88 protein-coding genes are annotated in these 84288 nt (G+C 44.0%); 31 read left to right on the top strand and 57 right to left on the bottom strand.

Annotated features, from left to right (window positions below; genetic code table 11):
• Positions 1-98: 98 nt before the first annotated feature.
• Both VF412_RS06175 and VF412_RS06170 read right to left on the bottom strand, forming a co-directional pair.
• The gene (locus VF412_RS06175; RefSeq protein WP_331338346.1) at positions 99-815 is read right to left on the bottom strand and encodes a substrate-binding periplasmic protein; all 717 of its coding nucleotides are present in this window, start codon (positions 813-815) and stop codon (positions 99-101) included.
• Between the two features lie 8 nt (positions 816-823).
• Positions 824-1582: a TIGR02147 family protein gene (locus tag VF412_RS06170; RefSeq protein WP_331338345.1), complete on the bottom strand. Its 759-nt coding sequence runs from the start codon at positions 1580-1582 to the stop codon at positions 824-826.
• Positions 1583-1841: 259 nt separating this feature from the next.
• On the opposite strand from VF412_RS06170, the gene VF412_RS06165 reads away from it, so the two are divergent.
• A complete protein-coding gene (locus tag VF412_RS06165) occupies positions 1842-2486 on the top strand; it encodes a hypothetical protein (RefSeq protein WP_331338344.1) in 645 nt (214 codons plus the stop codon).
• 10 nt (positions 2487-2496) lie between these two features.
• On the opposite strand, the gene VF412_RS06160 is transcribed toward VF412_RS06165, so the two are convergent.
• Positions 2497-3234, bottom strand: a complete 738-nt coding sequence (locus tag VF412_RS06160) for an AraC family transcriptional regulator (protein WP_331338343.1) — start codon at positions 3232-3234, stop codon at positions 2497-2499.
• 96 nt (positions 3235-3330) lie between these two features.
• Between VF412_RS06160 and VF412_RS06155 the strand changes: the two genes are divergently transcribed.
• The 3 genes from VF412_RS06155 (at position 3331) to VF412_RS06145 (ending at position 6451) form a co-directional block, all read left to right on the top strand.
• On the top strand, positions 3331-4038 hold the full coding sequence (locus tag VF412_RS06155) for a class II aldolase/adducin family protein (protein WP_331338342.1): 708 nt from the start codon (positions 3331-3333) through the stop codon (positions 4036-4038).
• Positions 4039-4234: 196 nt separating this feature from the next.
• The gene (locus VF412_RS06150; RefSeq protein ID WP_331338341.1) at positions 4235-5260 is read left to right on the top strand and encodes a PAS domain-containing protein; all 1026 of its coding nucleotides are present in this window, start codon (positions 4235-4237) and stop codon (positions 5258-5260) included.
• Between the two features lie 72 nt (positions 5261-5332).
• The gene (locus VF412_RS06145; RefSeq protein ID WP_331338340.1) at positions 5333-6451 is read left to right on the top strand and encodes a serine aminopeptidase domain-containing protein; all 1119 of its coding nucleotides are present in this window, start codon (positions 5333-5335) and stop codon (positions 6449-6451) included.
• Positions 6452-6477: 26 nt separating this feature from the next.
• Here VF412_RS06145 and VF412_RS06140 read toward each other — a convergent pair whose 3' ends face one another.
• Positions 6478-7230, bottom strand: coding sequence for a helix-turn-helix domain-containing protein (locus VF412_RS06140; RefSeq protein WP_331338339.1), 753 nt, complete (start codon positions 7228-7230; stop codon positions 6478-6480).
• A gap of 285 nt (positions 7231-7515) precedes the next feature.
• On the opposite strand from VF412_RS06140, the gene VF412_RS06135 reads away from it, so the two are divergent.
• The 3 genes from VF412_RS06135 (at position 7516) to VF412_RS06125 (ending at position 10112) form a co-directional block, all read left to right on the top strand.
• Positions 7516-8076, top strand: coding sequence for a DUF4423 domain-containing protein (locus tag VF412_RS06135; RefSeq protein ID WP_331338338.1), 561 nt, complete (start codon positions 7516-7518; stop codon positions 8074-8076).
• A gap of 78 nt (positions 8077-8154) precedes the next feature.
• The gene (locus VF412_RS06130; protein ID WP_331338337.1) at positions 8155-8910 is read left to right on the top strand and encodes a TIGR02147 family protein; all 756 of its coding nucleotides are present in this window, start codon (positions 8155-8157) and stop codon (positions 8908-8910) included.
• A complete protein-coding gene (locus VF412_RS06125) occupies positions 8907-10112 on the top strand; it encodes a hypothetical protein (protein ID WP_331338336.1) in 1206 nt (401 codons plus the stop codon). The genes VF412_RS06130 and VF412_RS06125 overlap by 4 nt, the downstream gene beginning before the upstream one ends.
• 1 nt (position 10113) lies before the next feature.
• Here the strand turns inward: VF412_RS06125 and VF412_RS06120 are convergent, their stop codons facing one another.
• Positions 10114-12660, bottom strand: coding sequence for a tail fiber domain-containing protein (locus tag VF412_RS06120; protein WP_331338335.1), 2547 nt, complete (start codon positions 12658-12660; stop codon positions 10114-10116).
• Positions 12661-12899: 239 nt separating this feature from the next.
• Between VF412_RS06120 and VF412_RS06115 the strand changes: the two genes are divergently transcribed.
• Entirely contained in the window at positions 12900-13268 is a 369-nt protein-coding gene (locus VF412_RS06115) for a KH domain-containing protein (RefSeq protein ID WP_331338334.1), read from the top strand.
• 204 nt (positions 13269-13472) lie between these two features.
• On the opposite strand, the gene VF412_RS06110 is transcribed toward VF412_RS06115, so the two are convergent.
• Entirely contained in the window at positions 13473-14477 is a 1005-nt protein-coding gene (locus VF412_RS06110) for a hypothetical protein (protein ID WP_331338333.1), read from the bottom strand.
• 380 nt (positions 14478-14857) lie between these two features.
• On the opposite strand from VF412_RS06110, the gene VF412_RS06105 reads away from it, so the two are divergent.
• Positions 14858-15259, top strand: a complete 402-nt coding sequence (locus tag VF412_RS06105; protein WP_331338332.1) for a hypothetical protein — start codon at positions 14858-14860, stop codon at positions 15257-15259.
• Positions 15260-15301: 42 nt separating this feature from the next.
• On the opposite strand, the gene VF412_RS06100 is transcribed toward VF412_RS06105, so the two are convergent.
• The 5 genes from VF412_RS06100 to VF412_RS06080 all read right to left on the bottom strand — a co-directional run bounded on the left by VF412_RS06100 (position 15302) and on the right by VF412_RS06080 (position 19409).
• Positions 15302-15595 (bottom strand): hypothetical protein, encoded by a 294-nt coding sequence (locus VF412_RS06100; protein ID WP_331338331.1) that lies wholly within the window; start codon positions 15593-15595, stop codon positions 15302-15304.
• 114 nt (positions 15596-15709) lie between these two features.
• Positions 15710-17119, bottom strand: a complete 1410-nt coding sequence (locus tag VF412_RS06095) for an alpha/beta fold hydrolase (protein ID WP_331338330.1) — start codon at positions 17117-17119, stop codon at positions 15710-15712.
• Between the two features lie 75 nt (positions 17120-17194).
• Positions 17195-17872, bottom strand: a complete 678-nt coding sequence (locus VF412_RS06090) for a class I SAM-dependent methyltransferase (protein ID WP_331338329.1) — start codon at positions 17870-17872, stop codon at positions 17195-17197.
• Between the two features lie 94 nt (positions 17873-17966).
• On the bottom strand, positions 17967-18455 hold the full coding sequence (locus VF412_RS06085; RefSeq protein ID WP_331338328.1) for a hypothetical protein: 489 nt from the start codon (positions 18453-18455) through the stop codon (positions 17967-17969).
• Between the two features lie 465 nt (positions 18456-18920).
• A complete protein-coding gene (locus VF412_RS06080) occupies positions 18921-19409 on the bottom strand; it encodes a hypothetical protein (protein ID WP_331338327.1) in 489 nt (162 codons plus the stop codon).
• A gap of 144 nt (positions 19410-19553) precedes the next feature.
• Between VF412_RS06080 and VF412_RS06075 the strand changes: the two genes are divergently transcribed.
• Positions 19554-20411 (top strand): SAM-dependent methyltransferase, encoded by an 858-nt coding sequence (locus VF412_RS06075; RefSeq protein ID WP_331338326.1) that lies wholly within the window; start codon positions 19554-19556, stop codon positions 20409-20411.
• A 141-nt stretch (positions 20412-20552) separates the two neighbouring features.
• Here VF412_RS06075 and VF412_RS06070 read toward each other — a convergent pair whose 3' ends face one another.
• The gene (locus VF412_RS06070) at positions 20553-21419 is read right to left on the bottom strand and encodes a LysR family transcriptional regulator (protein WP_331338325.1); all 867 of its coding nucleotides are present in this window, start codon (positions 21417-21419) and stop codon (positions 20553-20555) included.
• A 115-nt stretch (positions 21420-21534) separates the two neighbouring features.
• On the opposite strand from VF412_RS06070, the gene VF412_RS06065 reads away from it, so the two are divergent.
• Positions 21535-22296: a nitroreductase family protein gene (locus VF412_RS06065; protein WP_331338324.1), complete on the top strand. Its 762-nt coding sequence runs from the start codon at positions 21535-21537 to the stop codon at positions 22294-22296.
• A 153-nt stretch (positions 22297-22449) separates the two neighbouring features.
• Positions 22450-23712 (top strand): alpha/beta fold hydrolase, encoded by a 1263-nt coding sequence (locus tag VF412_RS06060; protein WP_331338323.1) that lies wholly within the window; start codon positions 22450-22452, stop codon positions 23710-23712.
• 17 nt (positions 23713-23729) lie between these two features.
• Here the strand turns inward: VF412_RS06060 and VF412_RS06055 are convergent, their stop codons facing one another.
• Together VF412_RS06055 and VF412_RS06050 are read right to left on the bottom strand one after the other, a co-directional pair.
• Entirely contained in the window at positions 23730-24008 is a 279-nt protein-coding gene (locus tag VF412_RS06055) for a KH domain-containing protein (protein ID WP_331338322.1), read from the bottom strand.
• A 175-nt stretch (positions 24009-24183) separates the two neighbouring features.
• Positions 24184-24963, bottom strand: a complete 780-nt coding sequence (locus VF412_RS06050) for a helix-turn-helix transcriptional regulator (RefSeq protein WP_331338321.1) — start codon at positions 24961-24963, stop codon at positions 24184-24186.
• Positions 24964-25091: 128 nt separating this feature from the next.
• Between VF412_RS06050 and VF412_RS06045 the strand changes: the two genes are divergently transcribed.
• Positions 25092-25403 (top strand): hypothetical protein, encoded by a 312-nt coding sequence (locus VF412_RS06045; RefSeq protein WP_331338320.1) that lies wholly within the window; start codon positions 25092-25094, stop codon positions 25401-25403.
• A 34-nt stretch (positions 25404-25437) separates the two neighbouring features.
• On the opposite strand, the gene VF412_RS06040 is transcribed toward VF412_RS06045, so the two are convergent.
• From VF412_RS06040 to VF412_RS06030, 3 genes are all read right to left on the bottom strand, one after another.
• Positions 25438-25815: a nuclear transport factor 2 family protein gene (locus VF412_RS06040; protein WP_331338319.1), complete on the bottom strand. Its 378-nt coding sequence runs from the start codon at positions 25813-25815 to the stop codon at positions 25438-25440.
• A gap of 74 nt (positions 25816-25889) precedes the next feature.
• On the bottom strand, positions 25890-26264 hold the full coding sequence (locus VF412_RS06035; RefSeq protein ID WP_331338318.1) for a hypothetical protein: 375 nt from the start codon (positions 26262-26264) through the stop codon (positions 25890-25892).
• Positions 26251-27348 carry a hypothetical protein gene (locus VF412_RS06030; protein WP_331338317.1) on the bottom strand — a complete coding sequence of 366 codons (1098 nt, stop codon included), beginning with the start codon at positions 27346-27348 and terminating at the stop codon, positions 26251-26253. Before VF412_RS06030 ends, VF412_RS06035 begins: the two co-directional genes overlap by 14 nt.
• A gap of 168 nt (positions 27349-27516) precedes the next feature.
• Here VF412_RS06030 and VF412_RS06025 point away from each other — a divergent pair, with 168 nt between their 5' ends.
• From VF412_RS06025 to VF412_RS06015, 3 genes are all read left to right on the top strand, one after another.
• Complete coding sequence (locus VF412_RS06025) at positions 27517-27876, top strand: hypothetical protein (protein ID WP_331338316.1); 360 nt, start codon at positions 27517-27519, stop codon at positions 27874-27876.
• Between the two features lie 331 nt (positions 27877-28207).
• Positions 28208-29941, top strand: a complete 1734-nt coding sequence (locus VF412_RS06020; protein WP_331338315.1) for an APC family permease — start codon at positions 28208-28210, stop codon at positions 29939-29941.
• Between the two features lie 131 nt (positions 29942-30072).
• The gene (locus VF412_RS06015) at positions 30073-30966 is read left to right on the top strand and encodes a hypothetical protein (RefSeq protein ID WP_331338314.1); all 894 of its coding nucleotides are present in this window, start codon (positions 30073-30075) and stop codon (positions 30964-30966) included.
• Between the two features lie 44 nt (positions 30967-31010).
• On the opposite strand, the gene VF412_RS06010 is transcribed toward VF412_RS06015, so the two are convergent.
• Positions 31011-31382: a hypothetical protein gene (locus VF412_RS06010; protein WP_331338313.1), complete on the bottom strand. Its 372-nt coding sequence runs from the start codon at positions 31380-31382 to the stop codon at positions 31011-31013.
• A 231-nt stretch (positions 31383-31613) separates the two neighbouring features.
• Between VF412_RS06010 and VF412_RS06005 the strand changes: the two genes are divergently transcribed.
• The gene (locus VF412_RS06005) at positions 31614-31943 is read left to right on the top strand and encodes an Hpt domain-containing protein (RefSeq protein ID WP_331338312.1); all 330 of its coding nucleotides are present in this window, start codon (positions 31614-31616) and stop codon (positions 31941-31943) included.
• A gap of 27 nt (positions 31944-31970) precedes the next feature.
• Here VF412_RS06005 and VF412_RS06000 read toward each other — a convergent pair whose 3' ends face one another.
• From VF412_RS06000 to VF412_RS05970, 7 genes are all read right to left on the bottom strand, one after another.
• Complete coding sequence (locus VF412_RS06000) at positions 31971-32486, bottom strand: hypothetical protein (RefSeq protein ID WP_331338311.1); 516 nt, start codon at positions 32484-32486, stop codon at positions 31971-31973.
• Positions 32487-32565: 79 nt separating this feature from the next.
• Positions 32566-33258 (bottom strand): MarC family protein, encoded by a 693-nt coding sequence (locus VF412_RS05995; RefSeq protein ID WP_331338310.1) that lies wholly within the window; start codon positions 33256-33258, stop codon positions 32566-32568.
• An 89-nt stretch (positions 33259-33347) separates the two neighbouring features.
• Positions 33348-34142 carry a penicillin-binding transpeptidase domain-containing protein gene (locus VF412_RS05990; RefSeq protein WP_331338309.1) on the bottom strand — a complete coding sequence of 265 codons (795 nt, stop codon included), beginning with the start codon at positions 34140-34142 and terminating at the stop codon, positions 33348-33350.
• Positions 34143-34223: 81 nt separating this feature from the next.
• Positions 34224-34643, bottom strand: a complete 420-nt coding sequence (locus VF412_RS05985; RefSeq protein WP_331338308.1) for a hypothetical protein — start codon at positions 34641-34643, stop codon at positions 34224-34226.
• A 76-nt stretch (positions 34644-34719) separates the two neighbouring features.
• Positions 34720-35223, bottom strand: coding sequence for a hypothetical protein (locus VF412_RS05980; protein ID WP_331338307.1), 504 nt, complete (start codon positions 35221-35223; stop codon positions 34720-34722).
• 172 nt (positions 35224-35395) lie between these two features.
• Complete coding sequence (locus tag VF412_RS05975; protein ID WP_331338306.1) at positions 35396-35635, bottom strand: hypothetical protein; 240 nt, start codon at positions 35633-35635, stop codon at positions 35396-35398.
• 210 nt (positions 35636-35845) lie between these two features.
• A complete protein-coding gene (locus VF412_RS05970; protein WP_331338305.1) occupies positions 35846-36250 on the bottom strand; it encodes a helix-turn-helix domain-containing protein in 405 nt (134 codons plus the stop codon).
• Positions 36251-36367: 117 nt separating this feature from the next.
• Here VF412_RS05970 and VF412_RS05965 point away from each other — a divergent pair, with 117 nt between their 5' ends.
• Together VF412_RS05965 and VF412_RS05960 are read left to right on the top strand one after the other, a co-directional pair.
• Positions 36368-36931 (top strand): cysteine hydrolase, encoded by a 564-nt coding sequence (locus VF412_RS05965; protein ID WP_331338304.1) that lies wholly within the window; start codon positions 36368-36370, stop codon positions 36929-36931.
• A gap of 2 nt (positions 36932-36933) precedes the next feature.
• Positions 36934-38322, top strand: a complete 1389-nt coding sequence (locus VF412_RS05960; RefSeq protein WP_331338303.1) for a DHA2 family efflux MFS transporter permease subunit — start codon at positions 36934-36936, stop codon at positions 38320-38322.
• A gap of 53 nt (positions 38323-38375) precedes the next feature.
• On the opposite strand, the gene VF412_RS05955 is transcribed toward VF412_RS05960, so the two are convergent.
• Both VF412_RS05955 and VF412_RS05950 read right to left on the bottom strand, forming a co-directional pair.
• Positions 38376-38735, bottom strand: coding sequence for a DUF1428 family protein (locus tag VF412_RS05955; protein ID WP_331338302.1), 360 nt, complete (start codon positions 38733-38735; stop codon positions 38376-38378).
• A 58-nt stretch (positions 38736-38793) separates the two neighbouring features.
• Positions 38794-39102 (bottom strand): hypothetical protein, encoded by a 309-nt coding sequence (locus tag VF412_RS05950; RefSeq protein WP_331338301.1) that lies wholly within the window; start codon positions 39100-39102, stop codon positions 38794-38796.
• A 157-nt stretch (positions 39103-39259) separates the two neighbouring features.
• Between VF412_RS05950 and VF412_RS05945 the strand changes: the two genes are divergently transcribed.
• Complete coding sequence (locus tag VF412_RS05945) at positions 39260-39589, top strand: multidrug efflux SMR transporter (protein WP_331338300.1); 330 nt, start codon at positions 39260-39262, stop codon at positions 39587-39589.
• Here the strand turns inward: VF412_RS05945 and VF412_RS05940 are convergent, their stop codons facing one another.
• The 8 genes from VF412_RS05940 to VF412_RS05905 form a co-directional block, all read right to left on the bottom strand.
• Positions 39590-40426: a hypothetical protein gene (locus VF412_RS05940; RefSeq protein ID WP_331338299.1), complete on the bottom strand. Its 837-nt coding sequence runs from the start codon at positions 40424-40426 to the stop codon at positions 39590-39592.
• Between the two features lie 234 nt (positions 40427-40660).
• Entirely contained in the window at positions 40661-41719 is a 1059-nt protein-coding gene (locus tag VF412_RS05935) for a hypothetical protein (protein WP_331338298.1), read from the bottom strand.
• 338 nt (positions 41720-42057) lie between these two features.
• Entirely contained in the window at positions 42058-42333 is a 276-nt protein-coding gene (locus tag VF412_RS05930; RefSeq protein ID WP_331338297.1) for a hypothetical protein, read from the bottom strand.
• A gap of 306 nt (positions 42334-42639) precedes the next feature.
• Complete coding sequence (locus tag VF412_RS05925) at positions 42640-42945, bottom strand: hypothetical protein (protein ID WP_331338296.1); 306 nt, start codon at positions 42943-42945, stop codon at positions 42640-42642.
• A gap of 178 nt (positions 42946-43123) precedes the next feature.
• Entirely contained in the window at positions 43124-44122 is a 999-nt protein-coding gene (locus tag VF412_RS05920) for an extracellular solute-binding protein (RefSeq protein ID WP_331338295.1), read from the bottom strand.
• Between the two features lie 9 nt (positions 44123-44131).
• Positions 44132-45790: a hypothetical protein gene (locus tag VF412_RS05915; RefSeq protein WP_331338294.1), complete on the bottom strand. Its 1659-nt coding sequence runs from the start codon at positions 45788-45790 to the stop codon at positions 44132-44134.
• Between the two features lie 433 nt (positions 45791-46223).
• Positions 46224-47567, bottom strand: a complete 1344-nt coding sequence (locus tag VF412_RS05910; RefSeq protein ID WP_331338293.1) for a prenyltransferase/squalene oxidase repeat-containing protein — start codon at positions 47565-47567, stop codon at positions 46224-46226.
• Positions 47568-47711: 144 nt separating this feature from the next.
• On the bottom strand, positions 47712-48176 hold the full coding sequence (locus VF412_RS05905; protein WP_331338292.1) for a hypothetical protein: 465 nt from the start codon (positions 48174-48176) through the stop codon (positions 47712-47714).
• A gap of 340 nt (positions 48177-48516) precedes the next feature.
• On the opposite strand from VF412_RS05905, the gene VF412_RS05900 reads away from it, so the two are divergent.
• Both VF412_RS05900 and VF412_RS05895 read left to right on the top strand, forming a co-directional pair.
• Positions 48517-48993 (top strand): carboxymuconolactone decarboxylase family protein, encoded by a 477-nt coding sequence (locus VF412_RS05900; RefSeq protein WP_331338291.1) that lies wholly within the window; start codon positions 48517-48519, stop codon positions 48991-48993.
• Positions 48990-49484, top strand: coding sequence for an Rrf2 family transcriptional regulator (locus VF412_RS05895; RefSeq protein WP_331338290.1), 495 nt, complete (start codon positions 48990-48992; stop codon positions 49482-49484). Before VF412_RS05900 ends, VF412_RS05895 begins: the two co-directional genes overlap by 4 nt.
• Positions 49485-49703: 219 nt before the next feature.
• Here VF412_RS05895 and VF412_RS05890 read toward each other — a convergent pair whose 3' ends face one another.
• The 8 genes from VF412_RS05890 to VF412_RS05855 form a co-directional block, all read right to left on the bottom strand.
• Positions 49704-50030 (bottom strand): hypothetical protein, encoded by a 327-nt coding sequence (locus tag VF412_RS05890; protein WP_331338289.1) that lies wholly within the window; start codon positions 50028-50030, stop codon positions 49704-49706.
• A gap of 75 nt (positions 50031-50105) precedes the next feature.
• On the bottom strand, positions 50106-50984 hold the full coding sequence (locus VF412_RS05885; RefSeq protein ID WP_331338288.1) for a site-specific tyrosine recombinase: 879 nt from the start codon (positions 50982-50984) through the stop codon (positions 50106-50108).
• A gap of 122 nt (positions 50985-51106) precedes the next feature.
• Positions 51107-51733 carry a hypothetical protein gene (locus tag VF412_RS05880; protein WP_331338287.1) on the bottom strand — a complete coding sequence of 209 codons (627 nt, stop codon included), beginning with the start codon at positions 51731-51733 and terminating at the stop codon, positions 51107-51109.
• A gap of 71 nt (positions 51734-51804) precedes the next feature.
• Positions 51805-52572: a hypothetical protein gene (locus VF412_RS05875; RefSeq protein ID WP_331338286.1), complete on the bottom strand. Its 768-nt coding sequence runs from the start codon at positions 52570-52572 to the stop codon at positions 51805-51807.
• Between the two features lie 483 nt (positions 52573-53055).
• Positions 53056-54210, bottom strand: coding sequence for a SpoIID/LytB domain-containing protein (locus VF412_RS05870; protein ID WP_331338285.1), 1155 nt, complete (start codon positions 54208-54210; stop codon positions 53056-53058).
• An 86-nt stretch (positions 54211-54296) separates the two neighbouring features.
• The gene (locus tag VF412_RS05865; RefSeq protein ID WP_331338284.1) at positions 54297-55046 is read right to left on the bottom strand and encodes a slipin family protein; all 750 of its coding nucleotides are present in this window, start codon (positions 55044-55046) and stop codon (positions 54297-54299) included.
• Positions 55046-56323: a nodulation protein NfeD gene (locus tag VF412_RS05860; protein WP_331338283.1), complete on the bottom strand. Its 1278-nt coding sequence runs from the start codon at positions 56321-56323 to the stop codon at positions 55046-55048. The genes VF412_RS05865 and VF412_RS05860 overlap by 1 nt, the downstream gene beginning before the upstream one ends.
• A complete protein-coding gene (locus VF412_RS05855; protein ID WP_331338282.1) occupies positions 56320-56832 on the bottom strand; it encodes a hypothetical protein in 513 nt (170 codons plus the stop codon). The genes VF412_RS05860 and VF412_RS05855 overlap by 4 nt, the downstream gene beginning before the upstream one ends.
• A 146-nt stretch (positions 56833-56978) precedes the next feature.
• Between VF412_RS05855 and VF412_RS05850 the strand changes: the two genes are divergently transcribed.
• The gene (locus tag VF412_RS05850; RefSeq protein ID WP_331338281.1) at positions 56979-57185 is read left to right on the top strand and encodes a hypothetical protein; all 207 of its coding nucleotides are present in this window, start codon (positions 56979-56981) and stop codon (positions 57183-57185) included.
• Positions 57186-57196: 11 nt separating this feature from the next.
• Here the strand turns inward: VF412_RS05850 and VF412_RS05845 are convergent, their stop codons facing one another.
• The gene (locus VF412_RS05845; RefSeq protein ID WP_331338280.1) at positions 57197-58399 is read right to left on the bottom strand and encodes an MFS transporter; all 1203 of its coding nucleotides are present in this window, start codon (positions 58397-58399) and stop codon (positions 57197-57199) included.
• A 78-nt stretch (positions 58400-58477) separates the two neighbouring features.
• Here VF412_RS05845 and VF412_RS05840 point away from each other — a divergent pair, with 78 nt between their 5' ends.
• Positions 58478-59008 (top strand): hypothetical protein, encoded by a 531-nt coding sequence (locus tag VF412_RS05840; RefSeq protein WP_331338279.1) that lies wholly within the window; start codon positions 58478-58480, stop codon positions 59006-59008.
• 17 nt (positions 59009-59025) lie between these two features.
• Here VF412_RS05840 and murJ read toward each other — a convergent pair whose 3' ends face one another.
• Genes murJ through uvrB form a run of 3 tightly spaced genes read right to left on the bottom strand, consistent with a single transcriptional unit; the run spans position 59026 to position 64533 of the window.
• On the bottom strand, positions 59026-60585 hold the full coding sequence (gene murJ, locus VF412_RS05835; protein WP_331338278.1) for a murein biosynthesis integral membrane protein MurJ: 1560 nt from the start codon (positions 60583-60585) through the stop codon (positions 59026-59028).
• On the bottom strand, positions 60582-62471 hold the full coding sequence (gene uvrC / locus VF412_RS05830; protein WP_331338277.1) for an excinuclease ABC subunit UvrC: 1890 nt from the start codon (positions 62469-62471) through the stop codon (positions 60582-60584). The genes murJ and uvrC overlap by 4 nt, the downstream gene beginning before the upstream one ends.
• On the bottom strand, positions 62458-64533 hold the full coding sequence (gene uvrB / locus VF412_RS05825) for an excinuclease ABC subunit UvrB (protein ID WP_331338276.1): 2076 nt from the start codon (positions 64531-64533) through the stop codon (positions 62458-62460). The genes uvrC and uvrB overlap by 14 nt, the downstream gene beginning before the upstream one ends.
• 152 nt (positions 64534-64685) lie before the next feature.
• Here uvrB and VF412_RS05820 point away from each other — a divergent pair, with 152 nt between their 5' ends.
• Positions 64686-66992: a penicillin acylase family protein gene (locus VF412_RS05820; protein WP_331338275.1), complete on the top strand. Its 2307-nt coding sequence runs from the start codon at positions 64686-64688 to the stop codon at positions 66990-66992.
• 135 nt (positions 66993-67127) lie between these two features.
• Here the strand turns inward: VF412_RS05820 and cysS are convergent, their stop codons facing one another.
• From cysS to recG, 7 genes are all read right to left on the bottom strand, one after another.
• Complete coding sequence (gene cysS, locus VF412_RS05815) at positions 67128-68579, bottom strand: cysteine--tRNA ligase (protein ID WP_331338274.1); 1452 nt, start codon at positions 68577-68579, stop codon at positions 67128-67130.
• 27 nt (positions 68580-68606) lie between these two features.
• Complete coding sequence (gene gltX / locus VF412_RS05810; protein WP_331338273.1) at positions 68607-70100, bottom strand: glutamate--tRNA ligase; 1494 nt, start codon at positions 70098-70100, stop codon at positions 68607-68609.
• A gap of 112 nt (positions 70101-70212) precedes the next feature.
• A complete protein-coding gene (locus tag VF412_RS05805; RefSeq protein WP_331338272.1) occupies positions 70213-70707 on the bottom strand; it encodes a CarD family transcriptional regulator in 495 nt (164 codons plus the stop codon).
• 189 nt (positions 70708-70896) lie between these two features.
• Complete coding sequence (locus VF412_RS05800; protein ID WP_331338271.1) at positions 70897-73008, bottom strand: S8 family serine peptidase; 2112 nt, start codon at positions 73006-73008, stop codon at positions 70897-70899.
• A gap of 55 nt (positions 73009-73063) precedes the next feature.
• Positions 73064-73483: a hypothetical protein gene (locus VF412_RS05795; protein WP_331338270.1), complete on the bottom strand. Its 420-nt coding sequence runs from the start codon at positions 73481-73483 to the stop codon at positions 73064-73066.
• Between the two features lie 157 nt (positions 73484-73640).
• Complete coding sequence (locus tag VF412_RS05790) at positions 73641-73934, bottom strand: hypothetical protein (RefSeq protein WP_331338269.1); 294 nt, start codon at positions 73932-73934, stop codon at positions 73641-73643.
• 301 nt (positions 73935-74235) lie between these two features.
• Positions 74236-76323, bottom strand: coding sequence for an ATP-dependent DNA helicase RecG (gene recG, locus VF412_RS05785; RefSeq protein WP_331338268.1), 2088 nt, complete (start codon positions 76321-76323; stop codon positions 74236-74238).
• Between the two features lie 59 nt (positions 76324-76382).
• Between recG and VF412_RS05780 the strand changes: the two genes are divergently transcribed.
• The 6 genes from VF412_RS05780 to VF412_RS05755 all read left to right on the top strand — a co-directional run bounded on the left by VF412_RS05780 (position 76383) and on the right by VF412_RS05755 (position 82226).
• Positions 76383-77327: an HD-GYP domain-containing protein gene (locus VF412_RS05780; protein ID WP_331338267.1), complete on the top strand. Its 945-nt coding sequence runs from the start codon at positions 76383-76385 to the stop codon at positions 77325-77327.
• 3 nt (positions 77328-77330) lie between these two features.
• Positions 77331-77711 (top strand): hypothetical protein, encoded by a 381-nt coding sequence (locus VF412_RS05775; RefSeq protein ID WP_331338266.1) that lies wholly within the window; start codon positions 77331-77333, stop codon positions 77709-77711.
• A 112-nt stretch (positions 77712-77823) separates the two neighbouring features.
• The gene (locus VF412_RS05770) at positions 77824-78525 is read left to right on the top strand and encodes a rhomboid family intramembrane serine protease (protein ID WP_331338265.1); all 702 of its coding nucleotides are present in this window, start codon (positions 77824-77826) and stop codon (positions 78523-78525) included.
• Between the two features lie 235 nt (positions 78526-78760).
• Complete coding sequence (locus tag VF412_RS05765) at positions 78761-79504, top strand: c-type cytochrome domain-containing protein (protein ID WP_331338264.1); 744 nt, start codon at positions 78761-78763, stop codon at positions 79502-79504.
• A gap of 3 nt (positions 79505-79507) precedes the next feature.
• The gene (locus tag VF412_RS05760) at positions 79508-79984 is read left to right on the top strand and encodes a DUF3465 domain-containing protein (RefSeq protein WP_331338263.1); all 477 of its coding nucleotides are present in this window, start codon (positions 79508-79510) and stop codon (positions 79982-79984) included.
• Between the two features lie 70 nt (positions 79985-80054).
• Entirely contained in the window at positions 80055-82226 is a 2172-nt protein-coding gene (locus VF412_RS05755; RefSeq protein WP_331338262.1) for an ATP-binding protein, read from the top strand.
• On the opposite strand, the gene VF412_RS05750 is transcribed toward VF412_RS05755, so the two are convergent.
• From VF412_RS05750 to VF412_RS05740, 3 genes are all read right to left on the bottom strand, one after another.
• Entirely contained in the window at positions 82130-82612 is a 483-nt protein-coding gene (locus VF412_RS05750) for a YiiD C-terminal domain-containing protein (RefSeq protein WP_331338261.1), read from the bottom strand. The two genes, VF412_RS05755 and VF412_RS05750, sit on opposite strands and share 97 nt — an antisense overlap.
• Positions 82603-83562 (bottom strand): sulfurtransferase, encoded by a 960-nt coding sequence (locus tag VF412_RS05745; RefSeq protein WP_331338260.1) that lies wholly within the window; start codon positions 83560-83562, stop codon positions 82603-82605. The genes VF412_RS05750 and VF412_RS05745 overlap by 10 nt, the downstream gene beginning before the upstream one ends.
• A 53-nt stretch (positions 83563-83615) precedes the next feature.
• Positions 83616-84288: amino acid--tRNA ligase-related protein (locus VF412_RS05740; protein ID WP_331338259.1), on the bottom strand; the 673-nt coding region annotated here is incomplete at its 5' end.

Below are 84288 nucleotides of genomic sequence, written 5' to 3'. Positions count from 1 at the left end.
AAAAATTTGCGGAACAAATTACTCAAATCGTGCTTGCCACTATCCTCTGACAAAAAAAATACTAAGTTGCTGCCCAAGCAATTTACTAATTTGAAAATCTATTCTTCGGGAATTTTGAATTGCAAATTCTGGGCGGCCTTGTCTAATTTCTTCTTTATCTGATCGGGAAGATTTTTTCGCCGACAAATGACTGATGTGTATTTCTGCTTCTCTCTCTGCAAAAGAGTTACTTTCAATGAAATTTTTTGATCATTCAGTGCCGCCCTAAACACGGGACCCAAGCCACAAAAACCATCCACATGCTTCTCCTGAAGCATCCTCACGGCTTGTTCCATATTTGTGACGTCATAAACATCTCTGGTCGGGATCTCTTCAGCCAACTTTGTACATGTTCCGCGCAAAAGCACGATCTGTAGCTCAGATAATTTCTTATGAACTCCCTTTTTCACATAGAGTCCTGGTTGCAAAGAATAAAGATCTTTCTGAATTTCAAACCCCTTGCTATTCGCACAGTGCTCGGAAAATAAAATCGTCATGTCAATGCTTGTATTATCTAATGCTTTTGCCAAACGAGCATGCGGGTAAATTTCGTATCGAAACAGCAGGCCCGACTTTTCTTCAATCTGTTTCATGATGTCATAATGCAAGCCTTGAATGACCCCATTTTCTTGATAACTAAATGGCGCTACATCAGATAATCCGACAGTAATATCTAAATCTTTAGATTTCGCTACACTGGCAAAACAGATGAGAAAAAAGAAGAAGATCTTCCGCATATCGCCAGAGTAGCGCCCCCCACAGACAGAGTAAATCATATAGATTATTATTTGGTAGATTGTCGTACCGTTTTGGGGAAAAGCTGAACTCTCAGAGTGTAAACCTCTGTCTTTTTCCCCGTCTCTAAAAACTTGCACAGCTTTCTGCGGAATGCACGAATCATCTCCTTGGCTTCATCGAGTTTCTCCACATTGATTGCCATGGTAATACCTGAAAAATCGCGTTCGTCCAGATCGTGCTCATCCAAACTGCGAAGAGCCTCATGAAGTACGACTCTATGTGCTTCTTTAATGACATCAGAAGGAATGTTATTCGTCGTTGTCACTCCATGTGTCACTAATTTCAACGTCCCTTTGGATGTTTTCTTAATTAAGTTTAATGAAAGAAGATTGTTTAGCGCCTCATTGACATCATGAACGGTCTTGCCAAGTCGTTTTGCAATCCACCGCGGGTCGCTATTGAAGTCTTTTGTCTCTAACAGCGAAAGAATATCATAATGAATTGGTGCAACAATCAAAGCATATTCCCCATCAGACAAAGACCTATTGAAGGAGCCGTGAAGTTTGCGATTTTGCTTTTCGTTGGTATGAATGTCCTTGAGCGCCCTGACCTCAGCGTCGCTCAACTTCAGTCGCTCGGCAATGCGCTCGAGCAATCGCGGTCCGACATTAACCCGATAATTCAGGATATCGACAAGACGCCCTGGAGAAATCTTTAGGTCACGAGCAAAGGCACGAATTGAATAAGACGGATTTTTTGACTTCCTCTCTTCAAGTTGATTTTTTAAAAAAATGACGACGTCCATTCAATAAACCTACCTTGATACAACCGCAGACCGATAACGAACAGCCACTTTAAAGGCAAGAAGTTATTCCATTGCTCAATCTGCGGGGATCTTCCCTGCGGCCAGCAATGTTACTGAGAGTAATCTTTTGTACTTTCTTCACTCTAAATTCAACGTGATCTCAATAATTTTTTGAGATCACAAAAAAGATGATATCTCGATCATTCTCCTCGACATCGACATGTGTCTCTTTTAACTCTTCTTCCGAGGAAAAATCGACATGAGAAGGTCTTTGTCTATTGGGATGTTATTAGCTATCGCGTGGAGTTTGCCGCTTCATGCCACGATCGGCAATGAAACACAAAATGGTGGTTTTGTCGCTCTATGCTCTACAAATAATACTCCGGCCGAAATTTATTTCCTCGATTACTATGTCTACACCAGACAATTGCGTCCGACTGACCCCGTGCTAGTACTACCTCCTGTATTGGGATCACCTCTTCAAAAAGCAAGGGAAGTTGTTCAAAGGTTCGCTGAGATATCTCCCGATCTTGGTGCTGTTTATTTAAACTATCTGGATCATTTTGAGTCTCAAGTGGTCTGGGTCGCTGAGATGCCCGCTAATGTTACCAATGACATTGGGAACCTTGCGATCTCTATTATCGACAGCAGCCACCCCAAATGTCTTTCCCGACAGATGATTATTCAGTCTCGGCACGACTCTCAAGTCAGATACTATATAAACAAAGGCCTGTGGGACAATTTGAACGACAACAATCAAAAAGCCATTGCGATTCTTCACGAGATTGTCTTAAGGGACATGGTCGACAAATCAAAATTTCTTTCTAACACCAGTGACGTTCAAAAACTCGTTATCTATATGCTCTTATATTCGGCGAATGGCCAGCTTCCCTTCACCCCGTGATCGTTAGCACTCAAGTCTTCGCAAACTTGCCAGCTGAAATGCCGAATCTTTTTTTAAAAGCGACAATGAAGGCACTGGGGTAAGCATAACCTAATTTATCGGCCACATCAGAAACACTCTTGCCTTCCGATAAAAGCACAAGGGCGCGATTCAAAAGATTATTTTTTCTCCACTTAGCAAATGAATCTCCCGTCTCGGAGGCAAATCGTCTGGTAAATGTTCGTCTCGACATCCCGATTTCTTTAGCCCAGTCATCAATCTTTCGAGTGTCTTCAGGATTTTTCAACAAAGCATTCGCCACAAACTGCAGACTTTTCGATTGTGGAAGTATGATTCCAAATTCTTCCTGCTGAGCCGACGCAAGCTCAATTTTTACGATTTCAATCAGGAGCTTAAGTTTCGATGGCGCAATGACTTCTCCTTTTTCTGGAAAAGACTCAAGGGCTGCTAGCAAAAGCCGTGTCGACTGTAGAACCGATATTTCCTTTGGAAGAAGCTTTGCAAACTTTCCGGGAATCATAACCTTCCAACTGCCCGAGACATTCTCGCCTCGAACCGAGTGTAGTTGACCAGGCGGGATCCAGATGATTCTTTTTTGAGGCACGACCCAGGCCGCACTTGGAGAGCGAAGGCGGATAATTCCCTCATCCATAAAGTTTAACTGACCATTTTGATGAGTGTGCATCGGTACTTCGCTGCGCTCTTTATAACTATGAATATATTTAACGAATGGTATGTCTCGACTCATATATGGCCCATTATCGACATAAATTGACCTAATGTCGATAACTGACTTGTCCATTTATCTGCGACAATAGTTAAAAAATGAACCAGGAGTCTAATCATGGAAACTAATTCACAGTCCATCTTTGAAGAGCTCATCCTCGCTGCTCGAATTCTAGCCGACAAGGGAGTTCTTGATGGCTTCGGCCACGTTTCGGCACGCTCGAATTCCCGTCCAGACCACTACTATATGGTTTGTGACAACGCCGCCGAATTAGCTGACAGAACAGCCATCATGGAGCTTGATCTGGAAAGCAACCCGATTTTGCAAGAGTCGCGACAGCCATCTATTGAGCGATTTATTCACGGAGAAATTTACCGGGCACGACCCGACGTCCACGCCGTCGTACATACGCACTCGCCTTATCTTATTCCGTTTGGTGTATCAAAAACCCCTCTCATGCCCCTTTATCACATGTGCGGCTTCTTGGATCAGGGAGTCCCCGTGTTTGATATTGCTCTCGATCACGGAGACACTGATATGTTGGTGTCGAGTCACAAAAAAGGACAGTCACTCGCTCGCTCCCTCGATGAGAGCGCCCTTGTGCTAATGCGGGGTCACGGCGCAACGGCGGTAGGTTCCTCAATCAAGGAAGCCGTCTATCGCGCTATCTATGCGACCTTGAACGCACAACTGCAACCCATAGCCATGCAGCTTAATGAGCCCAAATATTTATCGCACTCAGAGGCTTTGGCTGCCGATGAGCTTCATAAAAAAACTCTTGATCGCGCTTGGAGCTTTTGGACAAAAAACTTAAATACAAAATGACATCAAAAACTGCTCTATCGTCCCCGGTTGGGTAAGCCTTTGCTGAAGCCTCAAACGTATAATTTTTTATATTTGGACCCAGACCGCAGCTACAAGAAAGTGAGTCTTTTCAAAGAAGCTGCGGTCTTGAGTCCATAGGCCATAATCGTTTCATATGTACAAATAAGAAATCTTGAAGGTATCTCGCGCTTTCTATATGATTAATGTACTGGTTGCGAGGCCTAGCTTGAATTTGCCGGAAAAGAAAAAAACAATTGAATACTTCAGCTTTTGGAAGCTGCAAAATAAAATCACCTTAGCTGCATTGATCGCGATTCTTTTATTGTCCACTGTATTTGCAATTTGCAGCATTCTTTTACCTCCCATCAGCTCTACTTTGTCTGTTATTTTTATCGTTATGATTCCTACTCTTGCATGCTTTGGAATCGCAACATGTCACTCTTCCAATCTTGAATCCAGGAAAGCACTTCGCGAATACCAACGACTTTTATTACGCCTGTCAGAAGCAGAAAATTCCCAGATCACATTAGATCGTTTCTTCTCGCTTTCCAGCGACTTGATGGCTGTAGCCGGAAAAGATGGTCTTTTAAAAAAGGCCAGCAAATCTCTTGTGAATACTTTGGGGTATAGCGAGGAGACTCTACTTAACACTCCATTTTTCGAATTCATTCATCCCGATGATCGCGAGGCCACTAGCAAAAACATCGAAAGCCTGAACTTAGGAGTTCGATCTGTGGGGTTCGAGAATCGCTATCGTGCTGCGGATGGAACATATCGAACCTTGAGCTGGAGTGCTGCTGCGGATACAGAACTTGGTGTAAGATTTGCTTCTGCCCGCAATATCACAGACGAACGCAATTTCCAAATTCGCACACAGCAAATCATGGATTCAGCACCTTTCCTAATACTTGTTAAAGATATTAATGGAAAGATCACGAGCTGCAATGCGGCCTTCTGCAAAGCGATCGGCATGTCCCGAACTTCTCTTTTAGAAAAAGATCTTCAGGATTTTGCAGCCTTCGACTTTATCTCGTCCAGCTTCGCTAAGGAACAAGAGGCTATTAAATCTCAACGCCCAATCACTTTTGAAGAAGTTCTAACGAGCCAGGGTGGATCCACAAGGTATCTTTCCACTATTTTTCCAATCATTGATCAAACTGGAAAAATTGTGTCTGTAGGAAAGATTTCTTTGGATATCAATCAAAATACTAAAAGTATCTGACCATCTTTAGTTCTTTCTTAAAATAAATTGACTCTCGTGTGGATGACTTTGAGACTGTTCTTGGAGGCCTTCATGAGATCTATCTTTCTATTCTTAGCAATTATTTCTTCCACTTTGCTCGTGAATTGCGCCTCGACAAGTCCAAAGAAGATGATCCTGCCAGCGGTTACAGTCGCTCCTTTTAGCGTTGAAAACAAGGGCTATACCCTTAACGGACAGATCAATGATGTCGCAGGGTCTGATACGATTGCGATCCTATATCATGGAAGTGGAGTCCAAGATCGCTGGGAGACAATGCCGGCCGATGTCACCTTGGACGGAAAACCAAGTCCGACTTTTAAAATCATCTCGGATCAATTGAACTCGGTGGGAATCTCGACATGTGTTTTCGACAAGCGCGCATTTAAAGAAAAAAACACGCCAGCTTTCGAAAAGGCTTTAAAAACTCATACTTTTGGAAATATCAAAGCCGATGCGGAAATTATTTTCAATTACGTCAATAATCTTCCTCAATACAAAAAGATTGTTCTTATGGGCCACTCTGAAGGAACCATCACCGCTTCTGACGTTCTTTTTAAAAACAAACAGAATAGCAAAATAAAATCGATCGTTCTTATCGGCGTCGCCGCAGAAAATATTAAAACATCCATTCAACATCAAATGACGGACGTCATGGCCACAAACACATTCGACGCCGTTGACAAAAATCACGACGGAAAGATTTATCCCGATGAAGTTCCCGAAAAGCTAAAATCTAGTCTGCCGATCAATAGCATTGATCATAATAAAAAAGGTTATATTACTTACGAAGATCTACTTAAAGTATTAAAGAAGCAGTCTGTTCAATTCATGAAGTCCGTGTATAAAGCCCCTTCAGACACTATCCTACTTGGGAAACCGGCCCAGTGGTACAAGGATATTTTCGCCGAAAAAACCCTCCTTCAAAGAGCTAACGAGTATTCAGTGCCTGTGCTGATTGTTCACGGTGTTCTTGATACAAATGTCTTCTACAGCACCAATGCTTTGCCTTTGTCAGAAAAATTGCGCGCGCTTCACAAGGATGTCACATTGATTTCTTATTTTGACTATGGGCATGTTCTTTCCCCAAATAAAGAGGACGGAGAACCAACTATGGGGCCTATCCAGCCAGATGCTGTTTCAGCAATTGCCGACTGGATCAAACTTCATTAGGAACTCCCAACAACCACTCACGTAGTTTAACGTGAATACTTGCGAGTTACTTCTGGCATCCAGTTTTTTGCACCGACAAAAATATTCATCGTCGTACTGGTTCGATTTTTAATATTAAGATCCATCTCGGAAATATTCTCTATCTCACGACACATTTTTTCGAGCTTGCGCAAAACTTCCACTTTTGAATCTTTAGATAAGGGACAATTAAAGAAAAACTTAAAAGAGTCCGAGGACTCATAAACATCCTTTGCAAAGTCCATGGCCATTGAAGTCATGTATTTATTGTGCAAGGGACCGTTCATATTCCACCGAATTTTTCTATACACCAACAACTTCAATTTATTTTCAGGATGCAGTTCGAGAATACCGAGATCTTCCAGTTTGATAGCAAGCTTCAATAATTGATGTTTTGATAACTTATAAGTCGCATGAATCTCGTCAAAGGACATACCCATAACAATAAGATAATAGACAGCAAATAGGGCATCATCCCCTGCTAGAATCTTTTCTTGATCATGAGTTAAAATTTCAACCGCAGGCTTTTCGCCGAATTTTGAAATGCGCGCCAATTCGAAAACATCGATTCCAATATACTCGCAAATTTCAGAAACCCGTTCTAACGTAATAGGTATCGAACCACCCAAGAGTCTTTTAATAGTGTCGGTGCTAAGATCCATTTTACGACCAAGTTCTTCGTAAGTCGTTCCTGAATTTTTAACCAAGGTTTTCAGTGATTGCACCATCGGCAAAGCTTTGATGGCCTTTCTCTCTGTCATTTCATGTTCTCCAGACTTATCGATCTTTCAAATCTAGCTATTCTGTTCCCAAGAGCAAAGTAAAAGCATCCGACTCGAAGCATTCAACAAAAACTATGATATACTAGGACTCCCTTAAGAAATTGCATCAACCACCTCGGTGTTTCATTGAAATTTTCAAGGAACAAAAAGAATCAAATTGCCAGAATAAACAACAACTGTGACTGTAGTGCCCTTTACGGGGCATGATATGCCCCCTTTTTGAACTCGATTGCCGCAAAACAGAATAGTGTATGTCATTATATCGTGAGCGACGAAAACAAACCCATTAGAATATTGCTTAACGATTATGAGCAACGCAAACAACGTAATGCTCGCTTCTCAAAGAGGGCTTATGCACGTTATCTCGGAATTTCTAGTGGTCGATTGGCTGACTTGCTCAATGGCCGAACTCGCCTGAGCGTAAGATTGGCACAAAAGATTGCAGAAAAACTAGGTATTTCAGACACAGAAAAACAAGACTTTATCTATCTTGTTAGCATCGAACAACTCAGAAAGGTCGACGGTCGACGAAGCATCAAAAAGCCCGTTGTTATGATCGAAAACCTGAATCACTCATTCTCACAAGCTCTAAACCTTTACAATTCTGACGAAAGAGTCTCTGGCGACTTCAGTACAATCATTTTGCCATGCAATGCCAATAAATTAGCGGAAGCCCGTGCCCTTATTAGGAAGTTTCAGATCCGCCTTGCCGCCCTCTGCGCCCAAGAAGCCTCCGTTGAAACCTATTATCTAAACGTTCAGCTCTTCCCGGCCGTCCAAACGAATTTAAGCCCTCTAGAAGAGACCGATCAGAAAATCGGCTAAGCAAAATATTAATTACTTGCTACGTCAATGGGCACTCAGCCCTCGACAACGGATTTTCTCTTCGATATTGATACCCAAATGCATGACAATAGAGTTTCGGAATTTTTAAACACACACTTTGAAATTCTACGTAAGAAAAACCGTCGCATCTCGGTTCGTTCTTTCAGCAAGAAAACAGGCATTCCTGCCGGCCGCATGAGTGAACTTCTTAGAGGAAAGCGTCTTCTAAGCGATTATTATGCGCAAAAAATCGCACAAACTCTCAATTTAGATCCTTCACAAAAGCAGGAACTCTACTCTCTGGTATCAGTTCAATCACGTAAAACGATGGAAGAGCGTGAATTGCTTGAATATGAAATCGCCATGCTTTCATCGTGGGAGCATTATGCCATTCTTAACCTCGTTAACACCAAAGATTTTCAGTCGAAAGCCGAATGGATTGCGAATCGCTTGGCTCTCCCAAAATCCAAGGTTTTAGAAAGTTTAAATATTTTAGAAAAACTTGGGTTTATTGTTTACAAGAATGGTCAAATAAAACGATCCGACGAACGACTCACTACAACGATGGATATCCCCAGTATTGCCATTCGCAGATCCCTGCGCGCTGATATCGAGAAAGGTCTCGACGCGCTTGCAAACGTTCCACCAGCTCATCGCGACTTCAGCTCTGTAACAATGGCTATTGATCCAAAGAAGATCCCAAAGGCTAAAGAACTTACAGAAAAATATCGTCAAAAGATGTCGCGTTTACTTGAAAATGGGGACCGCACGGAAGTTTACAACCTCAGCATTCAGCTTTTCCCTATGACTCTAATAGAAAAGGAAACGCCATGAAAATCCTTCTACACATAGTGACCTTCTTTGCACTCACCTCACTGGCTTGGGCGGGTGATACCAAAAGAAATGGTGGCGTAGTTATTAAATGCAGAAACTCAATTTCTGTTTTTGATTTATACGAAGGCAAAGTTTCTTATGATTACAATCCACGCCCTGCAAATGGGAAAAAACATAACGAAATCGTACAGGAAATCATCAACACACTTTCCGCTATCAATCCAAGTCGTGCGGCTCTTTACCAAAAATACCTGACTGACTTTAGCAAAGAATCTTCCTTTGCTGAAGGTGTCGAATTTTCAAGAATAGATGATTTAGGAGAAGGAGTTCCCGTTCCTGAAAATTGTCAGCTTATGCAAGCTGCGGTTCAATTCAGAAGCACAAATCCAATGAATAGATGGTACCTTTTCAGTCAATCTATCTGGAACCAACTGGATGAAAAAAATAAGGCTGCTCTCATTCTTCACGAATTCATTTATAGAGCCGCTTATGCAGAAAACAATGACATCCAGAACTCGATAGGAGTTAGGCATTTCAATAGCTTTTTACAATCAGATCTATTTGCCAAAACTTCATTAAAACAATATCTGGAAGTCGTAGGGGCTTCTGATTTTGCGCTGGCTGAATACAAAGGAATTCCTATCTCACCAAATGCAAAGTTCCTCGAGTTTGCGGATGCCAATCATTTGATAACAGCCGGGACCGGCAAAACATTGTCACTGCCCAACTCTCGCCTGATCCAAAACATTAAGTGTGACTCGAGCGACACGAACCCGTCCCCATTCACTGTCTATTTTGACCAAGATGACCAAGGTATTACAAGCATTGCGGCTGGCTGCAAAATGCGCATTTCACTTTCAAACGAGAATCGCCAAGGATACATTGACTCGGATTTTATAGTCCTTGATTCAAAAAACAATCTTCATGATGTCGTGGAAATGCGAATCCCAGATAGCAATGACATAGGATTTTCTTACCTTAGCAAGGATCTTATTCTCAACAGCTCCGCATCCAACACGGCGTCCATCAGATTCGGGCCCCACGAACAAGTTACGCAGATATCTATGATCATAACATCCCCGTTAGGAGAGGCTCGCTCTTCACTATGGTATAAGACACAGAATGTCTCGCTTTCAGCGAAACCAGCGATCACAGTTTATTTCAATGACAGGGAAGAGCCAGAACGTCTTTCCCCAGAGTAGTTTACATACCAAGTTTTTGTTTAATTAGAGCCATTTCTTTTTCTTGAGAATCTAAACGATTTTTTAGAGTTTCGATTTCTTTCGCTTGTCGTTTATTTTCATCTTGCAGCGACAGAATATATTTCTTGTAAAGATCCTGAATCGCATTCACCACAGCCCAGTGAATAGGGTCTACATTCAATTCAAGGAAACCATCAGGTCTTTCTTTGACAGCATCAGGAATCACAGCCTTCACCTCTTGAGCAATGAAGCCTGTCTTTGAAATATCCGCAGGCAATCCTAATGGGTTGTCCTTTTTATAGTTATAGCGAACAGTATGAAGCTTCAAAACCTCATTTAAGCCGTATTCATAATCGCCCTTGATGTCTTTCAAACGAATATCCGAGGCATTCGTCCAAGAGGTCCCAGAACTTAAGCCCGCGGTTCCCACGACATGTAAAGTATATGATGGATTTGTCGTTCCGATTCCTACTTTTCCAGCCGTCGTAATATAGAAATAATTTGAAGCCCCGCCTATTCCCGAAATATCTGAAGTGGCATTGGTATGACTTGACGTCGACTTAAAATTGATGACGTAACCACCGCCTCCATAGGGAATGCCCGCAAACCATTCGTTTGAAGTGCTATCGAAAGAGAAGTATCCATTAGCTCGCTGAAGCCCCTGAGCCAAAAATCCACCCCCAACATAATTACCACCATAAGTTCCTGTTGAAGTAATTAATGGAACGACTGTCGATGAACTGACTTCAAGAGTTTGACTAGGGCTCGAGGTCCCGATTCCTACGTTGCCAGAATTCGCGTTGTAGATATTGGAGCCGCTGGTTGTCCACTGAGAAGATCCCACCGAAGCCGCAGTTGTTTGAGTAGTTCCATCCGGAAATTTGAATCCGCCAGAAGTTGACTCAATTGTTCCAGCCACAGTTAACAGCTGACCTGGTGAATTTGTACCAATGCCCACGTTGCCATTTGGGTCGATGCGCATACGTTCATTGTAAGTCGTCGAGTTGAAAGTTGGATTCGTAAAAAACTGAATGCGCTGTGCGGCGGCAACATTGCTATTGGCATCAGCGGATCCCCCGATTCCAACCACATTGTAGTTTTGATATGCAGTCGACGCTATAAGAGCATAAGGATAAGTGTTTGCGACCGGCACTGTTGTCGTGTTAGCCCCGGCTAAAAGATAGTAATCTTGATTACTAAAATTAGACGTATTACCCATTTGAATGCTACTAGTACGAAGCGGCGTCGATGCAAGATTATAGGCATCCGGAGTGATCCCTACGCTGACTATTGATCCGTTATCTTGAACAAGTGAGCTTGCAAGGGTCGACGATCCAGAAAATTTCGCTAAATATCCAGACGAGCCACTGCCCGAAACAAGTCCCGAAGGCAAATCAGCCAAAGCTATAGATCTAAATGTTGGATTGCCGGCAGACCCATTGGGGGCAGCCAAAAACGAATTTGCCGACTGCGAACCGAAACTGGAAGTGGTCACCGTTATCGTCGAGCAACTCCAAACTCCCGTTGGGCTCGAGAACGTCAATGTCTGATTCACAGAACAGTTTGCAGGCATATTAGAAGCATCTAGTTTGTTGCTTAACTGGGTGCTCAAATTCGCAATATCAGAAATCGCAAGCGATGTGGGAGTCCAGTTTGCTCCATTGTATTTCAAGACTTGATTTGACGTTGGTGTCGCCGAAGCGACCCCAATACCCTGAAGCGCAACCACCGAAGGGCCAGGATAAGTGCCGCTCAAATCGCCACTAGCGCTGGCCCCTGCCTGCATCGCATTCACAATACGGGAATCATTTCCAGCAGCCACCGTATTTGCAGCAGTTCCTACGTTTAACGTTAATACCGGAGCCGACGTTGCATTCGCAACACTCACGTAAGAATTGCTCGAAGTCACACTAGTCACAGAACCACTTCCGCCGCCGCCCGTGCCGGTCGCACAAGACATCTGAGTGCCGTCCCAAGAAAGAAATGCTCCAGCACCGCAAGTCGGTAAGCCGGCCTTCAATAGGAAGTCAGTTGGACTATAAGTTCCCAACTTCTGTGCCGACAAAGAGTAACCCGCGAAAGGCACAGAACGAATCACAGAATCAGGACTGATTGTTTGCCAACCTGATCCATCAAAAAATTGAACACGCAACTTACGTCCGTCACTTGTGCCCGGCGTATATGAGGCTCCTCCACTGCACGTGAAGACCTTCGAATTGTTAAAGGAATCGAGTAATCCTAAAGAGCCATCAGCCGGATAAGAAACTGAACCTGATCCAATCGGCACGTCAAAAATACCATTTGAATTAGTCATGTCATAACCATTCAACTGCTCTTGATATATTACGCAACCACCTGTTGGATCTGTGACTTTAAAAATAAAGCTGACACTATTGAATGTTAGAGGAGTGCCGTTTGATTGAACAATGCGACCTTGATAAGTTAATGATCCCGGAGATGCTAGAACAGATCCACTCCAAAGAATGGCTGTTGCTATAACCAAGACAGATTTCCTGATATATCGTTTCAATCCAATACGTACCTTCATGTGGTGCTCCCAGGAATAGTATCGGCCCCCTACAAATCCAACTTAAACTGCATGAACACTATCTCGAGTGTAAAGTGCTCCGGATTCCACCATTGCGCTCCCATTCATAATCATATATGGAGCATGTTGGTGTTTCATTTGAACGCATGAAACATTATCTTTTCCAAAGGAATAAACATCTCCATCTTTACATACCATTTCTCTGATTTCTGCCGACAATGACAATGAGAGGTTCACTCATGGAAGAAAAGAAAGTCGCCGTTATCAGATCCACAGGTCTAAAAAGTATCGAAAGTTTGGCCCTGGAAAAAACAGAGGAAGAGAAGACATCAGAACGACAAAAAATCTGCGCAGTGGTACATTCAGTTTTAGGGTCTCTTCTTAGCTTCCCGCCCAGTTATGAGGTGTCCTTTGTTGTCGGAAACAAAACCACGATTTTTCAAATTGAGATTCAACAAAAAGATTATGGTCGCCTGTTGGGTACAAAAGGCCGAAACATCAACGCATTAAGGACTTTGGTCACAAGTATGTCGGCGAATTCGGGATTTCGAGCCATCGTTGAAGTTAAAAATGAAGATCAATTTTTCCGCTCTGGGAACACACCTTAAAAGCACTCCCTAAGAAGGAGTGCTTTTGGAAACTTTAGTTCAACAACTCCCCGGCAGCCTTTGCTTTGATTGCGAAGAAAACTACGAAAATGGTCAGAGCCAAGATCTGCTTCATATTTGTAGCTTTAATTCAAAAGCTACAAACGGGCCTGGAATAAATTGCTCTTGTTAAGGTCAATGACCTAAGCTCTGACCAATTTATTACTACTCACAAAGTTTGGCAGAAACTTCCGCACCGACAGAAAGTGTTTCTTTACCCTGATCAAATTTGCCAATACCATCGACCTCAAAAACTTGCCAGTAGTCATGCATAAGATAGCACTTCCCCGATTTCGCCTTATAGGACTGTGTATCGAATGTTGTTAACGTATATGAAAGTCTTTTTCGGGAAACCTCATTCATCCAAACACTTTTAATATCGGCGCATTGTTTTGCAGTGACGCCTATTGGACTTCTAATCAATGTTGAAGAAGAAAATTGCACCTGTAAACCCGCAGGTGATGCGATCTGCTTGAAGCCGCAATATGTGTAACAGACATTGTATTGGTCATTGGACATGCAACTTCCCCTGTCATCAACGATGCCACCCTGAACCGAAAAGCCACCAGAGACTTTCAAATCGGCTGGATTCAGCTCACCTGTTTTCACATCTTTTTTTACTGTTTGAATGACTGCCTGTAGAGAGCTTGCAGATTTACCCTGACACGCTCTGAACGGAACTTCGACTCGCGAAATCGGGCTTCTTGCGCTCATCGTTGTGCCATCCGCTAGCTGGAGATCGACATCTAAATCAGTGATTTCGTAACAGTGAGTTTGCTCTTCTTGATTTCCCGAAGAATCATAGGAAAGAGTTTTCGTCATCGCATAAGAATAAGTGAGATCTTGTCCACGCACTGAATTCTTCCATTTCGCAATGACATCCAATCCCTCAGCATTGCTGCACGAATCCGAAGAAGATGAGTTTGCAAAGTGAACAGAGAAAGTAAGATCTTGTCCTGCGATTCTAAGCGGCACGCTGTACTCACAGATAACAGTGTCACCAAATGTCGAATCATAGTTTGTTGTTACAACCTGAAGAGCGATAGGTAATGCTTCGGGCGTATTTAAAACACCTACACCATTTGATTTTTTCTGTGAAATTACACCAGTCCCTGCATAGGCAGCGGACGACATGAAAAACAATGTGGATAGAATTACTCGAAGAGACATAGAAACCTCCATTGGCATTGCGCCGGTTGAGGTTTCTTTCATCATGTGACTTTTGCAGATCCAGCCGGGAAAGAAACTCTATAAGAGCTCTGGATCCAACATCACAATCGACACCCTTATAGCAAATTTTTTTGCTTTAAGAAATAGAAGCGCAAATTCTGAAACATTTATAAAAGCCTCGGCCCCCTAATTGGCACTTTGGATAAGAACTAGCATGAAATCCCCCACCTTATTGAATTCACGACGCATTTCAAAGCTCCATTTAACATTTGTGAACAATGTTTTTACAGTGCCCTGTCTCTATTCGAAATAACAGTATCACTGCGATGGAATGAAATTCGCGAAGAGCAACCCTGAATCTATCTTAAAAGGAGCTTTCCATGAAGACGACTGCGGTATTTAAAGCATTATCTCTTATTATTTTAAGCGCCATTTCTACTCAGGCATTTGCTGATGGCTCTGCCAAAGTCATTGCGACTTGTGCTGATTCAGATATGAAATATGAGATCCTTCAAGCTGGCAATCAAATCAGCTCATCCAATATTTCTGTCAGAGTCACAAAGGCAGACGATGGTCAGACAAAGACCATTTCTGATCATATCATGGTTGAATCGATAGATAACGGTTCGACGTTGGCTGTTCAAGCCGGCTTTATCATTCTATGGGTGCGCCAAAATGGCAATAGCCAAGTCGGCGTGATGTTGGGATCAGCTCCGCAAACGATCTCTTGTCAGATCGCTGAGAAGCCTTTCGTTTTTGATTCTTCAGTTCATTCAGAGTAAGCTCTTATGTATAAGCGCTTTCAAATTGAAGGCGCTTATCTCTTAGTGGCAAGTCAAAACATTTCCAGACTGATCGCACGTCACTCCATTATTACAAGTCAAATGCGCCTCTTGAATCGTGCAGGATACCCCATCTGAACAATGCATGAAAACCCCCGTAGAGTTGCAGGTTATCCCATTGTTACAACTTAGTGACATCGAGTTTTGTTGACATGTCAGTCCACCGTTACAATAAAGCATCGAATTGGCCACGTTACAGACTCGGCCTCGCTCAAACAAACCTGCAAATGCCGAGGCGGAAAATATTAAAATCAATCCCAATGCGAATTTCGCCATAAATCCTCCGATCATTCTGCCTAAGAGTATCGAAGAACTCTTATATTGCAAACTTCAATGCATTGTTTTTTGCAAATCTCCGTGACAGGGCAAACTCATTCCTCATCTAAGCGGTTAAGAATCACTTCCTTGTCTTAACACCATATGCATATATGGCACGAACAAAGTCGTCTCTGAAACCTTGGGATTCAGGCGATCAATCTGCGCTTTATATTTTTCATAGAACTCAGGATGCTCTGTTTTGGAGTTCAATATCTTTTTGTAAATCTCCATCTCGCGATTTTTCAAGGCCACTTGATAATCATCGAAAATCTTCTGAGCTAAAGCATCCAGGCCTTGATTGGTCATTTTAATCAGTTTTCCTTTGCCGTAAGTCAAATCAGCCCATGCTCTGAAGTTGATATCTTGGGCATACTTCTTTGCAACTTGTCCCGGCATATGAAGTCGTGAGTTTTCGCTACGCACATCTTCGATAATACGTTTAATATTAGCTGGGTTTTCACCGGCTCCCAAAAGAAGCTCGCGTAAAACAACATTCACTCCATTCTTATCGACAGCTTCGAAAAGATAGTGGCCGACTCCAGGTTCAATTGTCACTTCAGCATTGCGGAAGATTTTATGAAGTGGTTCGCGAATATCATAAGTATTATCACCGATAGGAGTTCCATGAGGTCCGCCGACTGGAGCAGGAACATACTCTTCACGATTTCCACTTAAAATACGAATGCGCAATTGCGGATTTACTATCGTTGGATCTGCCAATTTTTCTTTTGACCAAAGAAATTGATGAGACATATTTCCAGCCCATAGCCCACCGGCATCATTTTGTGCGGTATTTCCGCCAAAGTTCATTTTCGAAGTGTGTTCGTCATACCACTTTGATAAAACTTTCGTAAATCCTGCTGGTGAAAGACCCACAACTCCATCGACATCTTTTGGATAGCGAGTCGCGTACTCCAAAGCCACGTCAGGACCGAAAGAATGTCCCGCAAGATACACAGGCTTGCCTGATTTTTTCGCTTCAAGAACGATAGAACGAACCCACTCCATAAAAATGCGCGAGTCGTTGAACTTTGTATCGCGTGGTCCCTGAGCATGAAAAGGCATATCAAAACTGATTGATGAATATCCAAGATTCGCCAAGGTATTCATGTTCGCGATGAAATTTCCACCGCTTGACTTCTGAGTTCCAGATCCATGAAAGAAAATGAACACTGCTTTAGCATTAGGATCTACCAATGGAGTCTGTCCGTTGGCATCAGGAACTCCACTGCTAGAATGATAAATTTGAGTGTCCCACTTTTTAGAATAGAAGCTTGCAACTTGTCCAAAGCGCTCTCTATATTGGATGCCTTCAATGAACGAGATGTCATTCATCCAATCAACTTGAAGCTCTTTGCGTTCGCGTGAAATTTCAACCGTGAACAGATCTTCGCACATCGGAGCCGCATGGCTCTGAAATGGCAACAACATGCCCAAAACGTTGACAGCAATAAAATACCGCTGAGCTTTAAATCGCATCATAGAAGGCCTCCAACTTATGAAGAACTTCTCTTTCAATTCACGGACCTATGAAGATCTCAATTTGAGACGCGATGATTATTTGATTCCATACCAGGCAGAAATCATAAATGCCTGAAAAAAACGAATGGGATTTTTAATCCCGCTTTCAATCATCAAACGTTCCACTCGGTGTGGTGGCAAAACCGTTAGTATTTCTTTGAGTTGAGTTGGCAGCGATGCCAGAGACTCAGTGGTAGCCCCCATCAACGACTGTACCTGTTCCCAATTTTTCAGCATGGAGGTAAACTCGGGAGATTCTAAATCAAAGCTGATCTCTGCATCAATAAAGTAACCATCCTTACGAGTACGAGCAACCATGTTCGTATAGAACCTCAATCGTTCTTCAGGCTTCACAAAGTGGCCGACTAGAATACTCAAGACAGCATCAAACTGCTCTGTCGAAGGCAAGTCTTGAATATATCCGACAATAAGTTCGCAACGTTGAAGTACACCGGCCTTTTCTAAACGTTCACGGCAAACTTCAAGCATTGATTCCGAAGGGTCTAATCCAACGAAAGTCCACTGAGGGAATTCTTTAGATAACGATAAGATCTCTGCCCCAGTCCCCACTCCGACACAAAGAATGCGAGCCCTTTGTGGCAGATCCTTGAGGGTCAGGCGAATCAGGAAATGCATACAATCTGAAATAGAGGCTAACTTGCTATTTTTATCGTCGTAGTTTTGAGAGGCTTGCTTATTAAAAAACTGGCTCATAGAAGTTCCGATCCGATTGTTTGAAATCAGGATAGACGATTCACTCTCTCGCGTCTATGCCCTTCTTGAATCTCATCGGAACCTCCAAGGTACACTATGGCGTACAAGTGAAGTCTGTTTTCAAAATTAATGTCGCGGCACGTCCGCCAGAATAACGATCATAGCAAAAGCCACCGCGATTTCGAAGAGTCGATGCTAAGCTCTGAACAACCGCACCTGAATATCCTTGGGCCTTGCAAGTCTGTTCTGCCGATGCCTGAGCAGATTCCTTACAAGTCTCTGCAACTCTTTGATCGTCAGTGTAACAAACAGAACAATAGAAATTTGCAGTTTGTGTCGCTGGAGCAGTTCCAAAGCCAGTGGCAGTTGTCGTTGCATGAGCTAAACCATTATCACAGAACCTATGTCCCATAGCGATGTAGCAAGTGCCGCCATCATTCTGGTTATTGTCATTCTGACAATACTTATGCCCCATCACAATCGTACAGTTGCCGGTGGACTCACCTGGTTGAATCGTCAAAACCGCAGCAAAAGAACCGAATGACTGAAGAACAAGAGCTGTGAATAGAATAAACTTTTTCATATAAATCTTCCTTTCGTTAGAAGAACATCTCAGGAAGATAATTAGCCGCAACAAACTATAATTAATAGTTCATTGCAGTTATATATTTTTAACTGTTGGTTATATGTTAAATGAGAAGCGAGGAAGCACAGGATTTCAACTCCTGTGCTTCGTTAGGAGATCTTTTCGCACAAAACATCACCAAACTTTTGGAGGCTTAAAATTAAGTCCAAAACTCGAGGACAATTTATCGTCTCATTTCAAAAGTTCATACTAAATATTTACTTTATCAGTCTTTCACCGATAAAATTTTTAAAGCTATTTGGTCATGATAAAAAACTTGTGAAATTTCAAACCTTAACGAAGATAGGCGAGTGCCTTTAAGGCCTTAAGAAGGGTATTCAAAAACAGAAGCTCTTATTTTTTACCGAATTTCAACACAAACTGGGAAAGCCCCCATGTTGAGGGCCTTGCAAAAAGAATCAATTACTTCCCGTGCTCAGCTTGGCATTGTTCCATGCTGCTGTAGCCTTGGATATATTTTGAGTTCAAAGTCATGTCATAACCGCTATCCAATGCGATGAACTTGAACGTTGTTGAAAGTTTGACTCCATAGAAACCGTCTGTCGTGATGGCTTCGCAAGAGTTGAGCTGTTGAACATTGACATCAATAGCAAGATTCAAGTTGTTGAAACTAATGAAGGCTGTTTCAAGACCTGCTGTATAGCTGCATTCACCAAGAGTTTGCAATGTGCCGATCACCACGCTTTCCGTCCCCTGATTCAAATCAACAACTCCATTCGCAACACTGATGGTGTATCCTTGTTGAGCCAACGCTTCAGTCGTGAATGTCACTCCCTCCAAGTTGAATTGTTTAATTTGCTTCGTGCCACACGCATAGCTGACAGAACCTTGGTAAGCTGAGGCGAAAAGTGGGCTAAGAATGAGAGCAGATAGAACTAAAAGCATTTTCATAAACGTCTCCTATGAAGGAAGGGTATAACGGCTTCCCCTTTGATTAATCAAATTAGGATTATGACAAGATAGATCTTCTCATGTGTGTGAATTATGACACTCGAAGCCTTGAAAACGGGCTATATTCCAATACGCTTTTTATATATGGCAGAAATTATTCAGCATGTCTCGGATACTTCTTTTTGGGTCGCTTATTATCGGGTCCTAGAGACCGACCGCAAAGACGCTCTTTTCAAAGATCCTTATGCACGCATCCTTTTAGGGGACCAAATCTCTAGAATTCAGCAAATTCGTTCAGAGGCTACAAAGTGGACCCAGTGGACAGTGATCATGCGCACTCTTATTATCGATCAAATGATCCAGGATCTTATTTCCGAAGGGGTCACGACATTCTTAAATATGGGCGCCGGTCTGGACAGTCGTCCTTATCGCATGAATTTTAGCAAAGATATTCAGTGGATCGAAGTCGATTTTCCTCACGTTATCGACCATAAGAAAAAGTATCTGCAAGGAATCGAACCCACATGCAGACTCGAACGCGTCGGTCTCGATCTGACGAATAGAGATTCTAGAAAATCATTTTTAGCAGATCTTGCATCAAAGCATGCGAAGATCGCAGTTCTTACTGAAGGCGTTCTGCCATATTTAACTCAAGGCCAAGTCTCAGAGCTGTCCGAGGACTTGATGGCCCATCCAAATTTTAAATACTGGATCGGTGAATACATTTCGCCGAAGTCCTATCGCTATTTAAAAGATCCAAAGCGAATGAAGGCTTTAAAAAATGCACCTTTTCAATTTTATCCTGACGATTGGATGGGCTTTTTTAAAAATCGGGGTTGGCATTTAAAACAAGAGCGCTACTACACTGAAATTTCTGAAAAAGTAGGCCGCGCAACACCCATGCCTGGATTCTTCAAGGTTATTGAATTTTTCAAAGGCAAAGAGTGGGCGGCCCCGTTCAAGCGTTTGTCAGGCTATCTACTCTGGGAAAGAAACGGATAGACTTAAGCCGTTAGAAAAACGAATGGGTCAAGGCTGACCATTTCCTCCGGAAGAGCCATAAATTTGTCCTGTTGCATAGCTTGCGTCATTAGCAGCAAGTTGAACGAATCGTCCGCGACGGTGATCACAGATTATAATTGTCTATGTTAAAGAGCGCAGACTCCTGGCGATCTTACGAATCGCTTGAGTCTCTGGCGTGCCTTTGGGTTTGACCAAAAAGACACTTTGCAGTCGATCTTTTTGCGGAACCGCGCACGGTATTTCAATCAGCTTCTTTTCTGAGACAACGTTTTTATTATGCAAATTTACAATTGGAATCGGCAGATAGGCAACCCCATGTCCCGCTTTAACCAATTCAATCGCTGTCGACATCATAGCTACACGGAAGCGGATATTCCTCGTAATCAAATGATCCGGCCATCCATCAAGCCCCACGGCTTTTGATGGCGTCCCTTCAGGGGGATGAAGAGGTACAATGAAATCCAATTCATCAAAACTTTTCTTAGTATGCTTGGCCAAGCCAAACACACCCATTTTGATTTTGGCTACTTCTAAAAACTCAACACCGGCATTAGGAATCGGCACATAGGTCAACCCCAAATCCACGTGATTTTTTGCGATCGCCTCTTCAAGACGACCAGGTCCATAGGAATGAACTTCAAGACCTTCAGATCCCAGGGCTTCAAACAACGGCTCTATAAAATAGGTCGTGAAAACTTCGAATGAGCCAAAACGGACCGGTGCCGTTTGGTTCGTCACTGTCATCTGATGAGCCACATTCTGCCATTGGGCCAAAAGATTCGCCGTGATGTTTTTAAAGTGATGGCCCCCCGGAGTCAGACGCAGCCCCCTGCCATCGGGTTCGATCAACTGAGTTCCCACTTCATCCTGCAAAAGCTTCAAAGCCTTCGACAATGCCGGTTGAGAAATATTCAAAAGCTCAGCAGCCTTAACAAGAGAGCCAGCCTGGGCAAATATGTGAAAGTAGCGTACACGATCTATATCCATTAGTTATAGATATATACCAATAATTCCATATTTTTCAACATTCCTTTTTAGTATTGTCTCGAAAGCTTCCACAGCCCACTCAAGGAAGCATTAATTGCAAAGTCAGGGATCTAAAATGAACGAACATCGCTCTATTCGAAAATATCAGGACCGGCCCGTGGAGGAAGAGAAACTTCAACGCATTCTTCAATCTGCAAGTAGAGCTTCTAGCTCTGGCAACATGCAAGCTTATTCCATAATCGTCACTAGTGACCCAGAAATTAAGAAGAGCTTATACAAACCTCACTTTGAACAATCCATGGTTCTCGAGGCTCCTCTACTATTGACGTTCTGTGCAGATTTTCATCGCATGCGTGAATGGTTGAAGGTTTCTAAAGCAGCTATGAATTTTGATAACTATATGAGCTTTATGATTGCCTCTATCGATGCGATCTTAGCTTCACAGAATGCAGCCCTAGCCGCCGAGGCTGAAGGCCTTGGAATCTGTTATATGGGTACAACTCTAGCAAGTTGTGCCCAGATTGGCGAAATTCTAACTTGTCCACGTCACGTTGTTCCCGTGGTTGGGTTTTCATTAGGATATCCAGACGAGTCACCGGCTCTAAGGGATCGCCTTCCGCTCCAATCTCTGGTTCATCGCGAAAAATACAATCCCTACTCACTACAAGACATTCAAGCCTGCTATGAAGATCGCGAGACCGCAGGTATGAAACGCTACATGAATGATCCTGAGCTAAGAAAAATGGTAGAAGAATCGGGGGTTGAAAATTTAGCCCAAGTTTATACTCAGATAAAATATACGCGGAAGTCCCACCTACAGTATTCACAAGATGTATTGGCTTACTTAAAAATGCAGGGCTTTATGGAGAACGAGTGACCTTCTTTGAGTATTTGCTCAACGAAAAACTAGATCCGATATTTTACTCTAATATTATTTTTCAACATGGATGCATTTTTATGTTGGTTCTTCATCGCAAATAAGCGAAGTCTTTGGGGCAGAACAACTGATCTTAGACTTTGAGGATTTTCGATGAAGCATCGTCGTTCTGTTATAGTACTTCTTCTAGCTCTTCCACTTCCATCTTTTGCTGCCTACACAGTTTCCGGAATTTCTTCTGGCGGATTCATGGCATCACAAATGGCAACAATTTATTCAGATCAGATTTCAGGCGTAGCAACAGTCGCTGGTGGTGTTTTCTATTGTGCGCAGAATACCTATCAAGAAAATCTAGCGGCCTATGGATCCACAGGCTTCTTTCAGTTCGGCTTCACATCAGAAGGAGTTCTAAAGATTGTAGATCCATTTCAATTGTCTCCCTTGACTGATAAAACAAATAAGAAACCCGCGTTAGAGCCACTACCACAAAATCCTATGTACCAAGCCATGACGGTTTGTATGAATCATCCCGAAGGAACACATCAACCAGAGAATTTAAAAGATGGTGGTCGCCGTGAAATGAATTTAGACTTTTTAAAAGACTTCGAAAACCACGGCGCCATTGCTCCGCTCGCAAACATAGCGAACCAAAGAGTTCTGATCTATCACGGCTCTAATGACGAGGTAGTACAAGCAAGCATGGCAGAAAAGTTGAACCAATTTTATAGTCGCCTTGGCGTTCCTTCAAATTCTATTAAAATGGTTTACTCTTCAGGAAATCACAATTTCCCCACGACCAGAACCGACGGCATTGACTGTGCCGAAGCGAAAACTCCATACATCGCCAACTGCAATCTCGATATTGCCGGACAGATTCTGAATCATCTTTTAGATCGAAATTTAATTCGTGGAGAATTCAAAGAAGAAAATCTTTATAAGGTCACTCAAGTGAATGCCCCTCGATCAGTCGCCTCTTATGGATATCTTTATGCCAATACTTTCTGCCTGAAAAATCCTGCAGCTTGTGATTTGCACGTGGCCCTTCATGGCTGCAAGATGTCGGATTCGTTTGATGACAATTTCCAAACTGCTTATGAAGCGAAAGTTCAGCTCACTCATGTTCTCTCGGTTCAAGACTATGAGTTTTCAGCGCACAAACCTCAAATGGGGGCCTATCGATTTGCCCATGACTCGGGTTATGGTGAATATGCCGAACCTGTACAAAATCGCATCATGATTTATTTTCCACAAACGCAAGTCACCACTGACAATTTTCCTGGAAACCCTAAGGGATGTTGGGACTGGTATGGCTGGACCGGAGCCAACTACGCAACCAATCAAGGGCAAGAATCATCATGGTTGATTGAACAAATGCGCAAAGTAAAGTCACAGCCTAAAAGCTTGATCATTTACTAGCAAAAAGATCAAACGATCTATTCCACGAGATCAATAACCGCACGATAACCTTTTCTGCCTGCCATAGCTGCTAAAAGGTTTCGCAAGGCACTGATTGTTCTTCCTTGAGTACCGACCAAGCGTCCTTTGTAGGCGGGCGACACGTTAATCCTAAATATCGTCGAATGCTCGCCGTTCACATAGGTCAAATCCAGATCGTCACCACATCCGGTCAGCTCTCGCACTACGATCGACATGATCTGACAGATAAGTTCACAATGGGCTATCAGTTCATCATTCTTCTGATCCAAACTCATACTTCATTCCTTGATCTTAGAATTTATTGGATTGCGGAAGATTGTAAACTATCGAAAAGAACCCTGGTCCACGAATCGTGTCCGAGGTTTCTTTGGAACAGAGAAATCCCTGGTGATGACTGGAAAGATCTGCACAGCAAAAAATCCAAAGCCGTGCACAAATCCCTCTCAATGATTAAATATCCACAGGGCTAAGCATCCCACGGCCCTGATTTTGCCAGATCGAGAACACATCAGAAAGCAAAATCCCAGAAACAGTCAGGCTGTTTTTGTTTTTCGATTTCAATTCGATCTCTGAAAGATTCAAATATTTTGAATACACGTCCATCAAATCTCGACTAAAACTTTTATGACTTTCTGGTGACAAAAGAAATTCGAAAGGTTTGCAAATGCTCCCCGTATCTTGGGAGTATGTTGAGGATTTATAATTAGCTCTCGTGTATTCGAATAAGGATTGAATGTTCTTTGCAAAGTAAGCTCGCTGAAGAGCCCCGTTTTCGCGCCACTTGTACGGGAACTTTGCCAATAATGAGATACGATCTTTAGGCATAAGTTTGATCAATTCAACGTCCTCCAAACGTTTGAGTCGCTTTCGTAGTTCCGGCTCTTTCAGGCTCAATGACTCTTTGATCTCTTCGAAAGAGCTGCTCTTTATAATTTCACGGAAAAGCATCAGGTAAGAAAAATCCTTCACAAAAAGTTGCTCTTGATCTTCAGAAAAGAGATATACTTTCGAAGAATCGTTTTTACTCATTTCAATCAACTCGTAAAGAGTGACCCCAAGGCATTCTGCAATTTCCGTTAACTGAGAAATTCCGATTTCACCTTTATTCAAACGACGTTTCACTGTGGCCGTGGAAATCCGCAAAGACTTTGATAGATCTTTATACTGAAGCCCCTTTTGCTTCATGAGGGTTTTCAGACTGTTTTTAATTTTTGTCTCTTCAAGTCTCATAACCTATTCCTTCGGTGCTCCAAAAAAGCTCAAAAAAGAGTTTGCGACAGGGTCAATTTATGACCTTTTAATAGATTAATTTAATGAAAGGGTCAAAATAAATTATCTCTTTAAGCACGGAGGTTCCCATGAATAAGTTCATTCTTACAGTGTTTTCCATCATCACAATGGCGGGCTCAGCATATGCTGGTTGCAATCCTTGTATTTGCGGAAGCGGAGGTGGTTTTCCTCCTCCACCAGATTGTGGACAGTTTTCAAGTAACAGGCAGGTTATGGATCTGCTTTCTCAACCATCAATCCAAAATGATCTCGAAAGCCGCGGCGGTTTGACAAAAATTCAAAGCTTTCAATCCGAAAATTCAGTTGTTTATCACTTCACAACCAGCCAAGGCGAGGTGTTAACAACACCAGAACTTTCCCTTGAGGCTCTATCTTTTTAAAAAAGAAAGGGCCCATTACTGAGCCCTTTTTTTCTTACATAGTATAGAAGAATTCTTCTTTGATGATCTTGCCATTTTTGACAGTGTACAAGGCCACTTCTTCCATCTGCCATCGTTTATTTGTTTTTTTATCTGTGGTATCGTATTTGAAATGAACAGCGAAACGATCGCCTAAAGGAAATGGACCATCTACTTGCGAAGAATGAACTTCCATCGAATCTTCCCATTGTTTATTTTTCTTTTTAATAGCTTCTAAGCCCTTTACCTGCGACGGCATTTCGGGAGATTCCATTGCCTCTTGGCTGATGATATCTTCAGAGTAAAGTTCTTGGACAGCTTTTAAGACTTGATTGCTCTTGCAGTAATCGACAAGCTTTTTGCCAACTTCCAGAGTGTCCTTTTGCATTTCCATAAGAAACTCCTTTTATTGAGGACGGCACCTCACCTGAATTTTAAGAGCAGCAGCCCCCAATGAGAATGGAAATGCTATTGTTTTTTGGCTTGAAGTCCCAATGCTGACAGGTCGACTAAAGACCCATCTTTAGCTTGGCAGAAAGCATTCTGACTACCGCGCTCGTTGGCCCCCATGACAACCGTGCCATTTACGAATTTGCAGTTGCGCGAACCAGGATTTTGAACAATGCCTTCGTCTGAAAGTCGCAATCCTTTCACTTTTTTCAGAAACTCGACAGCGCCGCATTTTTTATCAAGGCATATTGCAGAGACCATGGCCTCGTATCTTTTATGATAACAAATTCCTTCCTTCTTGCCGTTGACGGTCCAAGACAATTCATCACAAGCGAAGGCGGCATTTGAGTTCAATAAAAAAATAATGGCGGTAAGAGTTTTATTTAAAGACACCGACACCTCCGACATTGGGAAGAAGGTTCTTGCTGTCGAACCAGCAGCCCACATACTCTGCCACTTCGTTAGGATCTGTACAAAGCTGTTTGTATTCACCTGAGCGAGTTTTACATGCACAAGCAGTCGCACCATCAGGCTTCCAAAAAGCGCCATAAGAATTGCGGACGAGATAGTTGCATGAGCCATTGATATTCATTCGTCCCGAAACCACAACGGCATGACTGCCACAATCTTTTTTTATATTCGTGATCCATGACCGAGGAGCCATCCCAGCGATCCCGCCTCGCAAACCTCGCGAGTTGGGATCATCAAAAAAGCCGGAGCACAAGTTCACTTCCGCAGGCATCCCGCCTTTCAGGGCCTTATCCATGGCCTTCCCCATATCCCCGTCACTTCCCACAGTGAACATTTCAAGTTCAGGGATCTTCACTGGATTGCTTTTGCAACCCGTGAAGGTTTTGGAAAGAACCACCGTCGGAGCCACCGAAAACAAACCCTTCTTTTCCAAGGTCGCTTTCAGGTTTTCTTGACGATCACAATCCATACTCATGCGCTGGGAAACTTCGCCATAGGTCTTCACCCAATTTTTATCCGCAAACATCCCACCATAGTTCTTGTAGACCACCTCAAGAAATCCAAGGATTTCAGGCTCAGAAGCACCACTGGATGTTAGTTGCGAAAGTTTTTGCTTCACTTCTTTATCGCTGCAAACACCCTCTTCACGCAGGGCTGCAATCACGTCATTGGCGCGTCCACCATCATCAAGGGAACTGTCTTTGATAGTTTTATTTTTGTAGTACGTGGCCCAACCAGCATACACCGGATTGGTGAGGTCGTAAGAAGTATCCCCTTTTTTAATACGATAATAATCCACCATCTCTGAGGCAGCATAAGCATAGCAAAGATTCGAACCATCTTGGTCGTACATGGGGATTTTATTGAATGGAGAATTCTTGTCCTTGTTGAGATCAACTTCAGGACAGCTAGCACTTGTCGTATCCACGTAGGGCGCAAGCTTCCCATATCCATGAGAAACAGAGGTCCCAACTACTCCTAGAAATAAAAGACTCCACCATCGCATTACTTTATCTTTCCAGGCAGAGCGTATATTTGACAACGGACCTTCGTCTCGCAATCTTATCAATTTATTGCAAAGTATATAATGCGTCTCGCACATAACATGTTGTATTTCCTTCGAAGTTTAACATCTGGTAAAAGGCCCCATCCAGCCAATCGAAAAGGATGATTTATGAAACTAGTTATCGTAGCTCTTTTAAGCATTATCGGTTTTAACGTTCATGCCGCAGTCTCTGAAGATGTAAAAGACTTAGGTCAAAAACTTCACGTAAGCGATGTCTGTGCGTCGAAAATTCTTTCTAAGACAACAAAGCAATGCAACATCGACGCAAAAGCAAGAGAAGGTGCTGATCTTGAACACAGTTGCTTTTATGCTTACGACATGACGGGCTTTACAATGGAACATCCAAACGAAGGAACTTTTGAAGTGGTCTTCCGCGCGGGTGACGATGATCTTTATAGCTATCTTGTTTACGTAACGGACGAAGCAGACCAATACGACTGCTCTTTCACGATTAAGGCAAGCAACTAGCCTATTGCCTTTTTTCTAGGATATAAAAAGAATCTCAACAGTGGGTTAGACTCTTCACTAACTCGAAGCGTCTAACTTTACGTTGATTTTAGAGCCTTTCTGCGATCAAGTCTCAGATTTCAAACGGCTTTATGGCGATTTTTATGTTTTTTTTACGCTCTTAAAATTGCCTTTTAGCTTATGTTCTTGCAATAAAAGATACTTATTTTTTAATACTGTTTTTACGGAGCATAAGTCAGTGGGTTTCGTTCGTCGCCTCAAGAGAACCCTTGTTGGGAGTCCCCTATCATCAGAACATCTCGCACACGAGCTTATTCCGAAATGGAAAGCCTTGGCAGTGCTTTCTTCAGACGCTCTGTCGTCTGTTGCTTACGCGACGGAAGAGATCCTGATTCCACTTTCCTTGTTCGCGACAACGGCTGTGGCGTGGTCCCTGCCCATCGCTTTTGCTGTGGCAGCACTTCTCGTGATCATTACTTTGTCTTATCGTCAAACCATTGATGCGTACCCTAACGGTGGTGGTGCCTATACGGTTGCAAAAGAAAATCTCGGCCGCAAAGCAGGTTTGATCGCTGGAGCTTCTCTTTTAATCGACTACACATTGACTGTTGCTGTATCAGTAGCGGCTGGCGTTGAAAACTTCACGTCGGCTTTTCCGGGGCTGACCGAGCACAAGGTTCTTATTGGCGCTGCCGTTATCTTGTTTGTGATGTTGATGAACCTGCGTGGAGTTAAAGAGTCTGCCAGTGTCTTCGCCCTTCCCACTTACTTCTTCGTCATTTCTATCATAACTTTGATCGTCGTCGGCGGTTACCAACTTCTGATGGGCTACGAGATCGCCAAAGCACCGATTATTCATGAAGTGTATCCGGAAATTCCTGTGTTCTTGCTTTTACGTGCGTTCTCGTCGGGATGTTCCGCGCTGACCGGGATTGAAGCCATCTCGAACGGAATTCCTATTTTCAAAAAGCCTGCTCAACGAAATGCTAAGATCACAATGGTTTGGATGTCGAGCCTTTTAGGATTTATGTTCTTAGGAATCACATTCCTCGCTCATTTATTGGGTATTGTTCCTCACGAAGGTCAGACAGCGGTATCTTTGCTTGCATCTCAAGTGTTCGGCACAAACTTCATGTATTACTTTGTGCAAATTTCAACAGCGTTAATTTTGTTCTTGGCTGCAAACACCAGTTATGCGGACTTCCCTCGTCTGGCAAGTCTGCTAGCTCGTGACGGATATTTGCCGCGCCAATTGGGAAGCCTTGGTGATCGTCTTGTCTTCTCGAATGGGATTATCGGATTAAGTCTTGCCGCAATGTTTTTGCTGATTATTTTTGGAGGCGTCACCCATCACTTGATTCCTTTATATGCGGTGGGCGTATTCTTATCATTCACATTATCGCAATCAGGAATGGTGCGCCATCACCTGCGCATTCGTGAAAAAGGTTGGGTTCGTGCATTGATCTTCAATTTGGTCGGAGCCATCACAACATTTGTAATTCTTCTGGTGATCGCCATCACGAAGTTCACGAGTGGCGCTTGGATTATTGTTTTATTAATTCCTGCCTTCGTATGGTTCTTCCTTAAAATCAAAGAACATTACTTGTATGTCGCTCGTCGTTTAGGAAAACTTTCTGGTGATCACTCATTAGAGGTGATGCCTTCTTGTCATGCGGCTTTAGTTCCTGTTTCAAACTTGCATCCTGGTGTTTTACAAGCACTTCACTATGCGCGCTCTATTTCCCGCGATGTTCGCGCTTGCTATGTAGAGCTTGGAATCGAGCAGACAGAAAAACTAAAAGAGCAATGGGCCAAGGTCGTTCCTGAAATTCCTTTGGTGATCTTGCCGTCGCCTTATCGTTCTGTCATTGAGCCCGTCCTTAATTATATTGATCAGGTTCACTCAGAACACCAGGCGACTCAGCTGATAACCGTCGTTATTCCCGAGTTTGTGACCAAACGCTGGTATCACCAGTTCCTTCATAATCAGACGGCCTTTGTGTTGCGTGCTTACTTATGGCTTAAGCCAAATACCGTGGTTTCCAGCGTTCGTTATCATATTTAATAACGATTCTGGTCACCATATGACACCGATTTAGCTAGGGTCGCTAAATGACGGATTGCTTAGGACGATCCGTCATGAATCTCTCTCGATTTGAGTTGAAACTCGATTAAACTCGATGTTAGTCGTTGAGCATGAAAACAGCAGTTCTTTTTGCATGTTTCTTTTCTTTCCTAGGAATGTCTTCTCTGGCGGCGGCTCGAAGCCTCGAGGACGCACAAGTTGTACAAGCTCTTCCAACAGGGGACTTTTCTGTCGGTATCGGCTCTATTCTTAAGGTTGATTCAAAGCCACAAATTCTTTTAGGAGAACTCGTCAATCACGACGGCACCTGGAATTCTTTGATGGTTTTAGATCCCTCGTCGGCAACAGTGAGCTATGTTCAAGCGACACAATCACCGACTCCTCCACAAGGCTTGCAAACAGTCCTAAAGCTTTACCCACAACAGGGTGGCACTTGCACCGGTTATGCTTTGGACGATTACTTACTGCAATTAAATTTGAGCGGATTTACGGGCAGTGGCGACTTAGCTAAAGACGTATCGACGGAAGAAGGTCGCACCGGTCTTCTGGCCGATGCTATCAATCAGTACTATTTGGTGTTGCAACACCGTTTTTCAATTTTGGGTATTATGAATAGCTATGGCAAGAAGTACGGATTTTCTTGCACCAAGAAGACTTTCGATGATTTAGCAAAAGCACAGGACTACGTAAAGACAGCGGCTCAGACAGGATCTCCTGTTTTGATTTCCTTCAACGTCGGCATGGATATGACCAACGGTCCTTTTAAACTTCAAAAGAGCGATTCTAAAGATGCCGAAGACATTCGCTTGTGGCTTCCTCGGCGTGTAGGTGAAAGAAATGGTGGCGGTCACTCTGTCGTCGCCGTCGGGGGTTTTTCGGTCAATCAGAATGACTATCTAGTGATGTTAGATTCCGACTGGGATCTACCTCGGGTCTGGGATCTTCATGAAGCACTCTCTGATCGAACGGCCATCGACGAGGTTGAATTCTACACCTGTCATTAAATATTCTTGCGACCTTACTAGTGAGGTTTGCCATGAAGATTATATTACTTCTGTTTGACCTGACAGTGCACTTTGGTGTGAGGACCATTCATAACGACAACAACTTCCGTTGACTTGTTAAAGTTAATGGTTCCATTACACTCGGCCGGAGATGTCCCGGCAGCAATCACAGTTTTATAACGGACAATAATCTCTGCATCGGGTTCGACGCTCTTTTTCAAGGTCATTTTTTTATTAGTCAACAACCGCTGCGAAAGCGCCTGAGTTAAAACTTTGCTTTGACCATTTTTTGTAGCCACCAGTTCCGCCGAAACGTCTGTAATGAAACTTCCGTAGTTAACTACTGAAAATTGAACTGTCTTAGCCTGCGCCACTCCGGATAGTACCAAAACTGCTAATACAATAAGCTTTTTCATTATAACCTCTTATTAATTTATATACTTTGATTTTACTTAGTTTGAAAATCGAAATTCAAGGTTTCAAGACCTCAAAGTTCGCGCATTCCATAAAAAATCAAAGGGGATCTGTTTTCATTTGTGGTTGTGAAGTCTGGGCCATTTCGTATACTAGCGATGCCTGGGAGTTTTATGGCTTTGTTTAAAGAAATAATTGGAAGCACCAAATTTAAGCACATCGAGCTATCTCGAATGGAAAGCCTTTTGGAATTCGACGATGGCAAACAAGACCTGGTTCTGCAAATCATCGAAATTTATCTCCATGATACTCCTCAGATCATACAAAGTCTTTTCCAGAACTCCGACATAAATGCCATTCACAAAATCGCTCATGACTTTAAATCCATGAGCGCAAATGTGGGGGCGAATAATTTGGCGACTCTTCTCGAAAAACTTGAGAAGTCCACAGGCCATTCAATTCCTGCTGGTTTTGATTTGCAGAATACCCTTCTTGATATTCGCACTTCTCACGAAGGAGTTTTTTCCGAATTAGAAAGGCTTCGCACGATGTTGAAGCCGTAGCATCGGCACTGCTCTCTAAAAAACTCTTTAAGGCGTCCCAGCAAATTCAATTGATACCGGAGCTTTTTTATCGCCACTTGCAATATGCCCCTTCAATTTAAAGCTTTGAGGAGGCGCCGCTTCGTCAGGATTTGGTGGTGGTCCCTGAAAAGTATAAATAACTTTCGCAGACTCACCCTCTTTAAGTTCAAACTTCTCTTTAGGACTCTTCATAGGAACATATTTTCCAGAGGCATCATAACGTCCCACTTTTTTAACCGGCAAAAGTTTTGTCCCAGCTGTGGTCAAAACAATATCAGCAAACCCTACGGACTTTGTCGTACTCTCTTGATTTGTCACTTCAACCTCTAACAAGGTATTTATATCAATCTGCTTAAGCTCAAACTGGAAGAGGACTTTACTTACCGAGACTTCGCGATTGCTATCCACCTTCACCGAAGCCGGCGCTGTCACTTGTGCCGGTTGATAGCGAGATACAGAAGCACACCCCAGCAGGCCAAACAAAAAAGACAAGAATAAAAAAGAGTGAATTCGTAAATCCATCTTTCAAAGATACGCGGGAAGACCTTCGACCGACAATGGGACGCCACAAACTGTGTGAAACGTCACAATATATATAGAATTAGATATTTAAAACGCTCACACTTGCCTTCAAAATTGGTAACATCTCTTTGATTCCCGACGCAACCATCTCTATAGATGTCGCGAGAAGCAATAATCCCATAATACGCGTCATGACGTTAATTCCAATTTGTCCTAAGTTACGTCCAATATCCTGAGAAAAAAACAACATATAGCGAATGGCTATTGCTATAAGAACCACTACGATCACGGCTCCGACCCAATGATATGTCGAAGTAAAAGACTTAGCTTGAATAATACAGGTCGATATAGCACCGGGTCCCGATAGGAGCGGAATAGCTAATGGAATAATGCCAATCTCTCGTTCGAAGTCGACACCTTCCAATTCTTCGCTATTGATCTTGGAATCAGACTGATGAGCTGAGATCATACTAAACGCAATTGTGAATAAGAGAATGCCACCGCCAATGGTGAACGACGAAATGGAAATACCAAAAAATCCTAGAATTGTTTGCCCACAAAATAAACTGATAAGAATCGTCGTGCCCGTCGCAAGAGCTGTTACATTCGAAACCTTACTGATATTCAAATTTTTCTTTGTGCGAAGAAATCCAAGAAATACAGGAATAACTCCAATAGGATTTAAAATAGATAAAAGAGTGATCGAAAATTTCAAGATGTCATTCAAGGTCTGCATAGAGCTCCAGCCAACGATGGTGACTAGATATCTCATTCATTAACTGGAAAGGCATGTTTGTGTTTGGTCAATTTTCTCTTCAGAAAATGACAGCATTCATTCAAGCCTGACTTAGAATGATTGCCCTACTGCTGTGCCTCGAGAATTTTCAAAGCCATCCCCTTTGCTTCAAGGCCGGCATACCCTTCTGTGCGTTTTTTTGAGTCGCTGAAATTCAGGGCAAATGAGTAGGATTCACTTCCTTTTTCAAGAACACCAACAAACCATCCCTGTTGTTTCTTACAAGCATTGCCATCTAAACAACCGGTACCCGTTTTTCCATACACTTTAAATCCCGAAGGAAGCTCTTTATAAAAAAGAATTTCTTTTTCCTTTTTAAAAGTTTCATCGGAAAAGACCTTCTCAGTCCAAAGAGACCTCAAAACCTGCACCTGTTCATCGGCAGAAATCTTCAGGCTGGAATCAAGCCAGAACCGAGTCAACCCGCCGCTGATATCTTGATTTCCATAATTAAGCTTCTTCAAATATTTCTTAATCGTAGCTTCACCCAATTTAGAAGTGACCACTTGAGAAACCCAAATCGTGGACTCAGTGATCCAGGACTGCGGAGTTTGATCCTCATTCCACTCAACACGACGGCGTTTTACACCATCCCAAGGAATCTTTGTCGAAGGTGTTGCAAATATTTTTTCTTCAAAAGCTATAAAGGACAAAGGCAACTTAAAGGTCGAATTGGGAGAGAGTCGTTCTTTACAACGCTGGGGATTGTACAAACCGACTGTTTTTCCCGTTTGATTATTGATTTCAATAAAGCAGCCAACGCGATCACCGAAAATACTTTCATCAACATTGGCAGTCTTTGCATAAGAAAAAGATGAAAAAAGAAAAGAGCTTGTTAACGTGATGATCAAGTATTTCATATCATGACGTTATGTCTATTATAGCATTAGATCAAGTTCTTCGAAGCTGGGAATCAAGTTCCAATCGCATAAAACTCTTTACTACCGAATTTCAGAAATTTCATGCACCAATGTTTTCACATCCGACTCGGAAAGCGATGGATTTTTAGCTAAGGCGCTCTGAAAAGCCGCGATCTCACGACGAGGCCGAGCTAAATAATGAATAGACAAAACAACTGCGGTTAGTAAAATAAATCCGGGAACGCTTGCAAGCCCTAAGAACCCCACGAGCAAAGTGTTTCGTAAAGTCTTCTTCGCATCTTGCTCGATCACCCCCGGGGATAAGACAGCAAAATCACTTGCAGCACTCGACCAATACATTTCTATTTTTTGAAGGTTATTATTCAATGTTTGAAGAGTCTTCGAACGCAGTTGTTTACGAGTGACATAGAAGTTGATTGATACAACCGTCATTGAAAGAACAAAACATGTGAACCAAACAGCCAAAATAATTTCAACCATACGAGCATACTGCTGCATTTATCGGTGGTTGACAATAGGAAGGCCCGACTTAAACGCTGGGTCTTCCTTTATTGCATTAGAAGCCACAGAAAAGCGAGAACTTTTCCCACGCTTGAATTTGGGTAGCGTCGGTATGAATCGTATCAGTGGTACGTCCTCCGCCATCGACAGCCGTCACGTAATTTCCGCTCGAAGTTTGAATCGCATATTGCCCCAAACCTAATGGGATCAAAGTAAATTTCTCCCAAGCTTGTAACTGTGTTGCATCCGAATGGATGACATCTGTTGTGCGACCACCGCCACCGACTGCCGTTAGATAATGCCCATTTGAAGTCTTCAGTCCATAGTGTATCAAAGGAGTACCGTCTCCGGAATCTTCAAAAACGAATTTTTCCCAAGCTCCAACTTGGGTTGCATCCGTGTGGATCACATCGGTTGTGCGTCCCCCACCACCGACTGCTGTCACAAAGTGACCATTGATTGTACGAATAGCACAAGTCAGGGGACCATTTGCCGCTTGCGAGGCCGAAGCAATCCCTATCAGAATTATCGATGTTGAAACCAGCCATGATATTTTCATAGATGTCTCCCTTTATTAAAGAAAGACTGTGACAGTTTTTCTCCATCGGCAATGTTCATTCTGACACTTATGAGTCTGCTCTATATCTAATGAGACAAAGTAAATTTCCCATGTAAAGGGGCACTTTAGCGGTTGAATATTTAAGATTTAGCAGAAGTCCAGATGCCAAATATTATGCGCTTTCGACATCTTTCACTTTACGGATAGCACGCAAAACAGGTTTGCTTTCAACAGTCTGAGGAACAGCAATAACGACAGACCCCGGGCCGAACTCCCAGGAGTCGCTCGAATCCCCGTTAAAGGGTTCGCCTAAAATAAGATAGCGACTTTCTGAAATTTTCTGGGCACGTACGGCCTTCCAGCTACTTTCAGAGGGTCCCTTGAAAATCTTAATGTAGATAATTTCGTTCATACTTCCCATTGTGCTGTTTGTATATTCTAAGCTTAAACAAAAGCTTGTCACGTCAAAAGGCAATCAATGTCCTTCGAACTCTTGTATGCTATGGACATCTCATGCATACAAATGAAGCTTGGAGTCCGCTCAATCTCGAAGAGATACAGAGTCTCTTTATCGAACAAATGTTTCAATTTTGGATATCCAGTGGTGGGGCTCGCCTCAGATTTAATTGTCTTTGATCGAAGCATATTTCTCGCGCACCTTCTTAGCCGCGGGCCAATTTTCACGAAGCCAATTGAAAAGCACCTTAATAGGAGCACGAATCGAAAGTCCCAGATCGGTCAATTCATATTCCACACGTGGTGGGATTTCAGGGAATACATGCCGCGTGACCAATCCGTCTTGCTCAAGATTTCTTAACGTGGTTGTCAGCATTCTTTGAGAAATCCCAGGAATTTCTTTTTTCAGTTCAGAAAAGCGACAACGATTTTTTGGCTTATTTGCCAAAACCACGATCACAAGCAAAGACCACTTGTCAGCGATGCGACTTAAGAATTGTCGGAATGGATTGTCATTGTCGTTCCATATAGCAATCTTTTTTTTAAATTTTTCTGCATGATCCTTGCCCATTTGTTACCTCCAAGTAACTGAGTAACTAGAAAGTGCCATCTTGTGTGTTCTTGGTTCTGTGTTACGTTCAAGTATATATAAGTAACTAAGTATAGAAAATATATAATTGGAGACATTATGAAACTTGATCCTAAAACCACGGCAGTCCTGACGCTGGATTTTCAAAAAGGAATTTTAAGCATGGTCCCTGGTTCTGAATCTGTTGTTGATACCGCAGCAAAAGTTGTCGCTTTTGCCAGAAAGAATAATTTCTGTCTAATTCACGTTGGACTTGGATTTAACGAAGGCCACCCCGAAATCCCTGAGCACGCAGGCTTCGCGCAACTGAAGCAGAACAATCTTTTTGTCAAAGGCTCCCCTTCAGCAGAATTTGATGCTCGCTTGATTCAACCCCATGATTTGATCATGCACAAACAACGTATCAGTGCATTTTCAGAGAACCAACTGTCCATGATATTGCGCGCGAAAGGAATCAAAACCCTGATCCTTTTTGGTGTCGCCACCAGTGGCATCGTACTTTCAACTTTGCGCCAGGCTTTCGATCTCGACTACAAAAGCATCGTCATTAAAGATGCCTGCGCTGACGGAGACGCGGAGGTTCATCGTGTTCTCACCGAAAAGATTTTCTTAAGACAAGCTACGGTAACAACCGCCGACGTTTTTATTGCGGAACAAGGATAATTTTGGAGCAAATTCAAGATAATACTCGGTTAGATCCTAAGATCTGGAAGGTCGTAGCAGTTGTGCTATTAGGGCCTTTCATGACCCAGCTGGATTCAACTGTTGTGAATGTATCTCTGTCAACAATACGCGATGATCTCAACTCGACGATCTCCGCTGCCCAATGGATTATCAGCGCGTATCTTTTAACGATGGCGCTGATGTTGCCACTGAACGGCTGGTTGGTGGATCGCATTGGAGCAAAACGTCTTTATTTAGGCTGCTTCAGCCTCTTCACAATGGCTTCTCTTTTCTGTGGTCTGGCTTCAACGATGGATCAATTGATCTATGCACGAATTCTACAAGGCGTTGCTGGTGGACTTCTTGCTCCCATGACTCAGCTGATGATCGCTCGCGTGGCAGGACGACACATGGCTCGCGTGATTGGTTATGCCGCCGTCCCTGTTTTACTCGGACCTATTTTAGGTCCTGTACTGGCCGGAGCTATTTTAAAATATGCGCACTGGCCATGGCTTTTCTATATCAACTTGCCCGTAGGTGTCATTGCCGTCACCTTGGCCTTCGTTCTTTTACCTCATGACGACAATGTGACACATAGAAGGCCTTTTGATCTTTTAGGATTGCTGACGATCTCACCGGGGCTTGCCCTGGCACTTTATGGGCTTGAGCAAATCGTTCACCATGAACCACCTTGGTACCTAATAGCAGGTGTTTTATTGCTCACCGTCTTCTTCTGGCATGCACGCAGGAAAAATGTGGCCGCCCTCATTGATTTAGAGCTGTTTAAAAATAAAATCTTTGCGACAGCCTCGCAAACACAGTTTCTTTCAAATGGTATCGTCTACGCCGGCCAATTCTTAATCCCGCTTTATCTAACGACAGGTGTCGGTTTAGATGCGGCTCGTACCGGCTGGCTAATGATGCCTATGGGGCTTGGTATGATGTGCGCCTATCCTATGATGGGGAGTTTGACGGAAAAATATGGCTATCGCCTGGTAGCGACAACAGGTGTGGTCTTAGCTTTTCTGGGAACACTTCCATTTTTATGGATGAGTCTTCATGAATTTTCAGCGAGCCTGACAGTGATCTGTCTTTTTATTCGCGGAGCTGGTCAAGGTGCCACTGGCATACCTTCAATTTCTGCAGCTTATGCAGCAGTTCCAAAGGAGAAATTAGGCTTAGCTAATACGGCATTAAATATCGTGCAAAGACTGGGGGGCCCTGTCGCGACGACAGTGACGGCGCTTGTGATGACCATGTCGGCTTCACCCGGCCCATCGCAGGGCCGGGGTCACGAATTTATCATTCCATTTATTGCTTTGAATATCTTGCAACTCTTAGTGATTACATCAGCAAGTCAGCTGCCTGCACAGATTCCTCATCACAAATAAGAAGAGGCCCGCACTAGGCGAGCCTCTCTAAAAGAAAAAAATATTTTTTAGATCTATTCAACAGAAGCGATCATAGAAAAACCGCCCATCACGCAACGTTTTTGATCCATCCACTCTTCGCCCATACCTAATTTTTGCATGCCCGGATCTTTTGCCATCGCTTTAAAGACTTTGTCACGATGAGCTTTTGACTTGAAAAGAGCTTCAGCAAAAATCAAAACTTCGCCTTTTTTTAGTTTGATCTTTTTGGGGAAAGAAAGTTTTGTTGCATTTTCGTCCTCACTTACATAATCACGGCTAGCAAGAGCTCCGTGCTTTAAAAGAAGTTTTCCAACGATACGGGTTGTTTTTGTATAAGCTGGAACCTTTGATTTTGGAATCGGCATGATGCAGATATCTAGATATTTTCCCATGATGTCTCCTATAGGCTGATTGAAACAGCATTTCACCAGCCTGTAAAGGACCTTTCATTTACCAACAGTATTTGCAACTTTGCTCGACCTTTTGTAGCTGGTCGTTCATGAAAGTCATTTTATAGGACTCAACCCCAGCAGTCGCATCTTTTTCCCTCACACCAACCGTCACATCGCAGATTTGCGTTCCGTCCTCTCCCGCACAACTCATACGAGTCACTTTAAAAACCGCATTCTTATCTTCAGAAATATTCAGATGGTATAATGATTTCGCCATGACTAATGACTTTTGATGAATGACCTGTTCATCCATAGACCAGGCGTTCACAGAAACACAAAGCAATAAACAAGAAATAATAGTTTTCATAGATCCTCCAACGAAATGCTTCATCTGAGACGATCTTAAAGTAGATCGCAATCATCTACCGAGGAATCTGTCTAATTGCAGCTCCAGAGATCACGAATCATCTTCTTGCGGACACTTTTATCTTTGACTTCAAATTCAGAATGAATTGAGGTGAGATATGGTTTATTTATTTTTGGCCCTTTCTATTATTTCTGAAACAATCGCGACAACGTCTTTAAAAGCTTCCGCAGGATTTACCAAACTTGTCCCCAGCATCCTCGTCATTGTCGGTTATGGCGTTGCGTTTTTATGCATGAGTATTGTCATGAAATCAATGCCAGTGGGAATTGTCTATGCCATCTGGTCGGGCATCGGCATTGTCTTAGTTTCAGTGATGTCTTATTTTTGGTACAAACAAACATTAGACTTGCCAGCAATCATCGGCATGGTGCTAATCATTGCTGGCGTTGCAGTAATTAATCTGTTTTCAAAAGCTGCAGTTCACTAACTAGTAAATTTCAGAGCAAACAGTTTCGGGGTTTGCATCGACGATCTTTTCAACGGAAGTCAAAAGAGTACCACAAGCTGGAACCACTTCCGCCTCTTTGCGGATGATGGGACCAAAGTGTGAACGTTGCAAACGCAAAAGTGTCATTGCATATTCCGTCGCAAATGCAGGACAAGATTTATTGAACGACTGAAATGTCGCACCTGCCCCCGTACCAAGAATACTTTGATTTCCACAAGTCACACCCTCTTTAAAGACGGAAAGACCGCAACGAGCTGGTGAGGCTTGATATTCTTGATAAAGTTTTTTGAGTTCTGTTGAAAGTGCCATCGAGTCGTAGCTCGTTTGGAAAGCACCGGCCTCTGCTTCCGCTGAAGAACGGTTCGATCCGGCAGATCTGTCCCAACCTTCACAATAGGATCCAGAGCTTTCACGCATCCCTAATCCCATCCCCAAAGTATAAATCGCATGAACCGCTTCATCGCCTGACGTCGTTACCGTAATTCCGGCAGAAGAGAAGATACTTTTATAATAAGCCAAAGCATCTTTACTTGTATTGCCAGAACTTGCGGCCGAAAGAATTGTTGCTACGGCAGGAGTTCCGGTGTGACGAATACGGCAAAGACTGCGCGCAAAGCTAAGGGCGACACCTTTGATGTAACCTGCAGGAGCACGACCTCTGTTTTTCCAAGAATACTTATAGCAAGAAGAGCTTCCAGCAAGATCCTTGATTTGTTGAGTGTAAGTTGCAGATGTAGATGTGCCTGATGCAACGGCGGTATTGTATGTTGATAAAATGGCGAATTGAACGGCAATTATTAGTGACAGTTTTTTCATGCCTAATAAATCGGCAGCACAAAAGTCACCCAACAGAAGACATAGATCCAGATTTGCACGAATGTGATCAAGATTTTTCGTTCTGACACGAGGATTCTCGCAACTGGAGGCCCTCTCATTACATCGCCATTACATACTCATTACACAGTCAACTGCTTCCGATGGACCGAGCTTAAATAAAAAAGGCAGAGTTTTTGACTCTGCCTTTGCAATTCAAGATTTAATTTTTTTGATTTAGTAGTTTTGGTGGTAAGTCCAAAGCAACTGATTCACATAGTAACGAAGAGCTTCCAATTGGTTTTGAACAAGATACGCTTGAGAGTACCCATTTAAAGTTTGCTCTACCATTGTCAAAGTGTTGTCTAAGTAGAATAAATCATCCAATGAATCAGACCAGTCATAAGAATTATCGATAGCATCATCGTAGTTTTCAGCTGCATCAACCAGTTGACCTAACACATTCATCAAACGCGCAGAGTATTCGCGGTTTGGATTTATGTAAGCGGCCTTGGCCATTTGTGTATAGATATCACGAGACAAACTCTCTAGGTCACTTGATACAACATCAAGTTGTGCGTAACTCCATGAGGTTTCCGGAGGCATTGGATATATCCAACGGATGTTGTTGAAATAACGAGATGGCGGTCGTACACAGCCTGTCTCCCAACGAGTCAAACGATCTGCCCAGCGAGCCGCATTGTGAATCGCATTGACATCACGATTGATGTTCACGTGATAAGAATTGTGCCATGAATCCCGTGCACGCTGCATATCTGCGCGACGACGAGCCATCTCGCCTGCATCCCCTTGCCTTTCATGAGAGACTTGGTCACGGTTGTGCCTAATGTCGTCATCACTGCGATGATGAGCACCAGGATTGCTTGGCCAGCCACCCCCATGACTTGGAATTCCGCCGCCGTTTCCAGCATGATTTTGCGGAGGATTATTCGGTCTTGGAGAAGTAGCTGGACTTCCGCCATGATGTTGGCCACCACCATTATGAGTCGGAGGAGTTGGATTGGTAGGTCTTGGAGAAGGAGCTGGCGCTGGATTTTTCGGATGTGGAGTCGGCGCCGGATTGTGAGGACGCGGTGATGGATTACCTCCACCATGCCCCGGGTTGCCACCGGTACCTCTGCCGCCACCAGGGTTGTAAGGTGCAGGTCTTCCGCCCCCACCACCTGGACGTTCAACTTCCGGATTTTGACCGGGACGCTCTTGAGCGATGGCCGGGCTTGCAAATAAGCCCGCGATCGCAGTCACAATAATAAGTTCCTTAATGTGGTTACGCATGTACTCTCCTATTCTATTCTTTTGACGGAACGACCAATTGCAAAGGCAGCGCCAACAAGAACATAGCCAAAGTGACTCCGACTTTGTTTATATCAACTAAGAGTTGTCACAGCGACTCATGGTTAGGAGTTCAAATAGAACCTTGCCAAACTCATCACAACTTCAGCAAAGACCTTCAAGAGAGACGATTGAAGATTCGAAGATTTTCCGAAAGCAAATTGAGAGAATACAAATTACGAGGAGACAATTCATCAAGGGGACATCCTGTCCCCTTCAGAAAATCCCGGTGCAAAGAGATCCCAGATCGTTCGCGTCGCAAACAAACCGAAAAAAGAAAACTATTTTAGACATTCCTGTTGAGGAATAGGAAGAATCATTGGCCCATCTGCCAATTGTACTTTGTAAGTGCGAGCCAAATATTTCACCAAGATAAACTTAGCTGTTTCTTCAGTATCTGAAGAAAACGCGATATCCAGATTCCCTGCTTCATCACTTTTCGCCTGACCTGTTTGCGAACCATAGCGCCAACTTACAGCCTTATTTGCGACCGGAATTGCAAGGAAGGAACTTGAGTCCACCGCACACTGCATTTTGATAAAAAAACGATAATTCATTTTCGGAGCTGCCGCTGGCATCGGTTCATTCTCTGAAGTTGTTTCTATAGCACTCGCCGTTTTCGCTGAAGCCCCGCCCGTAGAGGTAGGCTTCGAAGTGCAAGCCCCAAGAAGAAATGAAATTGCAATTAAACTAGAATGAAAAAATCTGCTTAGTGACGTCATAACTTTCATAAGCTTATACGCACAGACTGTTGTTCGTCACTCGAGAACGCGCCGACCAATAAAGTCCAGGCCCAAGGATCGGTTCGATTTTGAGTAAAACTAAAAACCCCGCTTTGTTGAGCGGGGTTTCTATTCTAATGATTAACCTTGTTTATCGTGTTTTTCTTCGGAACGATCTTTTTTAAGACGTGCCTTATCTTGTTTTTTATTTCGGCGCGCTTCTTTCAAAGCTGCTTTATCTTTTTTCAACTGCTCTGAGTTTCCAGCAGTTTTATCTTTTGCGACATTTTCTTTCGCTTCTTTGATACTTTGATTGTCTTTCTTAACATCTTGCTTATCTTGCTGAACACGTTGTTGATCTTCTTTCACAACACCGTCTGCAGCAAAGGCAGAAGAAAAGCTTACTAAACTAGCCAATACTACGAGAGTCAATTTTGCGTTTTTCATTTTCGAACTCCTTTGATTAATTCGTTTGTTTGCTTCACGTCCGGGACAAGTAAAGAATAACAAACGCACCTAAGAGCTCGATTAAAACGGCATTTATTTTTTTTAATTCCGTCGTGCCTATACTGAGATTTAAGCCACTTTAAGGATCAATACAGTACAAAGTTTCATTAAAAAACATTTAAGGGCTATAGCCGGAACGAATATTAAGGCTTAATGCCGCAGGCGCCATAGCTCCGATTTTTGAAAGCCACTGAGTATCATATTTAAAGCCACCAAAACTATTCACGATGGCATTCGTTCCACGGAATTCAAGATTGGTTGGATACTCAAGTTTAGAATCTGCAAAGGCCGCTGCGGCCTGCGGATTGCTTGCCACATATTCCAGTAAACGTGTCGCAAGGCCTGGATTCGGTGATTGATAGAACAATGCAGCTCCCGTGATATTCACATGGACTCCTCGATTGTTCTGATTTGCCCAGAACAATTGCAACTGACTGTTCGGTGTTGCCGTCTTATAAGTCGCCAAGTATTGCGTGTTCACCAAAGCAACGCCACATTTCCCACTTTCAAGGGCCTGAACTAATGGTTGATCACCAGCAAAAATCGGTTGAGCATTATTAGCGACCCAGCCACGCACAACTCGCGTCGCCACATCTATCCCGTCTGCCAGCATCAAGTCTGCCACCACAGCTTGGCTATACTTGTACGTACCTTTACGAAGACACAGACGCCCCTTCCAACGAGGATCTGCCAGATCTTCATAAGTGGAAAGCTCCGAAGCCTTTACAAGCTGAGGATTATAAACCATCGTTCTTGCGCGAAAGCTTAAACCCACCCAGCCTGATTTCAAATCTCGAAAGGTATTGGGAATACGAGCCGATAAAATTTTTGAATTGATCGGACCAAACCATCCTTTTTTCGCGTATTCAGAAAATTCTGTTACGTCATCAAATAAAAGAAGGTCCGGCTTTGCCACATTCTGCGGATCATTTAATTTTGTCCAAAGCAAATTCGAATCACTATGGTCCACTTCCACTGTTACGCCTGTTTGCGTTTGGAAAAGATCAAAGTTGTAATTCACTTCCGTAAAATTATAAACTAAGAGTTTATGTGCCTCAGCTTTCGCACTCATTGCAATAGCCATCACGATCCCAGTTAACAACGAACCCCATTTCATATCAAACTCCTAGTCGTAATCTTCGTTTAAAGATTTCAAGAATTTTTCAAGATAGCTCATGTCATCGGCCGTGATATTTACCATCTTCATGCGAGGATCTGAATTACGCAAAACTCCCATGCGCGACATTTCGGATGTTTTCATATAGAAAATCAAAGCATCGGCGATGGTATCAATTTGTCCCGTATGCATGTACGGAGCGGTCTGTCCCAGATCACGCAGCGTCGGTGTCTTGATCATGCCAAGACTTCCCGCCAGGATTGTTTCATCATCCGCTCGATCACAGTCAATCTGCATTGAATAGCAAATGGCTTTTCTCATCAGAGCTTGAGGTCTCGGCATATCTGGATTTCCGAAGATATTCCACACCCCAAGATCGGCGTACATCGCATTCGCGGTACTTGGTGCGTGCCTGAATACGCCCTGTCCCGTCGGATTTGCATCCGACGCCGGTAAATACAAAGCGGCCTGTGAATTACGTTGAGCCAACGTTGGAACTGGAAGCCTCATAAAAGCGCCAGAGTCATGAACATCGTCATAGTCTAGCTGAGAAGCTCCGTTATTATGAAAAACGTGATCCGTGAAGTCCGGAGCTGAGTGGCATTCCGCACATCCTCCACGGCCTGCGAAAATCAAAAAGCCACGAATTTCATCTTCAGAGAACGTAAAATCCTGATTATGCAAAGTAAAACTTCCATCTGCACTTGTCACAGGTTGAACGCTTTTCATCTGTACGATCATTTTTGCCAAACGAACCGTGTAATCGCGTGCCCCTTCGCCTTGATTGGGTCTTTGTGGCAAATTGTTTTTACGAAGAAACACATCAAATGGTGAGCCCCTATAGTTTCCGTCCTTATCTTTTTTAAAATCCAAAGAATTTAAATAACCAGCTACCAAATGAATGACACCATCTACAACTTGTTGATCCGTCGATTGATCCACGTCGAAGCGATATTCTTCTGGAATTTGAAACTTTGCCGGGAGTGACGGATCGCCTGCTAAAAGCTTCTTATAAGAATAACCTTTTAAGTCGGTCTCTGTCGGAAAGCTTCCATCGTCTTGACGAATCACTGCTGCCATGTGGGCCGCAGCTTTGCCGCCCTCTCCAGGCAACCAACCCAGATTACGACCGAAGTAAGAGGAACGGACTAAATCTTCAGGTGACTCAAACTCACCATCATCATGAAGGAAATAATTAGGGTTCGCCGTTGACCCCACCATAATGGGTGAATTGCGTGGAGTTTCAAAAAGACCATCTCCACGATTTGGAATTGCACTACGACGCGAGAAATCCGTGTAAGCACGACTTCCTCCACCCCGGATATCAGTCGCCTGTTCCACGAAATGACATCCAGCGCAGGAAATAGCCTGACCACGATAAGGATTTTGAATTTTTCCCGCAATAGTATCAAGTGTTTCTACAACCGGGTCACCTTTGCTTAAAACTTGGTTCAAAGATTTTCTCGAGTGAGAGTAAAAGAACTGAGAAAAACGCGTTTCACGAAACAGTCGCTCACCAACCAATTTCAACGGGGAATCATCATCGTCATCATCTACGGCCGTATCTAGCGTTGAAGCCTTTTGAGTCGCACTCATCGCATGACAGTAACGTACTTCCGCAAAGGAAATTGCTATTAGAACTAACAACGCAAAGAATGCAGACCGCATGGATAGGCTCCTTGTGAGATGACGGTCCATCTCATAGTTTCCCTAGGCTTTTGAGTCAAAATTTTCAGACGAAAGATCAATAAATGAAAATCTAATGCAAATGAGTGTTAAGAAATAAAAAACCCTCTGCCTTTCTAGATCGTCAGAGGGTCAATATACAGTGTTGATAATAAAATCACCTGTAAGAAGCCAGCTCAGATGTTGTTCACCGTTGGCATGGCATATTTGCGCTTCTAACCTTGGAAATCGGTCGGAATTGCTAATTCGTTTCCGAGTATCCAAGCGCCCGGAGATCGACTTTTTTGGGAGAGGTCTTTTTTCACCATAACTCCTTCTTTCTCCTGACGCTTAAATAGTAGCGCGCAAAAAAATATTTTGCGAGATCCTGGGGATCTAAGGACAGTCTTTTCTATGTGCACAGACACGATCTGAATTAATTCAAGTGTAAGTAATAATTTACGTCGTATTGGGGCATTAATTTGTGCGCCTTTAGCAAGGCGGAAGTGGCCGCTGCTGTAGTATAAGAATTGGATTTCCAAACAACCAGGGATCTTGCGATGGCTGTCGCAGTGAAAAAGACTTCACCAGGCCAGTAGTAATAACCGTCTTTGGATTTACTAATATTACGAAGCAGGAAGCTTGCACCATACTTCATCGAGTTTACAACACGGCGATCTGTAAAATCGCCGAACTCTGCCAAAGCATTCATTGCGAACGCTGTGGATTGAATACGATCGTCTTTCCAGATATTCATATCGTTGTACCAACCGCCATCAGCAGATTGTTCTTTTAAAATAAACTCGACGATTTTATTTCTATTTTTATCAATGCATCTTTCGCCGGCCTTGTGCGCAAGAGACGCTGAATATGCGAGATTGAAAGTGTTTGGATAGTATATACCGCAGCTTGCATGCTGGTTCTTATCAATCATTCGATTGATAGTGTGGCAGGCTTCATCATGCCCTGGAAGATCCTCATTATGAGTCAACGCCAGAAGCCTTAGCACATTTAAATTCACAACACAGTCGACGTCATTTTTAGCAAATGGAATGCGCACACCTTTTTGAGGAGCGGCGAAATAAAACCGTGGCATATCGGGATCTGTTTCATCAAATTGCCACGTTAAAAAAGCACCCGTGTTCGTTTGATGTTCTGACCGATTATAGTAGTGGCCACGGCGATCCACATCACGGAAAGTCGCAAAGGACTCCTTGGTACCTTCAGGAATATCAAAGGGTTCATCTTTAATGGCGTGACTATAGTAGATCGCTGCAAAGGTCACGGAGGATGTGTCGGCATCTTGAGGAATATTGGTAAAACCTTTCCAAACCCTGAACAACGTCATCGCCGCAGGCTGATGCACACGAACGCCCTTCCATATGCGCGGGGGATAAAAATTAAAAAGATCGCCCTCACGATAGCGTTGAAAACTAGGCGTGGCCTTTTCAATCAATGAAGGAATTTGCGTAAACTCTGGATGATCCAAATAAATCGATGCCAACTGATTCACAACAGAAGCTGTTGTAAACGCACTGGCCTCTTGGTCATGACCAAAAGGACGGCCCACACCAACTAGGATCGGTACCAAGGTGGAGTAAAGATTGGTTGGCCACTCCCCTTGCCAATAGACGCTGTTTGTTTTCTGAATCTGTTCCGATGCGATGTACTTAAAATTGGACCGTGCGATTTCATCCAAAGACTTTGCGGTGATTTGAGTGTAGCCCCATGATGTACTGGTATTCAAAATAACCAAGGCCAACGTAAAAAGTTTTTTCATGGGGAACCTCTTTCTAGAAACTGTCCTTTTTAAAAAGCATATTTGAGGTCCTAAGCTACAAAAACAGAGCGGCACCTCGGAAGTAAAAACTTCCAGCGCCGCCCATTTCCGTTAAAAGACAAATACCCCAAAACAAACAGCTTACTAGCGAGAAATACAGTGCATGCGTGTATAGCCGTCGCCACCTTGAACCGAAGAGTAACGAGGACCTGCTACGTCTAGAACACCATTTTGGCGAGAGTCATTTGTATTACCCGCTTTGAAAGTCGTATTTGCTAAAGATTCCGAGCTTAGGTTCGTAGGTAAAATCAAACGAATACCGTTAGCCAAAGTAAATTCTTGTGCACCTTTATAAGGGCTGCGATTCGTTGTGATCTCTGAACCTTTGGCAGATGTTTGAAGGCCGTTGGTATCAAAAGTTGAAGGTTGGCCTTCTTGATTGATCACGATGTCAGCTAATTCGTCATCTCTTACAATTGTCGCCGATAAAATAGGTTTAGAACCCTTCTTTGAATAAAGACTCCAGCAAGCTATTTTGCCAGATGCAAAGCTTTGCGTACCAACCAAAGTCATCAAGCCAATTACAGATGCAATCATTCTTGTTTTCATAAAATCTCCGAGTTAGGTTTTGAAAGAGGATCGAGTGAGATTTCTAGCAAAAAAGCGGTTTCTCAATTGTCAAGATTGCGATATTTCGAAAAAAAGATAGAAGTGTCTATCACTTAAACAATCTATTCGCTTCAATCATGCCTTTTAACACGATTTCACCCTCTAAAAATGAGGCGCTGGAGTCCTTGATTCGCGTCACTATAGAACTCATTCTGTTAAAAATACCCATATATTCAATCACTTAGAAACTCTTGTCGACTCCTCTTCCAAGTGGTTTTTTTTTGAACTTTACATATCACATAATTACGGATAATAATTATCCGTAATAGGAGATACAAATATGCAAGCCCGATTAAACTACTATCCACAGATTCCACAAGCTTTCGAAAAACTTGTCGACCTAGGCAAAGTTTTAGAAACAGCTACTTTAGATAAAACCATTCAAGAGCTCGTGAAAATTCGCTCTTCCCAAATTAATAACTGCGGTTTCTGCGTTGATATGCACATCAAGGAAGCCAAAATCCACGGAGAGCGCGACCTAAGATTGCATCACATCGCAATTTGGCACGAGTCCCCTCTTTTCACAGCAAAAGAAAAGGCAGCCCTAGAATGGACAGAGGCTGTTACAAAGCTTAGCCAGAACACAATTTCTGATGAACTTTACGCACGCACTCGAGAGTTTTTCTCTGAGAAAGAAATAACGGAATTGACATTGGCCATCGCTATTATCAATGCTTGGAATAGATTTGGTGCAACTTTCAAATCAGTGCCAGGATCTTTAGATAAAGTTTATGGTTTAGATAAAGCAGGTCTATGAATTTAGGAAATCAAGTTGAGTGGGCTCTCCACTGTATGACAGTTTTAGCAGGCATGCCTGAAGAAGTTCAGGTACCCGCCAAAGTTTTAGCTGAATTCCATGGAGTTCCTAAAGAGTACTTATCGAAGTCTCTTCAACTTCTTTCCAACGAAGGACTTGTGATCACGTCATTAGGACCTAAAGGGGGCTATCGCTTAGCGAAGTCCCCCGAGCAGATTTCCCTGCTCGAAATTGTCGAAGCCGTTGAAGGAAAAAAGAAAACCTTCAACTGTCAGGAAATTCGTCGCAACAATCCGTGCTCTTCAAAGAAATCAAAAAGCTTTTCTTCTGTGTGCTCAATTGCAGCGGTGATGTATCAAGCGGACGAAGCTTGGCGCACAATTTTGCGCAAAACGACTTTAGCAGACATCTTGACGGATCTTCAGAAAAAATTAGATCCTGATGATGTCGCAAAAAATATGAAGTGGTTTGAAGACAATATTAAGACTTAAAGAAAAGCAGACCCTTGGGTCTGCTTTTTAGTTTTACTCAAAATGTGGGTAGATTAAAACTCGAAAGACGATCAATGCCACAATCAAACAGCCCAAAATAATAATTCCACGGGCCTCATTCTTTTTTTCCATTTTAAAAATCCATTCTTGAGCAAGAATTCGCTCAAATAAAGTGCGACAAGTCCGCAAACTGGCAAACCTGTATAAAAGAAATTTTATTTAAATCGAGAATGATGCAGGTGGAGCCCGAGACCGTGGCCAGTTGAAATCACAACTGGCGCGAAAGATGGAATTCGATGAGGTTTTCCATATCGCCTCACCAAACAAAGGAACTAGAAAGAAGGCACTGATAAAATGAAACGTTGTCTGAGTCTTCTCTGAAGGATGAAGTCCCCAAAGACTTGTTCCTGACTCTAAAACGACCGGTGCCCCTTGAGAAATACTTTTGATGGAGACGACAGACGAAGCAGCGCCTGCGAACTCGACACCAGCGATCTTCGCAAAAAAGAGGATTAAAGATAAAACAACGAAGCTTTGAAGTCTCACAAAGCTATATTAACGGAAAATGCAATGGGAGTCAAAAAAGGGACCGTCGCAGTGGTCGCCACGACGGTCCGAAACCTACTTTTCAACTTCTTGAAGCTGAGAAAGTGGATGATGTTCTTCAATAGTGCGAGTCATCGTATTCGTCGTCACATTTGTGTAGATCTGAGTTGTTTGAATGCTTGCATGCCCCAAAAGCATTTGGATCGAGCGAAGATCCGCTCCACTTTCTAGCAATGCCGTCGCACAACCGTGACGGAAACGATGAGGATTCACCGGCTCTGGGAAACCAGCACGAAGTGACCATGCGGCCAGCCATCTCCACACGTCAACACGTGAAGGGCGATGACCACGATCATTGATCAAAATCGATGGGGAATTTTCTTTCATTAATGATGGACGAGAATCACGCAAGTACTTCGTTAATTCCTCGGTCAACTTCTCAGTCAACGGAACCAAACGCTCTTTGCTGCCTTTACCAAGAACTTTAATCCAACGATCTGTAGGATTAAAATCCACAACATTTAATGCAATCAGCTCAGAAACTCGACAGCCAAGTCCGTACAAGAATAGCAACGTCAATTGATTACGAGCCGTCTTAACGGAATCATTGCCTTCAGCAGCATCAAAAAGCTGCTGGAACTCTTGTGGAGTCAGAACTTTAGGAAGTCCTACCTTCACCTTCGGCGGCTTCAATTCACGAAGCTCAGGACATTTTTGTCCTCGAGTTTCGCAAAACTTAAAATACGTGCGAAGAGAAGAAATCACGCGAGCCTGCGAACGAGTTGAAAGCTTGTGCTTTTTCATAAATTCGTAAAAGCCGGCAACGGATTTATTTGTTTTTGAGTATTCGATATAGAGTTCCAAATCGCGGCGATAAGCCATCACCGTATTCTGGGAACGTCCTCGTACATTCTGAAGTTCATCAAAGAAGTCGATCCAAAGAGGTAATTCCATATCACTATTATGACCTAGACTTTTCAGCAAGCGCAAGAATTATTATGTCACCAGAATGAAGAAACCCCGAGTTATGTACTCGGGGTTTTAATTTTGGTTAGGATTTCCTTTTGATGAACTTCTTAGTTGAATACATCAGAGAATGAACTTGAGCAAGGCACTCCGTTCACACTTGTGATGTACACACTGCCATACATGCGTGTTTGCTGTGTAGTCGCATCTTTATAAAGCATACCTTGATCCACTCTCATGCGAATAACTACACCAGTTGTCGAGATCAACTCTGGAAGTTGTAGCATTCCCAAAGACATTTGACCTACAGTTGACGATTGCATCACATAAGTACCTGCAGGAATGGTGCATGAATTTCCGTAGCCGTATGTTGCCGCAGGATCTACTAATGTTGTTCCAGCGATGAATTGACCTTGAACTGCCACGGGGCCTGTGTACAAGTTGTAAGCCGAGCTTGCGCCTGGAGTGAACATTGTTGCACTGACAATCAATTGCATATTCGCAAATTGCGCCAAACCTGTCGCATTCTTCGCACTGAAGACATCAATTGCTGTCGCACTTGGAATCGATGTCGCACAAGTTGCGCAATTCGTGATGCCAAGGAGTGTATTCGGTGGAGCAGAGTCTCCGCCTTTATTTCCGCAAGCTGCCATAAAGATCATGACTGACAAAGCTGCGACGGCACGGGTGAAAAGTCTTGCAGAAAAACTTAATTTTTTTAGCTTAAGTGTTTCCATAACTTCCTCTTTCTTCTTTATCTTTCGAAAATGGTTTTCTTTTTTAATATCTTCGTTTCTAAAAATCTGTTTTATTGGAAAGCTTGGGATACATTCAATCCAGAGAATGTACCAAGTTTTCTATAACCACCATCTGTTGGGTAGACAGATGATTTGTTGATCACGCCTGAATCGCGGCAAGCATAAGGACCCGTATAAATGAACCAGCATTTTCTATACGGAGACTGAGTCGCGTAAGATTGTGCGAAGTTCTTATAGTAGATAGATCCTGATACAATCGAACCACCTTGAGCATCACCTTGATTCACAACACTGTCGATAACCAACACAATGGAACCGTAGCTATCTTGGAAGAAGCCAGAGAACTTGTTTGAACCGCCAGATGAAAACCATCTGTTGAAATCAGCTTCGTAAGTTCCATTATCTTTCAAACCATCCAATGATACGTTTTGACCAGTGCCTGCCGTGAAAGTTCCTGTGTATTGGTAACCTGTATCAATGTAAGAGATTTGAACCGTACCGCCGTAACGGTCACCGTTCGAACCCGTTGATTGCAAAGACACAGTTACTTTGAAGTTTGTTGGTGCATTCAATGGATGAGTTCCTACGTAAGAGTTGAACTCAGACAATGACACCGGAACAAACGTCGCGACATTCGTGTATGAAGTCGAAGATGAATCTGTTGATGAACCGGAGTCTGGAGCTGAAGGTGCCCCACCAGTCAAACCCGTATCTGCTACCGAAGAGTTTGCAGCGCTCAAACCATTATTACTGCAACCAACTCCCATCAAGGAGAATCCAGCAAGAAGGATCATAAGCTTAGTATTGATACGTTTCATAACAGCCTCTCTTTTAAAGTGACCCGATCATGGGCACCGTTCATAGAGATCCTATTGCGATGCCTATGCCAAGCTTAGCAAGACTGGATAACCCTCCATAATCACTTCAGAATTCCACACTTTCTCAACATGATTCAGAGGGGAGCTAATCGTCTAAACCTTATGGAAGATGCGCAAAAAGGGCACCCATCTCATTATGAATCTGACTAAAAGCTAGGCGAAAAAACGAAAATTCAAGAAATTCTATCATTTTACCGAAATGGGAAATGTATCAAATCTTAAACACTTTTAGATAATTTCACTGAGGGAACGATTATGACAGTCACAGCAACAAATGTTCTGATCTTAGGCGCGGTCTTCATGTTTGCAGCTCGCGTCTTTATGGGATTCTAGAAAAAAGAATTTCTATTTCGAAATAAAAAAGGGACTTGCACAGTCCCTTTTTTATTTTCTTGCCGAGATCATTTCCGACTTTCTACAGACTTAATTTATTTTGGCCAGAGGATAGTAGTGTTTCAGAATCGCCGTATATTTTGCGCCTCTGATTCCCATCGCTCGACTGCCCCACTGACACAATCCCACACCGTGACCAAATCCCTGCCCTGCAAACTGCACCGTGGCACCATTGTCTTTCGCAGTAAAAAGAGTACTGCGAAGATCTTGGAAGCCTACCATCTGGCGGAAGTCATTGGCGCTAAAAAGCTCTTCATCGTTATTTGCAGCGACCTTAACAGATTGTACGCGGGAATCAGCTGTGTTGCGGATCAAACGAATTGATTGCAAACCATAAATATGAAGACGACGTTCTAATTCCTGTTTTGTCAAAGTGAGTTTCCACTGAGAATGCGGCCCCGTTGGGCAAGACTCATCAATCGCAACGCCTGCATCCACTCCACTTTTCCAAACGTTTCTTGCCGTTGTTGTGTGACCACCGCAATCCGCATGGTAGAAAGCTTTTAAAACTTTCTTATCTGGTCCGAGCAAAGTCACACCTTCAGTTTCACGAACAGCCTGCATGGCTTTTTTAATTTTTTTATCATCGTCCTGATCCATCACATGGCGAAACACCTGATCAAGAACGGAGCTTTCAACGTGATAGGCACGATCTTGACGCTCGTTCATGACCGCCAATGTGTAAGAACGAATGGCGACAGCCTGGGCTTTCAAAGTTTCAAGAGGCCACGAAGAAGGCATCTCGCTGGAAAGAACGCCGGTGATATATTCTTCTAAAGGGACAACACCGATCACGTCCATCTTGTCTTTACCGTTTTGAGTTAAAAGAATTTTTGAAGGCAGCGTCTGCATTCCTGCACGCAAAGAATCGCCTTGAATCATCAAATACTTTTCAGTGAACAGATGTTCATGGTCTTGATTGTTCAAGCGTAAAGACCAAAATTTCTTTCCGTCTTTATGTAAAACACGAACTTCCGCCTGGCCTGTTTGCGGGATGGCGACCGGGCGATAGATCTGAGCCAAATTTTGAAAACGCAAACTCATTCCAGAAAGTTGAAAGCGCTTAGAAATTGTCATCAAGCGCACACGCACAAACTGATGGGAAGGATCCACAGAGGACTGAGCATCGGGCACGAAAGTCATCAACACACATATGAAGCCGATGAATGCCCAGATAATTTTCACTGCTACCCCGTCCGTGGAAAAAGAAAAGGCAGAACTTCTTGCTCTGCCTTCTTTATTTAAACAAACAATGTAGCGTCGATGAAAGTCTAGTTTTTGTGAGTCAGCTCCATGAACGGTTTAATCAAATCCATTGGCAACGGGAAGATCACAGTGTTGGACTTATCCCCAGCAATTTCAGTCAACGTCTGCATATATGCTAGCTGCAAGGCAGACGGAGAACTAGACATAGTGGTTGAGGCTTCCGCAAGTTTTTGTGCACGCTGCAATTCACCTTCTGCGCTAATTACTTTGGCGCGGCGCTCACGCTCCGCTTCGGCCTCACGCGCCATGGCTCTTTGCATCTCTTTTGGAAGATCGATTTGTTTTACTTCCACCATTGTGACCTTGATACCCCAAGCCTCTGTGTGCTTATCAAGAATGCCTTGTAGAGTTGCATTGATTTTATCACGATGTTCGAGCACGTCATCCAATGGATATTGCCCCATCACCGAACGAAGAGTCGTCTGTGCCAACTGACTTGTGGCAAAGTAATAGTCTTCAACTTTCGTGATAGCCTCGAGGGGCGAAACCACTTTGAAGTACACAACTGCATTCACTTGCATGCTGACGTTGTCTTTCGTGATCACATCTTGAGGCTGAACATCCATCGCCACAGTACGTGTGTCGATCTTCATCATACGCTCAACAAACGGAATCAAAAGAATCAAACCAGGTCCACGCACTCCGACAGCGCGACCCAGACGTAAAACTACGCCTCTTTCCCAGTCATTTAAAATTTTCACCATGGAACTAAAAATGATGGCTCCGATGACGACGATGGCTATTAAAAACTCCATTACCTACTCCTTTTAACTTTCTTCACTAATAACGTCAGACCTTGGCGCGAATTCACCTGCACGCGGTCGGTGATCTCAAGAGGATCTTCAGAAACAAACTTCCAAGTTTCACCCATGATTTGTATTTGCCCGCGATGCCCGCCAGCCTCCACAGAGACAACCATGCCCTCTGCCTCTTGCAGGTCATGATCTAGATCGCGTTTTTTCAATTTCAATGTTCCAAATGCCAAATATCCAAGGCTTAAGAAAATCAATCCTAAAACCAAGACCACAGGTGTGATCACCGACAATGGCAAATGATATCCGGTTGTTTGTGGATCAAATAAGAATAAACTTCCCACGAAAACGGAAATCAGGCCACCGATGCCGAGAGCTCCGAAACTTGGAACAAAAAGTTCTGCGATTAAGAAACCAATACCCAAAAGAATAAGTGCAAGACCACCCCATGCGACATCCAACTTGTGGAATGCGATCAGTGACAGAACCAATCCTACTCCCCCAATCACACCGGGAGCGATCAATCCTGGATGGGTCACTTCAACATAAAGAAGAGCTAGACTTCCCATGAAGAGCAAATACGCAAACTCGGGATCCGCCACCAAGTTTAAAACTTTATAGCGAAGATCAGGAGCGAACTCTTGCAAATCGCCCACTACCACAGGAATTTCTTTTTGTTCACCGATTTTAACCTTACGCCCTTGAGCCTGTTTTAAGAATTCAGTCTCATTGACCGCAAGAATATCAATAGCGCCTTGCTTTTGCGCATCCTCACTGCTGAGAGACGCGGCCTCTGTCACGATGTCACGGGAAAATTTCTGACTGCGGCCTCGAAGCTTTGCCACACCTTCCATCCAACTGACAGTATCGTTAATCATCTTTTTACGAAGATCTTCAGGCATTTGCTCGCCTGATCCTAAAATAGGTGTCGCCGCACCAACGTTGGTCGCAGGCAATCCCCCACTGACATGACAAGCTTGTAAAATAATTGCACCAGCACTGCCAGCATGACCTCCACTGGGAGTAATCAAACACATGTAAGGAATTGAAGACGCCAAAATTTTTTCAACGATCAAACGGGTGCTTTGCAAACTTCCACCCGGAGTGTTCAATCGAACGAACAACGAATCACATTTTTTTTCGATAGCACTCTTTTCAGCTCTTTCAAGATAGTCCAAAGTGGACGCGGAAATTGCCTCATTGATCGTGACTGCAACCGTGCAAGCTGCTGATACTTTGATTCCCAGTAATAAAATCAGTACTGAGACCAGAAGCTTCATAAGCTTAACTCCTTCATCACTTTTTGGAGATCATTCCACACAACTTTTTTTGCACCGGCATCTTCAAGCAAATACGCGGGACTGTAGGTCTCAATCCACTTCCCCGGCCCCTTGTAAATCAATTCGCCAATGTCTTTGGGGAATGAACTAAAAACCACAACCACCTTGCTTTCACATAATTTTGCAACCTCGGATGGTAATTTCGAACGGTCTTCCACTGTGCAATCCAACTCAAGATACTGAAGGTTGCGCAGTTTCATTGCGGCTTTCATTTTCGAAAAGAGCTCTTTCGTTTCCGGCAAAAAGAGACTCTCTTTCGCTTGTGTGAGAATATTCAAAAAGATCAATTCAAAATGCTGAAGAGACGAGGGCACAAAAGCACCCTGCTCGGTAAAAAACTGTATGCGCGATGGCGTTGTTGCAACCACTCCTGCGGCTTGAGGCGACTCAGAGATCATGACCTTTTGCAGGCCCAAAACCTCTTCAAGATATTGAATATAATCTTTCATGGGTCGAAGTTTACATTCACCCCAGACTATAGACCATTAAAACCATGGAAATTGCGCCGTGCGCTGGGCATGAAAACACAAAAACTTGTCTCAAGTTGGGACAAAACCCTTCCGAAAAGTAAGGTATCAAGCCAAGGAGGGCCACCATGGAAGTTTTCAAATTTAACATCATTCCGACAGATGAATTTATTAAAAGAGAAAGCTTTAAACAATCCGTGAACAACTGCGAATTGTGCCACGGTCCTCTTGAGTTTAATTATCGACAGGATTCTGAAATTTCAGTCCTTCAGGAAGAGGCAAAGTGCACCGTGTGCTTGAAAGAAAAAGAAACGGCCTGCCATCGCGTTCACTAAGACGCGGGCTTTTACGGACTTTCTTTCAGCATGTAATGGCGGATGAATTTGGAAAATCCTGTGATACTCAGTCCAATAGCCGCCACCAACAAAGCTCTTGAAGTGGAGCTAAATCTAGCAAAAGCTCCCCAACTGACGGCGCCCAAGGACATTCCCGCATAAAAGACAGCCAGGAAAACTCCAAGCATTGTCGCCTTTAAGTGAGACTTTCCTGTCAATTGACGAGAACTCATGTTCATCAGTGTCGCAAGAATCAACCAACCGATCCCCGCAAAGAACATCGCTTCACACATGAAGATATAACTGGGCGCTATCGCCATCAAAAATAATCCAAGAGCATAAACCAAGTAGGCCCCGGACAGCGACGTATTCGTGCGATGAGGCTGCATAAGTTTCTGAGAATAAACAGCACTGAAGCAGGCCCCCAACCCCAAAAAACCCAGCAAGGAACCATACTGCCAACTGCTTAAGCCCATCTCAATTCGACCTCGAGTCGGATAGAGTGCCCACAGCGAGCTTGCGAAGAATGTGACGATGAAAATCTCAATCCACAATTTCATATTGTGCAGAGAAAATAAAAATTTCCATTCGCTTTGCGTGAAGCGAATGTCTTTTTTCACTTCAATGGATTCTTTAACTGGCCACCGCCAGAAAAATAAAATCAAACCCATGAAAGAAAAACTATTCAAAAGAAACGCCATCGATGGACCAAATCCGCCTAAGATACCTCCACCAATTGTAGGCCCTAAAACACGAGTGATATTAATTCCCATGTAGTACACAAGAACTGCCTGAGTTTGACTTTCAGCAGGCACCAAATCTGTCAATACGGACTGAAAAGCCGGATTCGTCAAAGCCGCTCCAATTCCCAAGATCAAGGATAGAGCCAGCAGCGAAGACTCGGTGATTTTCTCTTCCCATACTAAAAATGCCAAAACAGCTGCCGCCGAAAACATCACAATCTGCGCAGCCAGAAGAATACGACGGCGATGCCCTTGATCCGCAATAAATCCAGCGGGAATACTCAAGAAGACCATAGGCAAATTCATTGTGAAAGATAACAGAGAAATAACCAATGGTGACGTCGAAAGGTGTGTCATCACCCAACTTGCCGCCACGTCTTGAATCCAGGTGCCGAGATTTGACAAAAAGGCGCAAATCCAAAAAGAACGATACACAGAAATTTTCAGCGGAGACCAAACGGATTCTTTCATGACAAGAAAAGCATATAACGCTTTTTCTTTGCGACCAATTCATTCTTCAACAAAAATTGAAACTAGAAAGAGGTGACTATGAAAACATGGATGCTGACTCTGGTCGGAGTCTTAACTTCATTGGCTTGTTATGCAAATCCAACTCAGTCTGGGCTGACAATCACCACGGATGATCAACCACTTTCGCCGACGCTAACACAAGCTTTACCAAATCCACTGCCCGACGATGGACAGCAACCGACTCAACCCAATCAACCGAACCATCCGGGGCAGCCAGGACAGCCAGGACAACCAAGTCAAGGCAATCCCAATTACGGTCAAACTTATCAATACAACTTCGGCCAAGTTCCTGTGAATCAAAGTCGTTGGGCCCGCTTTACATTAAGAAGTACCGGCCCCGGTCCCCTTTACATCAATCAAGTGGCTTTGTATGGACAAGGATTCTTTGGCAGAACGACTTGTCCTGGAATTCTCTACCCAGGACAGATCTGTGACGCTACCGTCGAGTTCAGACCTTGGTATCAGGGTGGATACAATGGCCAGCTGATCTTCTACACAAGTGCCGGCCAATTTGTCGTTTATCTTTATGGATGGGGCATTCGCTGGTAGCTTAGTCGAATGTCGCTCTATTTAAAGCGACGAACAATTCTATGAAGGAATGCATGAGCTTGCTCGACTTTCAGGTAATAACCTAATGTGAAATAGAGCAAGCCATATATCACAACGGCGATAAGAGCTTTCACAATCACATGCATATGGCCGTGAATCGCAAAATGAACTAACAGAGATGGAATTCCAGCACTGATCACGGCGATAGACCAAACCTTCAATTGATATTTCAATGCAAGCCCCGTTTGACCAATTTTTTTATTCAAAGATTTTCTAAGAAGAAAAAACTCGATCCAACCTGCCAGCCCAGCCGAAGCCGTCAAACCCGGAGTTCCCCAAGAAGCATCCAGCCCCAACATTTTAGGCAACACAAAGGCGAACAATCCACCAAGCACTGTCGTAAAGACCACGCGGATAATCGCAAACTTCAAAGGCGTTCTGGTATCCTTCAAAGAATAGAATGTTGAAGAATAAAGCCGACCCAATGTCGATGCTAATAATCCGACAGTGGAACCAATCAAAACCAGCCATACAGTACGAGTGCTATTCGCATCGAATTGTCCCGTTTGAAAAACTGCGCCAACAATCAAATCGCCCAATAAAAGGAACGCCACCACAGAGGGAATAATAAAGAAAGCAATTTGTGCCAGACCTTTATTCAATCGATCTTGCAAATACTTGCGCACTTCCTCTTCACTGCCAGTCGCCTGGGACATTGTCGGAAGCTCCGCCGCAGAAACGCTCATCCCAAAAAGACTGACGGGCAAGAGATACAAAGTCTGCGCGTAAGCAAGTGAAGAAACCGCCCCCGTTGGAAGTAAACTAGCAAGCATATTGTCGATATAAGCACTGACTTGAACTACACCGCGGGAAACAACCACTGGTACAAAATTACCCACGATTGTTTTCACAGAACTTGTGAACATAAAAGAAGGACGGATTTTTTTACCCAAACGAAGTGCCGATGGAAGCTGAACAAAGAACTGCAAAAAACTTCCCGCAACCAATCCCCACGAAACTGTGATCGCAAGATCAAACTGTCCTTGCTTTCCGCCCCATAACATCAAGGTCGCAATAATGGTCACATTCCAGATCACAGGCGCGACATAAGAAAGGAAAAACTTTTTATGAGAATTCAAAATCCCCAAGCACCAAGCAGACATCACAAGGAAGCCCGTACCAGGGAAAAGAATTTGTACGATCTTAATCGTCAATTCACGTTTTTCACCGGTAAAGCCTGGTGCAATCAACTCAATCAGGAACGGAGTTGCAAACACCCCGCTCAAAACTAAAATTGAAGTCATTAGAAACAGCAAGCTTCCAATAACAGAGGCCACCTTCGCTGCATCTTCATCATGTTTCTTTGCTAATAATGAGGCATAAACAGGAATAAAGCTGGCAGACAGAACACCTTCACCAAAAAGATTTTGCAAGAAGTTAGGAATTTTTAGAGCCGCTTTGAAAGCATCGCCGGCATCTGAATTACCAAAATAATGAGCAAAAACGCGCTCGCGCACAAGGCCTGCAATACGACTAAAGAAAATACCCATTCCAACTAACAGTGCGTGATTTCTCATTCGGCTTCGATCTCTTCTTCCTCGGTATCATTAAGCTGAAGGACCACACGCTCGGCCAAGACTCTATTGAAGCCTTTTAGTTTAGCGATATCCGTCGGATCAGCCATTCTGATTTCATCAATAGAGTTGTACTGAGTCAAAAGAGTTTTCTTTCTTTTTTCACCCAAACCCACAACGTAATCCAATTCACTTTCCAAAGACGTTCCTTCACGGAGTTTACGATGGTAAGTGATCGCGAAACGATGGGCCTCATCCCGAATCCCCGTCAAAATATGATGGGCTTCGGCGTTGTTTTTGAAAACCACAGGATTTTGCCGCCCCGGCAGGAAGAAACGCTCTTCGGTCGACTCGACTTCTTGCTTTTGAAAGTCACTTTCGGTGCGCGCTTTCGCCAAGCCCACCACTGGTATGTCTTTACGACCAATCTCTTCCAGGATTTTCATAGCTTGGGACAACTGCCCCTTACCACCATCGATCACAATCAATTGAGGATCTTCATATTCCGTGTGCTTAAAACGACGAGACAACACTTCATACATAGAAGCGAAGTCATTGATCCCTTGAACGGTTTTAATTTTATAACGACGGTAGTGTTCTTTGGCCGGAACACCTTCTTCAAAGACCACCTGGGAGGCCACAGTTTCGGCCCCTTGGAATGTCGAGATATCATAACATTCGATACGACGAGGAAGCTCTGGCAAAGACAAGCGTTCTTTGATTTCCTCCAAACCACGAAGTTTCTCTTCCGACTTAGAAACATATTTCGTGAAATGAGCTTTAGCATTTTCATTGGCCATGTCGACCAAATTACGACCCCGCTCATCCGTAGCAAATCTGACCGTAGATTTCGTATCAGAACGTTCTTTTAAAACCTCTTCCATCAATTTACTCAAATCGGAACCGATATCCAATGGAAGTAAAACTTCATCAGGGATAAAGTTGTCTTCATAATACTGATTCAGGAAGTCCGTCATCCACTCGCGCGGATCTTCCACGGGATCATTCGGATCAAAATGTGGCAAATAATGAGACCTGGTTCCAATCACACGTCCCGCACGTACGTGGACCGTTTCAATCAAACAACCGCGTTCATCTCCATAGAAGCCAATAGCATCTTGATCTTTTTCCGTTGTATCATTGATCACGGCTTGTTTTTGCAGGATGGTCTTAATAGACTCAATAGAATCACGAAGCCGCGCCGCCACTTCGAATTTTTCTTCATCAGCGGCTGTTCTCATCTTTTCTGTCATCGCTTTGACAACCTTGCGATTTTGGCCCTTCAAGAATAGTTTCGCGCCTTCCACTTCCATGCGATATTCCTCTTTGGAAACATACCTCACGCAAGGAGCTGTGCAACGACCTATTTGATAAGTCATGCATGGACGCGTGCGAGCTCTAAACATCGAATCATTGCAATCACGAATCTTAAAGGTTCGATTCAAAAAACGAATGGTTCCTTGAACTGCAAAGCCTGAAGTGTAAGGACCAAAATAAAGGGAGCCGTCTTTTTTTACCTTACGGGCCAAGTAAAGACGAGGGTACTCGTCTCCCCAGCTAAAGCGAATGTATGGATAAGCCTTGTCATCGCGAAGACGGATGTTGTACTTCGGGCGATGCTTCTTAATAAGCGAGGCCTCCAGCAAGAAAGCCTCAACTTCAGTTTTTGTCAGAATGTATTCAACTTCAAAGATGTTCGAAACAAGCAATCGTGTTTTCGGAGAATGATCTTTGCTATCCGTGAAGTAACTGCGCACACGGTTGCGCAGATTCTTTGCCTTACCGATATAAATGATTTTATCGGCATGCCCCTTCATTAGATAAACACCACTTTGCGTGGGGAATTCTTTGACCTTATCGCGGACTTCTTCAAATCTACTTGAGGCCATCCTTGTTGACCTCCGCACTTTCAGCCTCAACTTCTCCACTGCGGATGTTGAGCTCAACAATTTGTAGACGCTTGATTTCGTCACGGATTTTAGCTGCTTCCTCGAACTCTAAATTCGCCGACAACTCTTTCATACGGGCACGAAGTTTAGAGATTTCATCCTGCAACTTATCCGGCTGATGAGAAAACTTGTTGAGCATTGCCTGGGACTTATTTTCACCTTGAAGCGGAGTCGACAACGTTCCATCGAAAGTCTCGCCCAAACCATCCCGAATTTTCTTGCGGATGGACTGCGGAGTGATACCGTGCGCCTCGTTATATTCCTGCTGAATACGACGACGACGGTCCGTTTCGCCAATGGCCTTTCTCATGCTGTCCGTAATGATATCTCCGTACAGAATCACGCGGCCATTCAAATTCCTGGCAGCGCGACCGATGGTTTGAATCAACGATCTTTCAGAACGAAGAAATCCTTCTTTATCCGCATCGGTGATACCCACAAGACTGACCTCTGGAATATCCAACCCCTCACGCAATAAGTTGATACCCACAAGAACGTCGAAAACGCCTAGGCGCAAATCACGCAGGATTTCCGTTCGTTCCAATGTATCAATGTCGCTATGAAGATACTTAACTTTAATACCTAGATTTTCATAATATTCGGTCAAGTCTTCCGCAGAACGTTTGGTTAAAGTCGTGATCAAAACACGCTCTTTAAGCTTGATACGTTCACGGATCTCTTTAAGCAAATCATCGACCTGGTTCTTCACAGGACGAACTTCAACAACAGGATCAATCAATCCTGTCGGACGAATGATCTGCTCAACAATAATGCCTTCAGATTTTTCTAACTCATAATTCGCAGGTGTTGCAGACACATAGACAACTTTATCCATCATCTTTTCAAACTCTTGGAAATTCAGAGGTCTATTATCCAAAGCTGATGGCAAACGGAACCCATGATCCACCAACGTCATCTTACGGGCGCGGTCCCCGCGATACATGCCGCCGATTTGTGGAACTGTGACGTGAGACTCATCGATAAACGTAACAAACTCTTTTGGGAAGTATTCAAGCAATGTTGGAGGTGGCTCACCGGGGCCACGGCCTGTTAAGTGACGAGAGTAGTTCTCGATCCCCTGGCAGAATCCCATCTGCTCCATCATTTCGATATCGTAGTAAGTTCTTTGCTCGAGACGTTGGGCCTCTAGGAATTTCAAATCATGATTTAAACTCTGTAGGCGGTCGCGCAATTCATCTTGAATTGTCTTGATGGCGCGTTTTAAGTTTTCATCTCCGGTCGCATAATGGCTTCCAGGATAAATGCCGATTTGATCCAACTCTTCCAAGACTTGTCCCGTCAATGGATCAATCCATGACAGGCGCTCAACAAAGTCCCCAAAGAATTCCACGCGAACCGCGCGGTCTTCCTCGTAGGGCGGGAAAATTTCAACATTGTCACCACGCACGCGAACAGTTCCACGATGAAAATCGACGTTGTTGCGCGAATACTGCACGCGAATCAATTCACGAAGCAAATGATCCCGCTTCATCTCGGTGTTCGAGACGATCTGAATCATCATACCTTCGTAGGCTTCCGGAGAACCCAAGCCGTAAATACAAGAAACAGAACTGACGATGATGACGTCACGACGATCAAACAACGAACGCGTCGCCGAGTGGCGCATGCGATCGATTTGCTCGTTAATCGCAGAATCCTTTTCGATGTAAGTATCGGTCGAAGGAATATAGGCTTCCGGTTGATAGTAGTCGTAATAACTGACGAAGTACTCTACTGCATTTTTGGGAAACAGCTCTTTAAATTCAGCATACAACTGCGCCGCCAAAGTCTTGTTAGGAGCCAAAATCAACGCCGGTTGATTGAGCTGTGCAATCGTGTGAGCCATGGAAAAAGTTTTCCCAGACCCTGTCACACCCAAAAGAGTTTGATGTTTCAAACCCAAGTTAAAGTTTTCCACCATCTGCGCGATCGCTTTCGGCTGATCCCCAGAAGGTTTAAAGTCAGACACCAATTGAAAGTTCTTTTTGTAGGTTGAGCCCATCCCTTCAAGCATAGCAAAAATGCACAATTCCCTCTAGAAATTAAAGGTCTCGCCCTCTGCGCCAATTATGCAGAGTGACATTCATATTCTCACACTCACACAATCTGAATTGCTTCCTGGACCCGCCCCAGCAAATTTGCGACAGTAACAGCATGAAGAAAAACTATAAGAAGATACTTGTACGTTACCTGGCCCTTCTTTTTATTGTGCTTCTGGGCGTATTTATTTTCCTCAAGCGCTCGGTGGCACCCCTGGATGGAACTGCTCAGCTAAAAAATCTTTCGGCGCCTGTAAAAGTCATTCGTGACGAGTACGGCATTCCTCATATTTTTGCACAAACCAAGAAAGATTCGCTTCGGGCGCTTGGTTTTGTTATGGCCAGCGAACGCCTTTTCCAAATGGAAATGGCTCGTCGCATGACTCAGGGAACCTTAAGCGAATTGGTGGGCGAGGTGGGACTTCGCAGTGATAAACTCTATCGAAGCCTAGGCCTGCGCCACACGGTCGAGCAAATGCTCGCTGAAAAGATGAAATCTGGAAAATACGATGAAAAAATGATGGCCGAAATGGAAGCCTATTGCGATGGAGTGAACCAATACATGGCCACTCACCCGCTTCCACCTGAATTGGTCTATCTGCGCGACAAGCCTCGTCCGTTCACACCGCTTGATGCTTATATCATGACAGGTCATATGGCCTTCAGTTTTGGAGTCGCCCTTCGTAACGACGTTCTGATGACTTCGCTTGCAAAAAAATTGACGCCAGAAATGTTTCAAGATCTTCGTAATGATCAGTTAAAAACTCCGATAAAAATCACGGAAGCTTTGCACCTGCTCGAACCTCTGATGATCGCTAAAGAAAATAAGTATGCCCCATACTTCGACGGCAGCAATTCATGGTTACTTGCTCCTAAAAGATCTCGATCTGGGAAAAGTATTTTCTCTAACGACCCGCACATTGGCTACTCTTTGCCAGCCGTCTGGTTCGAAGCCCATATTCATACTCCAGAGTTTGAACTTTATGGTCATTATCTTCCGATGGTTCCCTTTGCAGTCTTGGGCCATTCCCGTCATCACGCCTGGGGTTTCACCATGTCTGAAACAGATGACATGGATCTTTACAAAGAACGCCTCGATCGCGAAAAGAAAATGGTAATGAGCAAAGGCCGATGGCAACCTTACAGCGAATGGAATGAAATCATCGTTGTTAAAAACAAGCCTGACGTGAGTTTTAAAATGATTGAGACACCTCACGGCTTCTTGATGGACGAAGTGCTTGATCAAAAGAACATCGCTTTAAAATGGGCATTCAATTCTCCGCACAACGACACGATGGCAACGCTCTACCACATGGGAGAAGCGAAGAATATCACCGAGTTTGAAAACTCACTTAAAGATGGAACAGCTCCAGGCCTTAACGTCATGTATGCAGATCCACAAAATATTGCGTGGTGGACTTACGGTGAAATCGCTATTAAGAAAAATCCAAACTCGGACGTCATCCTGGATGGCTCGACGGGAGAAGACGACTACGATCACATGATGGCTTGGGAAGACAAACCTCATGAAGTAAATCCTGATTCGGGATTTATTGTCACAGCAAACTCTCGTCCAGCTTCTGCCCCTGCCGAGTTGCGCGGCGACTGGCAAGCCGATGACCGCTTGCAAACCATCACATCAGCCTTAAAAGAAAAGGATAAGTGGACAGCGGAAGAAATGAAGACTCTGCAAACAGAGAACTTCAACATCAACACAACACCTATTCTTGATCACCTTCTGCAAAAGCTTCAGCTGGACATCAAGGAGCAATCGAAATACGCCTCCCTTTTAGTGAAATTGAAAAAATGGAATCGTCACTCAGAAATCGACTCTCAAGAAGCGGCATTCTATCATCAATGGAATAACGAAAATCTTGCAATCATCCTGGCCAATCTTGATCCGCAAGAACGTGAATCCTATTTGCACACAACACATGCATGGATTTTCTATAAGCGCATTTTGAAAAATGAAAACTCACCTTGGTGGAAAAACAAAGATCAAACCACAGTCATCACTGAAGGCTTCAAGAGGGCGTTAGCAAAATGGGAGCACTTACCAATATGGGGCGACATCCATCGCATCACATACAAGCACCCTTTTGGTGACTATTTTCCAATGAATTTATTATTAAATGTAGGTCCAAGAGCCATCCCAGGAGCTTATAACGAAATCAATAACAACAAACAACGAGGCTTGAGCGGAAATTTTGACGTCGTCGCAGGCCCCTCCACAAGACGAATCATCGACTTTGCTCTGCCACAAAAAAGCTGGGGCATCAATCCACTTGGAGTATCAGGCCATGTTCTGTCGCCATATTATAGCGATGAGGCAAAACTCTTTATCGAAGGAAAGTATCGTCCGCAATTGATGGACGAAGACGACATTCGCAATAACAAGCGCCACGAACTGACATTGCAGTAATGGGTTCACGAAAAAAAATTATTGAAACAAATTTGCTGTCGATTGCAGGAGCAAGCAGACAAAATAAAAAAGGGAAGCAGGCGCTTCCCTTTTTTATTTAATACAAGACTTAATATTCTTTCGTGACTGCGATAATTACTTAGCAACTTCCCAAAAGGAACCGTCAGCCAAATCGCTAACCGCTATCCCCATACCGTTCAATTTCGCACGGAGCTCGTCAGATTTCGCAAAATCTTTATTAGCGCGGGCTAGAGTTCTTTCCGCAACGATCGCATCTACAGCAGATCTTTCCACACTCATCTTTTGCAAAAGCAAGTTATCTAATTGAATAAGGAAATCATGAGGAGGCTCTTGGAACATGCTCATTAAAGCCCCAAATCTACGAACGAAGTTCAAGAACGCCACAGACTTTCCTTGAATCGCCGGATTTGTTTTCATACCACGACGAACTTGCGAATTGAACTGACGAACCACTTCAAACAAAGAAGCGAAAGCTTCCGGAGTACCAAAGTCATCATTCAGGGCTGATTCAATCTTAGTCCAGGCGTCCACAGTGATTTTCTCGAACGTTTGGTCTGCCATCTTCACCTCGCCTGTCATATAGCTTTCAGCCAATGCCATCGCAGAGTAAACACGTGCCAATCCAGATACAGCACGATCAATCGCCGCATCACTGAAGTCACTCATCGTGCGATAGTGCACAGACAGGATCATCCATTTGTACACCTCAGCACTATTTTTCTCTAAGAACTCGCGCATCGTCACGATATTGCCCAAAGATTTGGACATCTTCTGACCGCCAAAGTTCAACATATTATTGTGCATCCAATATTTTACGAAGTGCTTGCCCGTGCAGCCTTCGCTTTGTGCAATTTCATTTTCATGGTGCGGAAAGATTAAATCCATACCGCCGCCATGAATGTCGATTTGTTCACCAAAGATTTTTTGAATCATGGCAGAACACTCGATATGCCACCCCGGGCGACCTGGTCCCCACGGAGAGGGCCATGAAATCTCGCCCGGCTTCGCAGCCTTCCACAGAGCAAAATCTAAAGGACTGCGCTTCTTCTCATCGACATCCACCCGAGCTCCCGCTTGCAATTCATCAGTATGACGACCGCTCAGCTTGCCGTAATCTTTGAATGACTCGATGGAATACATCACATCACCATGGGTTTCATAGGCTTTGCCGTTTTTAATCAACAAAGAAACCATGTCCGTGATCTCACTCATGCTTTCAGTCACTTTCGGATTGAAGTCATGAGGACGAAGCCCCAGGGAAGAAAAATCTTTTTTATATTCAGCAATATACTTTTCAGACAACTCACCAGGGGTTGTATGCAGTTCGTGCGCGCGATTGATGATCTTATCATCCACATCTGTAAAGTTCAGGGCATAGGATACTTTATAACCCAAGTGCTCAAGCCAATTGCGAACCAGGTTGAACACCACAACACCGCGGAAGTTTCCGACATGCAGATAATTATAAACCGTAGGACCACATACGTACATTTTCACGTGCGGCGGATCCAGCGGCACAAATTCTTCAAGGTACTTACTTTGCGAGTTGTATATCTTCAGTGACATCCCTATCTCCGTCGCAATTATTTACGATTAAACTTTCGTCAATGTTTGCTCTGCACGAGCAATCAAAGAAGACTTCTTGATCAATGGAACCAGAATCTTCAACTCAGCACCATGAGGCTTACCGATCACTGCCACACGAATTGGCATGAACAAGTTTTTACCCTTAGCACCTGTTTTGTTCTTCACTTCATCTTGAAGCTTCAAGAACTCATCTTCCGTCAAAAAATCGCTCGGGTGAGCCACGAGAAGATCGCGCCATGCTGTTAAAACAGCCTTTGTTGGTTCCCACTTCAAAGTTTCGTCTGCCTCTGGAAGAATCACATAAGATTTATCATTCAAAGGTTTATACAATTCGATCGCGTCAGCTAAAACTTCCATGTACGGTTTAAACAACGAGATGGATTTATCTTGCCACACAGGATCTTGCGGAAGATCCATTTTCTCGCGAGCCAAGAACGGTTGAATCGCTTTCCAAAGTTCTGCATTCGGAAGAGCACGCAAATGCTGCGCATTCATCCATTTGAATTTCACACGATCAAAGATCGCCCCAGAAGAATTCAAACGAGAGATATCGAAAGCCTGAATCATGTCATCCACCGACATGATCTCTTTACCTTCAGGATGAGACCATCCAAGCAAAGCAATGAAGTTCAAAACAGCGGAAGCTAAATAGCCTTCCTCTTTCAAAAGACCACAAGCAACTGCGCCCTTACGCTTTGAAAGTTTTTGACGATCCTCATCTAAGATCAAAGCCATGTGACCGAACTCTGGCAATTGCCAGCCAAACGCTTCATAAATCATCATCTGACGAAGAGTGTTCGGCAAATGCTCTTCCGCACGGAACACATGAGTCATTTTCATCAAGTGGTCATCGATTACGCAGCAGAAGTTATAAACAGGCATACCACCCGAGCGAAGAATCACAAAATCACCGACCATGTCTGAAGGGAAGCGAACTTCGCCACGAACCTGATCATTCAAGATATAGTCTTTTTTAAGATCGCGAGTTTTGAAACGAACAACCGCCTTGCCACCCTCAGCGATCTTGGCTTTTGCCTGCTCCAGAGTCCAATCTTGGTATGGAGAATTCACGTGCGGAGAACGCCCCGCCTTCAAAGCCTCTTCACGTTGCTTTTCGATTTCTTCATCCGTCAAAAAGCAGTAGTAAGCTTTTCCAGAATTCAATAACTCATCAGCATATTTTTTGTAGATATCTTGGCGTTCACTTTGACGATACGGACCCAATGGGCCTACGTCTTTCAAAGTCACAGGGTCAACGCCCTCTGCCCATAGAAGATTCAACCAAACCATATCATCAACAACACCGCGCAAAGATTCTTGAGTCGAACGCGCTTCATCCGTGTCTTCGATACGAAGGATAAACTCACCGCCATTTTTTTTCGCAAAAAGATAATTGTAAAGAGCAGTTCTAGCACCACCAACGTGCAAGTAACCCGTTGGAGAAGGTGCAAAACGCACGCGAACATGAGGAGAAATTTTTGAACTAGCTTGTGAGGACATGGGGCACTCCAAAAAATAAAAAAGGCCTGGGATAGCCAAGCCTTAACAGTATTAGATTTTTGGAGCCGAGTCTAGTTGCTTCAGGTCGGTGACACCTATCGGGTCTCGCCCTTTAGGCTGTGACACCGAAGATCGCTTTCACTTCTTCTTCCATAAAAAGCTCTTCTTGGCTTGTCGCCAAAGTAAGTTCTTTCAAAAGAAGACTGCGGGCAGAATCAAGCATCTTGCGCTCACCGAAGGAAAGCTCTTTATCCGCTTTCAACAGGAACAAGTCGCGCAAAACTTCAGCAATTTCAAAAACAGAACCCGTCTTGATTTTCTCCATGTATTCACGGTAGCGACGGTTCCAAGTTTGGTTGTCAATTTTGATGTCTTTTTCTTTTAAAATGCCCACAACGCGAGCAGCTTCAGCTTTGGAAATAATAGGACGTAGTCCCGCTGACTTTACATTTGTCGTTGGGATCATGATTTTAAGACCTGTATCGACTAACTGCATGTTGTAGAACGTAGTTTTCGTGCCGAGCATTTCTTTTGTTTCAATAGCTACGACTTTAACTACGCCGTAGCCGGGATAAACTGCATTATCACCGATATTAAACGTCTGCATCCGAGAACCTCCCCTAGATAACTAGAGCTTTTGACAGAGTTCGAACCGAGTTAGTTCTATCAAATTTGACACGAGTTATCAAACTAGAGCACCGCTCCAGGAAATATTTTCAGAAGGAAAGTCAGAATGAAAATCACATTTCCGCAAGAGCCGCAGTGGGTAATGATTTCAGGTATTTAAGATTCAACATCAATGCTCGCGAACAGTGTAAATAAACGCGAATGGCTGTAGTCCATTGATGCCTTGGGGAATCCGGAAGCCCCTAATTACGAGCTTATAAGTTCCGGGCATTAGACCTGAAATCTCGATCTTTTCTAGATTATTGACGTGGTCTTCAGAGGCCAAAACATGCCCATCTGGGAATGTGAGTTCCAGATCCAAATCGTTCACCAAAGCCACGGCGGCATTGGCCGAGGCGGGAGCATCCGTCCACACCAAATTCGCATAAAGATCTGCGGATTGTTTGACTGTAAACTCATAACTCATGACCTGATCCTGAGCGATACCTTTACGCTCGTCGATGAGATGCGTGCCCTCACCCAAATTTACAAGATTCGCCATGTTCACACGGCCATACCCCTCATCCATATTCGGCCTGCGAGTTAGGATTTCCTGCCCCTTAGCTTGTCCGATTTCACCGAATTGCCCGGGATACAAATCTTCTGCCGAATGAATCATGAAGGCCTTCATCAAAGCCGCTGAAGGATTTACGAAGCCCCACTTCTCTACAAGCACCTGACGAGCCACTGTTACCGCACTTGCCGCAAGAGGTGCCGCCATCGAAGTTCCCCCCGACCACGTGTAGTCTTTATTGAAAAAACCCCAAAGACTTGAAGCGCCTTGCTGATGGGATTTTGTAGAAAGGATGTTTGTTCCAGGTGCCACAATATCAGGTTTCAAACGACCATCTCTTGTGGGACCGCGGGAGGAAAAAGGCGCAAGCCCGGTTTCAGTGTCTGACATGGTGGAAGAAGCCAAGGGCTCTGCCGACCATAGAGTTCTGCCATCCGTCATCTTATTCAGCGGTCCCTGCACACCACCTTGAGCGACACGGTTCTTGGAGGCCCCCACCGTCAGACAGTTTTTTGCAGTTCCGGGCGACCCCAAAGAGGCCCCGTCCACACGACCATCTTTATCCATGTCACTGCCGTTGTTGCCGGCAGCAAAAACAACAAGCATATCAGGATTTTTAAACATCCACTCGTCCACCTGTGCCGCCGAAGTGTCGTAGGCACCAAGGTTGTTGTTTGAGCCCCAAGAGTTCGAATGAATTCGGGCCCCGCTTTGGTAGGCTTTATCAAACAACACAGATAACTGTGATGGAACCGTCATGTTTTTAACAATGGGTGACCACATTCCTTCTGCGACTAACATGGCATCATGAGCCGAGCTTTTCACCACTCTGCCTGACAAAGTTCCGCGCCCCACCAACAGCCCTGCCACATGGGTTCCATGTCCCATAGGGTCCATCCAAGATGTGGCGCGAAGACCGAAGGCTGCTCCGTCCTTTATGGCACCCTGAAGATCGGGAATGATAGTTGAGGTGTCACCGGAATCAACCCCGGTGTCTGCCATCGCGACGATTTGATTTTTTCCGGTGAAACCTTGCGACCATGCTTCGCTCATCCCGATGACTTTGGTTCCATCTTCGAAACCCGTAAGAGTGCTGTAGTCAGATGATGCCTGAGCGTCATTCACGCTGAAATCATAAAGCTCCATATGAGGTGTGGCTTCTAAATGCTCGACACCCTTAAGGGCTGCAATCTGGGGAATGAATTTGCGTGCACTTGAAATCACTAAGTGAGCGCCTTGAATATCTTCAAGTTCCACTTGAGGATTCAACTGCAAAAGCTGACGTAAGATTTTGGAACTTTCGCTCGCGCGGAAGATATGAATCGTCAAGCTAATCACTTCGTCCTTATTGAAAACATTTAAAGTGTTTAATTCAGAACTGATCTTAAACTGCGGTGAATACTTCAGAATTGTTCGAATTTGCGGATGAGATCTTTTATAAAAAAGAAGGTCCTCATGAACACCACGGACCACCAGAGCATCATCAGGAAGATAACCAAAAACCATGAAGCGCCTATTGATTTCAGCCTTATCGGACTCTTGAATTTTATTTGTAAACTGAACGATGAACTCGGATGTCGAGCGATTCAAATCGGTGACGTCAGACAAAACAGCAGAGGTTTTTGAAGTATCAATTGTGGCGGAATTTAATTTCAGAAGATGACCCGCAAACGCGGATGGAAGGATGACAATCGTCGCGATTAAAAATGCCAGGAACTTGCAGCCCATGACGCCCTCCCTCAAGGGAGGTTTAAATCATAGGCTGATAACAGTATCAATGGGATTACAATTGATGCGCCATGACAGCAAGGGACATATTCCCTGCCATACGACCTTTCGATCCTACGCCAAACTCCATCTCTTGATTTTCAAGCGCAAAAACTTGGGCACGCTCGGAAGCTTTCTTCACACCACGAACTCTTTTAGTGACAATGACGTCCATGAAGATGCCATCTTTGTGGTTAACCTGAGATTTTTTCGCCAAGACTTCCACGATGGTTTCATTTTGCCCGTCATCAGAAAATTCGCTGACGAAAGACTTCTTGCCTGATTTGGCTACGGTGTTAACGGAAATAGGAGCCTGGCCTTTAAGACCCACACGCATACTGACTTGATATTCTGGAGCCGCCGCGAACGACGAACTGGAAATTCCGAATGATAGAACGACTGTTGCTGCAACAACGCTGAAGAAACTCTTTTTCATTTTGAACACATCCTTGTGATCTCTGAATAAAAGCATGACAAAAAAAAGATTTGCCAGCAACACAAAAAAACTTTCTTTCTTAAGTCTTTTGGCAAACGGGCTCTGTCTATCAGTGAGCTGTCGTGCGAGGAATTTGGCTAGCGAGAGGGGATTTTCCTTAGCTACTGCGTTCGGCACGCCATCCGGGCTCTGTTGCCGCCACGACTTCGTCGTGGTTCGCGCCATCGTGGCGCCGGCAAAGGCCGTACTTCGCAGTAGCTAAGGAAAATCCCCTCTCGCTAGCCAAATTTTGTGCCTTCGCTGCTGATGGCGTCGCTCTGCTCACCAATGTGTGAGTTAATTTTTTGGTGGTCTTCTGCTCCATTGTTTTTTTGGGGTGTTGGCTTTGCGAACTGCTTTCTAGCGACAGACAACAGAATAATAACATCAAACTGCATGCATCGTATTCCATGCCTCACAAGATTTGCCACACGCACGATTCCCGCGAATTTGTCTATTACTACTTATTGTACTGACTTAGAGATTTAATACACAAATTTCTAATGCACAATTTGGTTGCTGGGGCGAACTCCTTTGCTACTGCGAAGTACGGCCTTTGCCGGCGCCACGATGGCGCGAACCACGACGAAGTCGTGGCGGCAACAGAGCCCGGACGGCGTGCCGAACGCAGCAGTAGCAAAGGAGTTCACCCCAGCAACCAAATCCCCGCATTAAAAAAACTCTATTGGATAATTTAAAAACTCAAACGAAAACTAAGCAATACCAGCAAGAGCCGCAGGTCCATGTTCGCGCAGCAATTCCTCACGTAGACCTTGGTGATCCATGAAGGAAAGCTTCGGATCTTTGCGCAGAACTTCGAAAGCAGCCTCTCGAGCATCTTGTAAGATCTGCATATCACGAATCAAGTTCGCAAGCTTGAAACCTGCAAGACCTGATTGACGAGTTCCCATAAACTCTCCGGGGCCGCGCATTTCCAAGTCGAATTCGGCAATCTTAAAACCATCCGATGTCTTTTCCATCATCTCGGTTCTTTGCTTCCCCTCTTCGGAAACAGCGTAACCCATGATCAGTATGCAGAAACTTTTATGCTCGCCCCGCCCTACGCGACCGCGCAACTGATGAAGTTGCGACAAACCGAAACGTTCCGCGTGCTCGATGATCATGATGTTAGCATTTGGAACGTCGACACCGACTTCGATCACGGTTGTTGAAACCAGGACTTGAATTTCGTGACGACGAAATTGCTCCATGACCTGATCTTTTTCGTCAGGTTTCATCTTTCCATGTAACAAACCGAATTTTACCTGAGGGAATTGCTGCTGAAGTTTTTCGTATTCGGAAACGGCGTTCTTTAAATCAATCTTTTCACTTTCCTCGACCAGTGGATAAACAAAGTAAGCCTGACGGCCTTTTTTAAGTTGATCGAGCATAAACTGCAAAGCTTGAGGTCTTTTGCTGTCAAAGATCGCACGGGTTTGAATTGGACTTCGTCCTGGCGGCATTTCATCGATGATGGAAACATCCAGATCGCCATATACGGTCATCGCTAAAGTTCTTGGAATCGGAGTTGCTGTCATGACCAAGAAATGAGGCGAATTGCCCTTGTTTTTTAAAACACCACGCTGCTCGACACCGAAGCGGTGTTGCTCGTCGATGATGACCAGTCCTAGATTCGCGAACTGCACTTCATCTTCAATTAAGGCATGAGTTCCGATGATCAAATCCACTTCGCCCGCCTGCAAAGCAGAAAGAACTTGTTTTCTTTCAGAAGCTTTACTTTTCCCCACAAGCAGCGCCAGACGAACCCCCAAGGGTTCTAGAACTTTTTTGGCGTTTTTAAAATGTTGTTCAGCCAGAATCTCTGTCGGCGCCATCAAACAAGCTTGATAACCGCTTTCCATCGCATACAAAGCCGCCATAAAGCTTACCAGTGTTTTTCCACTGCCCACATCCCCCTGAACCAGGCGATGCATGGGGTGACCTCTTTCAAGATCGGTCTTGATTTCACCAAAGACGCGCTTTTGGGCGCCCGTCATTTGAAATGGCAGATTCTTTTCAAGCTCTGCAAGTTTTTTACCCGCATTCAAAATTTTCGGCGCGGCGGCCTTCTGAAAGCCCGTTTTTCTTGAAGCAAGCCATAGCTCCAACCAGAAAAATTCTTCGAAAATAATACGACGCTGAGACGCCGTCTTAAATTCCGCATACTCAGAAGCTTTTGTCGGATCTGGATAATGCATTTCCTTTAAAGCCTCTTTGCGAGGCTTTAGGTTGTATTTTTCCAGCATCCATTTTGGTAGAGCTTCTTGAGGCCACTCTTCAATTTGCGCAAAAGCCTGACGAACAAGCTTCATGATCTTTGAGGTGGCAAGACCTTCGATTTCTGTGTACAGCGGAATCAAGGCATCTTGAGTTTCCTCGTCGGGTTCCACATCACGAATGTCGGGGTGATGGAACTCGAGACGACCGCGATACTCGATGACTTTACCGACGACACGGACTTCAGTGAAGGGTTTGAATCTTTCAAAATAACCTTTGTAAGGAACACGAAAGTACTTGCAGTGAATTTGCCCCGAGGCATCTTTCACCACAACGTCATACATCTTCCGCGTCGAGCGTCCCATATTGACACTATGAACTGCGACGACTGTCGCTTTGATACTGACGATATCATTCACTTTGAGACTGGCAATATTTCGAGCCGCACGCTGGTCCTCGTATGCCCGCGGATAGAACTCAAAGAGATCCCTCAAGGTTTTTAAACCTTTGCGCGCGAAGAGGTCCCCCAACTTGGGACCGACGCCTTTTAGGTACATGATTTGCGTATCTAGACGAAGGGCCATAGTTGATCATATTGGCGGATTTTATTTCTAAGTCAATGTATTCATGGCAGAATTTCCCTATGGAGTCGAGCAACTATTTCAGAATTCGCCTAAGCACAATTCGTCCTGACAAAGTGACGAGTTTCGATATTTTTATTTATGTCGACAATAAATACATTTTGTATTTGCGCGCTGGCGACAAGCTTTCCGACGGCAAGATTGAGAAGCTTCATTCTCGCGATACAGGGGATTCTTTCTTTGTACGCGTCGAAGACAAACAATCTTACCGCGACTGGGTTCGCGAAGAGATGAATTCTGCCTCTATCGATCCTTTTTCAAAAGCGAAAATCCTACGCGAGTCCTCCGTGGCTCTGATGGAAGATCTTTTTGAAAATCCCGATGTAAACACCGCTCTCGATGAATCACGCCCTATCATCACGGACTTCATCGATTTGATGGAGAACGCTCCTGAAGCCATGGGCTTCATGATCTCTTTATCAGGTCATGACTTCTATACTTACAATCACTCGCTGGATGTCAGCATTTACTCGCTGGGTTTGGGTAAGGCTTTGGGGTACAGCCCGAAGGATCTTGAAGAACTTGGCGTGGGTGCCCTTTTCCATGATATTGGCAAACGAAACGTCAGCCTCGATATTCTTTGCAAAAAAGGTGGCTTGTCTGATGCCGAGTGGGAGCAAATGAAAATGCATCCACAATACGGTCTGGTTATTTTGAATGGTCATCCGAACATCAGTGACGCCATTAAGGCAGCTTGCTTTGAACATCACGAGTCTTGGGCTGGCAATGGTTATCCGCAACAACTTGTTGGTGATGAAATTCATCCGTTCGCGCGCATTGTTGCGATCACTGACACGTATGATGCAATGACAACTCAGCGTTCTTACAACGTGCCGATGAAGCCGTTAGATGCTGTGGCAATGATGAAGGAAAAATTGGCGGGTCGCTATGATCCCGACATGTTGAAAGCAATGTACTCTGTTTTATTTAAGATAAAGGCCGCATAGAAAATGAAAAATATTTTGCACTCCATCGCGTTGATCGCATTGATTCCACTCATCGCCCTGGCGTTAGAACCAACAAACCCACAAGGTTTCTGTGACCGTTTCGTTGGCGAAAAAGATATTCAACAGTGCAAAGAACGCACTCAAAAGGAAGAAGTTGATTGGTATGCAGCCACGGTTTGCAATCTGCAAAAGGAAGACGGCGCATTCTGGAAATGCTGGGACAGCATCAAAGGACAATCCTTCAATCCGGCAGCTTTAGATCGTTGCGGTGAAGACAAAGACTTGTCAGATATCCAAAGACAAGATTGTGTGACAACAGCTCGTGCGGGACGTGAACCGGCCTCTCAGAACGCTGCTTTTCAAGCATTGAAAATTTCTAAGTAGTCCGTTTCATTTAAAAGATTATCGGTTCGATGCCGCAGATTTTCTGCGGCATTTTTTTTGACTCCACTTGACAGGGTAAATTACGACACCATGTTCTACCGCGGAGGCCCCTATGGAACCGTCGCCGGTCAGTCCTGAGTACACCCAACCATCCGCTCCCCCTTTAATCTGGCAACGGGTCCGCGAGACCTGGCTTTCACAAAAACCTTCTAAATACGCAAGCATCATCACGGCGGTCACGACACTTCTGCTTGTTCTTGGCAGTTTGATTTATCAAACTAACTTCCTGCATCTTCACCATTGGATGGAGGCCACTCAAACCGCCGTTTTCGATCAACATCAGTGGTGGCGTTTATGGACGACATTGTTCGCTCATGCGGATGTGGGACATCTTGTTTCCAATTCGATTCTATTTTTTATTCTGGGATATTTTCTCACTGGGTACTTTGGTGTTTTCTTATTTCCTTTGGCAGCATTTGCATTCGGAGGACTTACAAATTGGATCGTGATTGCAAGCTATCCTCCCACTGTTGCTCTGATTGGTGTTTCTGGGGTGGTGTATTGGATGGGCGGCGCTTGGCTTGCGCTATACTTCTTGCTTGATAGACGAAGAACTTACTTCCAACGAACCCTGCGCATTGTGGGTGTGGCGCTAGGGATATTCATGCCTGCAACGGCTTTTGATCCCGCCATTAGTTATAAGGCCCATTTGGTTGGATTTATTCTTGGGCTGACCTATGGATTTCTATATTACTGGCGGCACCAAAAAACCTTTAAACAAGCTTTGGTAATTGAAACTATTATTGATGAATAAAGTTACTTCGATACTCCAACTTTCTTGATCAATCCTATTTTCATTCTCTGTGGGTTCCCTAAATCTAAATAATCATCGCAATGGATTGCGAGATCCAATTTAAAGGTTTTCAGAGACAATTTGCCACCAATTTCATTGCAACCCCTTCTGTCAAAACTCTAAACAGCCTTGAAGTTTTTGATAGGGCTGATTTTTATTACACGGCTGGGGAACCATTTCTGGTAAAACCTCTATCATGAAAAAGTTAAGTCTCATTCTTTTTATTTCTATGGCGGGTCTTTCCTTTGTGGGCTGTAGCTATCCGCTGGAAGAAGCAGGTCTTTTCAAATCTGGCAAAAGCAGTCTTCCTGATTTAGGAGCCTTGTCATACGCCGACCAAGAAATCACGTTCAATGTGGTGAAATCAACAGCAATGCGTGCTTGTATGGAATGTCACACGAACGGCAAAAATGCGATGGGCACAGAAGCTCAAGCACTTGCCATTAGCAAGTCGATCTTGGATGAAGTGAACAGCAACCAAATGCCACCAAAATCCAGCGGCTATAAATCTCTAACAGATTGTGAAAAACAAATTCTTGAAACTTACTTTGCCGATAAAGCTGTCGGTCGCAAGAGCGTGAAGATCAAAGAGCTTGCGAAGTGTGCGGGAGCTTTACCTCCACCTAAAGAAGACAAGCCGGACATCACAAAACTTCCTGTGACTTTCGATAATTTGCAAAAGTACGTCTTGGCCCCGAAATGTTTGAGTTGCCATGGTCACGAAGTTCATGATGTGGAAACAGTGCTTGATTCTGTTGAAGGCATGAAAGAAGCAGGTGTTTTGGGTGCAACTGCTGAAGAAAGTAAGATCTGGAAAATCACAGATTCGACTCAAAAACGTTATATGCCGCCTGCAAAATCAGGTCTTCCTGCCTTGACCGCCGATGAACGTTTGTTCCTTAAAAAATGGATCGACGCCGGCGCAAAGGAACAGGAATAGTTCATGAATCTCAAAGCGTTCTTTCTGTTCTTAGCTTTGAATCTTTTGGCTGCAAGCCTATGGGCGGCGGAGCTTCCTGCTTGCAAGGCAAAAAACGCAACGATTGATTTTAATAATGAACAAGTCATTGCATGGAGAGATCAGGGCAACAAAAAAATCACCTATCGTGCCTTTATCAAAGGTACAATTGTCGCAATGACCGAAAACGACCATGGGCATGTTCATTTTGAAGTTGATCTAGATAAAGATCTGTCAACCACTCACGATCGTATTGAGGTCGTCTACAACGTAGAATTTGGAGCTGTGCCAGATTACAGGTCTGGCGATGAACTTATCGCTTGCGGAGATTTTGTTGTCGATTCTTACTCGCCTCAAGGCGGAGTTGTACATTGGCTGCACGTCAATCCTAAGAACAATCCCCACGAACACGGCTATCTTGTGATTAACGGAAACTTGACTGGCCTATCAAATTCTAACTAATCTCGCTGTCCTTAAACAAACAAATCAGACTTTCTTGGATGTGCTCTGATCTTTTCCTTAAACTAAAACCATGGAAAAGAAATCATTGCCTTGGTGGACTTGGGTTCTTCCTCTGTTCATCTTTCATCTCGGGACAAGATTGAGTTTAATCTATCAAGTTGCTCCGGGTGTTTCGACATTCTATTTTCCCGTGGCCTTCGGTTTTGCCATGGTCCGATGGTGGGGCTATCGCATTCTTCCCGCTTTATATATCAATGCGGTTCTTTCTGCCAGCCTGTGGGGCTTGCACAAAATGGCTTACTATCCCATTTGGGGACTGTTTGAAGTCATCGAAGTATGGGCCTCTTATTTATTTGTGAAAGAGCGCTTGAAGGACACTCGCTGGTCGCCGAACCCGTATAATCTTGTCGTCTATGCTGTTCACGGTCTGATTTTACCGGCGGCTCTCGCCGCAGTTTTATCTCAAGTCTTTTTATATTTGGCGAAATCTATCACGTCTAGCAATCAGATAATCTGGCAAGGCGGAGCCTCTTTTGTCGGTGATCTTATGGGTGGTGTCACCGTTACGTTGCCCTTATTGATTGTGCTGACGCCAATTTTAGATAAGAAAAATTTAAATTTGTTCGCCGTTGAAGACTTTGATTTGAAGTGGAAGTGGAAAATTTCACTCAAAGAAAAAGTCGTATTATCTGCGGCCTTCGGATTGGCCTTGTTATTAAGTGCAGCCCTTCCGATCTTCCGCACGTGGTATTTCATGGGGCTTTTCGTTTTGCTTCCGGCTATTTGGTATGGTTTGGAGTTCTCAATTATCGTAAATACAGTCATCGTATTCTTGTCTTTGGCATTGCCCGCCTTAGCTGGCGAGGAGTGGCCTCGCAATCTTGAAAGCATTCAAATCATCGCCACACTGCTGACTTTATGCTTTACCGCCATCGTGGCAGGCTCTGCCGTTTCTTATCATCAAAAGCGTCTGGTGCGGATTATCGAAGCCGAGAATGAGCTGAAGATTGCCAAGGAACAAGCGGAAGAGGCCTCGCGAGCAAAATCAGAGTTCTTAGCTCGCATGAGTCACGAGATTCGCACGCCACTTAACTCTGTCTTAGGAATGTTGGAACTTTTACGCGAAACAAATTTGTCTAAAGATCAAGAGCGCTATCTGACCTTGTTCAGTCATGCCGGGGAAAATCTGAAGGCCCTCATCAACGATCTTCTGGATTTCTCAAAAATCGAGGCCAAGGCTTTGACGATTGAAAACATCTCTTATAATTTGCACTCGACCATTCGAAGTGTTTTTGAAATTTTGCAAATTAAAGCTGAAGAAAAGGGTCTGCATTTTGAGTTAAATATTTCTCCTGATGTGCCATTATTTCAAATGGGTGATCCGACCCGTCTGCGTCAGGTTTTATTTAATTTGATCGGCAACGCTTTAAAATTCACCGAAGAAGGCGAAGTCAGTGTGAACGTTCATGTCGAAAGAAATGACAGTGAACAATTGGTGGTGGAAGTACGAGATACTGGCATCGGAATTCCTCGAGATAAACAGCAAGGACTCTTCTCTCCCTTTGTTCAAGGTGAGGAGACCATCACACGTCGCTATGGCGGCACAGGGTTGGGGCTTGTGATTTCAAAAAACTTAGTTGAGATCATGGGAGGCCATCTTGAGCTGAAGAGTCTGGCCGGACGAGGTACGACGTTTAAAATCACTCTGCCTCACCATCCCGACTTCCTGGGCCCTCAAGATCTAGGACAGGTCAAACCGTCGAAGTGGCCAGAGTACTTTGGCAATCGTCGCTTTAAAATTCTTCTGGTGGACGACTCAGAGGATAACCGCGTGTTGATCACTCATTATTTGAAATCCATGCCTTTTGATTTTACCGAGGCAGCGAATGGCAAAGAGGCCGTAGATAAATTTAAAGAAGAAAAATTCGACGTGATTTTTATGGATATGCAAATGCCGGTCATGAGTGGTTATAAGGCTACCGAGTTGATTCGACATATTGAAAAAGAGGAATCGCGCCCAAGGACGTGCATCATCGCTTTGACAGCGACAGCGGTCCTGGAAGAGCTGCAAAGAACTCTGACTAGCGGATGTGATCAATACATGGTGAAACCGGTGAAAAAAGTCGAAGTTGTTGAAGCGCTTATTCACGCGTTGACAACGAAAACCCCAGAAAGTGAAGCCTTCAGAGAGCCGTCACGATCTGCAACGGCATTCCCTTCACCGCCACCTGCCAGTATCTGAACCTTGACGGTCTTCTTGGCTCGCTTCCGGGTTTTGATTTCATTGTAAAAAGCTTCTTCATCATCTGCATAAGGGAAGCTTGCGATGACGTCGAAGTCCGTATCAACGGGGCGAAGATAGGAAATTTCGCCTTTAGAAATTACAATATTGTCTGTGCTGATTTGATAATGCTTCAGACCCGCTAACACCAGTGCGTAAGCCGCCATGACACCGGTTGCATAAAGACTGCCACCAAAAGCTGTACCTTTGTGGTTGAGGTTTTTTTCTAAAGACACATGAAAGTGTGCCTTGTGCGAATTGATTTCAACAATAGTGATACCCAAGTGCTCATAGAGTTTGATCTTATCACGTAAAATATTATCAACCTCAGCACCCTTTACTTCCATTGCTCATAGCCCCCAGCATAGTTCAAAGACTGGCGGAAACCCATCGAGCGCAAGGCATATACCGCCGAAGCAGAACGCACACCGTGATTGCTGATTGTCATGACGATTTTATCTTTCGTCACACCTTTGGCTGCCAAAATCTTTTCAACCTCTTTATTAGGAAGACCTTTATCGTTAAAGAATTCACGCCATTCAATATTCACAACCGGAGCTTTCACACCTTTGATCTTAGTCAGATTGTTGATCGCAAATTCTTGTGGACCGCGAACATCGACAATTACAACTTTGCCTTTAGCATCGTTGAAATTCATTCCAAACAAACTTGCTACCGGAGCATCCAAGGCACCGGGCGGAAGCCCACCTAAGGCCTTCGAGCGCGCGCGACTCATGGATTTCATCTCTGGCAATTCTTGAAAGGCGTAAGCTTTAAAATCATCCAATCCAATTCTAAGAGATTCATCGACAACGGGTTTCCAATAAGGCTTGTTCTTAATACCTTCAGATTCTTCTTTGGGGTTCAACTCACGATAAGATGTATGAACCGTAGTGATTACATTGCGCACGCCCAAAACCTGCAACGTCCAAGCGATGCGACCTTCCTCTCCGTTGCCTTGGCGTCCTTTTCCAAGGACGACAACTTTTGTATCGGGATCAATACCGATCAAAGACAAACGACGAGCGACATTCCAAAGATCTGAAAGAAGAAGGCCACGATACTCGGGACTTTGTTCCGAAAAATCTTCCCAGCGCACGTTGATCGAACCAGGCACATGGGCCAAGTTGTACTCAAATGGAGAGCGCACATCTAAAATCACCGGATTGTCGGCCATGATTTTTTCAGCGGATAAATTGCTGCTGATGATGGGCTCTTGAGCCGTGACCTTTGTTGCCTTTTCTTGGCAAGCGGTGAAAAGACCTGCAATTAACAAAAGAAAGATGATGAAACGCATACGACCTCGCAAAAAACAAAAGGGAGCTTTCGCTCCCTTAAGTGTACAACGAATTATTTCGTAATTCTCATTGTAGGGAAGAAAATAATATCGCGGATACTAGGACGATCTGTCAAAAGCATCACGATACGTTCAATTCCGAGACCCACACCACCTGTTGGTGGCATCCCAGAATCGATCGCCAACAAGAAGTCTTCATCCATCGGATGAGCTTCTTCGTCAGTGCCGCGGCTGGCTTCTTGTTCTTTCAAACGCGCTGTTTGATCTTCTGGATCGTTCAACTCTGAGTAGGAGTTTCCGATTTCCATGCAGGCTGCGAATGGCTCGAAACGCTCTACCAAACGATCATCCCCACGGTGAATTTTCGTCAGTGGAGAAATCTCTTTCGGGTGATCCATCACGAACGTCGGTTGCCACAAATGTTGCTCTGCTGTCAGTTCGAACAACTCCATGATCATTTCGCCACGTTTGCCCGGAGTTTCCATATGACCGCCGTGTTTGTTCACGGCCTCGAACAACTCTTGATCTGTTGCCTTGTCGGGATCGATCTTCGCGTATTCACGAACACCATCGTGAACAGTCAGACGTCTCCATGGAGGCGTGAAATCAATATCCTTACCTTGGTAAGTGATCTTCATGCTGCCAGTGATTTTCAAAGCAAGTTGCGACACAAGCCCTTCAAATTGAGTCATTTGATAGTTGTAGTCCGTGTAAGCCTCATAGAAC

The sequence above is a fragment of the Bdellovibrio sp. genome (genome assembly GCF_036384735.1).
Classification (GTDB): domain Bacteria; phylum Bdellovibrionota; class Bdellovibrionia; order Bdellovibrionales; family Bdellovibrionaceae; genus Bdellovibrio.
The sequence above is the reverse complement of the archived record's forward strand: the minus strand, read 5'-3'. Positions and strand labels throughout refer to the sequence as shown.

Bases quoted from the DNA above. Each gene is read 5' to 3' on its own strand.
- VF412_RS06175 (WP_331338346.1), bottom strand. From the start codon at position 815: ATGATTTACTCTGTCTGTGGGGGGCGCTACTCTGGCGATATGCGGAAG.
- VF412_RS06170 (WP_331338345.1), bottom strand. From the start codon at position 1,582: ATGGACGTCGTCATTTTTTTAAAAAATCAACTTGAAGAGAGGAAGTCA.
- VF412_RS06165 (WP_331338344.1), top strand. From the start codon at position 1,842: ATGAGAAGGTCTTTGTCTATTGGGATGTTATTAGCTATCGCGTGGAGT.
- VF412_RS06160 (WP_331338343.1), bottom strand. From the start codon at position 3,234: ATGAGTCGAGACATACCATTCGTTAAATATATTCATAGTTATAAAGAG.
- VF412_RS06155 (WP_331338342.1), top strand. From the start codon at position 3,331: ATGGAAACTAATTCACAGTCCATCTTTGAAGAGCTCATCCTCGCTGCT.
- VF412_RS06150 (WP_331338341.1), top strand. From the start codon at position 4,235: ATGATTAATGTACTGGTTGCGAGGCCTAGCTTGAATTTGCCGGAAAAG.
- VF412_RS06145 (WP_331338340.1), top strand. From the start codon at position 5,333: ATGAGATCTATCTTTCTATTCTTAGCAATTATTTCTTCCACTTTGCTC.
- VF412_RS06140 (WP_331338339.1), bottom strand. From the start codon at position 7,230: ATGACAGAGAGAAAGGCCATCAAAGCTTTGCCGATGGTGCAATCACTG.
- VF412_RS06130 (WP_331338337.1), top strand. From the start codon at position 8,155: ATGCATGACAATAGAGTTTCGGAATTTTTAAACACACACTTTGAAATT.
- VF412_RS06125 (WP_331338336.1), top strand. From the start codon at position 8,907: ATGAAAATCCTTCTACACATAGTGACCTTCTTTGCACTCACCTCACTG.
- VF412_RS06120 (WP_331338335.1), bottom strand. From the start codon at position 12,660: ATGAAGGTACGTATTGGATTGAAACGATATATCAGGAAATCTGTCTTG.
- VF412_RS06115 (WP_331338334.1), top strand. From the start codon at position 12,900: ATGGAAGAAAAGAAAGTCGCCGTTATCAGATCCACAGGTCTAAAAAGT.
- VF412_RS06110 (WP_331338333.1), bottom strand. From the start codon at position 14,477: ATGTCTCTTCGAGTAATTCTATCCACATTGTTTTTCATGTCGTCCGCT.
- VF412_RS06105 (WP_331338332.1), top strand. From the start codon at position 14,858: ATGAAGACGACTGCGGTATTTAAAGCATTATCTCTTATTATTTTAAGC.
- VF412_RS06100 (WP_331338331.1), bottom strand. From the start codon at position 15,595: ATGGCGAAATTCGCATTGGGATTGATTTTAATATTTTCCGCCTCGGCA.
- VF412_RS06095 (WP_331338330.1), bottom strand. From the start codon at position 17,119: ATGATGCGATTTAAAGCTCAGCGGTATTTTATTGCTGTCAACGTTTTG.
- VF412_RS06090 (WP_331338329.1), bottom strand. From the start codon at position 17,872: ATGAGCCAGTTTTTTAATAAGCAAGCCTCTCAAAACTACGACGATAAA.
- VF412_RS06085 (WP_331338328.1), bottom strand. From the start codon at position 18,455: ATGAAAAAGTTTATTCTATTCACAGCTCTTGTTCTTCAGTCATTCGGT.
- VF412_RS06080 (WP_331338327.1), bottom strand. From the start codon at position 19,409: ATGAAAATGCTTTTAGTTCTATCTGCTCTCATTCTTAGCCCACTTTTC.
- VF412_RS06075 (WP_331338326.1), top strand. From the start codon at position 19,554: ATGGCAGAAATTATTCAGCATGTCTCGGATACTTCTTTTTGGGTCGCT.
- VF412_RS06070 (WP_331338325.1), bottom strand. From the start codon at position 21,419: ATGGATATAGATCGTGTACGCTACTTTCACATATTTGCCCAGGCTGGC.
- VF412_RS06065 (WP_331338324.1), top strand. From the start codon at position 21,535: ATGAACGAACATCGCTCTATTCGAAAATATCAGGACCGGCCCGTGGAG.
- VF412_RS06060 (WP_331338323.1), top strand. From the start codon at position 22,450: ATGAAGCATCGTCGTTCTGTTATAGTACTTCTTCTAGCTCTTCCACTT.
- VF412_RS06055 (WP_331338322.1), bottom strand. From the start codon at position 24,008: ATGAGTTTGGATCAGAAGAATGATGAACTGATAGCCCATTGTGAACTT.
- VF412_RS06050 (WP_331338321.1), bottom strand. From the start codon at position 24,963: ATGAGACTTGAAGAGACAAAAATTAAAAACAGTCTGAAAACCCTCATG.
- VF412_RS06045 (WP_331338320.1), top strand. From the start codon at position 25,092: ATGAATAAGTTCATTCTTACAGTGTTTTCCATCATCACAATGGCGGGC.
- VF412_RS06040 (WP_331338319.1), bottom strand. From the start codon at position 25,815: ATGGAAATGCAAAAGGACACTCTGGAAGTTGGCAAAAAGCTTGTCGAT.
- VF412_RS06030 (WP_331338317.1), bottom strand. From the start codon at position 27,348: ATGCGATGGTGGAGTCTTTTATTTCTAGGAGTAGTTGGGACCTCTGTT.
- VF412_RS06025 (WP_331338316.1), top strand. From the start codon at position 27,517: ATGAAACTAGTTATCGTAGCTCTTTTAAGCATTATCGGTTTTAACGTT.
- VF412_RS06015 (WP_331338314.1), top strand. From the start codon at position 30,073: ATGAAAACAGCAGTTCTTTTTGCATGTTTCTTTTCTTTCCTAGGAATG.
- VF412_RS06010 (WP_331338313.1), bottom strand. From the start codon at position 31,382: ATGAAAAAGCTTATTGTATTAGCAGTTTTGGTACTATCCGGAGTGGCG.
- VF412_RS06005 (WP_331338312.1), top strand. From the start codon at position 31,614: ATGGAAAGCCTTTTGGAATTCGACGATGGCAAACAAGACCTGGTTCTG.
- VF412_RS06000 (WP_331338311.1), bottom strand. From the start codon at position 32,486: ATGGATTTACGAATTCACTCTTTTTTATTCTTGTCTTTTTTGTTTGGC.
- VF412_RS05995 (WP_331338310.1), bottom strand. From the start codon at position 33,258: ATGAGATATCTAGTCACCATCGTTGGCTGGAGCTCTATGCAGACCTTG.
- VF412_RS05990 (WP_331338309.1), bottom strand. From the start codon at position 34,142: ATGAAATACTTGATCATCACGTTAACAAGCTCTTTTCTTTTTTCATCT.
- VF412_RS05985 (WP_331338308.1), bottom strand. From the start codon at position 34,643: ATGGTTGAAATTATTTTGGCTGTTTGGTTCACATGTTTTGTTCTTTCA.
- VF412_RS05980 (WP_331338307.1), bottom strand. From the start codon at position 35,223: ATGAAAATATCATGGCTGGTTTCAACATCGATAATTCTGATAGGGATT.
- VF412_RS05975 (WP_331338306.1), bottom strand. From the start codon at position 35,635: ATGAACGAAATTATCTACATTAAGATTTTCAAGGGACCCTCTGAAAGT.
- VF412_RS05970 (WP_331338305.1), bottom strand. From the start codon at position 36,250: ATGGGCAAGGATCATGCAGAAAAATTTAAAAAAAAGATTGCTATATGG.
- VF412_RS05965 (WP_331338304.1), top strand. From the start codon at position 36,368: ATGAAACTTGATCCTAAAACCACGGCAGTCCTGACGCTGGATTTTCAA.
- VF412_RS05955 (WP_331338302.1), bottom strand. From the start codon at position 38,735: ATGGGAAAATATCTAGATATCTGCATCATGCCGATTCCAAAATCAAAG.
- VF412_RS05950 (WP_331338301.1), bottom strand. From the start codon at position 39,102: ATGAAAACTATTATTTCTTGTTTATTGCTTTGTGTTTCTGTGAACGCC.
- VF412_RS05945 (WP_331338300.1), top strand. From the start codon at position 39,260: ATGGTTTATTTATTTTTGGCCCTTTCTATTATTTCTGAAACAATCGCG.
- VF412_RS05940 (WP_331338299.1), bottom strand. From the start codon at position 40,426: ATGAAAAAACTGTCACTAATAATTGCCGTTCAATTCGCCATTTTATCA.
- VF412_RS05935 (WP_331338298.1), bottom strand. From the start codon at position 41,719: ATGCGTAACCACATTAAGGAACTTATTATTGTGACTGCGATCGCGGGC.
- VF412_RS05930 (WP_331338297.1), bottom strand. From the start codon at position 42,333: ATGAATTATCGTTTTTTTATCAAAATGCAGTGTGCGGTGGACTCAAGT.
- VF412_RS05925 (WP_331338296.1), bottom strand. From the start codon at position 42,945: ATGAAAAACGCAAAATTGACTCTCGTAGTATTGGCTAGTTTAGTAAGC.
- VF412_RS05920 (WP_331338295.1), bottom strand. From the start codon at position 44,122: ATGAAATGGGGTTCGTTGTTAACTGGGATCGTGATGGCTATTGCAATG.
- VF412_RS05915 (WP_331338294.1), bottom strand. From the start codon at position 45,790: ATGCGGTCTGCATTCTTTGCGTTGTTAGTTCTAATAGCAATTTCCTTT.
- VF412_RS05910 (WP_331338293.1), bottom strand. From the start codon at position 47,567: ATGAAAAAACTTTTTACGTTGGCCTTGGTTATTTTGAATACCAGTACA.
- VF412_RS05905 (WP_331338292.1), bottom strand. From the start codon at position 48,176: ATGAAAACAAGAATGATTGCATCTGTAATTGGCTTGATGACTTTGGTT.
- VF412_RS05900 (WP_331338291.1), top strand. From the start codon at position 48,517: ATGCAAGCCCGATTAAACTACTATCCACAGATTCCACAAGCTTTCGAA.
- VF412_RS05895 (WP_331338290.1), top strand. From the start codon at position 48,990: ATGAATTTAGGAAATCAAGTTGAGTGGGCTCTCCACTGTATGACAGTT.
- VF412_RS05885 (WP_331338288.1), bottom strand. From the start codon at position 50,984: ATGGAATTACCTCTTTGGATCGACTTCTTTGATGAACTTCAGAATGTA.
- VF412_RS05880 (WP_331338287.1), bottom strand. From the start codon at position 51,733: ATGGAAACACTTAAGCTAAAAAAATTAAGTTTTTCTGCAAGACTTTTC.
- VF412_RS05875 (WP_331338286.1), bottom strand. From the start codon at position 52,572: ATGAAACGTATCAATACTAAGCTTATGATCCTTCTTGCTGGATTCTCC.
- VF412_RS05865 (WP_331338284.1), bottom strand. From the start codon at position 55,046: ATGGAGTTTTTAATAGCCATCGTCGTCATCGGAGCCATCATTTTTAGT.
- VF412_RS05860 (WP_331338283.1), bottom strand. From the start codon at position 56,323: ATGAAGCTTCTGGTCTCAGTACTGATTTTATTACTGGGAATCAAAGTA.
- VF412_RS05855 (WP_331338282.1), bottom strand. From the start codon at position 56,832: ATGAAAGATTATATTCAATATCTTGAAGAGGTTTTGGGCCTGCAAAAG.
- VF412_RS05850 (WP_331338281.1), top strand. From the start codon at position 56,979: ATGGAAGTTTTCAAATTTAACATCATTCCGACAGATGAATTTATTAAA.
- VF412_RS05845 (WP_331338280.1), bottom strand. From the start codon at position 58,399: ATGAAAGAATCCGTTTGGTCTCCGCTGAAAATTTCTGTGTATCGTTCT.
- VF412_RS05840 (WP_331338279.1), top strand. From the start codon at position 58,478: ATGAAAACATGGATGCTGACTCTGGTCGGAGTCTTAACTTCATTGGCT.
- murJ (WP_331338278.1), bottom strand. From the start codon at position 60,585: ATGAGAAATCACGCACTGTTAGTTGGAATGGGTATTTTCTTTAGTCGT.
- uvrC (WP_331338277.1), bottom strand. From the start codon at position 62,471: ATGGCCTCAAGTAGATTTGAAGAAGTCCGCGATAAGGTCAAAGAATTC.
- uvrB (WP_331338276.1), bottom strand. From the start codon at position 64,533: ATGGGCTCAACCTACAAAAAGAACTTTCAATTGGTGTCTGACTTTAAA.
- VF412_RS05820 (WP_331338275.1), top strand. From the start codon at position 64,686: ATGAAGAAAAACTATAAGAAGATACTTGTACGTTACCTGGCCCTTCTT.
- cysS (WP_331338274.1), bottom strand. From the start codon at position 68,579: ATGTCACTGAAGATATACAACTCGCAAAGTAAGTACCTTGAAGAATTT.
- gltX (WP_331338273.1), bottom strand. From the start codon at position 70,100: ATGTCCTCACAAGCTAGTTCAAAAATTTCTCCTCATGTTCGCGTGCGT.
- VF412_RS05805 (WP_331338272.1), bottom strand. From the start codon at position 70,707: ATGCAGACGTTTAATATCGGTGATAATGCAGTTTATCCCGGCTACGGC.
- VF412_RS05800 (WP_331338271.1), bottom strand. From the start codon at position 73,008: ATGGGCTGCAAGTTCCTGGCATTTTTAATCGCGACGATTGTCATCCTT.
- VF412_RS05795 (WP_331338270.1), bottom strand. From the start codon at position 73,483: ATGAAAAAGAGTTTCTTCAGCGTTGTTGCAGCAACAGTCGTTCTATCA.
- VF412_RS05790 (WP_331338269.1), bottom strand. From the start codon at position 73,934: ATGGAATACGATGCATGCAGTTTGATGTTATTATTCTGTTGTCTGTCG.
- recG (WP_331338268.1), bottom strand. From the start codon at position 76,323: ATGGCCCTTCGTCTAGATACGCAAATCATGTACCTAAAAGGCGTCGGT.
- VF412_RS05780 (WP_331338267.1), top strand. From the start codon at position 76,383: ATGGAGTCGAGCAACTATTTCAGAATTCGCCTAAGCACAATTCGTCCT.
- VF412_RS05775 (WP_331338266.1), top strand. From the start codon at position 77,331: ATGAAAAATATTTTGCACTCCATCGCGTTGATCGCATTGATTCCACTC.
- VF412_RS05770 (WP_331338265.1), top strand. From the start codon at position 77,824: ATGGAACCGTCGCCGGTCAGTCCTGAGTACACCCAACCATCCGCTCCC.
- VF412_RS05765 (WP_331338264.1), top strand. From the start codon at position 78,761: ATGAAAAAGTTAAGTCTCATTCTTTTTATTTCTATGGCGGGTCTTTCC.
- VF412_RS05760 (WP_331338263.1), top strand. From the start codon at position 79,508: ATGAATCTCAAAGCGTTCTTTCTGTTCTTAGCTTTGAATCTTTTGGCT.
- VF412_RS05755 (WP_331338262.1), top strand. From the start codon at position 80,055: ATGGAAAAGAAATCATTGCCTTGGTGGACTTGGGTTCTTCCTCTGTTC.
- VF412_RS05750 (WP_331338261.1), bottom strand. From the start codon at position 82,612: ATGGAAGTAAAGGGTGCTGAGGTTGATAATATTTTACGTGATAAGATC.
- VF412_RS05745 (WP_331338260.1), bottom strand. From the start codon at position 83,562: ATGCGTTTCATCATCTTTCTTTTGTTAATTGCAGGTCTTTTCACCGCT.